General features: G+C 69.1%; 102 protein-coding genes, 2 pseudogenes and 1 riboswitch (2 of these 105 running past the window's edge). Of the genes and pseudogenes, 51 read left to right on the forward strand and 53 right to left on the reverse strand.

Annotation, left to right across the window (positions count from 1 at the left end; all coding sequences use genetic code 11):
- A protein-coding gene (locus tag IFU30_RS15775) for a GNAT family N-acetyltransferase (protein WP_192005952.1) crosses the window boundary here: on the reverse strand, positions 1–362 show its 5' portion. Its footprint begins 97 nt before the window's first position; the window shows 362 of its 459 coding nt (coding positions 1–362); its start codon is at positions 360–362; the stop codon falls past the left edge of the window.
- A 63-nt stretch (positions 363–425) separates the two neighbouring features.
- Here IFU30_RS15775 and IFU30_RS15780 point away from each other — a divergent pair, with 63 nt between their 5' ends.
- Both IFU30_RS15780 and IFU30_RS15785 read left to right on the forward strand, forming a co-directional pair.
- A complete protein-coding gene (locus IFU30_RS15780) occupies positions 426–1,025 on the forward strand; it encodes a TetR/AcrR family transcriptional regulator (protein ID WP_192005953.1) in 600 nt (199 codons plus the stop codon).
- A complete protein-coding gene (locus IFU30_RS15785; RefSeq protein WP_192005955.1) occupies positions 1,022–1,525 on the forward strand; it encodes a GNAT family N-acetyltransferase in 504 nt (167 codons plus the stop codon). Before IFU30_RS15780 ends, IFU30_RS15785 begins: the two co-directional genes overlap by 4 nt.
- A 16-nt stretch (positions 1,526–1,541) precedes the next feature.
- On the opposite strand, the gene proC is transcribed toward IFU30_RS15785, so the two are convergent.
- The 3 genes from proC to tadA form a co-directional block, all read right to left on the reverse strand.
- The gene (proC, locus tag IFU30_RS15790) at positions 1,542–2,384 is read right to left on the reverse strand and encodes a pyrroline-5-carboxylate reductase (RefSeq protein WP_192005957.1); all 843 of its coding nucleotides are present in this window, start codon (positions 2,382–2,384) and stop codon (positions 1,542–1,544) included.
- Positions 2,385–2,432: 48 nt separating this feature from the next.
- Positions 2,433–3,620: a MarP family serine protease gene (locus IFU30_RS15795; protein WP_192005959.1), complete on the reverse strand. Its 1,188-nt coding sequence runs from the start codon at positions 3,618–3,620 to the stop codon at positions 2,433–2,435.
- Positions 3,621–3,731: 111 nt separating this feature from the next.
- Positions 3,732–4,208: a tRNA adenosine(34) deaminase TadA gene (tadA, locus tag IFU30_RS15800; protein ID WP_249404840.1), complete on the reverse strand. Its 477-nt coding sequence runs from the start codon at positions 4,206–4,208 to the stop codon at positions 3,732–3,734.
- A gap of 51 nt (positions 4,209–4,259) precedes the next feature.
- Here tadA and upp point away from each other — a divergent pair, with 51 nt between their 5' ends.
- Positions 4,260–4,892 (forward strand): uracil phosphoribosyltransferase, encoded by a 633-nt coding sequence (gene upp / locus IFU30_RS15805; RefSeq protein WP_079706630.1) that lies wholly within the window; start codon positions 4,260–4,262, stop codon positions 4,890–4,892.
- Positions 4,893–5,394: 502 nt separating this feature from the next.
- On the forward strand, positions 5,395–6,102 hold the full coding sequence (locus IFU30_RS15810; protein ID WP_079706629.1) for a winged helix-turn-helix domain-containing protein: 708 nt from the start codon (positions 5,395–5,397) through the stop codon (positions 6,100–6,102).
- An 81-nt stretch (positions 6,103–6,183) separates the two neighbouring features.
- Here the strand turns inward: IFU30_RS15810 and IFU30_RS15815 are convergent, their stop codons facing one another.
- The gene (locus IFU30_RS15815) at positions 6,184–7,191 is read right to left on the reverse strand and encodes a DMT family transporter (protein ID WP_137243979.1); all 1,008 of its coding nucleotides are present in this window, start codon (positions 7,189–7,191) and stop codon (positions 6,184–6,186) included.
- Positions 7,191–8,465 carry an AI-2E family transporter gene (locus IFU30_RS15820; protein ID WP_192005963.1) on the reverse strand — a complete coding sequence of 425 codons (1,275 nt, stop codon included), beginning with the start codon at positions 8,463–8,465 and terminating at the stop codon, positions 7,191–7,193. Before IFU30_RS15820 ends, IFU30_RS15815 begins: the two co-directional genes overlap by 1 nt.
- A 175-nt stretch (positions 8,466–8,640) precedes the next feature.
- On the opposite strand from IFU30_RS15820, the gene IFU30_RS15825 reads away from it, so the two are divergent.
- Genes IFU30_RS15825 through IFU30_RS15835 form a run of 3 tightly spaced genes read left to right on the forward strand, consistent with a single transcriptional unit; the run spans position 8,641 to position 10,191 of the window.
- Positions 8,641–9,216: an RNA polymerase sigma factor gene (locus tag IFU30_RS15825; RefSeq protein ID WP_236555260.1), complete on the forward strand. Its 576-nt coding sequence runs from the start codon at positions 8,641–8,643 to the stop codon at positions 9,214–9,216.
- Positions 9,213–9,830: an Asp23/Gls24 family envelope stress response protein gene (locus IFU30_RS15830; protein WP_192005966.1), complete on the forward strand. Its 618-nt coding sequence runs from the start codon at positions 9,213–9,215 to the stop codon at positions 9,828–9,830. The genes IFU30_RS15825 and IFU30_RS15830 overlap by 4 nt, the downstream gene beginning before the upstream one ends.
- Complete coding sequence (locus IFU30_RS15835; protein ID WP_192005968.1) at positions 9,823–10,191, forward strand: hypothetical protein; 369 nt, start codon at positions 9,823–9,825, stop codon at positions 10,189–10,191. The genes IFU30_RS15830 and IFU30_RS15835 overlap by 8 nt, the downstream gene beginning before the upstream one ends.
- Positions 10,192–10,252: 61 nt before the next feature.
- Here IFU30_RS15835 and IFU30_RS15840 read toward each other — a convergent pair whose 3' ends face one another.
- Complete coding sequence (locus tag IFU30_RS15840) at positions 10,253–13,921, reverse strand: SdrD B-like domain-containing protein (protein ID WP_192005970.1); 3,669 nt, start codon at positions 13,919–13,921, stop codon at positions 10,253–10,255.
- Positions 13,922–14,320: 399 nt separating this feature from the next.
- Here IFU30_RS15840 and IFU30_RS15845 point away from each other — a divergent pair, with 399 nt between their 5' ends.
- The 4 genes from IFU30_RS15845 to IFU30_RS15860 all read left to right on the forward strand — a co-directional run bounded on the left by IFU30_RS15845 (position 14,321) and on the right by IFU30_RS15860 (position 18,706).
- Complete coding sequence (locus IFU30_RS15845) at positions 14,321–14,752, forward strand: MarR family winged helix-turn-helix transcriptional regulator (protein WP_079706622.1); 432 nt, start codon at positions 14,321–14,323, stop codon at positions 14,750–14,752.
- A gap of 89 nt (positions 14,753–14,841) precedes the next feature.
- Positions 14,842–16,344, forward strand: a complete 1,503-nt coding sequence (locus IFU30_RS15850) for an AlkA N-terminal domain-containing protein (RefSeq protein ID WP_249404841.1) — start codon at positions 14,842–14,844, stop codon at positions 16,342–16,344.
- The gene (locus IFU30_RS15855) at positions 16,341–16,901 is read left to right on the forward strand and encodes a methylated-DNA--[protein]-cysteine S-methyltransferase (protein WP_192005972.1); all 561 of its coding nucleotides are present in this window, start codon (positions 16,341–16,343) and stop codon (positions 16,899–16,901) included. Before IFU30_RS15850 ends, IFU30_RS15855 begins: the two co-directional genes overlap by 4 nt.
- A gap of 434 nt (positions 16,902–17,335) precedes the next feature.
- The gene (locus tag IFU30_RS15860; protein WP_192005974.1) at positions 17,336–18,706 is read left to right on the forward strand and encodes a cryptochrome/photolyase family protein; all 1,371 of its coding nucleotides are present in this window, start codon (positions 17,336–17,338) and stop codon (positions 18,704–18,706) included.
- A 77-nt stretch (positions 18,707–18,783) separates the two neighbouring features.
- Here IFU30_RS15860 and IFU30_RS15865 read toward each other — a convergent pair whose 3' ends face one another.
- Both IFU30_RS15865 and IFU30_RS15870 read right to left on the reverse strand, forming a co-directional pair.
- A complete protein-coding gene (locus IFU30_RS15865; RefSeq protein WP_192005976.1) occupies positions 18,784–19,440 on the reverse strand; it encodes a LuxR C-terminal-related transcriptional regulator in 657 nt (218 codons plus the stop codon).
- On the reverse strand, positions 19,433–20,698 hold the full coding sequence (locus IFU30_RS15870) for a sensor histidine kinase (RefSeq protein ID WP_192005978.1): 1,266 nt from the start codon (positions 20,696–20,698) through the stop codon (positions 19,433–19,435). Before IFU30_RS15870 ends, IFU30_RS15865 begins: the two co-directional genes overlap by 8 nt.
- 176 nt (positions 20,699–20,874) lie before the next feature.
- Between IFU30_RS15870 and IFU30_RS15875 the strand changes: the two genes are divergently transcribed.
- The 3 genes from IFU30_RS15875 to IFU30_RS15885 all read left to right on the forward strand — a co-directional run bounded on the left by IFU30_RS15875 (position 20,875) and on the right by IFU30_RS15885 (position 23,179).
- Positions 20,875–21,960: an FtsX-like permease family protein gene (locus tag IFU30_RS15875; protein WP_192005980.1), complete on the forward strand. Its 1,086-nt coding sequence runs from the start codon at positions 20,875–20,877 to the stop codon at positions 21,958–21,960.
- A 61-nt stretch (positions 21,961–22,021) separates the two neighbouring features.
- Positions 22,022–22,726, forward strand: a complete 705-nt coding sequence (locus IFU30_RS15880) for an ABC transporter ATP-binding protein (RefSeq protein WP_192005982.1) — start codon at positions 22,022–22,024, stop codon at positions 22,724–22,726.
- 51 nt (positions 22,727–22,777) lie between these two features.
- Positions 22,778–23,179, forward strand: a complete 402-nt coding sequence (locus IFU30_RS15885) for a hypothetical protein (protein ID WP_159875777.1) — start codon at positions 22,778–22,780, stop codon at positions 23,177–23,179.
- A 105-nt stretch (positions 23,180–23,284) separates the two neighbouring features.
- Here IFU30_RS15885 and ppnP read toward each other — a convergent pair whose 3' ends face one another.
- The 4 genes from ppnP to thiM form a co-directional block, all read right to left on the reverse strand.
- Positions 23,285–23,581, reverse strand: a complete 297-nt coding sequence (ppnP, locus tag IFU30_RS15890; RefSeq protein ID WP_064296149.1) for a pyrimidine/purine nucleoside phosphorylase — start codon at positions 23,579–23,581, stop codon at positions 23,285–23,287.
- Positions 23,582–23,628: 47 nt separating this feature from the next.
- Positions 23,629–25,197 (reverse strand): bifunctional hydroxymethylpyrimidine kinase/phosphomethylpyrimidine kinase, encoded by a 1,569-nt coding sequence (locus tag IFU30_RS15895; RefSeq protein WP_192005983.1) that lies wholly within the window; start codon positions 25,195–25,197, stop codon positions 23,629–23,631.
- On the reverse strand, positions 25,194–25,904 hold the full coding sequence (gene thiE / locus IFU30_RS15900; protein WP_342450880.1) for a thiamine phosphate synthase: 711 nt from the start codon (positions 25,902–25,904) through the stop codon (positions 25,194–25,196). Before thiE ends, IFU30_RS15895 begins: the two co-directional genes overlap by 4 nt.
- Complete coding sequence (gene thiM / locus IFU30_RS15905) at positions 25,901–26,752, reverse strand: hydroxyethylthiazole kinase (RefSeq protein ID WP_192005985.1); 852 nt, start codon at positions 26,750–26,752, stop codon at positions 25,901–25,903. The genes thiE and thiM overlap by 4 nt, the downstream gene beginning before the upstream one ends.
- Positions 26,744–26,844: riboswitch (TPP riboswitch) on the reverse strand. It overlaps the preceding gene by 9 nt.
- 60 nt (positions 26,845–26,904) lie before the next feature.
- Here thiM and IFU30_RS15910 point away from each other — a divergent pair.
- Entirely contained in the window at positions 26,905–27,426 is a 522-nt protein-coding gene (locus IFU30_RS15910; protein ID WP_192005987.1) for a DUF1622 domain-containing protein, read from the forward strand.
- A 10-nt stretch (positions 27,427–27,436) separates the two neighbouring features.
- On the opposite strand, the gene IFU30_RS15915 is transcribed toward IFU30_RS15910, so the two are convergent.
- From IFU30_RS15915 to IFU30_RS15925, 3 genes are all read right to left on the reverse strand, one after another.
- Positions 27,437–28,120: an HAD family hydrolase gene (locus IFU30_RS15915; RefSeq protein WP_137243990.1), complete on the reverse strand. Its 684-nt coding sequence runs from the start codon at positions 28,118–28,120 to the stop codon at positions 27,437–27,439.
- An 80-nt stretch (positions 28,121–28,200) separates the two neighbouring features.
- Positions 28,201–29,478 (reverse strand): CDP-alcohol phosphatidyltransferase family protein, encoded by a 1,278-nt coding sequence (locus IFU30_RS15920; protein ID WP_192005989.1) that lies wholly within the window; start codon positions 29,476–29,478, stop codon positions 28,201–28,203.
- 104 nt (positions 29,479–29,582) lie between these two features.
- Positions 29,583–31,586, reverse strand: coding sequence for a carboxypeptidase-like regulatory domain-containing protein (locus IFU30_RS15925; RefSeq protein WP_192005990.1), 2,004 nt, complete (start codon positions 31,584–31,586; stop codon positions 29,583–29,585).
- Positions 31,587–31,849: 263 nt separating this feature from the next.
- Between IFU30_RS15925 and IFU30_RS15930 the strand changes: the two genes are divergently transcribed.
- The 3 genes from IFU30_RS15930 (at position 31,850) to IFU30_RS15940 (ending at position 33,995) form a co-directional block, all read left to right on the forward strand.
- The gene (locus IFU30_RS15930; RefSeq protein ID WP_192005992.1) at positions 31,850–32,299 is read left to right on the forward strand and encodes a hypothetical protein; all 450 of its coding nucleotides are present in this window, start codon (positions 31,850–31,852) and stop codon (positions 32,297–32,299) included.
- 89 nt (positions 32,300–32,388) lie between these two features.
- Positions 32,389–33,360 (forward strand): DMT family transporter, encoded by a 972-nt coding sequence (locus tag IFU30_RS15935; RefSeq protein ID WP_192005994.1) that lies wholly within the window; start codon positions 32,389–32,391, stop codon positions 33,358–33,360.
- Positions 33,357–33,995, forward strand: coding sequence for a GntR family transcriptional regulator (locus IFU30_RS15940; protein ID WP_192005995.1), 639 nt, complete (start codon positions 33,357–33,359; stop codon positions 33,993–33,995). Before IFU30_RS15935 ends, IFU30_RS15940 begins: the two co-directional genes overlap by 4 nt.
- A 161-nt stretch (positions 33,996–34,156) precedes the next feature.
- Here the strand turns inward: IFU30_RS15940 and IFU30_RS15945 are convergent, their stop codons facing one another.
- Together IFU30_RS15945 and IFU30_RS15950 are read right to left on the reverse strand one after the other, a co-directional pair.
- Positions 34,157–35,704 (reverse strand): ATP-binding protein, encoded by a 1,548-nt coding sequence (locus IFU30_RS15945; RefSeq protein WP_197977601.1) that lies wholly within the window; start codon positions 35,702–35,704, stop codon positions 34,157–34,159.
- Positions 35,705–35,784: 80 nt separating this feature from the next.
- A complete protein-coding gene (locus IFU30_RS15950) occupies positions 35,785–36,576 on the reverse strand; it encodes a response regulator transcription factor (protein ID WP_064295688.1) in 792 nt (263 codons plus the stop codon).
- Between the two features lie 111 nt (positions 36,577–36,687).
- Here IFU30_RS15950 and IFU30_RS15955 point away from each other — a divergent pair, with 111 nt between their 5' ends.
- The 5 genes from IFU30_RS15955 to IFU30_RS15975 all read left to right on the forward strand — a co-directional run bounded on the left by IFU30_RS15955 (position 36,688) and on the right by IFU30_RS15975 (position 41,627).
- Entirely contained in the window at positions 36,688–37,452 is a 765-nt protein-coding gene (locus tag IFU30_RS15955) for a GNAT family N-acetyltransferase (protein WP_192005999.1), read from the forward strand.
- Positions 37,453–37,738: 286 nt separating this feature from the next.
- Positions 37,739–39,469: a dihydroxyacetone kinase family protein gene (locus IFU30_RS15960; protein ID WP_192006000.1), complete on the forward strand. Its 1,731-nt coding sequence runs from the start codon at positions 37,739–37,741 to the stop codon at positions 39,467–39,469.
- Positions 39,470–39,546: 77 nt separating this feature from the next.
- Positions 39,547–40,008, forward strand: a complete 462-nt coding sequence (locus IFU30_RS15965) for a ribose-5-phosphate isomerase (RefSeq protein ID WP_192006001.1) — start codon at positions 39,547–39,549, stop codon at positions 40,006–40,008.
- A 26-nt stretch (positions 40,009–40,034) separates the two neighbouring features.
- Positions 40,035–40,811 carry a triose-phosphate isomerase family protein gene (locus IFU30_RS15970; protein ID WP_342450881.1) on the forward strand — a complete coding sequence of 259 codons (777 nt, stop codon included), beginning with the start codon at positions 40,035–40,037 and terminating at the stop codon, positions 40,809–40,811.
- Positions 40,812–40,913: 102 nt separating this feature from the next.
- On the forward strand, positions 40,914–41,627 hold the full coding sequence (locus tag IFU30_RS15975) for a GntR family transcriptional regulator (protein ID WP_244175592.1): 714 nt from the start codon (positions 40,914–40,916) through the stop codon (positions 41,625–41,627).
- Between the two features lie 154 nt (positions 41,628–41,781).
- Here IFU30_RS15975 and IFU30_RS15980 read toward each other — a convergent pair whose 3' ends face one another.
- The 6 genes from IFU30_RS15980 to IFU30_RS16005 all read right to left on the reverse strand — a co-directional run bounded on the left by IFU30_RS15980 (position 41,782) and on the right by IFU30_RS16005 (position 47,425).
- Positions 41,782–43,155 (reverse strand): MFS transporter, encoded by a 1,374-nt coding sequence (locus IFU30_RS15980; RefSeq protein WP_240044097.1) that lies wholly within the window; start codon positions 43,153–43,155, stop codon positions 41,782–41,784.
- A gap of 214 nt (positions 43,156–43,369) precedes the next feature.
- Positions 43,370–44,143 carry an SDR family NAD(P)-dependent oxidoreductase gene (locus tag IFU30_RS15985; protein WP_192006005.1) on the reverse strand — a complete coding sequence of 258 codons (774 nt, stop codon included), beginning with the start codon at positions 44,141–44,143 and terminating at the stop codon, positions 43,370–43,372.
- Between the two features lie 75 nt (positions 44,144–44,218).
- Positions 44,219–45,172, reverse strand: coding sequence for a 3-hydroxyacyl-CoA dehydrogenase family protein (locus IFU30_RS15990; RefSeq protein WP_192006007.1), 954 nt, complete (start codon positions 45,170–45,172; stop codon positions 44,219–44,221).
- Positions 45,173–45,199: 27 nt separating this feature from the next.
- Entirely contained in the window at positions 45,200–46,153 is a 954-nt protein-coding gene (locus IFU30_RS15995) for a sugar phosphate isomerase/epimerase family protein (protein ID WP_192006009.1), read from the reverse strand.
- A 255-nt stretch (positions 46,154–46,408) separates the two neighbouring features.
- A complete protein-coding gene (locus IFU30_RS16000) occupies positions 46,409–47,104 on the reverse strand; it encodes an LON peptidase substrate-binding domain-containing protein (protein WP_249404842.1) in 696 nt (231 codons plus the stop codon).
- Between the two features lie 99 nt (positions 47,105–47,203).
- The gene (locus IFU30_RS16005) at positions 47,204–47,425 is read right to left on the reverse strand and encodes a hypothetical protein (RefSeq protein ID WP_079706600.1); all 222 of its coding nucleotides are present in this window, start codon (positions 47,423–47,425) and stop codon (positions 47,204–47,206) included.
- A 220-nt stretch (positions 47,426–47,645) separates the two neighbouring features.
- Here IFU30_RS16005 and IFU30_RS16010 point away from each other — a divergent pair, with 220 nt between their 5' ends.
- Positions 47,646–47,855 (forward strand): hypothetical protein, encoded by a 210-nt coding sequence (locus IFU30_RS16010; RefSeq protein WP_124767435.1) that lies wholly within the window; start codon positions 47,646–47,648, stop codon positions 47,853–47,855.
- Positions 47,856–47,916: 61 nt separating this feature from the next.
- On the opposite strand, the gene msrA is transcribed toward IFU30_RS16010, so the two are convergent.
- The 3 genes from msrA to IFU30_RS16025 form a co-directional block, all read right to left on the reverse strand.
- Positions 47,917–48,465 carry a peptide-methionine (S)-S-oxide reductase MsrA gene (gene msrA / locus IFU30_RS16015; protein WP_079706599.1) on the reverse strand — a complete coding sequence of 183 codons (549 nt, stop codon included), beginning with the start codon at positions 48,463–48,465 and terminating at the stop codon, positions 47,917–47,919.
- Between the two features lie 150 nt (positions 48,466–48,615).
- On the reverse strand, positions 48,616–49,263 hold the full coding sequence (locus tag IFU30_RS16020; RefSeq protein ID WP_192006011.1) for an MOSC domain-containing protein: 648 nt from the start codon (positions 49,261–49,263) through the stop codon (positions 48,616–48,618).
- An 82-nt stretch (positions 49,264–49,345) separates the two neighbouring features.
- Complete coding sequence (locus IFU30_RS16025; protein WP_079706597.1) at positions 49,346–50,452, reverse strand: LacI family DNA-binding transcriptional regulator; 1,107 nt, start codon at positions 50,450–50,452, stop codon at positions 49,346–49,348.
- A gap of 96 nt (positions 50,453–50,548) precedes the next feature.
- On the opposite strand from IFU30_RS16025, the gene IFU30_RS16030 reads away from it, so the two are divergent.
- Entirely contained in the window at positions 50,549–52,540 is a 1,992-nt protein-coding gene (locus IFU30_RS16030; protein WP_192006013.1) for an aldo/keto reductase, read from the forward strand.
- Between the two features lie 175 nt (positions 52,541–52,715).
- Here the strand turns inward: IFU30_RS16030 and IFU30_RS16035 are convergent, their stop codons facing one another.
- The 4 genes from IFU30_RS16035 to IFU30_RS16050 are packed head-to-tail and all read right to left on the reverse strand — an operon-like array spanning position 52,716 to position 57,578.
- Positions 52,716–53,807, reverse strand: coding sequence for an ABC transporter permease (locus IFU30_RS16035; RefSeq protein WP_192006015.1), 1,092 nt, complete (start codon positions 53,805–53,807; stop codon positions 52,716–52,718).
- A complete protein-coding gene (locus tag IFU30_RS16040) occupies positions 53,804–54,832 on the reverse strand; it encodes an ABC transporter permease (protein ID WP_192006017.1) in 1,029 nt (342 codons plus the stop codon). Before IFU30_RS16040 ends, IFU30_RS16035 begins: the two co-directional genes overlap by 4 nt.
- Positions 54,829–56,547: a sugar ABC transporter ATP-binding protein gene (locus IFU30_RS16045; protein ID WP_192006019.1), complete on the reverse strand. Its 1,719-nt coding sequence runs from the start codon at positions 56,545–56,547 to the stop codon at positions 54,829–54,831. Before IFU30_RS16045 ends, IFU30_RS16040 begins: the two co-directional genes overlap by 4 nt.
- A complete protein-coding gene (locus tag IFU30_RS16050; RefSeq protein WP_192006021.1) occupies positions 56,544–57,578 on the reverse strand; it encodes a sugar ABC transporter substrate-binding protein in 1,035 nt (344 codons plus the stop codon). Before IFU30_RS16050 ends, IFU30_RS16045 begins: the two co-directional genes overlap by 4 nt.
- A 280-nt stretch (positions 57,579–57,858) precedes the next feature.
- On the opposite strand from IFU30_RS16050, the gene IFU30_RS16055 reads away from it, so the two are divergent.
- From IFU30_RS16055 to IFU30_RS16065, 3 genes are all read left to right on the forward strand, one after another.
- The gene (locus IFU30_RS16055) at positions 57,859–58,530 is read left to right on the forward strand and encodes a FadR/GntR family transcriptional regulator (protein ID WP_192006023.1); all 672 of its coding nucleotides are present in this window, start codon (positions 57,859–57,861) and stop codon (positions 58,528–58,530) included.
- Between the two features lie 93 nt (positions 58,531–58,623).
- The gene (locus IFU30_RS16060; RefSeq protein ID WP_192006025.1) at positions 58,624–59,691 is read left to right on the forward strand and encodes a hypothetical protein; all 1,068 of its coding nucleotides are present in this window, start codon (positions 58,624–58,626) and stop codon (positions 59,689–59,691) included.
- Between the two features lie 184 nt (positions 59,692–59,875).
- Positions 59,876–60,328, forward strand: coding sequence for a hypothetical protein (locus IFU30_RS16065; protein WP_192006027.1), 453 nt, complete (start codon positions 59,876–59,878; stop codon positions 60,326–60,328).
- A gap of 79 nt (positions 60,329–60,407) precedes the next feature.
- Here IFU30_RS16065 and IFU30_RS16070 read toward each other — a convergent pair whose 3' ends face one another.
- Positions 60,408–61,562: a sensor histidine kinase gene (locus tag IFU30_RS16070; protein WP_197977602.1), complete on the reverse strand. Its 1,155-nt coding sequence runs from the start codon at positions 61,560–61,562 to the stop codon at positions 60,408–60,410.
- Entirely contained in the window at positions 61,559–62,284 is a 726-nt protein-coding gene (locus IFU30_RS16075; RefSeq protein ID WP_192006029.1) for a response regulator transcription factor, read from the reverse strand. Before IFU30_RS16075 ends, IFU30_RS16070 begins: the two co-directional genes overlap by 4 nt.
- 196 nt (positions 62,285–62,480) lie before the next feature.
- Between IFU30_RS16075 and IFU30_RS16080 the strand changes: the two genes are divergently transcribed.
- Entirely contained in the window at positions 62,481–63,161 is a 681-nt protein-coding gene (locus IFU30_RS16080) for a M15 family metallopeptidase (protein WP_192006031.1), read from the forward strand.
- 42 nt (positions 63,162–63,203) lie between these two features.
- Here IFU30_RS16080 and IFU30_RS16085 read toward each other — a convergent pair whose 3' ends face one another.
- Entirely contained in the window at positions 63,204–63,869 is a 666-nt protein-coding gene (locus IFU30_RS16085; protein ID WP_342450882.1) for a metalloregulator ArsR/SmtB family transcription factor, read from the reverse strand.
- Positions 63,870–63,983: 114 nt separating this feature from the next.
- On the opposite strand from IFU30_RS16085, the gene IFU30_RS16090 reads away from it, so the two are divergent.
- From IFU30_RS16090 to IFU30_RS16100, 4 genes are read left to right on the forward strand one after another with little or no spacing between them, the layout of a single operon-like run.
- Complete coding sequence (locus IFU30_RS16090) at positions 63,984–64,244, forward strand: DUF6458 family protein (protein WP_064295666.1); 261 nt, start codon at positions 63,984–63,986, stop codon at positions 64,242–64,244.
- 23 nt (positions 64,245–64,267) lie between these two features.
- Entirely contained in the window at positions 64,268–65,503 is a 1,236-nt protein-coding gene (locus tag IFU30_RS16095) for a serine/threonine-protein kinase (RefSeq protein WP_192006035.1), read from the forward strand.
- Positions 65,500–65,961 (forward strand): hypothetical protein, encoded by a 462-nt coding sequence (locus IFU30_RS20140; protein ID WP_206757120.1) that lies wholly within the window; start codon positions 65,500–65,502, stop codon positions 65,959–65,961. Before IFU30_RS16095 ends, IFU30_RS20140 begins: the two co-directional genes overlap by 4 nt.
- On the forward strand, positions 65,958–66,521 hold the full coding sequence (locus IFU30_RS16100; protein ID WP_192006465.1) for an SRPBCC family protein: 564 nt from the start codon (positions 65,958–65,960) through the stop codon (positions 66,519–66,521). The genes IFU30_RS20140 and IFU30_RS16100 overlap by 4 nt, the downstream gene beginning before the upstream one ends.
- Before the next feature lie 11 nt (positions 66,522–66,532).
- Here the strand turns inward: IFU30_RS16100 and IFU30_RS16105 are convergent.
- Together IFU30_RS16105 and IFU30_RS16110 are read right to left on the reverse strand one after the other, a co-directional pair.
- Positions 66,533–68,198, reverse strand: a pseudogene (locus tag IFU30_RS16105) (MDR family MFS transporter); the annotation flags it as partial.
- Positions 68,199–68,230: 32 nt separating this feature from the next.
- Positions 68,231–68,932 (reverse strand): TetR/AcrR family transcriptional regulator, encoded by a 702-nt coding sequence (locus tag IFU30_RS16110; protein ID WP_192006037.1) that lies wholly within the window; start codon positions 68,930–68,932, stop codon positions 68,231–68,233.
- Positions 68,933–69,015: 83 nt separating this feature from the next.
- On the opposite strand from IFU30_RS16110, the gene IFU30_RS16115 reads away from it, so the two are divergent.
- The 3 genes from IFU30_RS16115 (at position 69,016) to IFU30_RS16125 (ending at position 71,235) form a co-directional block, all read left to right on the forward strand.
- Positions 69,016–69,606 (forward strand): TetR/AcrR family transcriptional regulator, encoded by a 591-nt coding sequence (locus IFU30_RS16115; protein WP_079706583.1) that lies wholly within the window; start codon positions 69,016–69,018, stop codon positions 69,604–69,606.
- Positions 69,607–69,838: 232 nt separating this feature from the next.
- The gene (locus IFU30_RS16120; protein WP_139382510.1) at positions 69,839–70,396 is read left to right on the forward strand and encodes a hypothetical protein; all 558 of its coding nucleotides are present in this window, start codon (positions 69,839–69,841) and stop codon (positions 70,394–70,396) included.
- Between the two features lie 98 nt (positions 70,397–70,494).
- Positions 70,495–71,235: a hypothetical protein gene (locus IFU30_RS16125; RefSeq protein WP_192006039.1), complete on the forward strand. Its 741-nt coding sequence runs from the start codon at positions 70,495–70,497 to the stop codon at positions 71,233–71,235.
- Positions 71,236–71,271: 36 nt separating this feature from the next.
- Here the strand turns inward: IFU30_RS16125 and IFU30_RS16130 are convergent, their stop codons facing one another.
- The 4 genes from IFU30_RS16130 to IFU30_RS16145 form a co-directional block, all read right to left on the reverse strand.
- Complete coding sequence (locus IFU30_RS16130) at positions 71,272–72,321, reverse strand: aldo/keto reductase (protein WP_192006041.1); 1,050 nt, start codon at positions 72,319–72,321, stop codon at positions 71,272–71,274.
- A gap of 58 nt (positions 72,322–72,379) precedes the next feature.
- A complete protein-coding gene (locus IFU30_RS16135; RefSeq protein WP_192006043.1) occupies positions 72,380–73,375 on the reverse strand; it encodes a hypothetical protein in 996 nt (331 codons plus the stop codon).
- 77 nt (positions 73,376–73,452) lie between these two features.
- The gene (locus tag IFU30_RS16140) at positions 73,453–73,800 is read right to left on the reverse strand and encodes a GntR family transcriptional regulator (RefSeq protein ID WP_137244023.1); all 348 of its coding nucleotides are present in this window, start codon (positions 73,798–73,800) and stop codon (positions 73,453–73,455) included.
- 214 nt (positions 73,801–74,014) lie between these two features.
- Positions 74,015–74,830: a DeoR/GlpR family DNA-binding transcription regulator gene (locus IFU30_RS16145; protein WP_342450883.1), complete on the reverse strand. Its 816-nt coding sequence runs from the start codon at positions 74,828–74,830 to the stop codon at positions 74,015–74,017.
- Between the two features lie 110 nt (positions 74,831–74,940).
- On the opposite strand from IFU30_RS16145, the gene IFU30_RS16150 reads away from it, so the two are divergent.
- The 7 genes from IFU30_RS16150 to IFU30_RS16180 all read left to right on the forward strand — a co-directional run bounded on the left by IFU30_RS16150 (position 74,941) and on the right by IFU30_RS16180 (position 82,930).
- Positions 74,941–76,257 carry an alpha-glucosidase/alpha-galactosidase gene (locus IFU30_RS16150; RefSeq protein WP_192006046.1) on the forward strand — a complete coding sequence of 439 codons (1,317 nt, stop codon included), beginning with the start codon at positions 74,941–74,943 and terminating at the stop codon, positions 76,255–76,257.
- Positions 76,258–76,319: 62 nt separating this feature from the next.
- Entirely contained in the window at positions 76,320–77,675 is a 1,356-nt protein-coding gene (locus IFU30_RS16155) for an ABC transporter substrate-binding protein (protein ID WP_079706575.1), read from the forward strand.
- A complete protein-coding gene (locus IFU30_RS16160; protein ID WP_192006048.1) occupies positions 77,675–78,640 on the forward strand; it encodes a carbohydrate ABC transporter permease in 966 nt (321 codons plus the stop codon). The genes IFU30_RS16155 and IFU30_RS16160 overlap by 1 nt, the downstream gene beginning before the upstream one ends.
- Complete coding sequence (locus IFU30_RS16165; RefSeq protein ID WP_192006050.1) at positions 78,640–79,536, forward strand: carbohydrate ABC transporter permease; 897 nt, start codon at positions 78,640–78,642, stop codon at positions 79,534–79,536. The genes IFU30_RS16160 and IFU30_RS16165 overlap by 1 nt, the downstream gene beginning before the upstream one ends.
- Before the next feature lie 114 nt (positions 79,537–79,650).
- Positions 79,651–80,823 (forward strand): SIS domain-containing protein, encoded by a 1,173-nt coding sequence (locus IFU30_RS20960; RefSeq protein WP_192006052.1) that lies wholly within the window; start codon positions 79,651–79,653, stop codon positions 80,821–80,823.
- A 2-nt stretch (positions 80,824–80,825) separates the two neighbouring features.
- Positions 80,826–81,791, forward strand: coding sequence for a BadF/BadG/BcrA/BcrD ATPase family protein (locus tag IFU30_RS16175; protein ID WP_192006054.1), 966 nt, complete (start codon positions 80,826–80,828; stop codon positions 81,789–81,791).
- Between the two features lie 254 nt (positions 81,792–82,045).
- Positions 82,046–82,930 carry a DUF2268 domain-containing protein gene (locus tag IFU30_RS16180; RefSeq protein ID WP_192006056.1) on the forward strand — a complete coding sequence of 295 codons (885 nt, stop codon included), beginning with the start codon at positions 82,046–82,048 and terminating at the stop codon, positions 82,928–82,930.
- Between the two features lie 12 nt (positions 82,931–82,942).
- On the opposite strand, the gene IFU30_RS16185 is transcribed toward IFU30_RS16180, so the two are convergent.
- Together IFU30_RS16185 and IFU30_RS16190 are read right to left on the reverse strand one after the other, a co-directional pair.
- Positions 82,943–83,749: a MerR family transcriptional regulator gene (locus IFU30_RS16185; RefSeq protein ID WP_192006058.1), complete on the reverse strand. Its 807-nt coding sequence runs from the start codon at positions 83,747–83,749 to the stop codon at positions 82,943–82,945.
- A 425-nt stretch (positions 83,750–84,174) separates the two neighbouring features.
- On the reverse strand, positions 84,175–87,267 hold the full coding sequence (locus IFU30_RS16190) for a lamin tail domain-containing protein (protein WP_192006060.1): 3,093 nt from the start codon (positions 87,265–87,267) through the stop codon (positions 84,175–84,177).
- Between the two features lie 166 nt (positions 87,268–87,433).
- Here IFU30_RS16190 and IFU30_RS16195 point away from each other — a divergent pair, with 166 nt between their 5' ends.
- Together IFU30_RS16195 and IFU30_RS16200 are read left to right on the forward strand one after the other, a co-directional pair.
- Entirely contained in the window at positions 87,434–88,270 is an 837-nt protein-coding gene (locus tag IFU30_RS16195; protein WP_192006062.1) for a dienelactone hydrolase family protein, read from the forward strand.
- A gap of 38 nt (positions 88,271–88,308) precedes the next feature.
- Positions 88,309–88,686 carry a bleomycin resistance protein gene (locus IFU30_RS16200; protein WP_124767467.1) on the forward strand — a complete coding sequence of 126 codons (378 nt, stop codon included), beginning with the start codon at positions 88,309–88,311 and terminating at the stop codon, positions 88,684–88,686.
- A 42-nt stretch (positions 88,687–88,728) separates the two neighbouring features.
- Here IFU30_RS16200 and IFU30_RS16205 read toward each other — a convergent pair whose 3' ends face one another.
- On the reverse strand, positions 88,729–90,051 hold the full coding sequence (locus IFU30_RS16205) for a GNAT family N-acetyltransferase (protein ID WP_192006064.1): 1,323 nt from the start codon (positions 90,049–90,051) through the stop codon (positions 88,729–88,731).
- Between the two features lie 59 nt (positions 90,052–90,110).
- Positions 90,111–90,920 carry a MerR family DNA-binding transcriptional regulator gene (locus IFU30_RS16210; protein WP_192006066.1) on the reverse strand — a complete coding sequence of 270 codons (810 nt, stop codon included), beginning with the start codon at positions 90,918–90,920 and terminating at the stop codon, positions 90,111–90,113.
- Positions 90,921–91,073: 153 nt separating this feature from the next.
- Between IFU30_RS16210 and IFU30_RS16215 the strand changes: the two genes are divergently transcribed.
- Both IFU30_RS16215 and IFU30_RS16220 read left to right on the forward strand, forming a co-directional pair.
- Entirely contained in the window at positions 91,074–92,252 is a 1,179-nt protein-coding gene (locus IFU30_RS16215; RefSeq protein WP_192006068.1) for a Fic family protein, read from the forward strand.
- Positions 92,252–92,797 carry a GNAT family N-acetyltransferase gene (locus IFU30_RS16220; protein ID WP_249404843.1) on the forward strand — a complete coding sequence of 182 codons (546 nt, stop codon included), beginning with the start codon at positions 92,252–92,254 and terminating at the stop codon, positions 92,795–92,797. Before IFU30_RS16215 ends, IFU30_RS16220 begins: the two co-directional genes overlap by 1 nt.
- A 9-nt stretch (positions 92,798–92,806) precedes the next feature.
- On the opposite strand, the gene IFU30_RS16225 is transcribed toward IFU30_RS16220, so the two are convergent.
- Positions 92,807–93,976 carry a glycine C-acetyltransferase gene (locus IFU30_RS16225; protein WP_192006070.1) on the reverse strand — a complete coding sequence of 390 codons (1,170 nt, stop codon included), beginning with the start codon at positions 93,974–93,976 and terminating at the stop codon, positions 92,807–92,809.
- Positions 93,977–94,025: 49 nt separating this feature from the next.
- Entirely contained in the window at positions 94,026–95,138 is a 1,113-nt protein-coding gene (gene tdh, locus IFU30_RS16230) for an L-threonine 3-dehydrogenase (RefSeq protein WP_192006471.1), read from the reverse strand.
- A 160-nt stretch (positions 95,139–95,298) separates the two neighbouring features.
- Between tdh and IFU30_RS20520 the strand changes: the two are divergent.
- Together IFU30_RS20520 and IFU30_RS20525 are read left to right on the forward strand one after the other, a co-directional pair.
- Positions 95,299–96,144: pseudogene (locus IFU30_RS20520) on the forward strand (LysR family transcriptional regulator); the annotation flags it as partial.
- Between the two features lie 24 nt (positions 96,145–96,168).
- Positions 96,169–96,618, forward strand: coding sequence for a VOC family protein (locus IFU30_RS20525; protein ID WP_249404907.1), 450 nt, complete (start codon positions 96,169–96,171; stop codon positions 96,616–96,618).
- Here IFU30_RS20525 and IFU30_RS16240 read toward each other — a convergent pair.
- Together IFU30_RS16240 and IFU30_RS16245 are read right to left on the reverse strand one after the other, a co-directional pair.
- A complete protein-coding gene (locus tag IFU30_RS16240; RefSeq protein WP_192006074.1) occupies positions 96,590–96,994 on the reverse strand; it encodes a hypothetical protein in 405 nt (134 codons plus the stop codon). The two genes, IFU30_RS20525 and IFU30_RS16240, sit on opposite strands and share 29 nt — an antisense overlap.
- A 223-nt stretch (positions 96,995–97,217) precedes the next feature.
- The gene (locus IFU30_RS16245) at positions 97,218–97,730 is read right to left on the reverse strand and encodes a hypothetical protein (RefSeq protein ID WP_192006076.1); all 513 of its coding nucleotides are present in this window, start codon (positions 97,728–97,730) and stop codon (positions 97,218–97,220) included.
- Between the two features lie 246 nt (positions 97,731–97,976).
- Here IFU30_RS16245 and IFU30_RS16250 point away from each other — a divergent pair, with 246 nt between their 5' ends.
- Positions 97,977–99,674 (forward strand): DUF726 domain-containing protein, encoded by a 1,698-nt coding sequence (locus IFU30_RS16250; protein ID WP_197977603.1) that lies wholly within the window; start codon positions 97,977–97,979, stop codon positions 99,672–99,674.
- 64 nt (positions 99,675–99,738) lie between these two features.
- On the opposite strand, the gene IFU30_RS16255 is transcribed toward IFU30_RS16250, so the two are convergent.
- Positions 99,739–106,374 (reverse strand): DUF4011 domain-containing protein, encoded by a 6,636-nt coding sequence (locus IFU30_RS16255; RefSeq protein WP_342450884.1) that lies wholly within the window; start codon positions 106,372–106,374, stop codon positions 99,739–99,741.
- Positions 106,375–106,650: 276 nt separating this feature from the next.
- On the opposite strand from IFU30_RS16255, the gene IFU30_RS16260 reads away from it, so the two are divergent.
- Entirely contained in the window at positions 106,651–107,946 is a 1,296-nt protein-coding gene (locus IFU30_RS16260) for a hypothetical protein (protein WP_192006080.1), read from the forward strand.
- A gap of 78 nt (positions 107,947–108,024) precedes the next feature.
- Here IFU30_RS16260 and IFU30_RS16265 read toward each other — a convergent pair whose 3' ends face one another.
- The 4 genes from IFU30_RS16265 to IFU30_RS16280 form a co-directional block, all read right to left on the reverse strand.
- Entirely contained in the window at positions 108,025–109,209 is a 1,185-nt protein-coding gene (locus IFU30_RS16265) for a hypothetical protein (protein WP_192006082.1), read from the reverse strand.
- Complete coding sequence (locus IFU30_RS16270) at positions 109,209–111,428, reverse strand: ATP-binding protein (RefSeq protein ID WP_192006084.1); 2,220 nt, start codon at positions 111,426–111,428, stop codon at positions 109,209–109,211. The genes IFU30_RS16265 and IFU30_RS16270 overlap by 1 nt, the downstream gene beginning before the upstream one ends.
- Positions 111,421–112,605 carry a hypothetical protein gene (locus tag IFU30_RS16275; protein ID WP_192006086.1) on the reverse strand — a complete coding sequence of 395 codons (1,185 nt, stop codon included), beginning with the start codon at positions 112,603–112,605 and terminating at the stop codon, positions 111,421–111,423. Before IFU30_RS16275 ends, IFU30_RS16270 begins: the two co-directional genes overlap by 8 nt.
- A gap of 784 nt (positions 112,606–113,389) precedes the next feature.
- Positions 113,390–113,963, reverse strand: the final stretch of a protein-coding gene (locus tag IFU30_RS16280; RefSeq protein WP_342450885.1) for a DNA/RNA helicase domain-containing protein. It continues 1,019 nt past the right edge of the window; 574 of the gene's 1,593 nt are visible here — the last part of the coding sequence; its start codon lies beyond the right edge, outside the window; its stop codon occupies positions 113,390–113,392.

Raw genomic sequence — 113,963 nt, forward strand, 5'->3', positions numbered from 1 at the left:
ATCGCGTCCGGCTGCTCCGTGCCGGTCTCGAGGAGGAGCTCTGCGAGACCGAGCGACCGCGCTTCGTCCTCCAGTGCCCGCAGGAGCGCGGTGGCGACGCCGGTCCCCCGGGCCTGCTGTACGACGAACATGCGTTTGATCTCAGCCCGGTCCGCGCCGAGCATCCGCAGGCCGCCGCAGCCGAGCGGGGTGTCGTCGACGTCGCTGGCGAGCAGGAAGAGCGTGATGTCGGCTGCGGTCGGCGGTGTCCCGGGTTCGTGATCGTCGCTTCCGTACCGCGCATCGAGTTCGCGGCGTTGGGCGGCCCGCAGCGCGGTTCCCGCCTCGTCGTCCCAGGCCACCCGGCTGATCCTGATCGTCATGCGTGTCCTCCAGTCATTCCGTAACAAGCATTACGGTAACATCGGTTCCGAGGTGATCACGACATGGCAAGAACCAAGGACCCAGCGGCCCAGGCGCGGATCTCGCACGCGGTCTGGGAGGTCCTGGGCGAGCACGGCCCGCACGGGTTGACCCTCCGCGCGGTCGCGGAGCGGGCCGGGTGCACGACGGGCCTCGTCCTGCATCGCTTCCCCGACAAGCGCGCGCTCCTGCTGCACGCTCGCGACCTGCTCCACGAACGGACGGCGGCGCGGACCGAGGCGCTCGAAGCCGCAGCCGAGACCCCGCGTGACGCTTTGCGCGCCGTCCTCCGGCAGGCCCTGTCCCTCACCGACGAGACACGTCAGGAGGCCCGGGTCTGGCTCGGCTACCTCGCGACGGCGCTCGACGACGAGGTGCTGGCCGAACGGCACCGTGCGGGTCATGGCGTGTTCGTCGCGCGCACCCGCCGCCTCGTGGCCGAGATCCGCCCCGAGCTCACCGAGGCCGAGGTCGCCGCGACGGCCACCGTCGTCGTCGGATTCATCGAGGGCGTCAGCACCCTGAGCACGGCCGACGACGACCACTACGACGCCGCGGCCCAGCTCGCCGCGCTGGACCGACTGCTGCTCGTCCTCGGGCTCGACGAGACGAGCCACGCGTGATCGTCGTGGAACGGTGGGCGGATGCTCCGGCTCATCGTCGCGAGCGATTCGCCGAGCTCCTCGAGGAGTACCACCGCCGGACCGAGCATGAGAAACTCCTCGGCCGAGCGCCGGGTTTGGACGAGCCCACTCCGACGATCGCCCTCCCCGACCGCTACCGGGTCGAGATCGCCGACCCGGGCACCGCCTTCGCCTCCGAGGAGATCCTCCTGGCCGTCGAGGACGACCGGGTGCTCGGCTGCGTCGTCCTGACGGACGGCCCGTCGCCGGAGCTCAAGCGACTCTGGGTCGACCCCGACGCTCGTCGCCGGGGCGTGGCCGCAACCCTGCTCGAGGCCGCGACGACCGTCTCGCGACTGCGGGGTGACGACACCGTGCGTCTCTCCGTGTGGCATTGGCGATCCGCCGCGATCGCGCTCTACCGGCGGTCCGGCTTCGTGGCAGTCGCTTCCTGGGACGACAGACCCGGCCTCGACTGCTTCGTGCGGTCCTTCGACTGATCGGGGCGCCGTCGGGTCAGGACGCCGACAGCTCCTCGGCGCGTGCGATGGCGGCTGCCGCGGCGCGGTCGAACGTCTCGCTGAAGCCCGCCTCGGCGAGCACGGCGAGCGCCTGCTCCGTCGTCCCCTTGGGGCTCGTGACGTTGATCCGCAGCTGCTCGGCGCTCTCCCCCGTCGTCGCGAGGAGTTCCGTCGCGCCACGGAAGGTTCCGTTGACCATGACGGACGCCTGCTCGGGGGTGAACCCGAGGCCGATCGCCGTGCGGGTCAGTTCCTCGATGAGGTAGTAGACGTACGCCGGACCGGAACCGGAGATGGCGCTGAGGGCGTCGATCTTCGATTCGGGGATGACGACCACTTCGCCGACGGTCTCGAAGAGCGCGGTGACGACGGCGAGGTCGTCCGCGCTCGACCGGGTACCCGGCGCGAGCCCGGTGACGCCGAGCCCGACGTAGGACGGGGTGTTCGGCATGGAGCGGAGGACCGACACCGACTCCGGCAGGGCGGCCTCGAAGGCCGCACCGCGGATGCCGGCCGCGAGGCTCACGACGATCGTGCCCGGCTGCAACGCGTCGGCGATCTCGGCGAGGAGGTCGGCGACCAGGTAGGGCTTCACGCCGATCAGGACGATCTTCGCCGCGGCTGCCGCCCGACGGTTGCCGTCGGTGTCCTGCTCGAGAGCGATCGAGGTGACGCCTGGCAGCTCGGCGAGAGCCTCCGCCTTGGCGATGGTCCGGTTCGTCACCGTGATGCCACCGTCGACCTCGACACCCGGCTGGACGAGACCGCGGAGGACGGCCCCTCCCATCGAACCGGCGCCGAGGATGGCGATGCTGGGCAGGCTGATCGTTTCACTCACCCTGCGAGTCTAAGCACCTGCATGCTCGGCGGCACGTGCCCGGCCGGGTCAGTCGGCGAGGCAGGCGCCCGACGGGACCGCGGACTGCAGTGACCCGGCGAGCGCGACGACGGGCAGGACCTCGTCCATCGCGAGCGCGTACCCGACCGGCGCGGAGTTCGCGTCGCGGGCGAAGATCACGCCCGCAACCTCACCGGACTCGGTGAGGAGCGGGCCACCGGAGTTGCCCGGCTGCACCGTCCCGGACAGCGTCACGACCTGACGGCTCGTCGGGTTGTTCCCGCTGATGTCGGCGACGAGGCTCGGCCCCACCACGATGACCTGCGCGCCACCGGCCGTGTACGGGCCACCGAACGGATACCCGGCGACGACGGCGTTCGAACCGGGCGCCGGATTCGGTGCGAGCGGCAGCGATCGGGTGCCGAGGTCGTCGACGCGGATGACGGCGAGGTCGTCGACCGGGTCGAAGTAGACGATCCGTCCTTCCCTGGGCATGGCCCCCGGGACCTCGACGACCGGGTTCGTCACGCCGGCGAGGACGTGCGCGTTCGTCATGACCAGGTCGTCGGCGAAGACGAAGCCGCTTCCGGTGAGGCTCCGCGAGCAGGACTCGGCGGTGCCACTGATGCGCACCACGGACGCGGAGGCCGTCTGCAGCGCCGGCGTCGAGGTGTCGAGCTGCGGGGCGGCGGGCACGTCCGCGGTTCCACCGAAGGCCTCGATGACGCGTTGGGCCCCACCGTCGACCACCGTGGAGCGGAGCTGCGCGAGCGTGCTCTTCACCTGCACGGGCGTGACGCGGTCGATCGTGCCGATCACCGCGGACGACCCGACCGCCTGGGCGAGCAGCGGGATGCCGAGGGATCCGACACCGAGTGCCGCGGTCACGAGGACGAGCGCGGTGACGACGAGGTTGAGGGCGGCACCGAGCAGGCGTTCCAGACCGCGCAGGGGGGTCTTGCGGACGACGGAGCCGATGGCCCCACCGATGAACGCACCGATCGTGTAGCCGATGGCGAGGACGACCACCGCCGCCGCGACCGCCGCCCAGCCACGCCACGCCGCGTTCGGCACCCACGAGGCGACGAGCGGGATCGCGAAGAAGGCGCCGACCCCACCGGCCGCCAGCCCGACGAGCCCGCCGAGGCTCCCGAGGAGCCCCGCACGCCACCCGCGGATCAGGAAGCCGATCAGGACGACGACGAGGATGATGTCGAGGATCACGCCGGGTTGCATCCTGCGATCCTGCCATCACCCGCCGACAACGGGCTCCGGAAGTGCTGGGAGCAGCCGCATCCGGTCATCGAGTCTGTCGAGGCGCGGCGACCTCCGGGGCCGTGTGCGCCCTCAGGGGGCTCCGACGCCGCCCGCGCCCCGGAAGAAGTCGGTGAGGAGCGCCGAGCAGCGCTCGGCCTCTACCCCCGCATAGACCTCGACACGGTGCTGCAGGCGCCGGTCACGCAGGACGTCGTAGACGGAACCGACCGCACCGGCCTTCTCGTCCCAGGCCCCGAAGACGACCCGCGGGATCCGGGCGGCGAGGATCGCGCCGGCGCACATGACGCAGGGTTCGAGCGTGACGACGAGCGTCAGCTCCGTGAGGTGCCAGTCGGCCAGCGCGGCCGCTGCGGCGCGGATGGCGACCACCTCGGCGTGGGCGGTCGGATCGGTGTGCAGCTCGCGCTCGTTGCGTCCGACGGAGACCACCGTGCCGTCCGGGGCGACGAGCACCGCGCCCACCGGGACGTCGTCACTGGCCAGTGCCGCCTCGGCCTCGGCGATGGCGAGGTCCATCCACACGGCGAACTCGGCCGGTGCGTGCATCCGTCATCTCCCCGAAATCCTGGTCGCCGCGCGAGCGACTAGATTGATCGTATGCGAGTGCACGTAGCCGACCACCCCCTCATCACCCACAAGCTCACGGTGCTCCGCGACAAGACGACACCGTCACCGGTGTTCCGTGCCCTCACCGAGGAGCTCGTCACGCTGCTCGCCTACGAGGCGACGCGCGGCGTCACGGTCGAGGAGATCACGATCCAGACGCCCGTCACCGAGACGGTCGGCGTCAAGATCAGCGAGCCGCGTCCGCTCGTGGTCCCGATCCTGCGGGCCGGCCTCGGCATGCTCGAGGGCATGGTGAAGCTGCTCCCCACCGCCGAGGTCGGCTTCCTCGGCATGGTGCGCAACGAGGAGACCCTCGAACCCACCACGTACGCGGAGCGTCTCCCCGACGACCTGTCCGACCGCCAGTGCTTCGTGCTCGACCCGATGCTCGCGACCGGTGGCTCGCTCGCGGCGGCCATCGACTTCCTCTTCAAGCGTGGCGCGATGCACGTCACCGCCATCTGCCTGCTCGCCGCCCCCGAGGGTCTCGAGCGCCTCGAGGCCGAGACGGCCGGCAAGGACGTCACCATCGTCCTGGGCGCCCTCGACGAGAAGCTCGACGAGAACGGGTACATCGTCCCCGGGCTCGGCGACGCCGGCGACCGCCTCTACGGCGTCGTCTGACCCCTGCTCCCGCCGACATGAGGCGGATCGTCGTCCATCCCCGCGATGGACGACGATCCGCCTCATCTCAGTCGTGCCGCCAGCTGACAATCCCCGAGTAACAGAACGTCATCTTCCGCTCGCACTTGACAGGATCCGGGGGATTCCTGTTGTATTGCGGACTATGACGACCAACGCGCCCACCCCGACCTCCTTCGAGGCCCCTGGGAACGCCGGCATGATGATGCCCGGCCGCGCTGTCATGTGCTGTCGAATGTGTCGCTGATCCGACTCCTCCAGCACCGGTAGCGATCCACACGGATCCGCTCCACTGCTCCCAGCACCTCCGAGTCCGCCGCTCCCCCACCAGGTGAGCCGACTCCCGGACGTACCCCGTCCGTACCCGGCCGACGCGCCACTTCCCGGATCGCGGGACCGCAACTGCCCACCGGCAGGCGGGATCACCCCGAGCGCACCGCGCACGATCCGTCGTAGCATCATCACTCCCGAGGACCTCGCACTCATGTCTCTTGCAGCCGTTCAGACCACCCGCCCCACCCGCCAGCTCACCGCCGTCGAGGATGCGCCTCGGGCCGCGACCCCGCACGTCCGCGCCGTTCCAGCCGGCCCTGAAGCCCGAGGCTTCGTCCTCTACGTCGGTCTCGACGAGGCGAAGGCGGCGGCGGCCGGCACGAGCCTCGGTGAGATCGTCGAGGCCATCAAGGCCCTGACGGCCCAGTTCGCTCCGGAGGCCGAGACGCACGCGGCCGTCGCCCTTGCCCCTCGCGGTGCCGGCGGACGCGACCTCGACGTCGTCCGGCTCGCCCTCCAGGACCCCTCGGCACTCGCGGCCCACCGCGACGAGGTCGACGAGGAGGAGCAGGACCGCGCGCACGCCGGTGTCGTCGTCGACATCTCCCGGAAGCGCCTCGTCCTCGACAACGAAGCTGCGCCGCTCACGTACAAGGAGTTCGAGCTCCTCCAGTACCTCGTCCTCCGCGAGGGACGCACGATCGAGCGCGCCGAGCTCATCTCATCGCTGTGGCGCGCCGGCGACGACGAAGAGGTCCCGAACGAGCGGACCATCGACGTCCACGTGCGTCGCCTGCGCGCCAAGCTCGGCCGCTACGAGGACATCGTCCGCACCGTGCGCGGTGTCGGCTACCGCTTCGACCGCCACGCGGACGTCTCCATCCGCTACGCCAGCACCCCGTCGCCCGACCTGTTCTAAGCCGGTTCGGCGGCCCCACCGACGAGACGACGGGCCCGGTGAGCGGGTGTTCCACTCGCCGGGCCCGTCGGACGTCCTGCGTCAGATGACGCGCGGTTTCTTCGGCTTCTCGCCCGGTGCCGGGACCGGGCGCATCGCGAGCTTCCACACGCCGAAGACGGCGATCGCGCCGGCGACGACGAAGAGCACGAGCGCGAACCACGGCGCGCTGGCCGCCTCACCGAGCACGACGATGCCGATGCCGACGGCGACGAGTGGGTCGACGACGGTGAGGCCCGCGACCACCAGATCTGGCTGTCCGCTCTGGTGGGCCTTCTGGACGAAGAACCCGCCCACCCCGGCGGCGACGAGCAACGCGATGATGCCGACGACGGTGAGACCCTCGAAGTTCTGCGTGATGACCCGGTTGATGACGACCTTCGCGAGGGTCACGACGAACCCGTACAGGACGCCTGCCGCGACCACGTAGAACACCGTGTGCAGCTTCCGGCGCCACAGCGCGTACGCGCCGGCGAGCGCCAGAGTCACGACCGCGAGCATGATCAGGATGATGATGAGCTGCGGCTGACGGATCGGCTCCTCCACCGCGTAGAGCGCGGCGACGATTACGAAGAGGCCGATGCCGGCGACGCACAGCACCATCGCGCGGGTCTGCTCCTTGGTGATCTTGACCCGGGTGACCCTGGCGTTCAACAGTGCCGTGATCACGAGGGCGATCGCCCCGAGCGGCTGCACGACGATGAGCGGTGCGAAGGCCAGCGCGACGAGCTGGAAGACGATGGCCAGGCCGAGCAGCAGAGTGCCGATGAGCCAGGACGGGCGACCGAGCAGCTGCGGGAGCTGCTTCAGCCCGAACGCCGACGAGGCCGCCTCGACCTTCCCGACGCCCCGGGACTGGAGCTGGGTCCCCACCGCCAGGAAGAAGGCGCCGACGAGGGCGATCGGGATGCCGATCGCCTGGTACGGCGTCACGCTGATCGTCGGGATGTCGAGGTCGACCGCTGCCCGGGCGGACTGCGCGACGACGCCCGCGGTACCCGACAGCAGCAGGGCGCCGGCCGCGAGGACCGGGAACGACGTGGCCGCCATCACTTCGCCGCCGCGCTCGTGCCGACGGCCGCCGTCTCGGCGTCACCGAGTTTGTTCTCCGGTACCACCTTGGAGTCCTGGCTCGGGAAGACGACCTTCTGCACGATGATGATGATCGATGCGGCGACCGGGATCGCGACGAGGGCGCCGAGGATGCCGCCGAGGGCACCGCCACCGAAGGCCGCGATGACGACGAGGGCGCCGGGGACGGCGACCGCCTTGTTCATGATGCGCGGGCTCAGGACGTACGCCTCGATCTGCATGTAGATCAGGTAGTAGATGATCGCGATGAGCGCGGTGACCGGCGAGACGAAGAGGCAGAGCGCGCTGTTCACGATCGAGGCGCTCAGCGTTCCGACGAGTGGGATCATCGACCCGATGAACGCCAGCAGGGCGAGCAGCGGCGGGAAGGGCGCTCCGATGATGCTGAGGAAGATGAAGCTCAGCACACCGTTGACCAGCGCGAGCCCGACCTGCCCGACGACGTATCGTCCGACGGCCTGCGTGATCTCCTCGAGCACCTGCGCGAAGCCCTCGCGGCGGTAGGCGGGGAGGAAGCGGTACGTGACGGCCTTCATCGAGCGCAGCGACGCGAGGAAGTACAGGGTCAGGATGAGGACGATGATCGAGCCGGTGATGCCCGATGCGACGCCCGCACCGACCGCGACGATGCCGCCACCGATGTTCAACAGGTTGTTGGGGTCCTTGAGGAAGGAGAACGCGTCGTTGAGCGCCGAGTCGATGTCGAGGGTGTTCCCGATCGTGTTCTGCACCCATGCGACGAAGTCGCTGTTCAGGAACTGCTGCGAGATCCGGGGGTAATCGCTCACGAAGTTCGAGATCTGCGTCACGAGCAGCGGCACGATGGCGAAGATGATGCCGACGAACGCGCCGATCACGGCGAGGAAGACGACGGCGATGGCGAGGCCGCGCGGCAGCTTCTGCTCGAGCCAGGAGACGAGCGGGTCCAGGCCGAGCGCGATGAACAGTGCGACGCCGACGTAGATCAGGGTGGTGCTGAGCTGGGTGACGATGCTGCCGATCACGAGCGCGACGAGCACGCCGATACCCCCGACGAGGCCGATGCGGAACGCGTTGATGCGCACGCTCGGAGCCGAGGGCTGGAGGGCCGCGACCACGGCGGCCGACGGTGGCGAGGAGGCTGCGGCCTTCGCCGCGCGCTCCTGCTTGGCCTCCTGGTGCTTGACGCGCCTGGCCTCGCGCTCCTCCGGGGTGGAGGAGAACCCGGGCAACCGGAGTTTGGGGGTCTTCATCGTGCGGTCTCCTCGGTGGTGATGCGATCGTGGTGCGATCGTGGTGCTGGGGCGTTCACATGGATCGCCGCTCTGTGCCTACAGTAGTGAGACGGAGCCCGGCTCGCAGATGTCACGGTCGGGTGTGACGAAACCGCCGGAAGTTGTCTCGGCCGGCACAGAGAGGCGGCAGGCGGTGGGTGTCGATCCAGTGCGCACGTCGGGTGGCCTCCTCGAGCAGGCGACCGACCGGACCCTCGTCGAACGGTGCGTCGACGGCGACACCCGGGCGTTCCAGGTGCTCATCACGCGCTACGGCCGGATGATGAAGGCGTACGCCGTGCGACTCACGCGTTCCTCGGCGGACGGCGACGACGTCGTCCAGGAGGCGCTCATCTCGGCCTGGAAGCGGATCGACACGCTCGAGGACGGCGCGATGGTGAAGAGCTGGCTGATGCGCATCGTCAGCCGCCGGGCGATCGACCTCATGCGTCAGCGGAAGGACACCGAATCGACCGACGACGCCATCATCGAGGCCCCGGAGCGCGACGGTCCCGAACGGCGAGCCGAAGCGTCGTCGCAGCTGGGAGCACTGTCAGCAGCACTCGACAGACTGCCGCACGGACAGCACCAGGCTTGGGTGCTCCGCGAGATCGGCGGATACTCGTACGAGGAGATCGCTGAACAGCTGGGGCAAAGCGTCGCCAGCGTCCGAGGGAGTCTCGCACGGGCTCGGGCGACACTGGTCAAGGACATGGAGGGGTGGCGATGAACACCGAGATTCCGGGCTCCGGACCGGGCGGGCCAGGCGGTTGCGCGCACGGCATCGACGCCCTCACGGACTACCTCGAACGCGACATGCTGCCGGCCGACCCGTCGATCGACGACTCGCCCGAATGCCAGCGGATCCTCCGGTCCCTGCGACGGGTCCGCTCGCTCGCCACGCCATTGCGGGAGGCGGACGAGGCGGCGGTCACCGCACTCGACCAGGACTGGATCCGAGGGATCATGGAGAACATCGGCCGTGAGGCGAAGGCCGGACGCGACATCCCGTTCGCCGCGTCCGACGACGCCGCTGCGCTCGTCATCACGGAGGGCACGGTCCGCGGGCTGGTCCGCGGTGCCGGCGACCGCACCCCGGGCGTGCTCGTGGGGCGCTGCGTGCTCGAGGGCGACGTCACCGTGGTCGGTGAACCGATCATGCTCCACGTCACCGTGAGCATCGGTTGGGGGAAGTCAGTCGCCGACACGGTTGCGTTGTTCCGCGAGGAGGTCGCCGCCAGCCTCCGGCAACACACGGACCTCGTCGTGGCAGGTCTCGACATCGTCGTCGACGACCTGCACTTCGAGGCCGATGAGATCGGAGAGGTGGGGGACGATGCATGACCTGACGGAGACGGACGACGACCTCGGAACGCTCGCGAGTTCGCTCGACGACGTGATCCTGACGATACCGGGCGTCGACGGGTTGACCGCCGTCGAGCCCACACTGCTCCGAGCCGCGAAGGAGGGTGTCGGCGCACTGCTCGGCTCGCCCGACCAGCAGGCACGGGTGAGCGTCAAGCGCGTCCGAGGCGTCCTGACCGTCCACGCCAACATCTCCGTGGCAGCTGAGGCAGCCTCCCCTGCCGTCGCGCAGGCGGTCCATCGCGCCATCGCGGAGCGGCTCCCCTCGTCCACCGACGAGGGTGCACCGTCCATCACCGTCCGCGTGATCGACGTCGTCCCGAGCGGCTCCCAGGACTGACACGAGCGCGCACGGTCCCGATCCGGGATCGTGCGCGCTCGATGTGCGGTGGCTCCTCGACTCAGCCGCTCGACTCCTCGGCGCCACTGCGGGCGCGACGCGCACGCACGACGAGGAGTGCCGCCCCGCCGATCACGAGCAGGAGCATCGCGGCGATCATCGCCTGGTCGAGCCAGAGCACGCCGGTCGTGGCCAGCGGACCCTGCGTACCGGACAGACGTTCCGGGGTCGCCTGCGGCGTCCCGGACGGCGTCGGCGTCGGCTCCGAGGGGACGGACGGGTCCGTCGGTTCCTCGGGATCGGTCACCGGCGGGCTCACGGGCAGCTCCACCTCGACGATGCCGCCGTTCCAGGTGAGGTCGACCGCGTCCGCGCCGGTCGGCGACGGGTCGACCACGACGATGTCCTCCATGGTGGACGACTGCGGATCGAGCGCCGAGTTGACGAGGCCGTCGTCACCGACGCGGAAGCCGGTGATCTCCGCGCCCTCAGGCAGGTCGACACTGATGGTGTACGCACCCGACACGAGCCCGCTGAATCGGTATCGGCCGTCGGCGTCCGTCTCGGTCTCCTCGGAGACGGTGGCACCGTGCTTGTCGACGCCGTCCAGCCGGAGTGGCACACCGGCCACGCCGTCGCCGGGCTGTCCGTCGGCACCGTCGTCGTCGAGTCCGTCACCGTCACGGTCCCACCAGAGGCGCTCGCCGATCGACGTGGAGACGACGGTCGTCGCCACGAGCGGCGACCGGGCTCCGAGGGTCTGCGACGCCGAGCGCACCGTGGCGTCGTTCCGGTACTCCGCACCGGACACCGCGCCGTCCGTCGTGAGCTCGACGGCGATCTCGTGACGTTCGAGGGCGTCGAGTTCGGCGACCTCCACGCGGAACGCGGTGACGTCGGCGAGCGATTCGGGACACGCCTCCGCACCGAAGTCGTCGGAGGTGCACCAGTCGAACCCGTCCGGAAGCTCCCGGGAGGTGTCCGTGCCGTCGATGGCGGACGCGGCCTGCACTGCGGCCGGGTCGGCGGCGGTGTAGAGCACCCGGTCGCCGTCGGCGGCCTCGATCTCGTCGGCCAGGACGCCGGCCGCGGATGATCCACGGTTGTCGCCGGCGAACGGGAGCACGTCCACCAGGGCGACGTCCTGCTGAGCACCAGTGGCGTTCATGTTGGCGTAGGCGAGGCGGTAGTCGATCCGGTCGCCGGACTCGATGACGCGCTGTTCGACGCTCTTCTGCACGCGGAGCCCACCGGGCGCACGGAGCGACACGGTCTGGCGCCCGTGGTGCGCGTCCTGCGTCGTGGCGTCCTCGGGGACCTCCTCGAGCGAACCCGGGTCGTCCGGGCTCGCGACGACCACCTGATTGACCAGGTCGCCGATGAGCGTCGCATCCGACGTCGCCCAGTACCGGATGACGGGCTCGGCGCCGCGCTCGACCTGCCCGAGCCTCCAGGTGAGGAGGGTGGTGCCGTCCTCGGCGAGTTCGACCGAGTCGGGCACGTGTGACACCTCCGTCGGGTCGTAGACGAGCCCGGCGGGCAATCGGTCGACGACGACGACGTCGCGTGCGGCGTTCCCCTGGCCGGGCACACTCGTGATCTGCGGCGTGACCTCGAAGCGGACGCGGTCACCCGCGAGCAGTTGGGCCGGCGAACCGGGTTCCACGGCCGGTTCGATCGCCCGCTTCCCGATGCCGATCACGGCGTTGGCGGCGATGAGCCGGTCGCCGCGAGGGTAGTTCGCGTTGTCGTCCTTCGCTGCGTCGTACTTGTTGTGGAACCAGCCGTCCTTCGCGTACCACGTGCTGTAGTCGACGTCGTCGGGGTATTGCTCCGGGCTGTACAGCGAGTAGCTCTCAGCGAGGAAGGTGCCGGCGGGGACACCGTCGTTCATCACGAGTGTGAGCGATGCCATGAGCGAGGCACCGATCGGGATGACGCCGGACGCGCTGCGATAGCGGATCTTGGTGATGTCCTCCACCGCGATCGACGAGGGGTCGGTGGTCCAGTCGTCGTCGGCGTCACCGCACGTGGTGTCGGTCATCTGACGCCACCGGGTGGCGTCGTCAGCGGCCACGTCGACGGTCGATCGTGTGCCGTACTCGATGATCAGCGGCGTCGAGGCGTGCCCTCGAGCGGGAACGCCGTCGGGTCCGACGGCTGCATGCTGCGTCTTCGTGTCGAAGGCCTGGCAGAACACCTGTCCGGTGAACTCCGTGCCGCCTCGGTTGTTGAACATCGAGAGGGCACGGTACTGCTGTCCGGGTACGACGACGCCGTCGCCCGTGCCCGGCAGGAACTGCCCGGGGACCGGGATGAGCGCATTGGTGTCGTCGATGTAGCGTGTGCCATGGCCTCCGTCGGGACGGCGGAGGAGACTCGCGCTCGTCCGGTTGTCGTCGAGCGGCTCGTCCGCGTTTGCGATCTGCTGTCCATCGGCGTCTCGGCCCGTCGCCAGGAGGTCGCGGACCAGGAGGCGGGTGGTGATCGAGCCGTTCGCGGGCACATCGTCTCGAGGCACGAACACGCCGAAGCGGCCGAGCGCGAGGTAGCCGCGGAGCGGGATGGCTGCGCCGTTCGCGGTCTTGGTGGGGATGTGGGCGGCGCTGAGGTCCGCGCCGGAGATGGTCACGTGGATCCGACGCGGGTCGTCCGGGTCGACGCGACACGTCCAGGCGCCGGAGTCGGTCACGGCGTTCTCGCCGCCGCCTCTGGCGCCCGGGAAGACGCGCGCTTCACCGGCGCCCGCCGCACAAGCCGTCTGGTTCGAGAGTCTGGCGTTCGGGCTGACATCATCGAGGTCGATCACGAAGGTGACGTCATCGACCACATTCGACTGCCCGCGTGCACCGAGTCCACCCGCGGCGTTGTACCCGGCGAGGTCGAGGTAGGCGTCGTAGTGGATGCGGAACCCGGGCACATCGTCCTGGGTCACGGCGCTGACGATCGTTGCCGTCCGCACACCGAGGTTCACTCGCGGACCGCTGCTCGCGGTCGTCGCGGGAACCTCCGTCGCATCCTCGGCGAGGGCGCCGGAGGCCACGTCGTTCGCGGCCGCACTGAGCGCTCCCGCCGGGGAGGTGAGCACGGAACCGTTCGGCATGCTGTCTGCCGTGGCGATGAGGTCGTAGGTGGTGACGGAGTTCGGCAGGACGCCGCCGATGGCGCACTCGAGGACGCGTCGGTCGTCGCTGACGGTCGACCCGGCTCCGCAGTAGGCGGGGAGCGCGGTGACGATCGGCCAGCGCAGGCCGTCGGGGAGGGTCTGGCGAACGGTCACGAGGTCGCCGGCTGCGGCTCCGTCGAGCTGGACCTCGACGCGGTAGGTGACCGTGTCGTGCGTGCGGACGACATCGTTCGTCGCGCTGCTGTCGTGGCCGGGGGCGTCGTCCACGTCGAACGGGGCGGTGCCGGTGGCGACGCTGGCGAGCGCGATCTGCAGCGCGAGGTCGGCGTTCGGGGCCTCGGCGTCGGGGGTGGCGGTGGGCTCACTCGGCGGGGTCGTCGGCGACGTGTCGTCGGGGTCGCTGCCCGAGGAGGGCTCGTCCGTGTCGACCGGACTGTCGTCGGTGGGCTCCTCGACGGGCGCGGGGTCCGTCGGTGCCGTTGCCGGGGTGCCGGCCGCTGTCGCGGGCGAAGCGACCGTGCCGGTCAGCAGCGCGGCGAGCGCGACGATGGCGCCCGCGTGGGCGGTGACGATCCGGCGTCGGGGCCGGTGCGGTGTGGACATGGGGGTCTCGTCTCGGTAACGTGTGGTCGGGTGGTATTTCAGATCGTAACATAATAAACACACGTGGGGAAGTGGCACCATCGGCCTCCATGCGCTCGCGCTCCGCCGGCGTAGCGCACTCGGACAACTCCCAGTAAAAATAACGTTCTGATAACTACCGCTCGTTACCGATCCGTTATATGGTTTTGGAACGTTAGTTGTTTTGCTGTGGCAGCTGACGGAATGTGATTGCAGGACACTCTTGGTGCAAGGGAAAGAGAGCCGGTCGTAGCCTCTGCGACCGGCTCTCGTCATGTCCGGAGACGATACGGAGCGCAACCACCCCACCTCGACGCACCGCTCGACGGCCGTGCAGGATAGATTCAGGTGGTGGATCGTCGGACGGCAGCGGGAGCGGGTATGGACGAGAGGCGACTCGCGATCGCCGCGTGGGAGTCACTGTTCCGCGCGCAGGTCGACGTGATGCGCCACATCTCGCACGACTTCCCGAGCCACGGCATCTCGCTCAACGAGTACGACGTCCTGCACACGATGTCGCGGGAGCCCGATCGTCGCATCCGTCTGCGCGACCTCAACTCGAGCGTGCTGCTCTCCCAGCCGAGCATCAGTCGCCTGGTCGATCGACTCGTCGCGCGCGGACTGGTCGGGAAGTGCCCCGACCCCGACGACGGCCGCGGCACCCTCGTCCGCATGACCGACGCGGGCTACGACGTCTACCGCGCGGTCGCCATCGCCCACGGTGCGACGATCGCCGAACGCGTGACCACCTCGCTCAACCCACAAGAGATGGCGACCCTCGCGGCGCTCAGCGACAAGCTCCGCGGAGCGTGAGCCGCGCCGACTGATCCGGCGCGCACGGCCCCCACCGTCGTGTCCGATTTCCGCTCGTCAGACCCGGTGGCGCATGTCAGACTCGGATCATGGACGACACCCGGAGCATGGACTTCGCCGAACGCTACCGCGCGATCCAAGCCCGCGACCAGCGCTTCGACGGGCAGTTCATCACGGCCGTGAGCTCCACGGGGATCTACTGCCGGCCGTCCTGCCCGGCTCGAACCCCGAAGCCGGAGAACGTCACCTTCTACGCGACGAGCGCCGCGGCGCACGAGGCCGGTTTCCGCGCATGCAAGCGGTGCCTGCCTGAAGCGGTCCCGGGCACGCCCGCCTGGAACCTCGGCAACGACGTCGCCGCGCGCAGCATGCGCCTCATCGCCGACGGCGTCGTCGAACGGGAGGGCGTCCCCGGGCTCGCCTCGCGCCTCGGGTACTCGAGCCGGCATCTGACGCGGATCCTCAGCGCCGAGCTGGGCGCGGGTCCACTCGCCCTGGCGCGGGCCCACCGTGCGCAGGGTGCTCGACAGCTGCTGACCGGCACCGACCTCCCCTTCGGTGACATCGCCTTCGCCGCCGGGTTCTCGAGCATCCGGCAGTTCAACGACACGATGCGGGAGGTGTTCGAGCTCACCCCCGGTGAGCTGCGCGCGAAACACCGGACGGTCGGCGAACACGCCTCCGGCTCGATCACCCTGTCCCTGCCGTTCCGCCGCCCGTTCGACGCGGCGGGCGTCTTCGCCTGGCTCGCGCCACGGGCGGTGGACGGCGTCGAGCTCGCGGGGCCCGACCACTACGCCCGGCTCCTCGCCCTCCCCGGCGGCACGGCGTGGTTCGAGGTGCGACAGCTCGGCGACGACCTCCGACTCACCGCCGAGGTGACGGACCTCGCCGACCTGCCGGTGCTCGTCTCGCGGGTCCGTCGGCTCTTCGACCTCGACGCCGACCCGACGTCGGCCGACGCCGTCCTCGCGACGGACCCGCGTCTCGCCGCCTCGGTCGCGGCCACACCCGGCATCCGACTCCCCGGGGCGGTCGATCCGGAGGAGATGCTGGTCCGGGCGATGGTCGGCCAGCAGATCACCGTGGCCGCGGCGCGCACCCAGCTCCGTCGTCTCGCGGACGAGGTGAGCACGACGGTCCCCGAACGACACGGGCTGCACCGGCTCTTCCCGACGGCGACGCAGATCGCGAACGGCGGGGAGGCCGCTCTCGTCGGGCCCCGAGCGCGAATCGACAGCTTGCTCGGCGTCGCGCGGGCACTCGTGTCCGGTGAACTCATGATCGGCTTCGGCGACGACCGCGACGAGCTCCGGACGCGCCTGCTCGCCATGAAGGGGATCGGCCCCTGGACGGCCGACTACGTCAGCATGCGGGTGCTCGGCAACCCCGACGCCTTCCTGCCCGGCGACGTCGCCGTCCGCACGGGTGCGGGCCGACTCGGCTTGCCGTCCGACGCCCGCACCCTCACTGCGGAAGCGGACGCCTTCGCCCCGTGGCGCTCCTACCTCTGCCTCCACCTGTGGAAGGCGGCCTCCACACCGGCGCCGTCCGCCGCACCCTCAGCCCTCGAGAAAGGTCCAGCAGCATGACCACCATCATCTCCAGCACGAGCGCCCGCCGCGGTGACGGCCGGGCGTCCGTCGCGCAGCTCACCGCGACCAGCCAGACCGTCGACACTCCGGACGGCCCCTTCACGATCCTCGCACGGGAGGACGGAGCGGTGCTCTCCTCAGGGTGGTCCGACGACATCGGCGTCATGCTGGAACGGATCCGGCCAGCCGACCGCCCCCGCGACACGATGGCGGGGACGATCGCGGCGATGGACGCCGTCCGGGCGTACTACGACGGCGACCTGGCGGCGATCGACCTCGTACCGGTCGCCCAGTTCGGTGGCCCGTTCCGCACGCACGCCTGGACGGTGCTGCGGACGATCGCCGCAGGTCACCCGGTGACGTACACGGAGTTCGCCGCGGCGAGCGGTCGGCCGTCGGCGGTCCGCGCTGCGGCGAGCGCCTGCGCGACGAACGCGCCCGCCCTGTTCGTCCCGTGCCACCGTGTCCTCCGGACCGACGGGACGCTCGGTGGGTTCGCGTGGGGACTCGACGTCAAGCGGTCGTTGCTCGACCGCGAGGCCGCGCTGAGCTGAGTGGGCACGGGAACGGGGAACACGGTCCCTGAGCACCCATCCACGGTCCCTGAGCAACCATCCACGGTCCCTGAGCCTGTCGAAGGGCGGGGCTTCCCCGTGGGCACTTCGACAAGCTCAGTGACCGAGGATGGCACAGTGACCGGGAGGTGGCACAGTGACCGGAAGATGGCACAGTGACCGGAAGAGGAGACACCGGAGCACGCGGGCACCCATCCACGGACCCTGAGCCTGTCGAAGGGCGGCGCCTCCCCGTGGGCACTTCGACAAGCTCAGTGACCGGAGGATGGCTCAGTGACCGGAGGATGGCTCAGTGACCGGAGGATGGCTCAGTGACCGGAGGATGGCTCAGTGACCGGGACGGCACGATGACCGGAACGGGCGGGTCCGGTCAACCCTGCGGAGCAGACGGATCGTCCGCGTAGGCTGACGGGATGGCTGCTGCCCCGACGATCGTATGGTTCCGCGACGACCTCCGCCTGGCCGACAACCCCGCGCTGCACGCAGCGGTCGAGCTCGACGCGCCGATCCTCTGCCTGTTCGTCCTCGACGACAGCGAAGCGCTGCGACCGCTCGGCGGCGCGTCCCGCTGGTGGTTGCACCACAGCCTCGAGGCGCTCGGCGACGACATCCGCGGTCTCGGCGGCACGCTCCTCCTGCGGTCCGGGAGCGCGGCGACCATCGTGCCCGAACTCGCCCACTCGATCGGCGCCGGCGCCGTCCTGTGGAACCGTCGCTACGGCGCGGCCGAGCGCGAGATCGACGCCGGGATCAAGTCGGAGCTGAAGGAGGCCGGGCTCGACGCTCGCAGCTTCGCCGCGAACCTCCTCGCTGAGCCGTGGGAGATCGTCACCGGACAGGGGCAGCCGTATTCGGTGTTCACCCCGTTCTGGAAGGCCTCGCTGCAGCGGCACGCGGCGAACCCGCCGAGACACCCCCTCCCCGCGCCGACCGCACTGACCGCCATGGCCGAACCGCCCTCGGGCGACGAGCTCGGCTCCTGGAACCTGCTCCCGACGAAGCCGGACTGGGCGGCCGGAATCCGGGAGCAGTGGACGCCCGGTGAGGCCGGCGCCGACGCGCGGCTCGCCGAGTTCCTCGACGACGGCGTCACGGGCTACGCGGAGGACCGAGACTTCCCGGCCCAGCCGTCGACCTCCGGGCTCTCCCCGCACCTCCGGTTCGGCGAGATCAGCTCGCCGCAGATCTGGCACGCCGCCCGCGACGGCCGCCGGCATCTCGGCGACGACGGCGCCACCTTCCTCAAAGAACTCGGCTGGCGCGACTTCGCCTACCATTGCCTCTTCGCCTTCCCCGACCTCGCGACGCGCAACTGGCGTCAGGCCTTCGACCGGTTCCCCTGGCCGGACGTCGACCAGGACGCCTTCGACGCCTGGACCGCCGGGAGGACCGGGATCCCGCTCGTCGACGCCGGCATGCGGGAGCTCTGGGCGACGGGCACCATGCACAACCGGATCCGGATGGTGACGGCATCCTTCCTCACCAAGAACCTGCTCATCCACTGGAAGCTCGGCGAGGACTGGTTCTGGGACACGCTCGTCGACGCCGACCCGGCGTCCAACCCCTTCAACTGGCAGTGGGTGGCCGGCAGCGGCTTCGACGCCTCGCCCTACTTCCGGATCTTCAACCCGGAACGGCAGCGCGAACGCTTCGACGCCGACGACGCGTACATCAAGCGGTGGGTGCCCGAGTTCGGCACGCCCGACTACCCCGAGCCGATCGTCGACCTCGGCGAGACGAGACAGGCTGCGCTCGCGGCGTACGAGCAGGTCAAGGGGGCGTAGCTCCGGGCCGTCGTTCTTCGACACTTCGACAGGCTCAGTGACCGGGTGAACCGGTCCCTGAGCCTGTCGAAGGGCGCTCACCGGGTGCGGAAGAGACCGGCACGCTGGGCCGCGGCGATCGCCGCCGAGCGGTTCGACACGTCGAGCTTCGTGTAGATGTGGGCGAGATGCGACTTCACGGTCGTCTCCCCGACGTGCAGTCGCCCGGCGATCTCCAGGTTGGTGAGCCCCTCGGCCGCCCGCGCGAGTACCTCGATCTCGCGCGCGCTCAGCGCCTGTTGCGGTGCGCTCACCCGAGCGACCAGCCGGGTCGCCACGGCCGGCCCGAGCACCGAGTTCCCGCCGGCCGCCGAGCGGATGCCGTCGATGAGGTCCTCCGGGCCGGCGTCCTTCAACAGATACCCCGCGGCTCCGGCTTCGATCGCGCCGAGGATGTCGGCGTCGGAGTCGTAGTTCGTCAGCACGAGGACCGACGGACCGCCCGGCAGCGACGCGACCTCCCTCGTCGCATCGATCCCCGTCGGACCGTCGCCGAAGCTCAGGTCCATGAGGACGAGGTCGGCGCCGGGTGCGGCGGCGACGGCCTCGGCTGCGGTCGACGCGGTCCCGACCACCTCGATGTCGGCGATCGGCGCGAGCACCGCGAGGAGCCCGGCTCGGACGATCGGGTGGTCGTCCGCCACCACGACCCGGATGACCGGCGGCTCCCCGGCATCCGTCGCATCGTCACGCATGGACGTCCCCCTCCACTCCTGGTGCTGCGAACCGCACGGTGATGGTCGTGCCGGCGCCCGGCGCGCTGCGCACCTCGACCTCGCCACCCAGTTCGGTGATGCGACGGCGCATGGACATCATGCCGAACGAACCGCCCGCAGTGCGCTCGGCGACGCTCGCCGCATCGAACCCCACCCCGTCGTCGTCGATGTCGAGGATGACCTCCTCGTCGAGGTAGGTGAGGGTGACGTCCGCCCGGCTCGCCCCGGCATGCCGGACGACGTTCGCGAGACTGCTCTGCGCGGCCCTGAGGAGCGCGGTCGTCACCGGCGTGCCGAGGACGAATGCATCGCCGGTGACCGTCGTGGAGACCGGCGTGCCGCTTTCGGCGGTCGTCGTCTCGGCGAGCCGACCGAGCGCGTCCGCGATCGTCGCGCCGACCAACGCCGGCGGGCTCAGCTCGTCGATGAGGCTGCGCGTCTCGGCGAGGGCCGTCGCCGCGGCGTCCCGCGCCAGACCGATGTGCGAACGCAGCTGCTCGGTGCCGGGCTGCTCGACGGCGGAGCGCTCGGCCGCGTGCAGGAGCAGTTGGATGCTCGACAGGGCCTGGGCGACCGTGTCGTGGAGGTCGGCGGCGAGGCGCTCGCGCTCGGCCAGCTTGCCCGCCTGCCGACCGCGCTCGGCGAGTTCCTCGCGTGCTGCGACGAGCTCGGCGATGAGTCGCTCCCGCTCGGCCGCCTCCCGGGCCAGCGCCTCGTAGCCGAGTCCGATCGCGACGGCCACGGCCGCACCGACGAGCGGGCCGACGACTCCCCCGACGCTGAAGCCGGCGTGCAGACCGATCGCCACGACCGCGGCGATGGTGGCGGTCACGACGGCGGGCACCGCGACGGCCCTGGGGAGGAGGTGCAGATAGAGGAAGAACAACGGGAAGACCAGGTAGGCGGCATCCGGGCTGAGGAGCACGAGGACCACCCACTCGACGCTGAGCAGCACCAGCCAGACGAGGACGGACACCCGGCCTCGACGCACGCCGACGGGAGCAGCGTCGCGATCGGTGGTGCCGCTGACGGCCACCGCACGGCGGACCCGACCGCCGAGGATCGCGCCAGCGGCGTAGGTGAGCAGCATGACGACCGCGAGGACGATCGCCGCGAGGGCCGCTTGGCCACCGACCGAGACGGATCGCGCGATCACGAGCACGATGAGTGCCGTGACGAGGCCGTGGAGGCCGAGCTGCAGGCCGGTGAACACGGGGCTGAGTGCCGAGTGCTTCATCCGCCCAGCGTACGGCGGGGATCGTCCTCGCGAATCATCAGAAAGGTGGAACGTCGCCTCCACCTGACCGCGCCGGAGGACCGTCCCGTCCGACGATGCCCGGAGTCGGCGACGCGACGAGGCTGGAATCCTGCCGCACCACGGAGACGCCGTCGGGCGGCTGACAAGGAGTCCCCATGTTCGTCGCCTGGCGCGACATGCGCTTCGCCACCGGTCGCTTCGTGCTGATCGGGGCGGTCGTCGCCCTCATCACCCTGCTCGTCGGATTCCTCAGCGGCCTCACCGCAGGGCTGGCGAACCAGAACATCTCGGCGATCACCGGACTGGGTGCGTCGAGCATCGTCCTCGCGGCCCCGGCCGACGGCGAGCAGGCGACGTTCGCCGACTCCGCGATCGACGCGGACGCGGCCACCACGTGGGCTGCGGTCCCCGGGGTGGACGGTGTCCAGGAGCTCGGCATCAGCCAGACGCGGATGACCACGGACGATGCGCGCACCTCCGTGGCACTGTTCGGGATCAGCGGTGACGCCGTCCCGGGTCGCGCCGCCGAGGTGCCCGCCGACGGGACCGCCAGCCTGAGTCGGACGGCCGCGGAAGCCCTCCACGTCTCCCGAGGCGACACCGTCTCGATCGGTGGCAGCGAACTCGCGGTCGGTTCGGTCGTCGACGACCAGTGGTACAGCCACACGCCGGTCGTCTGGACGAGCCTGTCGGAGTGGCGGTCGATACAGGCCGCGCAAGGGTCCCCCGGCGACGGAGCGACCGCGCTCGCCATCACCGGGAACCCGAGCGCCGATGCGGTGACGGGAGCGGAGCAGGCCACCGGCACGGTATCGAAGGACGTCCTGTCGTCCCTGCTCGCGATCGGATCGTTCCGCTCCGAGATCGGATCGCTCCTCCTCATGGTCGCCATGCTGTTCGGGATCTCCGCGCTCGTCATCGGAGCCTTCTTCACGGTGTGGACCATGCAGCGCGCGGGCGACGTCGCGATCCTCAAAGCGTTGGGCGCGACGACCCGTCGGCTCTCGCTGGATGCGCTCGGCCAGGCGCTCGTCCTCCTCGTCCTCGGCGTCGGGCTCGGCATCGGCACCACCGCCGCACTCGGTTCCGCGGCTGGCACGGCGCTGCCCTTCGTGCTCAGCCCACTGACGACGCTCGTGCCCGGGATGATCATGATCGCCCTCGGCCTGATCGGCGCGGCGTTCGCCCTGCGGTCCATCCTCTCGGCCGACCCGTTGACCGCGCTCGGCGGCAACCGGTGAACGCGCCCACCCTCCCTGCGTCCTTCCTCGCACCTACCCTCGTCACCATCGGAGTCACCGCATGATCTCGCTCACCGACGTCACCCTCACCTTCCCCGACGGCGACCACCGCGTCACCGCCGTCGACCGCGCGACCCTCGCCGTCCCGGCCGGAACCGTCACCGCGCTCACCGGGCCCTCGGGCTCCGGGAAGTCGAGCGTGCTCGCCGTCGCGGCCGGCCTGATCCGGCCTGACAGCGGCCTCGTGGAAGTGGCTGGGGTCGACGTCACCTCCCTCGACCGCCGTGCGGCCACCGACTTCCGCCGCACGAGGCTCGGCATCGTGTTCCAGCAGGCCAACCTGCTGCCGTCGCTCACGGCCCTCGAGCAGTTGTGCGTCCTCGGGACGCTCGGCGGCCGCGCGTCGCGGGCCGACCGGACGCGCATCCGCGGGCGGGCCGCGATGCTGCTCGCCGCCGTCGGGCTCGCCGACCAGGCGGGCAAGCGGCCGCATCAGCTCTCCGGCGGTCAGCGGCAGCGGGTCAACATCGCGCGCGCCCTCATGAACGAGCCCGACGCCCTCGTCGTGGATGAGCCGACCAGTGCGCTCGACCACGAGCGCGGGTCCGCGATCATCGAGCTCATCCTCGAACTCACCGCGACCTCTGGCGCCGCGACGCTGCTGGTCACCCACGATCGGAGCCACCTCGACCGCATGGACCAGGTGCTCGTCATGGAGGACGGTCGGCTCAGCGCCGCCGCCGACGCGCTGGCCCTGCGGTCCTGAGGTCCACCGTCGCCCGGCGGTAGGGTGAGGTCACGTCGAGAGAGGACCGCCATGCGCCGTGCGACCCGTGGGCTGACCGTGATCGCGATCGTCGGCGCCGTGCTCGGCACGAGTGCCTGCACCGGCGGCGCGGACTCGCCCTCCGGTCAGAGCTCCGCGAGCGAGGCCGGCGTGATCGCACCCGTCATCGTGCAGCTCGTCGATCAGGACGGCCGCACCATCACCGTCGGCCTCGACAACGTGGTGGACCTCGTCGCCGTCGATCCGACCGTCTGGTCCGCGAAGGTCGAGGATCCGTCGATCGCGGAGTACGTACCGGGCGGATCCCGCGGCGGCGCGTCGTTCAACCCCGGTCTGCAGCCGCTCGAGGTCGGGAGCACGACGGTGACGCTGACGAACAGCTCAGACGATTCGACCGTCGTCCTCACACTCGAGGTCGTCGACCGGTCCTGAGCCGGGACGCTCGGACGAACCGAACCGGTCCCTGAGCCGGTCGACGGGCGCACCCCGACCGGTCCCTGAGCCGGTCGACACTTCGACAAGCTCAGTGACCAACGTTCAGATGTTGAGGTAGCGGCAGAGGTACGCGGTGGTGACCTCGACCTCGACCTGGAAGCTGCTGCTCCCCGGGACACTGAACTGCGCGTCGGGCCCGAAGTCCTGCCAGGCACTCGTGTTCGGCAGCAGCACGCGGAGCTTGCCGGAGATCACCGACATCTCCTCGGCCTTGCCCGTGGTGAAGGTGTACTCCCCCGGCTCCATCACTCCGACGCTGGCCGACTCCGCACCGGGCTCGTTCGTGGTGAAGCCGATCGACTTCACGTTGCCGTCGAAGTACTCGTTGCTCGTCAGCATCAGGGGCCTCTCGTCGTGGTCCGGGACCGCGGCGGCGGATCCGGCCTTCATCGTATCGGCTCGGCGAAGAACGCCTCCTCGTGCGCGGCCGAGGCCAGGAACGCCCGTCGCATCGTCTCCCGGCCGGCCTCGTCCGCACGAGCTGCCGCCCCGGCGACGATCTCGATCGCCCGGGCGTTGGCCGTCGCGAAGGCGGGGTCGGCGTACGTGTCGAGCCACGCCGCGAAGGGGTGCTCCGCGTGCGATGCGCCGACGAGCCGTTCACCGAGATCCTGATAGATCCAGTAGCAGGGCAACACGGCGGCGACCACCCGCCCGTAGTCGCCGTCGACCGTCGCCGCGTGCAGGTGGTCGAGGTACGCCGCGGTCGTCGCCGACGGTTCCACGTCCATACCGCTGACGGCATACGTGCTGAGCCAGGTGCGGTGCAGCTCCATCTCGGCCTCGATGGAGCCCGCCGCACCGGTCGCCCAGAACACCTGCTCCTCGGCCGTCGGTGCCAGTGCACTCGCTCGCGCGAGGACCCGCGAGTAGGCCCGCAGGTAGATCGCGTCCTGCTGCAGGTACCAGGCGAACCGGGCCGGATCGAGGGTGCCGTTCGCGAGCGTCGTCACGAACGGCAGGTGGTCGATCCGGTCCCGCAGCTGGGCGATGTCCTCCCACCAGCCCGTGAGGATGCCGGCGCCGTCCTGCCGACCCGAGGTCATCCCGGCCGACGCCCACAGCTCGGCGAAGTGGTTGATCGGGCCGTTGCCCGAGCCGACCTCGAGCGAATCCCCGTGCCGGAGGCTCGACGTGAGCCACGCCTTCGCCTCGCCGAGGGCCTCGGTCCAGGATCCCGAACGGGCGACGAGGGTGGCCATCGCGCTCGACAGGGAGCACCCGGTTCCGTGGGTGTTCCGCGTGTCGACTCGAAGACCGTCGAACTCGACGAGTGATCGGTCGTCGCCCAGACCACCGGTGGCGTCGACGAGCGCATCCGGGCACGCGGTCGTCCCCGTCAGGTGCCCGCCCTTCACGAGCACGATCACGCCCGCCTGCGCCGAGACCCGTTCCGCCTGGGCGAGTGCGTCGGCCCAGCTCGTCGCCACCGGCTCGTCCGCGAGGACGGCGAGCTCCGGCAGGTTCGGGGTCAGGAGGTCGACGTGTGGCAGGAGCGCGCGCATGGCCGCTTCGGCGTCGCGGTGGAGGAGGCGGTCCCCGCTCGTCGCGACCATCACCGGGTCGAGGACGACGGGTCCGGTCACGGTCTCCTGCAGCCAGGTCGACACGGTGTCGATGATCGCGACGTCGCCCAGCATCCCGATCTTGACCGCGTCGATCACCACGTCGTCCGCGACCGCGTCCAACTGCTCGCGGAGGAACCCGACGGGCGGGGTGTGCACGGATCGGACGCCCCGGGTGTTCTGCGCGACGAGCGCGGTGACGACCGCCATGCCGTATCCGCCGTTCGCGGCGATGCTCTTGAGGTCGGCCTGGATCCCGGCACCGCCGGTCGGGTCGGTCCCGGCGATGCTGAGCACCCGCGGTGTGTCCCGGACCGCGACAGGTCGTCGACCGCGCACCCGGTCCGAGCTCGACGACTCCGGCGTCGTCGTCTGCTCCGCGGCACTCATGCCGAGACCTCGGTCCAGGCGCTGCGGAACGCCCGGGCGGCGGCCGCCGGATCGTCGGCGGCGCAGATGGCGGAGACGACGGCGAGACCAGCGGCACCGGCAGCGTGGAGCTCGACCGTGTCCTCCAGTGACACCCCACCGATCGCGACGCACGGGAGCGGGGTCGCGGCGGCGATCGCGGCGAACCCCTCCATGCCCAGCGGCTCCGGGTGGTCCGGCTTGGTCGTCGTCGGGCGGATGACGCCGACACCGAGGTAGTCGACGGCCCCGGGAGGCAGCGCTGCGACCGCGTCGAGGTGCGCCGGGGTGTTCGCCGTCAGCCCCACGACGGCGGCCTGCCCCACGATGCGGCGCACGGCGTCGACCGGGAGATCGCTCTGACCCACGTGGACGCCGTGGACGACGGCACCGGCGGAACGGGCGGCGAGGAACACGTCCACCCGGTCGTCGACGAGGAGCAGCGCCCGCCCGGCGACGACCTCCGCCGCACGCACGGTCAGGTCGAACAGCTCTCGCGCCGATGCGGTCTTCTCCCGCAGCTGAACTGCGGTCACCCCGCCGTCGACAGCTCGGCGTACGACGTCGAGGACACCGCGATCCCCGCTGGCCGGAGCATCCGTGACGAGGTAGGTGGCGATACCGCGGCGCACGAGCTCGGCGTGCGAACGGGCCGCGAGGACCAGGTCCGCGGTGGTCGAGGCGCTCACGCGATCACCGCCAGGCTGCGGACGGTGTCGGCATCGAGGAGGTGGAGGCGGTCGAGGAAGGCGGGAGCGAAGGAGCCGGGTCCACGGCTCTCCGCGGCCGCCAGCTGCGCGGCGACCGTGTACGCGGTGGTCGCCGCGAGCGTCGTCAGCAGCCGGTCCTCGTCGAGTGACGCGAAGGCGGCGAGTACGGCACCGAGGGCACAGCCACCGCCCGTCACGAGGGTGAGCCAGGCATGTCCGTTCGAGCAGCGGACGATGCGCTCACCGTCGGTGATGACGTCTGTCGGCCCGGAGATCGCGACGACGGCACCCGAGGAGCGGGCGATCGCGGTGGCCGCCTCGATCGCGCTGTCGACCGAGTCGGTGCTGTCGACGCCGCGACCGCCGGCGCCCAGTCCGGCGAGCGCGATGATCTCGCTGGCGTTGCCGCGCACGATCGTCGGCCGGAGGGCGAGGAGTTCGGTGGCGAGCGCCGTGCGCACCGGCAGGAAGCCGACGGCGACGGGGTCGAGCACCCATGGAGTGCCGGCCTCGTTCGCGGCGGTGGCGGCCTCGACCATGGCCTCGCGCTGCTCAGCCTGCGGCGTCCCGAGGTTGAGGAGCACGCCGGAGGCGATGCGGGCGAACGGTCCGGCCTCGGTGGGGAGGTCGGTCATCGCCGGGGCGGCGCCGATGGCGAGCAGGACGTTCGCGGTGAAGTTCGTCACCACGGCGTTCGTGATCGATTGGACGAGCGGCGTGCGCTCGCGCAGGCGGTCGAGGAGGTCCCCGGACGCGCTCGCGAACTCGCCGACGGACGAGTCGTCGGTGGACGGGTGGGCAGACTGCTGCGGTGTGCGAATGCTCATTCGCGACATCCCTTCGCTCGGACTAACGAGATCAGGTTCGACGGGTGTGTTCTCAGCCGATCGTCGTGGGATCGGCACCCCGTGTCACTCGCGACCACCCTAGCGGGTCGGCCCGGCTTCCGGTCCAGCGGGCGGGCGAGGATGATGGAGGGATGGACTTCTTCGAGCTGGTTACCATCGTCTTCGAGGTCGCCGGTGTCGGGGCGATGGTCGTGGGCTTCGTGATCGCCGTCAGCCTCTCGGCCCGCCTGTGGTGGAGCACGCGCGACGGCGCACGGGCCTTCCGGATGCTGCGGGAGACGATCGGTTCGGTCATCCTGCTCGGGCTGGAGATCCTCGTGGCCGCCGACCTCGTGAAGACGGTCACGTCGACGCCCTCGCTGACCGACGCACTCGTCCTCGCGATCATCGTCGTCATCCGCACCCTGCTGAGCTTCTCGCTACAGATCGAGATCGAGGGCACCCTCCCCTGGAAGCGCCTGGCGACGACCGGCCCGCAGCTGTTCGACCGTGCCGTCAAGCGCGGCGGCGAACGCACCCGACGTCGCGCCGAGGAGCAGGACGCCTCGGCCCAGGACCTCGAGCCGTCCGACGCGGCACCGGCGCCGACCGTCACGACGCAGGCCGTCCCCGACGATGAGGACGGCTTCCCCGAGCTCCGCAGTCGCAGCTAGTGCTGTGCGGCTAGCGTGCCGCGGAGGTCGCCCAGGTGTCGCGGATGAGGTCGGGCAGCAGGCGCATGTCGTCGAAGACGTGGGTGCCGTCGCCGACGAGCCGCTCGGCGGGCGTCATGCCACCGGCGTAGGCGTACACCGTCATGCCGGCCGCGCGGGCAGCCAGGACGCCGACGACGCTGTCCTCGATGACCGCGCATCGCTCGGGGGCCGTGTCGAAGTCGGCGGCGGCGTGCAGGAAGAGGTCGGGTGCGGGCTTGCCGACGGCGACGTCGGTCGCGCTGAAGATGCGCCCGTCGAAGCGGTCGTGGATGCCCACCTGCCCGAGGTTGCGGACGACGTCGTGCAGCATCCCGTTCGAGGCGACGCACAGCGGCACCCCGGTCGCAGCGATACCGTCGAGCGCGTCGACGACCCCGTCGACCGCCTCGAGCTCACGTTCGCAGATGCCGCGGAACATATCACTCCAGCGCTGGATCCAGTCGGCCTCGAGCGGCTTCCCGAGCCGCTGCTCGACGAGCGTCGCGTAGGTCTCGAGCGAGGCGCCGACGAAGAGCTCCCGCACCTCGGCCTCGGTGTAGTCGCCGCCGACCTCGTTGAGCAGCTGGAGGTTCACCCGGACGGAGATGCGTTCCGTGTCGACGAGCGTCCCGTCGCAGTCGAAGATGACGAGGTCCGGATAGTCGACTGGCATGCTCCGAGCCTAAACGACACCGCCTGCGCCGTGGCCGTGTGCCCTCCGGCGGCGACCTCCGACGACGGTCGGCGTCATGGTCAGCGGGCCGCGCGGACGCCCTGTCGCTGCCAGGTGACGACCATGCGTCGCGCATACTGGGTCGCCGCGACGAAGTGGCCGAGGAGTCCGAGGAGGATCGCGACGAAGCCGACCCCGCCGAAGACCCGGTAGAGCGCCGACGCAGGATCCCCGCCGCCGAGCGCGAGGCCGATGAGCAGCGCGAAGAAGCCGACGAAGAGGAACACCGTCCGGATCTTGCCGGCGATGCTCACCGGCACCTCCGGCGTCCCGCGGAACGCGACGACGGCGACGAACGCGAGCAGGAGGTCGGGGACGATCATGACCACGAACACCTGCCACGGGATGATCTGCGCGATGGCGAACGATGCGGCGACCACGACCACGGTCAGGCGGTCGGCGACCCCGTCGAGCCAGGTGCCGAGCGCTGAGACCGTGCCCATGCGGCGCGCGATCTGTCCGTCGGCGACGTCGCTCAGGAACACCACCGCACCGACGACGAGCGCAGCCCAGTAGGAGCCGGTGATCACGAGGGCGGCGAACACCGGGAGCAGGACGATACGTCCCGCCGTGATCGCGTTCGGCAGGTTCTTCCAGTCGTCGTCGGAGAACAGCTGCGTCCGGAGGCGCGCGAGCGGCGTCTTCTCGTGCAGGGTCACCGGGATCATCGCCTCGTCGCCGGGGATCGCGGCACCGCGGCGGAATCGGGCGATCGCGACCACCGTGACCACCACGACGAGCGCGAACAGCAGCACCCAGCCGGTGGCGCCGAGGTACTGGCGGACCGTGTCGAGCGTGGCGCGGACGAGGGAGCCGACCCCGACGTAGACGGCGGACCAGAGGAGGGAGCCCAGCAGCGATGCCGCGAGGAACGGCCGGTAGGGCACGCGGGCGACCCCGGCGGCGGTCGGTGTCAGGCATCGGAGCACGGGGACGAGCCTCGTGAGGAAGACGGCCTGGGCCCCGCGCCGCTCGAGCGCCTCGACCGCGCGGTCCCAGCCGTCGACGCCGAGACGCCGGACGATGGCCGAGTCACGGAGGCGACCACCGGAACGACGACCGACGAGGTAGCCGAGCTGGTCCCCGAGCGACCCGCCGAGGGCGACCGCGAGGAACAGCACGAGGGCACCGGGGGCGGAGTCGAGCATGGCCGCGAGGAGGAGCACCACCGGTTCACCGGGGACGACGAGGCCGAGCCACAGACCGGACTCGGCGGTCGTGAACAGGAGCCCGAGGAGCCAGATCAGCGGATCGGGCAGCGCCGTCGCGGCGTCGTTCACCCACCCGATGATGTCCACGGATCCCCGTTCAGCAGTGCGATCCGCACTCCTGGGTGGGGCGCGGCTCGCCCAAGTCTACGGACGAGCCGCGCCCTCCCATCCCCGAGGGGTCGTTCAAATGGTCATTCGCCGGACAGCTCGTCCCGATTCGCGCGTCGACGACGCAGGACGGCCGCGGTGACGACACCGGCGGCACCGAGCACGAAGAGCGCTCCGGCAGCGACGATCCACGGCATCGCGTCCGCGCCGGTCGAGGGCAGACGACCCGCGTTGCTGGGAACGGCGGGGTTGCTCGGAACGGCGGGGTCGCTCGGCGTCGCCGTTGGGACGGGCGGCACCGGAGCGACCTCATCGGCGACGAGCACGAAGGTGGGCACCGTCTGGACCGCGCCGTCCGTACCGACCACGACGGTGGCCGTCGTGGCACCACCCGCGGGCACCGAATACCCGGCCGGAACGGTCAGCGTGACCTCGTAGCTGCCCGGCGCCAGGTCGGCGAGCCCGTAGGAGCCCTCGGCCGTCGTGGTCAGGGCGACCGGGCCGCCCGGCGTCGTCACCGTGACCGTCGCTGCGGGCACCGGGGCGTCGGTGTCCGTCCGGACGTCGCCGATGACGGTCCCGAGGCGGGCGAGCTCGAAGTCGACCGCGTCGAGATCGGTTCCGGCGAGCTCCTCCTCCCGGGTGGCCGCTCCGGAGACGACGTACCCCTCCGGGGCGACGATCGAGACCTCGTAGGCACCCGCGGGCAGGAGCGGGAAGCGGTAGGAACCGTCGGCGGCCGTGACGGCGCTCTCGACACCGTTCGGACCGTCCACGCTCACGGTGACGCCTGCCACACCGACCCCACCGGACGTGATCACCCCGCCGAGACTGGGATTCGCGACGAGCACGAAGTCCTGCTCGGTGATGGGTGTCTCGCTCCCGACCGGGACGGTGAACGGTGCCGGGGCGGTCTGCACCGCGTAGCCCGCGGGCGGCGTGATGACGACCGTGTGGTCGCCGACCGGCACGGTGTCGAAGAGGTAGTTCCCGTCGGTGTCGGTGGTGACGCTGCCCGCTCCGTCGATCGTGACCGTGGCTCCGACGATCGGCACACCGTCCGTGTCGAGCGCGGTGCCGGACACGGCGACGGGCACGATGTCACGGACGGTGAAGTCCGCGACGGCGGCGGCGTCGGTGAGGTCCGCGGCGGCTCGTGCGGGACCGACGGCGATCTTGCCGGCCGGCGGGACGAGCTGCACGGTGTAGCCGTCGGTCGCGAAGTAGCCGGCGAAGGTGTAGGCCCCGCCACCGGCGGTCGTGGTCGACGCCACCACCCGACCGTTGCGGTCGATGATGCGGACGCCGACGCCGTCCAGCGGGCCGGTGGTCTGGTCCGTCACGGTGCCGGTCACGTCACGCGCGATCGACGCGAACCACGCCTGGTAGACGGGCGCGCCCGACCGCTGCCGGAACGAGAAGGTGAGGCTGGAGATCGGGGCGGAGGGCTCGAACCAGCCCGCCGCGCCGGCGGTGTCCGCTGCGGCGTCGTTGCCGCGGAGCACCTGCGTCGCCGGGTCCCAGGTGGGGACGTCCGTGGCGGAACCGGTGCAGGACGGCTTGCCGGCCAGACCGGGAGCGCAGTAGTTGAAGCCACCGTTGAACCCGAGCTCGTCAGGGGTGAGCGCCTCGCCGTCGGGGCCGATCGCCGTCACGGTGACCTGGTCGGCGTCGATGTCGCCGAGGACGAACGTCCAGCCGGACGGCGGTGTCGGCGTCGCGAAGGAGTAGGTCGTGGTCGAGGGCGACGCCGCATTGTTCGCCTTCGGCCGGAGGTTCAGGTAGGGCTGATCGCGGCTGCTGCCGTACTTGGCGCCGACCGGGGTCGACGCCGCCAGCCAGGTCGAGGCGCCCGAGATGACGCCGACGCCACCGCCGCCGACCGAGTCGCTCGTCAACGCCGCCGTGAGGGCGGGCTGACCGGCCAGGGTCATCGTGCCCTGGTACGACCCCGATGCACCGGAGAACGTGGGCCACGTCGCCCAACTCGAGGTGGTCGCGGCGGAGGCCGCCGGGACGGCTGCGGTGAGGGCGAGCGCAGAGGCTCCGAGCAGGGCGAGCACAGCGGCTCCGATGCGGCGGGTCATGGGCGCCAGGGTAAACGCACATCTATTGCCTGCGAAACCCCTCTGTCCCGAATACGGGGGCCGGCATGGCCCGTGGTAACAACGGCCGCGGCACCGCAGACCCATGGGCGCGACACGCAGGATCATCCCGCAGGCGGATTGGAGATCGGGCGCACGGGCGACTCGCAACGGCGGTGATCCGAGGAGGCTGGAACCATCAACCGATCAGCTCCGCACACTGCGGAGAGAGCTCCGCACCTCGCGGAGGAAGGAACCCCCACCTCATGTCCGCCTCAGCCACCACCGAGTCCACCACGATCTCGCCCGCCGAGGACGTGACCCTGGCAGACGCCCCGACCGAAGCGTTCGGCCCCGAGCCCCTCACCCAGGCCACGCCCGTGCAGGAGGTCGCGCCGACTCAGCCGACGACCCCGCTGCCCCTCGCACCCCTTCCTGCTGCGACGGCCGCCGACCGCGAGAGCTCGACCCAGACGCTGTCGATCATCGCGTTCGCCCTGTCGATCGCCGCGGTCGTCGCCCCGTCGTTCGTGCTCCTGCCGATCGCCTCGCTCGTGCTCGGCATCATCGCGCTCGCCCGCAAGCCGAAGTCCAAGGGCTTCGCCCTCACCGCCGTCATCATCTCCGGCACCATGCTGGCGCTCGCCCTGATCGTCGCAGCCGGTGCAGCCCTGCTGCTCGGGGTGTCGGTGATCAGCAGCGGCTACGCCGGCTGACCCGATCTCCCACCCGACGCCCGTCCGCTCATCGAGCGGGCGGGCGTCGTGGCGTTGATTGTTACACAATCTTGCAGCATGCTGTCCCCATGACCCGTTCGCCGACCGAAACCCAGACGACCGGCAGCAGCACTGCCGCGGGGCGCCTGCCCGTCGCCGCCGCGGTCCTCGCCGCCGTGTGCTTCGGGACGACGGGCACGGCTCACGCGCTCCTGCCGATCGAGGTGGGATCGGTCGCGTTCGGCGCTGCACGCATCGTCTTCGGCGGAGCGCTCCTCGTCCTCGTGTGGGCGGCCTTCGCCCACCGCTCGAGGTCCACGCCACCTCGGACCCGCGCAGCGGAACTCGCAAGGCCCGCTCTGGTCGTCGCCGTCGTCGTCGGCACGATCGGTGTCACCGCGTACCAGCCGTTCTTCTTCCTCGGAGTGGAGCGCAACGGTGTCGCGATCGGGACCCTCACGGCACTCGGCTCCGCACCCGCGATCACCGGCCTCCTCGAATGGGCGATCCACCGTCGGCGCCCGAGCGGCCGCTGGTTCCTGGCCACGATCGTCGCCGCAGCCGGTGTCGCCGTCCTGTCCGGGGTGACGGGCGGCGGGATCGGGACCGTCTCGGTGGGCGGGTTGCTCGCGTCCGTCGGAGCCGGAGCCTCCTACGCCCTGTACACGCTCTGCAGCAAGGCGCTCATCGAGCACGGGTGGACGCCGCTCGGCACCATGGCGGCGCTCTTCGGCGGAGCGGCGCTCGTCTCCGTGCCGATCCTCCTCGCCACCGAGACCGCTTGGATCCTCACCGTGCCCGGCGCACTCGCGGTCGCGTGGCTCGCGCTCGTGAACACGGTGGCGGGGTACCTGCTGTTCGGCTACGCACTCGGCGGGTTGCCCGCGTCTCGGGTCGCAACGCTCACGCTCTTCGAACCATTGACGGCGACGCTCCTCGGCATCCTGCTCCTCGGAGAGTCCTTCGGGCCGTCCACCGTCATCGGTGCCGCGCTGCTCGTGATCGGACTCGCGATCCTCGTCGTACCGAAGCGCATCGACCGTCGCGAGGTCGCCCGATGACCGCGGTCGACGCCGTCGCGGACGCGCTGCGGGAGGACATCCTCGACGGACGGCTCGGCGCGGACGAGCCGTTGCGGGAGACCGCACTCACCGCCCGGTTCGGCGTCAACCGGCACACCGTCCGAGCGGCGCTCCAGGCGCTCGCGGCGGAGCGCCTGGTCACGTTCGAGGCCTACCGCGGCGCCCGGGTGCGGTCGTTCAGCGATGCGGACGTCCTCGCGCTCATGGAGTACCGGACGGCGATCGAGGCCGAGGCGGTCCGGCTGCTGCGAACGCGTGCGGAACCGTCGTCGCGCCCAGCGGCCTCGATCATCGCGGCGAACGACAGCCTCCGACGCATCTGCATCGAACGACCCGGCGATCACCGTGCCATCGAGGTCGCGCACGCCGAGCTGCACCACGCGATCGTCGCCGCGGCCCGGAGCCCTCGACTGAGCGAGGCGCACGCTGGCCTGCTCGCCGAGCTCGGCCTGTTCATGGTGCAGCTCCGGAGCGTCCTCCCGCCCGAGGAACTCATCGACCAGCACGACCGACTCGTCGACGCCCTCATCGGCGACCACGGCGAGGCGGAGCTCCGCGCACACCTCGCGCACTCGGCGGAGCAGCTCATCGCCCTCCGCCGACCGTCCCCCTGAGGCGTCCGTCCGCATCCTGAGCCATCCCGTCCGGTCCCTGAGCAATCCCGTCCGGTCCCTGAGCTTGTCGAAGGGCACCTCGACAAGCTCGGTGACCGGATGGCGCTCAGCGACCGGGTGGCGCTCGGCGACCAGGTGCGGCTCGACGACAGGACGGGCGATCAGCCTCGCGTCGAGGTGACCGCCTCCGGCCGTGTCCCGGTGGCGTCGGCCGCCGGCCGGACCGCGGGGTGCTCCTCGGACGGGCCCGACCACGGCAGCGTCACCGTGAATGTCGTGCCGGCCGAGGATGAGGCGACCTCGATCGAGCCCTCGTGGCCCTCGGCGATCGACAGCGCGATCGCCAGCCCGAGGCCCGTGCTGCCGGCGGCACGCGAGCGCGACGAGTCGGCCCGGGCGAAGCGGTCAAAGAGTTCGGGGAGGAAGGCCTCGTCGATGCCGGGTCCGTCGTCGGCGATCGTCAGCGAGGCGCACTGCGGCTCGTCGGGACTCTTCGGTGCGCTGATGCGGGTGACCACGGAGGTACCGGCCGGGGTGTGCACGGCGGCGTTCGACAGCAGGTTCACGACGAGCTGGTGGAGACGCTCGCGGTCGCCGCGCACGATGATCGCGCGCTCCGGCACGTCGACCGACCAGTGGTGCGCCGGTGCCGAGACGGCCGCGTCGCTCACGGCGGCGGCGACGAGGTCGCTCAGGTCCACGTCGTCGAGGTGCAGGTCCTGGCCCTCGTCGAGACGCGCCAACAGGAGCAACTCACTGACGAGCGAACTCATCCGGGTCGCCTCCGACTCGATGCGGGCGAGCGCGTGCTCCGTCATGGGCGGGAGGTTCTCGCTGTCCTGGCGGGTGAGCTCGGCGTAGCCCTGGATCGCAGCGAGCGGCGTCCGGAGTTCGTGGCTCGCGTCGGTGACGAACCGGCGCATGCGCTTGTCGGTCGCGGCTCGGACGGCGAGTGCGCGGTCGACGTGGTCGATGAGGCCGTTGAGCGCCTCGCCCACCTTGCCGATCTCCGTCCGGGGATCGGTGTCGGCCTGATCGACCCGCACGTCGATCCCGGTGTCGCCACGCTCGAGTTGCAGGGTGGACACCTCCTCGGCGGCGGCGGCCACGCGGGACAACGGTCGGAGCCCGAGGCGGACCACGATGATCGCCCCGACGATGGTGACCGCGAGCGCGAGCACGGCGAGGATCGCGATGACGATCGCCTCCTGCTGCACGGCCGCTCGCGGGGTGGCGAGCGAGACGCCGGCCACGAGGGTCTCGCCGTCGCCGTGGTCGAGGAACTCGAGCCGGTACCCGCCGAGCGACCCCAGCTCGATGTTCTGTCGCTCGGAGCTGTCGACCGCGACGGCCTCCTCGATGAGCGCCTTCGTCCGCACGTCGAGCGCCGTCGCGTTGGACTGGGTGAAACGCGCGGAGTCGACGACCCCACCGTCCGCGACGAGCGCGATGAGCGTGCCGGGCCCGTGGCCGACGTAGTCCACGAACGGCTTGACGTAGCCGGGCTCACCGCGCGTGGCATCGGGGTCCACCACCGCTCCGGCACCGGCCTGCTGATCGTGGAACTTCACCACGGAGTGCTCGAAGGCCTCCATCGACCCGGTGAGCTGGGTGTCGACGACGGCGGTGACCGACCCTTCGACCGTGACGATCGTCAGGATGCCCGACACCGCGAGGACCGCTGCGATGACCGCCGCGATGCCCGTCACCAACCGTCGCTGAAGCGTCCACGGGTGCCGCCGGTCCGCCCGAGGCGTCGGCACGCCCGCAGTCGGAACCGATGCGGTGCTCATTCGACCGGCCGCAGCACGTATCCGACACCGCGGACGGTGTGGATCATCGGCGCACGGTCGGCGTCGATCTTCTTGCGGAGGTAGGAGACGTAGAGGTCGACGATGCTGGCTTTGCCGGCGAAGTCGTAGTTCCACACGCGGTCGAGGATCTGGGCACGACTCAGCACGCGCTTCGGATTGCGCATGAAGTAGCGCAGCAGTTCGAACTCGGTCGTGGTGAGCGCCACCGGCTCGCCGTCACGGCTGACCTCGTAGCTGCGCTCGTCGAGGAAGAGCCCGCCGATCGTGATGCGGGAGTCGTCGTCGGACACGACGTGCGCGGTGCGGCGGAGGAGACCGCGGAGACGGGCCACGAGCTCCTCCAGCGAGAACGGCTTCGTCATGTAGTCGTCGCCGCCGGCGGTGAGTCCCATGATGCGGTCGTCCACCGAGTCGCGAGCGGTGAGGAACAGCGTCGGGGTGCCCGATTCCGGCTCCCCCTGAGAGAAGCTGCGGAGCTGGCGCAGGACGCTCAACCCGTCCATGTCGGGCAGCATGATGTCGAGGACCACGACGTCCGGACGTTCCGTGCGGTAGCGCTGGACGGCCTCGCGACCATTGGTGGCGACGTCCACGACCCACCCCTCGTAGCCGAGGGCCAGGCTCACGAGGTCGGTCAGGACCGCTTCGTCGTCGACGAGGAGGACGCGGATGGGTGAACCGTCGGCCCGGTACATCCGCGGTAGCTTGGCGAGGACCGCCCGGCGGCGCCCCGAGTCGACGATCTGCGTTGGCAGGTCGGAGGGCATGGGTCGATTATCCGTCGTCGAGCTGCGAGGCGCGGGGAGCGACGGGCGATTCATAGAGGCCTCATATCTTTTCAGGCCGAGCCCATGGGTGCGGTGCCTACCGTGGAGGGCATGACCCGAGCAGAGCCCCTGGGCACGTCGTTCGCCCCCCGCCGTCGTCGGACGGCCGGAGCGACGGCCGAGCCTGCGGACCGGATCCGGAGCGGCCTCGCCGCCGCGGCCCGTGCTCTGCGTCCCCTGTTCCCGGCAGGTGTCTCACGTCCTCGATTCCTCCGCGGGCCGCGGATCGAGGCTCCCGTCGACGCGCACCCGATCAGCACCGACCGTCTCGTCCTGCGTCGCCACCGGTTGGAGGACGCCGAGGCCTGGTACCGCATCCAGTCCACACCGGCGGTCGTCGAGCACCTGCCGTGGCCGGTCCGCGACCGCGAGGCGTCCCGTGAGCACCTGCGGCACCGCGTCGGGCACCACCGCCTCTGGCAGTCGGGCGACTTCCTCGCCCTGGCCGTGGAGCACGACGGGCGGCTCGTCGGCGATGTCTCCCTGCATCTCCGGGAGGTCCACCCCGCCGAGCGCTCGGTCGAGATCGGATGGGTCCTCGACCCCGCCGTCGGCGGACGCGGTCTCGCGAGCGAGGCCTCCGAGGCGATGATCGACCTGGCCTTCCGCGAGCTCGGGGCGAAGACCGTGACAGCCGTCATCGAGCCGGAGAACACCAGGTCCATCGCCCTCGCCGAGCGGCTCGGCTTCCTGCGGGCGACCGCGCCGCGCCGGTCGTCGAGCATCACCTTCGCGATCACGCCCTCGCTCCTCGCCGCGCGTCGTGCAGAACGCGTCGAAGCCACGCACACGGGGTCCACCGTCACGCGCCCCTGATGGCCGGCGTCCCGATCGCCGAACCTGCCGGGGCTGAGTCTCCCCCACTCCAGCCTCGGCAGGTTCAGCCGTCGGGACGCCGGCGACGTGCGTCGCTCGTGTCACACGTCCACAACTCAGGTGCCCCCGGCGCGTCGCCTCCGGCTGCCGCCCGAGGGCGCCGACCCGCCCGTAGCGTCCTGAGTTGTGAGCAGTCCAGGGTTCCGGTCGGTTCCAATATCCTATAGGATTATTGCGATGTGCCGGCTTGCGCCGGATCGACGGACTCGATGACGAGGAGATGCAGATGACCAGGCTCTGGAACCGACCGGCCGACTTCGCGGACGAGATGGTGGACGGCTTCGTCCGCGCCAACGGACGCTGGGTACGCAAGGTCTCCGGCGGGGTGTCGCGCTCCACCAGGTCCGCGGAACCGGAGGTCGCCCTCGTGATCGGTGGCGGCTCCGGGCACTACCCCGCCTTCGCCGGCCTCGTCGGACCGGGACTCGCCCACGGTGCGGCCATGGGCAACCTCTTCGCGTCGCCGTCCGCACACCAGGTGGAGAGCGTCGTCCGCGCGAGCGAGCAGGGACGGGGCGTCCTCCTCAGCTACGGCAATTACGCCGGTGACGTCCTGCACTTCACCGCGGCGCAGGACGCCGTGAAGGCCGACGGCATCGACTGCCGCACGGTCACCGTGACCGACGACATCTTCAGCGCCCCGCCCACCGAACTCGAGAAGCGGCGCGGGATCGCGGGCGACCTCACTGTCTTCAAGGTCGCTGGCGGTGCGGCATCGGGTGGGTACTCCATCGACGACGTCGAGCGCGTGGCGATCCTCGCCAACGCCCGGACCCGTTCGATGGGCGTCGCGTTCTCCGGGTGCACGCTGCCCGGTGCCGACGAGCCGTTGTTCTCCGTGCCGGAGGGGCGGATGGCCGTCGGGCTCGGCATCCACGGCGAGCCCGGTATCGACGAGACCGACATCCCCTCCGCCGACGGGTTGGCGGAGTTGTTCGTGCACCACCTCCTGAATGAGGCCGAGATCCCGGACGGCGTCACGCCGAACGGCGCACGCGTCGTCCCGATCCTCAACGGCCTCGGCTCCGTGAAGTCGGAGGAGTTGTTCGTCGTCTACGACCGCGTCGCCTCCCTACTGGAGGAGGCCGGGATCACCCTCGTCGATCCGCAGGTCGGTGAGTTCTGCACGAGCTTCGACATGGCCGGCGTTTCACTCACCCTGCTCTGGGTGGACGAGGAGCTGGAGCGACTGTGGAGTGCCGCTGCGGACACGCCCGCGTTCCGCACGGGCGCCGTCGACTCCGGTGCACTCGAGACCGTCGCCGCCGACGACACCGAGGACGTCGCCTTCGTCGTGCCGGACGCCTCGCCCGAGTCGCAGGAGTCGGCAGCCGTCGTGGCCGACGCGATCTCCGCGATCCAGGAGCTCCTCGCGGAGCACGCTGACGAGCTGGGACGCCTCGACGCCATCGTCGGCGACGGCGACCACGGCATCGGCATGGACCGCGGGGCGACCGCTGCCGCCGCCGAGGCCGAGCGCCTGCGTGAGGCCGGTGCCGGCGTCGCGACGCTGCTCGACCGCTCGGGCGACGCCTGGTCCGACCGCGCCGGTGGCACCTCGGGCGCTCTGTGGGGCGTCATGCTCCGCACCCTCGGCGAGCGCCTCGGCGACGCCGAGCGCCCGACCGCCACCGCCGTGAGCGAGGGTGTGACCGCAGCGAAGGACGCCGTCATGCGCTACGGCAAGGCCTCCGTCGGCGACAAGACGCTCGTCGACGCCCTGGTCCCGTTCGCCGACACCCTCGCAGAACGCGTCGCCGCCGGCGAGGACCTCTCCACCGCGTGGACCACGGCGGCGGCAGCGGCCACCACCGCGGCACACGACACGGCCGGTCTCATGCCCGGCATGGGTCGCGCCCGCTCGCACGGCTCGAAGGCCGTCGGCGTCGAGGACCCGGGAGCCGTCTCCCTCGCCCTCATCGTCGAGCGTGTCGGTACCCTGCTCGCCGAGCGCTGACGCCCGATCCCCCGAAGCGACACCCCGGTCCCTGAGCTTGTCGAAGGGCCACCCGCTCCAGCAACGAAAGGCACACCATGACCCGCACCTGGCGAATCGTCATCGGCTCCGATGACGCCGGTTACGACTACAAGGAGATCCTCAAGCGCGACCTCGAGGCGAGCGACCTGGTCGTCTCCGTGGTCGATGTCGGGGTCGACGCCGACGGCCACACCAACTACCCGACCGTCGCGGTGACCGCGGCCGAGATCGTCGCCCGCGGCGAGGCCGACCGCGCGCTGCTCATCTGCGGCACGGGCCTCGGCGTCGCGATCGCGGCCAACAAGGTCCAGGGCATCCGAGCCGTCACCGCGCACGACGGCTTCTCCGTCGAACGCGGGGTGCTCTCGAACGACGCCCAAGTGCTCTGCATGGGCCAGCGGGTCGTCGGCATCGAACTCGCCCGCCGCAACGTGCGCGAGTGGCTCACCTACGAGTTCGACGCCTCGAGCGCGTCGAACGACAAGGTGCAGGAGATCAGCGCGTACGAAGCGTCCTGATGTCAGGACGTCCCAGACTCGTCGGCGTGAGCCTGAAGATGTACTTCGGGCACGCGCAGACGCTCGACTGGTGCTCGGTCGTCGCGGGGGTGTCGGCCGAGCACCACGCACTCCGATCCGGCGCGGCGGAGCTGTTCGTCATCCCCGGATACCTCTCGGTGATCGGCGCGGTCGAGCGGCTCCGCGGCGTCGCGTCCGTGGGCGCTCAGGACCTCGCGACCGAGGACACCGGGCCCTTCACCGGCGAGGTGAGCGGCGCCGAGCTCCACGAGGTCGGCTGCGAGGTCGTCGAGGTCGGGCACGCGGAGCGGCGCCGACTGTTCGGTGAGACGCCCGATGTCGTCCGCGCGAAGACGACCGCCGCGCTCCGCAACGGTCTCGCGCCGGTGCTGTGCATCGGCGAGGCGGAGCACGGAGACGCCGAGGTGGCGGCCGCGGAGTGCGTCGCACAGCTCGACGACGCCCTGGCAGGGGCGGTCGCCGCCGGGATCGTGGGCCGCGTCATCGTCGCCTACGAACCACACTGGGCCATCGGCGCCACCGAGGCCGCGAGTCCAGCCCACATCCGCACGGTGTGCCTCCGGCTGCGCGGCCACCTCGACGCGCTCGCCGCGGCCGGGCACATCGACACCTCCTCGGCCGTCATCTACGGCGGGAGCGCCGGACCCGGCCTGCTGACCACGATCGGCGACGCGGTCGACGGGGTCTTCCTCGGCCGCTTCGCCCACGATCCGGCAGCCCTCTCGCTGGTGCTCGACGAGGTGGCCGACCTCGACCGCGCGGGCTCCGACCTGCCGCGATGACGCCTGGAGGCCCCGTAAACTGGTCCTCGACGATCATCGCGGCCGCTCGACCGGAGGTTCCCCTCCGTGACGACGCCTCGAGCACACCCTTCGGAGGCTGCCGTGGTTGATGCCGTCTTCCCGCTCGGCGCCTCCTCCTCGCTCGAACGCCGCGGTCTGCGCGACCGCGTCTACGAGCTGGTGCTCGACATGCTCCTGAGCTCCGGTATCGAACCGGGTGCCCGCCTGTCGATCGACGCGATCGCCCGCGACCTCGACGTCTCGCCGACGCCGGTCCGCGAGGCACTCGTCCAGCTGGAGCGCACCGGGCTCGTCACCCGGGTCACCCACAAGGGCTACCGGGTGGCACCGCCGCTCGCCGACGACCAGCTCGAGTCGCTGTTCGACGCCCGCATCGTGCTCGAGAGCGGCGCCACCGCGCTGGCCGCCGCCCACGCCGACGAGCTCGTCCCGGCCCTCGAGGTCGCCCTCGCTCAGCACGTCGAGATGACCGCCAGGGTGCGCGCCGCGGCGTCGGCCGGCGAGATCCCCGTGGCACTCCTCCGCGAGTACTTCGCGGTCGACTGGAACTTCCACCACCTCATCTTCGAGGGCACCCGCAACCCGTTCCTCCTCGACATGTCCGAGGGCATCTCCACCCGCGTGCACCGCATGCGCCAGACGGTCGAGACGGGCGTCACCGACGCCGACCAGGCGGTCGTCGAACACCGAGCCATCCTCGACGCGTTCTCCGACGGCCCCGAGACCGCCGCGGCAGCCATGCGCTCGCACATCGAGCTCGTGCGCACCCGCGCCCGCAGCGACGCCGAGCACTGAGCCGCCCTTCGACAGACTCAGGGACCGAGTCCGCCGGTCCCCGAGCCCCCTCCTCCGGTCCCTGAGCCGCCCCAAACCGGTCCCTGAGCCTGTCGAAGGGCAGAACGGGGCCGACCGCCTGAGCGATCGACCCCGTCCGGGTGTTGCGGTGAGATTAGTGCGCCGTGCGGTTCGCCGTCGTCTCGAGCAGCTCGTCCGCCTTCGCCCCACGGAAGAACCGGGTGCAGTAGAGCATGGCGGCCGCGAGGAAGGCGAACACCCCGAGCGAGACCACGCCCCACACGCCGCTGTCGGTCGGCACGCTCTCGTTGATCCCGGTGCGCATGATCGGTGCCACGAAGCCGCCGAGGTTACCGAGCGAGTTGATGAGGCCGATGCCCGCCGCTGCAGCCGTTCCGGTGAGGAACGCCGTCGGGTAGGCCCACGTGATCGGCCCGACCGAGAGGAAGCTCGCCACGGCGATCGTGATGAACAGGATGCCGAGGATGGGCTGGTTGTTCGCGCCCGCCCAGGCCGAGGCCAGGATGAAGACGCCGGTCGAGATGTAGAACCACGTGCCCCAGGTGCGCCGACGGACGACGGTGTTCGCGTTCCGTCCCACGTAGTAGCAGGCGAAGAGGCCGACGAGCCACGGGATGGCCGCCACGAGGCCGACCTGCCAGCCGACGTCCTGACCGATGAGGTTCGAGACCTGCTGCGGCAGGTAGAACGTCGTGCCGTACACCGCGATCTGGAGGCAGAAGTAGATGATGGTGAAGTACCACACCTTCCAACTCGTCATCGCCTTCGCGATACCGGTCGGGCCGTCCGACTGCCGCACAGTGTCCTCGCGTTCCATCGCGGCCGTCAGCGAGTCCTTCTCCTGTTGGTCCAGCCATTTCGCCTGTTGTGGCGAGTTGGTGAGGAAGTAGAGCGCTGCGAAGCCGGCTAGGACCGCGAGCATGCCCTCGGCGAAGAACATCACCTGCCAGCCGTGCCACGGGGTCAGGGCGTCGCCGAAGCTGATGAGGCCACCACTCAGCGGGGCGCCGAGCATCTGTGAGAACGGCTGCGCCAGGTAGAAGATCGAGAACATCTGGACACGGACCTTGTTCGGGAACCACTCCGACAGGAACATGATGACGCCGGGGAAGAGCCCGGCCTCGGTCACGCCGAGCAGGAACCGCAGGACGATGAACATCGTGTCGTTCGTCGTGAAGGCGAACAGGGCGGCGACGATGCCCCAGGTCACCGCGATGCGGGCGAGCCAGAACCGGGCGCCGAACTTCTTCAGCAGCAGGTTGCTCGGGATCTCGAAGATCGCGTAGCCGATGAAGAAGATGCCGGCGCCGAGGGCGAAGGCACCGTTCGAGATGCCGCGGTCGACGCTGAGCGCCTCCTCGGCGAAGCCGACGTTCGTGCGGTCGAGGAACGCGACGAAGTACAGGATGACGAGCATCGGCATCAGGTGCTTCGACGCCTTGCGGATCGCCGACTTCAGCGCCGGATCGTTGGTCGATCCGATCGCCGGCGGATTGGGTGTGGACAAGACACTCTCCTTTGAGATGACTGGTGCGGGTGGGTGCTGCTGGTGCTACTGCTGCTGCTGGCGGTGGTCAGGAGACCATCGAGGGGATGATCATCCAGAGGCCGATGCCGACGAAGACGACGCCGAGACCGAGGAAGATCAACCGGGATTTGGTCCACTGACCGTTGAGGTGCTGCATGGTGCTGCTCCGTTCGCTCGTGGTGCGTGTGGTGGATCAGTGCATGTAGAGGCCGCCGTCGACGTTCAGCGTCTGACCGGTGACGAAGCCGGCGTCCTCACTGATGAGGTAGGCGATGGCGGCGGCGATGTCGCGTGGGGTGCCGATGCGGGGCAGGACGCCGTCGGCGGCCATGGCCGTCTTGCGCTCCTCGGTGAGGGTGCCGCCCATGATGTCGGTGTCGATCGGTCCGGGCGAGATGGCGTTGACCGTGATGCCGTCGTGGCCGAGCTCACGGGCGACGCTGCGGGTGAAGCCGATCACGCCGGCCTTCGCCGCCGAGTAGGCCGTCTTGCTGAAGGTGCCGCCGCCGCGCTGGGCGGAGACGGATGACAGGCTGACGACCCGACCGACACCGTTCGCGACCATCGACTCCACCGCACGGCGGGTCGTGTAGTGGACGCCGTTGAGGTTGATGTCGATGACGCGCTTCCACTCGTCGGCGCTCACCTCGAGGTAGGGCACCGGTGAGGCGACGCCCGCGAGGTTCACGAGGGCGACGAGCTGTGGGAGGGCGGTCTCGAGTGCGTCGAACGCGGCACGCACCTGCGCCTCGTCGGCGACGTTCGCGCCGGCGCCGGCCGCCTGCACCCCGTGCTGCTCCGCGATCTCGGCGGCGACCGCCTGCGCCGCAGCCTCGTCGAGGTCGATGATCCCGATGTTCCAGCCGAGTTCGGCGAGGTGGTGGGCGGAGGCGCGACCGATGCCGCGCGGGGAGGCTGCACCGGTGAGGACGACGGTCTTGGATTCGGGGAAGCTGGTGGCGGTCATGGCCGGCCTTTCTGCGTGGGAGTGGTGAAGTCGGTGTCCGATCGAGCCGGACGGTGCGCTCGGTCGGCGCCGCGCTCAGTTGATGGGCGCGGGGCCGAGCTCGTCCATGAGCTGCTTGATCGCGACGTAGGCCTTGTTGCGGTAGGCGATCAGCTCGGGCGTGCGGTCGGCCGGGACGTCGAGGTAGCCGGCACCCGACTTGGTGCCGAACTTGCCGGCGTCGACGAGCTCCTTGAGGGAGTCCGGCGTGGCGAACCGCTCGGGCCACCGGGTCTGGAGCGAGGCGTAGCAGAACGAGTACACGTCGAGTCCGGCCATGTCGGCGATCGCGAAGGGACCGAAGACGGGGAGCCGGAAGCCGAAGGTGGTGCGGACGATCGTGTCGATGTCCTCGGGCGTCGCGACGCCCTCCTCGACGAGCTGCGTCGCCTCGTGGAACAGCGCGTACTGCAGGCGGTTGAGCACGAAGCCCGTCGCGTCCTTGACGCGGGCGGTCTCCTTGCCGGTCGCTGCGACGATCTCCTCGACGGTGGCGATCGCCGCATCGGCGGTGGTCTCGTGCGGGATGAGTTCGACGCCGGGGATGAACGGGGCCGGGTTCGAGAAGTGGACGCCGAGGAACCGCTCCGGGTTGGTGACGGCCTCGGCGAGCGAACCGATGAGGATGGTCGAGGTGTTCGAGCCGATGATGGCGTCGGGCGAGGCGGCGGCACTGATGCGACGGAGGGTCTCGTGCTTGATCTCGATCTTCTCGGGGACGGCCTCCTCGATGAAGTCGGCTCCGGTGACGGCCTCCTCGATGGACGCGGCGGGCGCGACGTTGGCGCGGATCCGCTCCACGGCGTCGGCGGGGAAGAGTCCGTCGGCGACGAACTGCTCGGCCTCGGCGATGAGGCGGTCGTAGTTCTTGCGCGCGATCTCCTCGGAGATGTCGGCGATGCGGACGGTGGCGCCGGACAGCGCGAGCACTTGGGCGATGCCGCCGCCCATGTACCCCGATCCGACGACGGCGATGGTGTGTGTGGTCATGATGAAGCTCTCCTGTGGTCGTCTGGATCAGGCCTGCGGCAGCAGGGTCCTGATGTACTTCTGGTTGGTGGAGCACATGCCGAGGCTGTCGCCGCCGTAGTGCTCGGCCAGGATGATGCCGTTGAAGCCGAGCTCGACGGCGTCGCGGAAGACCTGGCGGTAGTTGATGAGCCCGGCCTCCATGGTGGAGGGTACGGACGTCGCCCAGCTGCCGTCGGCCGCCTCGTCGCGGGTGTAGTTCTTCACGTGCATGTAGTTGGCGTACGGCAGGGTCTTGGCGAACAGCTCGCGCCAGTCCTCCACCGGGCGGTGCAGGCGGATGAGGTTCGCGACGTCGGGGTTCAGACCGACGTTGTCGAGCCCGACCTCCTCCACGAACCGCACCGCGCTGTCGGCGGTGCCGAGGTAGGTGTCCTCGTAGAGTTCGAGGGCGAGTGGCAGCCCGACGTCGGCCGCGTGCTTGCCGAGCTCGCGGATGCGGCTGACGGCGGCGTTCCAGACCTCGGGGTCGTCGGGGTCCTTCGGGCCCTGGGCGGTCCAGAACCAGAGCGCCTTGCGCTGGGCCTCGCTGAAGGGCTGGTGCAGGCCGGTGGAGAAGACCTGCATCCCCCACTCGGCGGCGGCGTCGATCGTGCGGTGCGCGTACTCGAGGTTGCGCTCCTCGTGGCCCGGCATGATCACGCTCTGGCGCTGCAGGTGGACGGACGGGACGCCGACGCCGTGCGACTTCGCGATGGCGAGGAACTCGTCGCGACGGGACGGTTCGAGGTCGGCGGGCCGGACGTGGCTGTCGGGCAGTTCGGCGAGGGTGAACCCGACGCCGGCGACCTGCGCGAAGAGGTCGTCCCAGGCTTCAGGTTCCGCGTCGTGCAGGGAGACGCCGTTGCGGTCGACGGGTGGGATGCCGTGCAGGCAGGTGGCGATGGGCCAGGTGTCGGCGGTCCATCGGGGGGTCGACGCGGTCGCGGTCGTATCCGTCATGATGCTCCATTGCGCTCAGGGACTGCTCGGGGCTGGTGCTCCCGGTCAAAAAAAGATCCTATAGGAAATAGTAAAGTGTTTCCACGAATGCGCAAGGGCACTTCGACAGGCTCAGCGACCGGGGGAGGCTCGGCGACCGGCGGAGGGGCCGAGGCTCGGCGACCAGCGGAGCGGGAGGCGGGCTTCCGGTGTCCGAGCGCACCCGGTGACCGAGCACTGCCGGTCACCGAGCCTGTCGAGGTGGGACGTCGGGGCTCAGCCGCCGAGGATGCCCCAGTCCTCGTCGTCCGCGTCGGCGATGCCGCCCGCGATGAACGCTTCGCCGGCCTCGGTGGCGCGATCGCGCACACCAACCAACAGCTCTTCCAGCGAACCGGCCGAGAGGAATCGCATCTGATCGATCTCGCTCACCGGGGCGATGCCCGCGAGCTGCCACGACGACTCCAGCGGGTCGTCGGCGAGCTCCACGACCGAGGCCCACTGCTGCTCGCTGAACTCGCTGGCCACGGCCAGCGAACGCCGCACCGCCGCCTCGGTCTCGTCCCGCAGCTGCTCCCAGCGCTCGTCCCACTCCAGGTCGTCGAGCGTGCGGATCTCGGCGCGTGGGTACGGGTCGTCCGGCAGCCAGTCGGTCACCTCGAAGCGCTGACCGCCCTCGGCGATCACCGCCACGAAGCCCTCGCCGCCGTCGACCTCGACGATCTCCGCCACGGTCCCCGTCCGGAAGCGGTGCTCACCGCCTCCCGTCTCGCGCCCGCGCTCGATGAGCACCACGCCGAACGCCGGGTCCTCGGCCTCGAGCAGGTGGGCGAGCATGGTCAGGTAGCGCTCCTCGAAGAGCCGCAGGGCGAGCGGCATGTGCGGGAACAGCACAGAGCCGAGCGGGAACATCGGCAACTCGAGGACCGGGAGGCCGGACGCCCAGGGCTCGGCACTGAAGGAGTCGGTCATGTCACTCTCCCTCCGTCTCGCAGGTCCCACCGGGTGCCGCCCGGCGAACCGTCCACCCGAACCGTGCTGCGATCATAGTCGCCGGACACCGGAGGCGACTCAGTCGCCGAGGACCGCTCGCAGCGCCTGGTCGAACCGGATCGCCCGATCGATTTCGACCGCCGTCTCGTAGTCGGCCCCGCGGAGGGCGACGTGCAGCGGCCAGTCCACATCGATGAACCCGATTCGCCGATCCCCCACGAAGACGCCGAAGCGGTCGGCCGTGAGCTGCTCCACCCAGGCTCGGCGGAGTTCAGACGTCTCGCTGCCGGCGGAGCCCATGGAACGACCTCTCTCGGCAGGTGCAGTGACCGGGTCCGGACAACCCTTCGAAGTATCTCGATTGTCTAGCTATCTCCGCCGTGCTTCATCATGACAGCACCGACGGCCGATGGACAACTCCGTATCCATCAGACGAAACGAGCACGCCTCGACGCCATCGTTGCGAGATCGTGGCGCGATGGTCCGCGGATCTTCAGGAACCGTCCGTAGGATGCTGATCGTGGGGTGGAAGTGGCCGTGGGGACGCAAGCGCATCGTCGATGCGCCGGTCGACGCCGGGTCCGACCCCTACCTCCAGTACCTCGAGTGGGTCCGCCTCGGGAAACCGTCACTGGCATCACCCGACGATCCACCGCTGCAGTTCGACCCGCGGTTCGCGCCACGACTGGCCTCCGACGCCGTCAACTCCTCGCGCGCCGACGGCGTCTGAGCCCGCCGGTCCACGCACAGCACAGCGCCCGACACCGAGGTGCCGGGCGCTGTGGACGTGCTTACGCGGTGGCCTGCTCCGCGACCTCGGCGCGGCGCGGGAGCTTCCAGCCCGGGCGCACGAAGTGGCAGGTGTAGCCCCACGGGATGCGCTCCAGGTAGTCCTGGTGCTCCGGCTCGGCCTCCCAGAACTCGGACACCGGCTCGACCTCGGTGACGACCTTGCCGGGCCAGAGCCCTGAGGCGTCGACGTCGGCGATCGTGTCACGGGCGACGCGCTCCTGCTCGGGCGAGGTGTAGAAGATCGCCGAGCGGTAGCTCAGGCCGACGTCGTTGCCCTGGCGGTTCTTCGTCGACGGGTCGTGGATCTGGAAGAAGAACTCCAGGAGCTCGCGGAAGGACAGCTTGCTCGGGTCGAAGACGACCTCGAGGGCCTCCGCGTGGGTGCCGTGGTTGCGGTAGGTGGCGTTGGCGACGTCGCCACCGCTGTAGCCCACGCGGGTCGACTTCACGCCCGGCATCTTCCGGACGAGGTCTTCCATGCCCCAGAAGCATCCGCCGGCCAGCACCGCGCGCTCGGTCGTCGTACTCTGCTCGTCTGCTGCACTCATCGTGACTCCTCCTTCGTGCCGAGCACCGTGCGGGGTCCCCGCGTGCTCCGGTCTTCGGCTCCATGGTATGCAACAGCGTCCGCTTCCGGACTGTTCCGGCCGGGGCTTGCACTCAGCGGTCGCACAGGTGTGCGGACGCGACGGCAGGGCTCAGACGGTCCGCTTGCGGCGGAGCTGCTTGATCGACTCGTGGATCTCGGGCGCCAGCACCACGGCGCCGGACTGCTCCGACTGCTCGAGGGTGACGGCCTGCGCCTCGTCCGCCGCGGCGAACCAGGAGGCGATGGTCACGCCATGGCCGGGCTGTCGGACGATCTCGATCGGGTCGCCCGCCTGCACCGTCCCGCTCTTGACCACCTTGAGGTAGGCACCGGGCCGCGCGGCGTCGGCGAAGCGCTTCACCCACCGCGGCTCGCCCAGGCGCCGCTGGAAGGTGCCGCACGGGGTGCGCGGGCAGGTCACCTCGACGACGAGGGTGTCGCCGATCCGCCAGCGTTCACCGATCTCGGCACCGTTCACGTCGAGCCCCTGCGTGCGGAGGTTCTCGCCGAACAGCCCCGGCGTGATCTCCCGACCGAGCTCACCCTCCCAGAACCGCGCGTCCTCCTCGGCGTAGGCGTAGAGCGCCTTCGTCACACCGCCGTGGTGTTTGCGATCGGCCTGCACGTCGCCGTACAGCCCCATCGGCCGCACGTGCAGTGGCTCGTCGACCGGGCGCTTGTCGATCGCGGTGACACCGATCGACCCGTCGTCCACCTGGAGGGCTTCGACGCGACAGAGGGCGAGGAGTTCAGACATGGGACCAGTCTGCCGTGTCCTTCGCGCCCGTCCGGACGACGGGGCCGGTGCGGCTCGGGTGGAGTGGCCCAGGCGGAGCGGGTCAGGCGGACTCGCGGATGACTAGTGAGACACCGACCGAGCGTCGGACGGACGGCCCCGAGAGCGGGAGCGTGCCGGACATCATGCCGTCGAGCAGTTCGAGACTGTGCCGTGCGATGTCACCCTTGTCGACGGCCACGCTCGTGAGCTCAGGGGTGACGAAGCGACCGAGGTCGAGTCCGTCGATGCCGATGACGGCGACGTCCTCCGGCACGCCGACCCCGGCACGGGCGAGTCCCTTGAGCACGCCGACGGCCATGACGTCGTTGAAGACGAGCACGGCATCGACGTCGGGCATCGCGGCGCGGCACCGCAGGGCGGCCGAGACCCCGCCCTGGTGGGTGTCCTCCGCCCAGGTCTCCGACGCCTCGGACCACGGCAAGCCGTGCTCCTCGAGGAACGCGCGGTACGCGAGACGTCGTCCGGACGGTTCCGCCGAGGCGTCGATCATCGCGATGGACCGGCGCCCGGTCGCGACGAAGTGTGCGAGCGCCTGTCGGATGCCGTCCTCGAAGTCGATGTCGACGCCCGCCACCTGCAGCGTCGGCTCGGCGCCGGACGGGTTCGACCCTGCCTCGGACTCGTCTGACCGATGGTCGCCGAGGGAGACGAACGGGATGGTGGCGAAGGCGCCCTGGAGTGCTCCGTGGTCGGCGCCGTTGCGCCCGACGACCGCATCGACCTGCCGCGCGAGTTCGGCGAGCTGCGCACGTTCCGCGTCGGGGAGGTCCGGTCCGCGATCCGCGGCGGCGGGTCGGTCGCCCGATGCGTTCGCCGCTCCCCCGACCTCGGCGACCAACACGGTCCATCCGCGCTCTGCCGCCTGCTGCACGAGGGCGGCCGCGAGCTCCGGGTAGTAGGGGTTCCGCAGGTCGTCGACGACCAGTCCGAGCGTCGTGGTCCGGCCGCTCACCAGGTGCTGCGCGGCGCGGTTCGGACGGTAGTTGAGCGAAGCCGCGACCTCGACGACCCGTTGCCTGGTGGCGTCGCTGACGTCGCGCATCCCGTTGAGTGCGCGGGTCACGGTCTGGCGCGAGACACCGGCGACCCGGGCGACGTCGATGATCGTCGCTCGCGCCGGAGCGTGATCGTCGCGGGGCCTGGTCATGGTCACATCGTACTGATACGCTCACACCGTGAACGTTCACGGTGACGTTCACCACAGACCATCGCACCGCCGATCAACGTTGAGGAGCACCACCATATGGAACACGTCGCTTGGGGAATCATCGGCCCAGGAACGATCGCCGAACGGTTCGCGACCGAGCTGCACGCCAGTCGCACCGGTCGACTCACCGCCGTCGCCAGTCGTGACGCGTCGCGTGCCGAAGAGTTCGGCGAGCGCTTCGGCGACGGCACGGCTCCCGTCCGCGGGTACGGCTCGGTCGCCGAGTTGCTGGCCGACCCCGAGGTCGACGCGGTGTACATCGCGACCCCGCACACGGAGCACGTCCGGCTGGTGATCGAAGCGGCCGAGGCCGGCAAGCACATCGTCAGCGAGAAGCCGCTCTCGGTGAACCGGGCGGGCGCGATGCTCGCGATCGAGGCCGCCCGCCGTGCCGGCGTGTACCTCGCCGAGGCGTTCATGTACCGCTTCCACCCGCAGACCGCGAAGCTCGTCGAGCTCGTGTCGTCGGGTGCCATCGGCGACGTCCAGCACATCGAAGCGTCGTTCGCATTCGCCGCAGATCTGCCCGCCGACCACCGACTCATGAACCCGGAGCTGGCGGGCGGCGGCATCCTCGACGTCGGCGGCTACCCCGTCTCCATCTCGCGGCTCATCGCCGGTGCCGCCGTGGGTGCACCGTTCGCCGACCCGACGGAGGTCACCGGGAACGGCACCATCGGTTCCACCGGCGTCGACGAGTGGGCCAGCGCCTCGCTCGTCTTCCCGTCGGGCATCACGGCGCACGTCACGAGCGGCGTGCGCGTGCAGGACGACAACCGCGTCGTCGTAACGGGCTCGACGGGCCAGCTCATCGTGTCCGACCCGTGGCTGCCGTCGGTCGAGGACGGTTCGACGATCGAGGTCCGCACCATCTCGGGCACCGAGTCGATCCACATCCCCGGAGCGCCGCAGTACGCGATCCAGGCCGATGCGGTCGCGACGTTCGCCGACGCGGGCCAGGCGCCGCAGATGCGTTGGGCGGACTCGCTCGGCAACCTCGCGACCCTCGACCGGTGGCGTGAGGCGATCGGCCTCGAGTACCCGTTCGAGTCGATCGACACCGACATCCCGACCGGTTCCGGTCGGCCGCTCGCCGTGCGCGCCGAGCTCCCGATGCCGACCGGTCGCATCGCGGGCATCGACCACGACATCTCGCGCCTCGTCATGGGCGTCGACAACCAGCAGACCCTGTCGCACGCGTCGGCGATGTTCGACGACTTCTTCGAGCGCGGCGGCAACGCCTTCGACACGGCCTGGCTGTACGGCGACGGGCTCCAGGAGCAGCTGCTCGGACGCTGGCTCGCCAACCGGGGTCTCCGCGACGACGTCGTGGTGATCGGCAAGGGTGCGCACACGCCGTACTGCGACCCGGAGTCGATCTCGCGTCAGCTGTTCGAGAGCCTCGACCGTCTCAGCACCGACCACCTCGACCTGTACCTCATGCACCGCGACAACGTCGAGGTGCCGGTGGGCGAGTTCGTCGACGTGCTGAACGAGCACGCCGACGCCGGTCGCATCCGTGCGTTCGGTGGCTCCAACTGGACGATCGACCGGTTCGAGGAGGCGAACGCCTATGCGGCGGCCAACGGGAAGCGGGGGTTCGCGGCGCTGAGCAACCACTTCGGGCTCGCTCGCGCACTCGACGTGCCGTGGGCCGGTTGCGTGGAGGTGACGGATCCGACGAGCCGCGCGTGGCTCGAGGAGACGAAGACGCCGCTGCTGCCGTGGTCGTCGCAAGCGCGCGGCTTCTTCACCGGGCGTGCCGAGCCCGAGGACCTGTCGGACCCGGACCTCGTGCGCTGCTACTACAGCGACGACAACTTCGAGCGGCTGGCCCGTGCGCGTCAGCTCGGCTCGGAGCTGGGGGTCGCGCCGACGGCGATCGCCCTGGCGTACGTCCTGGCGCAGGACTTCCCGACCTTCGCCCTCATCGGGCCGCGGTCCATCGAGGAGACCCGTTCGTCGACCGACGCCCTCTCCCTGAAGCTGACCCCGGAGCAGGTCGCCTGGCTCGACCTCCGGGTCTGATCCGTTCCCTCGGGTGACGCCAGCGCGGTGCGCTGACGTCGCCGCGGGGCATGGGCGTGAGCGCGGGTCTCCAGAGACCCGCGCTCACGCGTGTGGGCTGCGCTCGCGCCGAGTCACTCCTCCTCGCGTCAGCGCACCGCGCTGGCGCAACCGCACCACCAGACTCGGATGGACGTCACGTGAGGGGTTTGCGGACGCGGTCGCGCGCCAGGAGGACACCGAGCAGCAGGATCAGGATGAGCACGACACCGCGGGCGAGACCCTGCCAGTAGAAGGACAGCCCGATGAGGTTCATCCCGTTCGTCAGCAGCGCGAAGATGAGCACGCCGACGAGCGTCCCGAAGAGGTTCGGCCGCCCCGTCCGACTCAGCGTCGTCCCGATGAACACCGCACCGATGGAGTCCAGCACGTAGAGCTGCCCGCTGTTCGCGACGAAACCCTGGCTCCGCGAGGCCAGGATCAGCCCGGCGATGGCCGCGATCCCGGCAGCGAAGATGAACGCCGTCGCCATCGACGTCCCCGCCAGCCGACCGGAGATCCGGGTCGCCGTCGGCTGCTCACCCGCCGCGGTCAGCACCCGACCCCAGCGACTCCGTTCGAGCGCAGCCCAGACGATGATCAGCACGAGCACGGCGACGACGATCGGCGCGGCGACACCGAGCACGGTTCCAGCGCCCAGCCACGCGAACTCGTCCGGCACACTGCTGCGCGACAGGTAGACGGGTGACCCACCGTCGGTCGCGACCTGCTGCACGCCACCACCGATGAACCAGACGCTGAGCGTCGCGAGGAACGGTCGGATGCGCAGCACCACGATGAGGAACGCGTTCACGGCCCCGACGAGCAGGCCGACGACCAGACCACCGACGATCGCCACCCAGGCCACGTAGTCGTCGGCCAGGAGCGCCGACGCGGTGAGCGCCGCGAGGTCGATGGCGACACCGATCGAGAGGTCGATGCCGCCTGCGCGGACGACGACCGTCATCGCGACGGCCGCGAGCAGGAGGAGCGCGTTCTGGTTGAGCACCCCGAGCAGGTTGTCGGCGGTCAGGAACGACGGCGACAGCACCGCGAACACGATGAGCAGCACGGCCAGCACGGCGGGGGCGAGCGCCTGCGGCACCGCGGCACCGAGGCCACGGACCGTCAGCCTCGAGAGCGGGCCGCCGGGACGCTGGTCATCGCCGCCTCTCGTTCCAGCCGACCCGGCCTTCGGGACGGAGACGCCGGTGGTGGCGGAGGACTGCGTGCGCGTGTCGACACTCATCGCTTGACGCTCCGTTCGCGGATCGCGGCGACCGCGAGGACCAGCAGGATCAGCACACCCTTGGTGATGCCGATCCACTGGCTCGGGACGCCGAGCTGACTGAAGCCGTTGGTGAGGATCGCGACGAACACGGCACTGAACAGGGTCCCCGTGATCGTGACGACGAGCCGACGGGAGAACGCGATGGACAGGAACGTCGCGAGGAGGATGTCGATGAGCGACTGCTCGCCGATCCCCGGCAGGGCAGCGGACAACCGACTGGTCATGAGGACGCCCGCGATCCCGGCGAGGACCGCCGCGAGGACGTAGCTGACGACGATGTGGCGGTTGACATTGATCCCGGCCACCCGGGCGGCCGTCGGATTCTGCCCCACCGCGGCGTTCTTCACGCCCCAGCTGGTGCGCCCGGTGGCGAAGGCGGCGACCGCGAAGACGAGGAGCAGCACGACGACCGCCGCAGGGACACCGACGACGTGTCCACTCCGCAACCAGACCAGCCCGGCGTCGGAGACCGGCACCTTCACGTTGTTCGTGATGACGATGGTGAGGCTCGTGACGATGCTCATCATCGCGAGGGTGACGAGGAGCGGGCGGATCCCGGCGACGACGACGAGACCGTTCACGAGCCCGATGACCGCCGTGGCTCCGAGTCCGATGAGCAGCGCGAGCGGCAGACCGAGCTCGGCCTGCAGGAGCACCGCGACGAGGGCGCCGGAGAAGCCGAGGACGGCGCCGATCGAGAGGTCGATGCCGCCGCGGACGACGTCCTCACCGCCCGTGACGACGACGATGGACAGTCCGAAGGCCGCGATCGCGTAGACCGCCGACTGGGTGAGGATCGTCGCGAGGTTGGCCGGGTCGAGGAAGCCGGGCGAGGCGACCGCGAAGACGACGACCTCGATGACGACGATCGCGTAGCCGATGAGTCCCAACCGGGAGACCGGGCGACGACGTTTGGTCGCGGACTCGGCTGCGGCCGACGGCGCCTGGCCGGGCGCGACGGGTGGAGCGGAGAGGGCGGTCATGCGGAGACTCCTCGGGTGGGCAGTGTGCCGCCTCCAGGGTCTGCCGACGGGGCAGACCTCGGGGGATCAGCCTGCGTCGACGACGTGGGCCCTTCGACAAGCTCAGGGACCGGCGGGACCGAGGGGGCCGGCGGCGTTGACGCGACCTCGGCGGCGCCCGTCGACCAGGCGAGGATCGTGTCGGCGGTCGCCTGCGATCGCCGCAGCTCGGTCCGGATCGTCCCGCGGTACAGCACGAGGACGCGGTCGGCGAGGCCGATCAGTTCCTCGAGGTCGACGCTCACGAGCAGGACGCCGGCGCCCTGCGCGACGAGCGCGTCGATCTCCGCGTAGATCTGTTGACGCGACCCGATGTCGACGCCGGAGGTCGGCTGGTCGAGCACGAACACGGTCGACCCGGCCGCGAGCCATCGACCGAGCACGACCTTCTGCTGGTTGCCGCCGGAGAGGCTCCCGGCCACCGCGGTGTCGTTCGCGGGCCGGACGTCGAGCCTCGTGACGAGGTCGGCGGCGATCTCCCGCTCGCGTCGGCCACGCAGTATCCCGCCGAGCCCGGTGATGCGGTCGAGCGCGGCGAGCGTGAGGTTCTCGCGGACGGACTGACGGTTCAGGATGCCGTCGCGGTGGCGGTTGGCCGGGACGTACGCCCCACCCGCCCGGACGAAGGCGCGCGGCGAGCGGATCGTCGCCTGGCCGACCCGCACGGTTCCGCCGTGCGCCCGGAGCCCGGTGACTGCGTCGGCCAGTTCCTCGAGGCCCGATCCGACGAGCCCCGTGACGCCCACGATCTCGCCCGGACGGACGGCGATCGAGACGCTGTGCAGCCGTTCCGCGACCGTCAGGCCGTCGATCGCGAGGACCGGTTCGGCGACGGCGTCGGCGACGATCCGTTCGCGGTCGCCGAACTCCTCGACGCTCCGCCCCACCATGAGCTGGACGATGGCGTCGAGGGTCGCGTCGGGATCGGCGAGGTCGAGCGCACCGACGCGTTCACCGTTGCGGAGGACCACGACGCGGGACGCGATGTCGCGTACCTCCTGCAGGTAGTGGGAGATGTAGATGACGGCGACGCCCTGGCTCTGCAGGGTCCGGACGGTGCGGAACAGCCGCTCGACGTCGCCGGCGGCGAGCGGTGCGGTGGGTTCGTCGAGCACGAGGACCCGCGGGCGCGTGATCGTCGCGATCGCGAGCTGCAGGAGTTGCTGCTCGGCGACGCTCAGCTCGTCGACGAGGGTCTTGCCCGGCACGTCCAGCCCGACGAGGTCGAGCAGCTCCCGCTCGGCGCGCCGGTCGAGCTGCCGGCCGGTGAGGAACGCGGAGCGCGAGCCGAGGAACAGCTGCTCCGCGACCGTGAGCCGACCGGCCAGGTGGCGGTCCTGGTGGATTACGCGGACACCGAGGCGTTCGGCGTCGCCCGGGTTGCGGATGACGACCGGTTCACCGTCGATCTCGATGGTGCCCTCGCTCGCCGTGTAGAGGCCGGTGAGGATCTTGATGAGCGTCGACTTGCCCGCGCCGTTCTCGCCGACGAGCGCGACGACCTCGCCGGGGTGCACCTCGAGGTCGACGTCGTCCAGCACCCGGACGCCGCCGAAGTCCTTCGCGATGCCACGCATACTCACGGCGGGAGCCGAGGCTTCGGCCGTGGCGGCACCGGGCCGACCGCCCAGCGAGCGCTGGGCGGCCTGACCGTCGATCGAGGTGTCGTGCGTCATTCCAGGCCGAGTCGCTTGCGCTCGTCGGCGACGTTCGCCTTGTCGATGAACACGGCGTCGAGGTAGGTGCTCAGCGGCACCTCGTCCTGCTTGCCCCCGAGGTACAGGGCGACGTTGTTCGCGCTCGTCGTCCCGAACAGGGTCGGTTGCTGCGCGACCGTGAACTGGTACACCGAGTCGGGGTCCTGGATGAGGTCGAGCGCTCCGGGCTCGGCGTCGACGCCGTAGACCTTGATCTCGTTGCGGCCCGCCGCGTCGATGGCCTGCGAGGCACCGATCGCCGGGAGGTCCCAGCACGACCACACGGCCGAGATCTCGCCCTTGGGGTAGCGGGTGAGCGCGTCGTTCGTCTTCTGCTTGGCGTCCTCGATGGTGCCCTCGTAGATGTCCTGCAGCTCGGGCTCGATGATCTCGATGTTCGGGTAGTTCTTCAGCACGAGCTTGAACTCGTCGTAGCGGATCTGGCAGGGGGTGACGTCGTAGAAGCCGTTGAAGACGAGCACCTTGCCCTTCCCGCCGATGTCCTCGGCGAGGGTCCGGGCGAGGGTGGAGCCGATCTGCCAGTTGTCGGAACCGATGTTGTTCACCGAGTTCTCGCTGGCGTGGTCGATCGTGAAGACCGGGATGTCGGCGTCCTTCGCCTGCTGCAGCGCCGGGGCGAGCGTGGTCGCGTCGCCGAGGATGACGACGATCGCGTCGACCTTCTGTGAGACGAGGTTCTCGACGTTGGCCAGGTGCTTGTCGTCCTGTGCGTCGGCCTGGGTGGCGACGACCTTGGCGCCGAGCTCCTCCAGGCGGTCCTGCACACCCTGGTAGGTGAGGCGGCCGAAGTCGCGGACGACGTCCTTGGCGGCGACGCCGACGGTCTTGCCCTTGAGCGAGGGGACGTCCACGTCTGAGGCGGCCGAGCTGGCAGCGGCGCCGCTCGTCGACTCGCTGGACGAGGACTGCTTGAGGGAACAGCCGGTGGCGAGGCCGGCCACGACGGCCAGGGTGACAAGAGACAGCGCGAGGCGCGATCGACGACGCATGGGGACTCCAGATGACGGTGGGGTGCGGGACGGTGCAGGGGGTGGTGGAGCGTGCCGACATCCGCTGTCGGAGCGGTCGGGGCGCACCGGGACGTCGGGTTGCAGCAACAGTAGGGAGTGATCGGACGGGCCGCGAGAGGGCGCTCAACCTGACGTAACACAAGGTGCCCGATGTCGGCGGTGCGTGGAGCCTGGTCGGGGTGCGGCCCGTGGGAACGTCGGATGTATCATGGCGCGAGGCGGTGTTCCACGTGACCGTCTCGCTCGAGCAGGGGGTCGCATGGCAGTCACGGACGAGGCGATCGCGCGGATCCAGGCGATGATCGTCGCCGGCGACCTCACACCCGGCCAGCGCCTCCCTCCGGAGAAGGAGCTCAGCGAGACCCTGGGGCTCTCCCGCAGTTCCCTCCGCGAGGCGGTGAAGGCGCTGGAGCTCATCCGCGTGCTCGACGTCCGTCGCGGCGACGGCACCTACGTCACGACGCTGGAGCCGAGCCTGCTGCACGAGGCGATGTCGTTCGTCATCGACATGCACGCCGACGCCTCCCTCATCGAGATGTTCGAGGTGCGCCGCATCCTCGAACCCTCCGCGTCGGTGATGGCGATCCAGCACCTCGACGACGAGCGGATCGCCGAGCTGCGCAGCATGGTCGATGAGGTCGACGAGTCCACGACGGTCGAGGACCTCGTCGCGCACGACCTGCAGTTCCACGCCCGCGTGATCGAGCTGAGCGGCAACGCCTACCTCGCGAGTCTGCTCGACGCGCTCGGCAGCAAGACGGTCCGGGCCCGCATCTGGCGCGGCCTCACCGAGGAGAAGGCCGTCGCCCGCACCCTGCAGGAGCACCACGCGATCGTCGACGCCCTCGAGAAGCGCGACACCGAACTCACCCGCGCGCTGGTCACGGTCCATGTCTCCGGTGTCGAAAGCTGGCTCCGCCGTTCGATGTAACCCCTCCCCCTGCCCGCGAACTGTCACTTGCTGCTAGTCCGAGCCGCCCGGACCAGCAGTTGGTGACAGTTCGCGGGCAGGTACCGTGAGGGGATGGACGGCACGATCGACACCCGAGCGCTCATCGACCCCATCGACCGTGACGCCATGGCGAAGGCGCCCTCGTACCATCGCGCGCCGTCCGCCCGGCTGCTCATCGGCCTGATCGCGGGGATCGTCGTGGTCGCCGTCGGCGGGTTCGTCCTGTTGGGAACGCTGCCCACGCCCTCACGGGGCGGCTCCGGCCCGACACCGCTGCTCGGGATCGGACTCCTCGCGGCCGCCGCCGTCGCAGTGGTCGCGGTCCTCTCCTGGCGGACGAGGCGCATCAAGCGCTTCCGTCTCTCCCAGTTCGCCGCGGCCAACGGGATGACCTACACCGCAGACCTCAGCTACCCTCCGTTCCCCGGCATGATCTTCGGGATCGGATCGTCGCGGCAGTCGACCGACGTGCTGCGGGCGAACCGTCCGCGCCCCGTGGAGTTCGGCAACTACCGGTACACGGTCCGTCAAGGCAAGCGTTCGACGACGCACCACTGGGGGTATGTCGCGGTGAAGCTCGACGTCCCCCTGCCGAACATCGTGCTCGACGCGATCGGCAACAACGGGTTCGGCTCGAACCTCCCGGCGGCGTTCCAGCGGGCCCAGCGGCTGTCCCTGGAAGGCGACTTCGACCGGCACTTCACGCTCTACTGCCCCGACGGCTACGAACGCGACGCCCTGTACCTGTTCACGCCGGACATCATGGCGCGGTTCATCGACCACGCCGCCGAGCTCGACGTGGAGATCATCGACGACTGGCTGTTCCTCTACACGAAACGGGAGGTGTCGACCCTCGATCCCGACACCTGGGCCTGGCTGTTCAGCGTCATCGACGCCCTGATGACGAAGTTGGACCAGTGGGCTCGGTGGCGGGACGACCGCTTGCAGCCGCAGACGTCCGGAGCTCCGGAGCACCCGCTGGCACCCGGCGCTCAGGCCGGCCCACCCGCGATCGGACTGCTCACCCCGCCGCCGGGTGTCGCTCCGTCCGGCCGCAGGTTGCGACGATCCGGCACATGGATCCCCATCGCGTTCATCGTCGGAACGCTGATCGTCTGGATCGTCACACGCATGAACTGACCCTCCCCTGCCCGCGAACTGTCACTTGCTGCTAGTCCGGAGGGGCGGGACTAGCGGTTTGTGACAGTTCGCGGGCAGGGGTGGGTGTTGGGAACGTCTGGTGATCGGGAGACGAGGACGGAACAGGCCGGTTGATGGGATGGCTGGGTGACCGACACCGGTCGCCCGTCAGAAAGGACCGCCCATGCGCCGACCCACAGCCATCGGCTTCGCCGTCCCCGTCCTCGCCCTCATGCTGGGGCTCACCGCCTGCTCCGGATCCGCGGAGTCGCCGTCGAGCGGTGGATCGCCGTCGAGCGCCGACTCGTACGCCGAGGCGTTCGACGACTACACCATCTCCCTCGCGGGCTGCCTGCGCGACCAGGGGTTCGATGTCCCTGACCCGGAACCCGGCACCGCGATCACCCTCGACGGTGGCGAGGCGATGAACACGGCCTACGACGCCTGCGCCGAGGAACTCGGCCCACCGCCCGCGAACCCCGATCAGCCCAGCAAGGCCGAGATCTCCGACGAGCTCAGGCTCCGCGCCCAATGCCTGCGCGACCAGGGGTTCGACGTCCCGGACCCGGATGCGAACGGGGTGTGGGACCTGCCGGAGGACCTGTTCGATGAGGCCAGGGCCTGCGCCGTGCAGTGACCTCCGCACCAGCCGGAACGGCCGACCGATCCCGTGATCGGTCGGCCGTTCCGTCGTTCCCGGTTCCGTCGTTCCGCGGTCAGGCTCCGGCCGGGTCGGCGTCGTGAGCCGGCAGTAGCACCGTCACTTCGAGTCCACCCGCCGGCAGCGGGGCGAGCCGCAGCGACCCGCCGTGCAGCTCCACGATGCGGGCCCCCAGGGTCAGCCCGAGACCGTTCCCCCGATCAGGACCGGCAGCCCGCGCCATCCGGGCGTCCCGCCGGTCGAACGGCTCCACGAACCGCGCCACCTCAGCCTCGTCGAGCAGCGGCCCCGAGTTGCTGACCACGACGACGGCGCGTCCCGGCGCCTGCGGGTCGGGTCCGACCCACACCGAGACCCAACCGTCCGCGCCGCTGTTGTAGCGCACGGCGTTCGACAGCAGGTTCGTCAACAGTTGCTGGAGGAGCACGCGGTTGCCGCGCACGGATGCGCTCCGGAGCGTCGACGAGATCGTGACCCCGGCGTCCGCGGCCTCCGGCGAGATGAGCTGCGACGCGTCGCGAGCCACCGCCGCCAGGTCGACGGGCGAGGTCACGAGCGGGCGGCGATCGAGCTGGTTCAGCTGCAGGAGCGCCTCGACGATCGCGATCCCCCGCTCGTTCGTCTCGTGCAGCCGTCGCAACGCGCGGTCGACGTCGCGGCCCTCCGGGTCGGCCTGGGCGACCTCGATGAGCATCTTCATCGTCGCGAGCGGTGTCCGCAGTTCGTGCGAGGCGTTGGCCGCGAACCGCTTCTGCGTCAGGAACGACTGCTCGAGGCGTGCCAGCATGTCGTCGAAGCGGTCGGCGAGCTCGCGGAACTCGTCGCGGCGACCGGTCATCGCGATGCGGTGGTCGAGCGAGCCCTCCGCCGCCGCGCGCACGGCCGCGTTGAGGTCCCGCAGCGGCCGCAGGACCCGTCCGGCGACGATCCAGCCGACGCCGGTCCCGATCACGGCCATACCGATGAGTGCGAGCATCGAGTAGTTGATGAGCGAATCGCGGATCTCGCCGCGGGTGATGGCGGAGATCTGTCGACTGTCGGCGGCGGGCGCGAGCGGATAGCTGGGGAACCGCCAGATGATGACGTTGATGACGATGAGCGCGATCAGGCCCGTCACGACGGTGAAGGCCGCGTAGGTCGCGGTGAGTTTGACGCGGGCGGTCATCCACGTCGGCCGGGCGTTGTCACCGTCGGCCGGAGCGGCGGTCATGCGCCGACCTCGTCGTCCTCGTCGTCGGCGTCCGCGCCGCTTGTCTCGGCGGGCGCCTCACCTGGCGGCAGGACCCGGTAGCCGACGGCCGGCACGGTGTGGATGATCCACGGCTCGCCGAGTACCTTCCGGAGTGTGGACATCGTCACCCGCACGGCGTTCGTGAACGGGTCGGCGTGCTCATCCCAGGCGCGCTCGAGGAGCTCTTCGGCACTCACGACGCCACCCTTGGCCGCGAGCAGGATCTCCAGCACCGCGAACTGCTTCTTCGCCAGACGCACGTACCGGCCGTTGCGGTAGACCTCGCGGCGGAACGGGTCGAGCCGCACACCGGCGTACTCGAGGACGGGTGGGAGCGACGCTTTGGGTCGACGCGCCAGTGAACGGAGCCGGAGGACGAGCTCGCGCAGCTCGAACGGCTTGGTCAGGTAGTCGTCGGCGCCGATCTCGAAGCCGCTCTCCTTGTCGTCGAGGTCGGCGGCCGCGGTGAGCATGAGCACCCGGCAGGGCAGTTCCTGGGCGATGATCCAGCGACAGACGTCGTCGCCGTGCGTGCCAGGGAGGTCGCGGTCGAGCACCACGACGTCGTAGGCGTTGACGGCGAGCCGCTCGAGCGCGGTTTCGCCGTCGAACACGAGGTCGGCGGCGAGCCCCTCGTGCTGCAGGCCCTCGAGGATGCTCTCGGCGAGGTACTGCTCGTCCTCGGCGATCAGGACACGCATGGGACCTCCGGTGTTCGGGACGGACGACGCGTCTAAGGCGTCGCTCCGGCGCCCGCGATGGGCGTCGTGTCGATCGTAGGCGGCACCGTGTTTCGGAACCGTCTGGTGATCGTCCGACGCCCGCGCAACCGCCGTCGAGCTGGACTGGGGCCTGGTCGTCGCGTGCCGAACACCGACGACCGACCGAGGAGGAACCATGCAGCACGACATCCAGCACCAGCACCAGCACCACCGGCACCCGGGCCGACGGAGCACCGTCGCCCGCCGAGGCTCCAACCGAGCCGTCGTCATCCTCGCCGCCACGGCCGTCGCCCTCACCGCCGCGATCGCCCTGGTCGCGTGCACGGGCGTCGCGCCGACCATCACCCGCGGGATCACCGCGCTAACCGAGCGACCGTCCGGAGACGCGGGTGCCGGAACCCTGACCACGACGGATGGCGCGTTCGGAACCGACGACGGCGTGTTGGAGGAGAACCGGTACTCGGCCTACGACACCGATCTCCCGGCCATCGCGAACCTCGATGCGGACCTCTTGGAGGCCGTCCAGCAGGCGACCGACGCAGCAGCGCAGGACGACGTCGCGCTGTACGTGAGCTCCGGATGGCGGAGCACGGCGTACCAGCAGCACCTGCTTGACGAGGCGATCCTCCAGTACGGCAGTGAGGCGGCCGCGCGGCAGTACGTCGCGACGCCCAACGGCTCCTCGCACACGCGCGGGGCGGCCGTCGACATCGGTGCGACGGACGCCGACTACTGGCTCATCGAGCACGGCGCCGACTACGGCCTCTGCCAGACCTACGCGAACGAGATCTGGCACTTCGAGTTGGCCACTGTCCCCGGCGGCGAGTGCCCGGAACTCCTGCCCGACGCCGGATGAGGTCGGTGCCGCGACCAGCTGCCACCGCCGGGCGCCCCGGTCCTATCCGGCGACCGGTGCCAGCCGGCTGACGAACTCGTCGACGCGCAGGCGGATGTCCCGGAACGCTTCGTCGAACGCCTCGTCGGTCGCGGGCGCGGCAGGGTCGGGGATCGACCAGTGCAGGTCGTCCAGCCCGCCGAGCTCCTCGTGCGCCCGGTTGCACACGGTGATGACGAAATCGCCGTGCCGGAGGACCTCCGCCGTCGCGCGTGGAACGCTCGGGCGGATCCGGACGCCATGGCGTGCCGCCGCCCGGACGGCGCCCGGGTTGACCTCGCTCGCCGGCCGGCTGCCCGCGGATGCGACGGGGACATCGCTGCGGTCCTGCCAGAGCGCCTCCGCCATCTGCGACCGCGCCGAGTTCGCCGTGCAGACGAAGACGACCCGCGCCGGGGCGCTGATCGGTTCGGGCGCGAGGCGGTCGAACGCCCCCGGGACGAGCCGCACGTAGTTGCGGCGTCCATCGGACTCGGATCGCGACCGCGAGAGGATCCCCGCTCGCTGGAGGACGCTCAGGTGATGGGAGACGAGGTTCGACCCCATCCCGAGGGCGAGCTGGATCTCGGTCGGTGAGAGGTCGCCGAGCGCCAGAAGGTCCACGATGCGCAGTCGTGCCGGCTCCGCGAGCGCGGCGAACTTGGACGCCCTTACCGCCAGAGACTCCACCGACACAACCCCCGTTGACTCAACCGTGATTGACTCAATAATAGGCTGAGTCGTCCGTGAACACCCCTTGAGCGATCCGCTCGAACTCACGGTCGTCCAGAAGAGGAGCTACTCATGGGTCTCGGAACCGGAATCGCCCTGATCGTCATCGGCGCCATCCTCGCCTTCGCCGTGAACGTCGACGTCCCCGCTGTGGACCTCACGCTCATCGGGTACATCCTCATGGCCGCCGGCGCCGTGGTGTTCCTCATCTCGCTCGTGCTCGTGCTCCGCCGCCGACAGGTCTCCTCGACCACGCGCTCCGCAGTGGACCCCGGTAGCGGCGAACGCGTCACCCGCCGCAGCACGACCGACAACGACGGCCCCGTCCTCTGACGACCGGACCGGCCGCACCACCCATGACCGAACCCGCTACCGCGGCGTCCCAGAGCGGCGAACTGCTGGACGGTCGGTATCGACTCGAGCGACCGATCGGTGCCGGCGGGATGGCGACCGTCCATCTGGCGACCGACGAGGTGCTCGGGCGCAAGGTGGCGGTCAAGCTGTTCCGCCCGGGAACGACCGATGCGACCGACGGCGCCAGGACCGCCTCGGAGACGCGTCTGCTCGCGTCGTTGAACCACCCGGCCCTCGTCACCCTGTTCGACGCCAGGGTCGTGGCCGGTGACGGCTCCTACCTCGTCATGGAGCACGTCGACGGCCCGACGCTGTCCCAACGCATCGCTCGGTCGCCGCTTCCGTCGTCCGAGGTCGCCGCGATGGCCGTCGACCTCGCGGAGGCACTCCACACGGTGCACGCGGCGCGGGTCGTCCATCGCGACATCAAGCCGTCCAACGTGCTGCTGCGACCGACGATCCTGCCCCACCAGGAGTACCGCGCGAAGCTCGCCGACTTCGGCATCGCCTACCTCATCGACAGCACCCGCATGACCGCGCCGGGCTCACTGATGGGCACGGTCGCCTACCTCAGTCCTGAGCTCGTCCGTGGAGCGGATCCGGCCCCTCCGGCCGACGTGTACGCCCTCGGACTCGTCCTCCTCGAAGCCCTGACCGGTCGCCGCGCCTACCCGCAGACCACCACGCACGAGTCGCTCATGGCACGCCTCAACGCGTCGCCGACGATCCCCGGCGAGCTCGGCTACCAGTGGAAGTCGCTACTCACCGCGATGACCGCCGCCGATCCGGCGCAACGCCCCACCGCCCTCGACGTCGCGACGACCGTCCGCGCGATGGACCCCGTGCTCGACCCGGCGGATGTGACCGTGGCGACCTCGGCACCTGCGATGACGACGACCGGCGACCCGGCACCGACGGCAGCGACCGAGCCGCTCGTCTCGACGACGCCGTTCGAGTCGATGACAGGCGCGCGCGCCGAGACCGGCCCGACCGCGGTGCTCGACGGCACTCGCCGCTCGGAGCGACGTCTCGACGGTGGCGCACGGCGACCGGCCGCAGCGCACCAGCCGCGGCGCCTTCGACGCTGGCTGATCCTCGCGGCCGTGCTGCTGGTGATCGCGGTCGCCGTCGTCTGGCTCATCGTGTCCCAGGCACAGCCGCCCGCCCCGACGCTGCCCACCCTGCCCGAACCGTTGTCGACGCATCTGGATGAACTCCTGCGGGAGGTGACGCCGTGAGGAACTCCTGGAACCGAGGGCTCCGGCTGCTCGCAGCACCGGTGATCGTCGTCGCCCTGCTGAGTGGCTGCACCGGACCCGCTGCAGACCTCGACGCGAGCACCGGCCGCGACTTGCAGAGTCGTGTACTCGTGGTCGCGAACGCAGCCGCCGACGGCGACACTGCGGGTGCGCTCGCGGCTCTCGACGCGCTCGAGGCGCAGCTGGCCGCTGCTGAGGCGGCTGGGACCGTTTCGGCGACCCGAGCCGCGGACATCCGTGCGGCGATCGCGCTCGTCCGCGCCGACCTCTCCCCCGCGGTCGAGACCCCGACGCCGACCCCGGAACCCAGTTCGGTCGCGCCGGCCGAACCCGCTGCACCGGTCGAAGACGACGGAGGCGGGGACGATTCCGGGAACAACGGGAACAACGGGAACAACGGCAACAACGGCAAGAACAAGGACAAGAAGGACAAATGAAGCGACGAGGAAGCACCGACTCCGTTCCCGACGACGGATCGTTCGAGCCCGGGGACGAAGAGACGGCGAAGCGAACCCGTACGGCGGAGGACGGGGTCTCGACCGTCCAGCACAGCATCATCGTCGACCTCCCCATCGCCGCCGTCTACAAGCAGTGGGTCGACTTCGAGTCGTACCCGGAGTTCTTGCCGGCTGTCCGCGAGGTGAAGCTGACCGGCGAGGTCTACAGTCGCTGGACCGTCGCGATCAGCAAGCTCTCGCGGCAGTTCCTCGTCGAGATCCTGGAGCAGCTCCCCGAGGAGCGTCTGGTCTGGCGCACCATCGAGGGCGACGTCTGGTTCAGTGGCGACGCCACCTTCGACGCGATCGACAAGCAGCAGACCCGCGTGGACGTCACGGTGCACTGGAAGCCGGTGTCCGCGGTGGAGCGGACCGCTGCGGCGCTCGGGCTCGCCGGACGGGTCGTCCGTGGGGCGCTCGAGGCGTTCAAGACCCACATCGAGTCGACCGGCGGCCCCTCGGGTCACTCCCGCATCAAGGTCGTCTCCCCGAAGGGCTGAGTCCGCCCGANACCGCTCGCGCTCCTCGGGTGTCGGGGTCGACGATGCCGCGCCGTCGGCGTTGCTCGCCTGACCCGTCTCAGTGCTGCTGTTCACGGAGGTGAGCACCTTGCCGCGCGCTGCGGCCTCGAGTGACTCCGCCTCGTCCCCGCCGACCGCCTCGCCGCGGGCGACGAGCCCGGCGACGTCGGACAGCGGGATCTGCTTGAGGAACAACGACAGCAGGAAGGCCGCGCCGATGAACGGCAGCAGGTACCAGAACACCGGGGCGAGAGCGTCGGCATAGGCGGTCACGACACCGTCGCGGATGCCCGGCGGAAGCTGGCTGAGCGTCTGCGGGTCGATCGTCGCTGCCGCATTGGAAGCGTCCCCCGCGCTGGCACCCGAACTCGCGAACACGTCCTTCAGGTTGGCCGTGAGGCGCGTGGTGAAGATCGTGCCGAACACGGCGACACCGAGCGACGCACCGACCTCGCGGAAGTAGTTGTTCGTGCTGGTCGCGGTTCCGACCATCGACGCGTCCACCGAGTTCTGGGCGACGAGCACGACGACCTGCATGATCAGGCCGAGACCGGCGCCGAAGAAGAACAGGAAGACGCAGATCAGCCAGATCGGGGTGTCCGCCGTGAGCGTCGTGAACGCGACCATCGAGGCGGCGGTGACGAGCGTGCCGATGACCGGGAACATCCGGTAGCGACCGGTCCTGGTGATCAGGTTCCCCGAGACGATCGAGGTACCGATGAGGCCGACCATCATCGGGATCATGAGCAGGCCCGATGCGGCTGCCGAGGTGCCGGACGACATCTGGAGGAACGTCGGCACGAAGCCGATCGCCGAGAACATGCCGAGGCCGAGCGTGAGGCCGATCGCGGTCGCGTTGATGAACGTCGGGTTCTTGAAGAGCGACAGCGGGATGATCGGGTCCTTGGCGCGCGCCTCGGTGATGACGAAGAGCAGCGCGGCGAGCAACATGCCGATGCCGAACATCCAGGTCTCGATGGCACCCCAACCGTGCGCAGCGTCGCCACCGAAGTCGGTGAAGAAGATGAGGCAGGTGGTGAACGCCGAGAGGAAGATCACGCCGAGGAGGTCGATCGGCGCGGTCGCCTTCTTGTTCGGCAGCTTCAGTGTGAAGAACGCGATCGCGAAGGCCGCGATGCCGACGGGGATGTTGATGTAGAACGCCCACTGCCAGGTGAGGTGGTCGACGAAGAAGCCACCGAGGAGCGGCCCACCGACGGCGGAGAGACCGAACACCGCGCCGAGCGGCCCGAGGTACTTGCCGCGCTCGGAGGCGGGCACGATGTCGGCGATGATCGCCTGCGACAAGATCATGAGGCCACCGCCACCGAGGCCCTGGACGGCACGCCAGACGATGAGCTGCGTGAAGTCACCCGCGAACGCACAACCGACGGAGGCGATCGTGAACAGGGCGATCGCGACGAGGAAGAGGCGACGACGACCGAGGACGTCACCGAACTTGCCGTAGACGGGCATGACGATCGTGGTCGCCAGGAGGTAGGCGGTGGTGAGCCAGACCTGGTGGTCGACGCCGCCCAGCTGCCCGACGATCGTCGGCATGGCGGTGGAGACGATCGTCTGGTCGAGGCTGGAGAGCAGCATGCCCGCGATGAGGGCGGCGAAGATGATCCAGATGCGGCGCTTGGTGAGCAGCATCGGGCCCTCGGTGGGTGCGGCGGTGGCGGCGGTCACTGGAGGTCCTTTCGGGGAGTGGGGTTCGTGTGGGGGATCTGGGGTGCGGCGTCGGCGGATTCGGGGTCGTCGGGCTCGAGGATGGCGCGATACGTCGCGAGGCAGTCGCGGATGGAGCCGACGATGTCGAACTCCCCGCCCTGGCCGATGTCGGCGACGCCGCTGCCGAAGACGCGCGCCATCGTCGTCTTGATCGCCATCCCGAAGAGGTCGGCGCAGGCGCGGGCACGCGGGTCGTCTGCCGGGACGCCTTCCCGCACGGCGATGAGCTCGACGAGCAGTTGCTCGCGCTCACGGTTGAGGCCCATGAACCGGACCAGCAACTTCGGTTCGCGCTCGAGGGCGGCGTGGAAGTCGACGTGCTCGGCCAGACCGAACCCGGACCGCTCCGCGTGGCCGGCCGCGATGAGCATGAAGTCGTCGAGCACGGCGCGCCACCCCCGCGAGCCGAGGGCGAGGAACTCGGTGGCGAACCGCTCGGTCTCCTCGGTCTCGTCGATACCGAGGACGGCGTCCTCCTTGCTCGGGAAATAGTTGAAGAAGGTGCGACGCGAGACGCCGACCTCCTCGCAGAGTTCCTCGATCGTGAAGCCGTTGAGCCCCTGTGCGGCCGTGAGTCGACGCGACACGGTCGTCAGGCGCGCGGCGGTGGCGGCCATCCGGTCGGACAGCCGATTCGTCGAAGTTGCACTCTGCATCACGAAGTGCAGTATTGCACTCTCCGAGCCGGGGTGCAACTTAGGGCACGAGCCGACTGGTCGGGCCTCACTAGAGTGAACGCATGGACCCTCGTCAGGCACGAACCCGCAGTGCCCTTCGCGACGCGATCCACACCCTCGCGGCGGCGAAGCGCATCGATCAGGTGACCGTTGCGGAAGTGTCCCGGGTGGCGGGGATCACCCGCGACACCTTCTACCGTCACGCCGCGACGCCCGTCCACCTGCTCGCCGACGTGCTCGGCGAGGAACTGGATGAGACGCTCCAGGCGCACGCCGATCTGCCGGCGCACAGCGACTCGACGCTGAGCGTCTTCGACGAGTCCGAACGCGACCTCCTGCGTCACGTCGCCGAGCACGCGACGATCTACCGCAACGCCATGCACCCCCGGCTCATCGGACCCCTGCGTGACGCGCTCACCGAGCGGATCGAGCAGGCGCTCGCGCACCACCTCGACCGACACCCACACATCGCCCCTCCCCGCGAGGACGGCATCACGCCGGAGCGACACGTGCGCATGCTCGTGGCCTACGCCGGCGCCGGCACCGTCGCGGCGATCGAGGAGTGGCTCCGGTCCGGCGACCTCGACGACATCGACGCCGCGGCCCGCACGGTCATCGCCGCCTCCCCCGCCTGGTGGCTCGGCCGCGCCTGACCCAGGCGCCTGTGCCTGGGTCTGGGCCTGACGCCAGCGCGGTGCGCTGACGCGAGCGCGGGTCCCTCACGTGAGCGCGCCCCTCCGGAGACCCGCGCTCACCTACCCTGGGTGCGCTCACGCCAGCGCACCGCGCTGGCACAACGGCCTCATGCGCGACATATGTCGGTGTAGGCATATCTGCACTGTGGATAACCCGGGCGGCCTCTTCGACCGCCCGTAGCGTCGAGGGATGTCAACGATCTCCTCACCTCGAACCCTCTCCACACTCGCACTAGCGGTGGGACTCCTCGCGCTCACCGCGTGCACGGAAGTCGAACCGGCTCCCCCTCCGAGCAGCACTCCGCCGGTCTTCGAGAACGAGGAACAGGCCCTGGCTGCGGTGACGGAGACGGTCGGTTCCTTTGTCACCGTCGTGAACACAATTGGCGCCGAAGGCGGACAAAACCCAGAACGGCTCGACCACCTTCTCGCGCCCGATCTGAAGGAAGCAGAGACCGCAGGATTCGTAGACATGGCCGCGAAGGGCTGGAGAACCACAGGCGAAGCCACCCTTCGGCGCGTCGAGCTCGCTCAGTGGTGGCCTCGGCCCGACGCTGTCGGTGTGATCGCGGTTGCTCAAGCGTGCATCGACTACACCGGCGTCGATGTTCTGGACTCCGGCGGAACCTCAGTCGTCAATCCAGAGCGAGATCAACTCCGCTCAACAGAGCTTCAGCTCACCGCAGCGGACGGGGACGTGCTGATTTCCACGAAGAAGCCTGTCCCGGAAAGCGAGATCTGCTCATGACCAGAAGGCTCGCTACGGTACTCGCACTGATCGCCGTTGTATCACTCACTGCTCCGGTCACGTCGGCGTCTGCAAACAGCTGCACCGAGGTGGACTACATGAATGGCGCTTGTATCGGCAACGGCTCGGTCGACATCGGGGGCACGATCGAGCAACCCGGATCGGGCACCGGCGGTGGGTCCGGTGGCGGAACGGGCGGAGGCGGTGGCGGCGGCGGCTCGGCCGAGCTTCCTCCCGGCGTGACCGACGGGCCCAACGGTGAACGGACCGTCTGCAGCCTCATGCGGCCGGACGAGTGCTACACCTTCACCCCCGGCGACCTCGGCACCGACCTCGAAGCAGCACCGGCGGCCCCCGTCACGATCCGCGACGTCACAAGCTTCGCCCCCGCCGCACCCACCGTCACCACCGAACCCACCGCCTGGGGTGTCCGAGGGCTCCACACCAACGTCATCGCAGCTGCTTCCGGCCACACCCGCACCGGCACCCTCTTGGGCCAGGTCGCAGAGGTGAACTTCATCCCCGTCGGATTCACCTTCGACTACAGCGACGGCGACACGACCACCACCCGGACCGGCGGATCCTCCTGGGCCACCCTCGGACTGGCCGAGTTCTCCAAGACCCCGACCAGCCACCGCTACACGACGGTCGGGACGAAGACCATCACCGTCGAAGTCGAGTACGCCGCCGAATACCGCATCGGCGACAGCGGGTGGCTTCCCGTCGTCGGAACCCTCTCGATCCCGACCGAAGAACCGCACACGGTGCAGATCGTGCGCAACTCGACCGTCGGCGTCGACAAACCCTGCCGCCCCGGCAAACCAGCCATCGGGTGCTGACCGCCTGACCGGAACCGTGCTCGAGCTCGGTCCCGATCAGATGAGCCCCTCGCGACCGCCCGACACCCAGTTCGGGTCGGCGGCCCGCGGACCGCTCACCTGGTCGGCGTAGGTGTCGATCTCGGCTCGGATCTCATCCGTCAGCTCCACCTGGAACGCCTCGAGGTTCGCGTGCAGGTGCGCGACGCTCCGGGTGCCGGGGATCGAGACGACCCTTGCGCCGAGCTGTTGTCCTCGGTCGTGCACCCAGGCGAGCGCGAGCGCCTCCGCGGTCGTCCCGAGGCGGTGAGCGAGGGTGCGGAAGCGGGCCGCCAGTTCGAGGTTCGCCGCGAGGTGCTCGGGCTGGAAGCGCGGGAAGTTCGCTCGCGTCCCCCCGAGCGGCACCGTCTCGGCCGTGAAGTCCTCGGTGAACAGCCCGCGCGACAGCGGCGAGAACGCGACGACCGTCACGCCGAGCTCCGCCGCCGTCGGGACGACGTAGGTCTCGATGTCGCGACTCACGATGCTCCACTCGGACTGGATCGCGGCGATCGGGTGCACGCCGTGCGCGCGGCGGAGTTCGTCGCCCGTCGCCTCGGACAGACCGACGCGGAGCACCTTGCCGGCGGCGACCAGTTCGGCGAGCGCCCCCACCGTCTCCTCGATCGGGATGTCGGGGTCGACGCGGTGCTGGTAGTAGAGGTCGAGGTGATCGGTGCCGAGGCGGGTGAGCGTCCCGTCGATCTGCTCGTGGAGGTGGGCGCGGTCGCCACGGATCCCTCGTTTGCCGATGCCGCCGCCGGTGACGATGCCCACCTTGGACGCGAGGAAGACGTCGTCGCGGCGCCCGGTCAGGTACCGGCCGAGGAGTTCCTCGCTCCGACCGTCGCCGTAGACGTTCGCGGTGTCGATGAGGTTCACCCCACTCGCCTGGGTGGCGTCGAGGATCGTGGTCACATCGGCGTCCGCGATCGCCCCATAGGTGCCGGCGATGGACATCGCGCCGTACCCGATGGCGCCGACCTGCGCGGCGGTGTCGCCGACCCCGATCGTGGTCGAGGGCAGCGCGGTCGTGGTCGGCTCCGTGGCCAGGGGTGCTTCGCTCATGGATTCACCGTACGGCGTCAGGACAGGTTGGACGTCCGGTTCGTCACGCGGTGCAACGTCAGACGCGCGAGCCGGCGCGGGCGGCGAGTGCCTGCAAGAGCGCGGCGGGTTCCTCGGGGTCGTCGATCGTGATCGCGAACTGCTTGCCCGAGGTGCTCGTGACGACGAGTCCGGGGCCGGAGCGCAGCACGACGGCCGAGCGGCCGGGCATGATCCGGTACCCCCAGCCGCCCCAGTCCATCGGGCGGATGTCGGTGGCCTCGACGACGTCGACCTGGTCGAGGGGGATGCGCTTCATCGGGATGCCGAAGAGCGATACGACGCGGAGGCCGCGCCAGTCCACGCTCACGCGGAGGCGGATGAAGGAGGCACACAGGAGGGTCGCGACGGCGAGGATCGACAGACCGAACGTCGCGACGCCCGACTCGCCGCCCAGCAGGACCGGCGTGTAGGCGACGGCGCCGATCGCGACGAGGGCGAGGGTGAGCCAGAGGAACAGCAGGGCCGTGACGCTCCGACTCCAGGCACCGACCTCGGTCTCGCCGAGGTCCATCGGCGCCGGTCGTGCAGCGGCACCGGCGAGCAGCGGCTGAGCCGGCAGGATCACGGCGGGGATCACGCCCCAGAGCGAGCACGCGGCAAGCGGGACGATCCACCAACCGAGGACGGCACCATCGACCGATCCCGCCTGCACGGTGAGCCACGTGGGGATGATCCACACGGACGCGGCCGACCCGGCGGCGATGCCGATGAAGAGGATGATCATGCGCTTGGTGCGCATGTCCGGCTTCGGCAGGGCGAGCAGGATGATGGCTGCGATCGCGGCGACGGACGCGATGATCAGCGTCACGAGGAAGACGCCCGCGGCCGGCAGGGAGTCGTCCGGTGCCCCGGTGCCCGACCAGTGCGAGGCGACGTCGACGGGGATCGCATCGCCCCAGACGAGCCGGGTGAGTGCGATCGCGATCGCCGGGACGGCCATGGCGAGGCCGGCGAGCAGGATCCGTCCGCGCGCAGGTGCTGCCGGTGGCGGCGTGGTGGTGGTGTCGTGCATGTGCTCCCCCTGAGCTGCTGAGGTGGTCTGATCGTCGGCGTCGACCGACGTGGTCGCGAGGTGGGCGCCGGAGCCCGTCAGGTGCGTTCGATCATCCGGCTGAGGTCCGTCGGCGAGATCCCGAATTTGCGCGCCTCGGTGACGAGCTGGGCGACGAGTTCATTGACCCGGACGAGGCCCGGTGCTGCATCCTCGTTCACCCACGCGCCGCGGCCCTGTCGCATCCCGATGAGTCCGTCGTCGCGGAGCTCTCCGTAGGCGCGAAGGACCGTGTGCATGTTGATCTGCAGTGCTCGGGCGAGGTCGCGGGCAGGCGGGAGGCGCTCCCCCGGTGCCAGCGCGCCCGTCGCGATGCCGGAGCGCACCTGCACCGCGATCTGCTCGGCGAGCGAGACCGCGGAGGTGGGATCGACGCGGAACAACATGTTTGCAATGGTACTAGAACAATGCCGCCCGTGCCCACGACATCTGTGGGGTTGAGGTCCGGCGCGGTGCGCTGACGCGAGTGTGCGCCACTCGGCGCGGGCGCACCCCACAACCGCGAGCGCGCCCCTCCAGAGACCAGCGCTCACGTCGGAGGCCCGCGCTCACGTCAGCGCACCGCGCTGGCCCAAGCCGCAGCAGAGGAAGGAGGACCGGTCAGAGCTCGACGACGTGCACGGCGATGTCCGCGGCCGCCAGGCGCTCGAGCTCGTCGGGGTCGGCGGAGGAGTCGGTCACGAGGTCGTGGATCTGCCCCAACTCGGCCATGCGCGCGAGTGTGACCCGCCCGACCTTCGAACCGTCGGCGACCACGATGACCCGCTGCGCGTGTAGCACCATCGCCAGGTTCGTCCGCGCCTCACGCTCGTCGTGCGTCGTCGCTCCACCCTGCGCACTGATGCCGTCGGTCCCGAGGATCGCTGTACCCACGTTGATCGCGCTGAAGGTGTTCTCGGCGAGCGCCCCCACCGCCTCGAACGACGAGGAGCGCACCAGGCCTCCCGTCATGATCACCTGCAGGTTCGGCCGGGAGGCGATCTCGGTCGCCGTGGTGAGCGAGTTCGTCACGATCGTCAGTTCCGCCCGGTTGCTCAACTCCTTGGCGACCGCCGCCGTGGTGGTGCCACCACTCAGGGCGATCGCGTACGGTCCCGCGGGGATCATCTCCGCCGCGCGCAAGGCGATCCGACGCTTGGCCTCACGGAACTGCGTGTCGCGGAACCGCACGGGCACTTCGTCGCGCGACTCCACCGCCCGAGCGCCACCGTGCGTCCGGAGGACGAGGCCCAGGTCGTCGAGGTCGGCGAGGTCACGACGGATCGTCGGGGCCGACACGTCGAGCCGGGTCGTGAGGTCGTCGATCGAGACGACGGCGTCCTCCGCCGCGAGGAGCGCGAGGATGGCGCGCATCCGCTGACTGCGTTTCCCGGACGGAGCGTGTCGCGAGAGCTCGGCTGCGGTCGGTCCTCCCACGGCGAACCCTTCCCTCGTCGCCGACGGCTCTGCTCAGCGAAAGTGATCATTTCAATCGATTTCCGATCAAGTTCTTGCTCGGTTCGATCACTGTAGTCGATGATCACTCCATGACACGAGTGACTTTCATCGGGGCGGGCAGCGTCGTCTTCACCCGCCAACTCATCGCCGACCTCCTCCGCTACCGCGAACTCGCCGGCCTCGAGATCGTGCTGCACGACATCGACCCCGAACGCCTCGCGGTGGCCGAGGGCACCGCCCGCCACGTCGACGAACGCCTCGACGGCCGGGCGACGATCTCGGCGGAGTCCGACCGTCGTCGCGCCCTCGCCGGCGCGGACTTCGTGATCAACATGGTGCAGGTCGGCGGCATCCGCGCGACCGTCTCCGACCTCGAGATCCCGGCGGCCCGCGGTCTCCTGCAGACCATCGGCGACACCACCGGCGTCGGCGGCGTCTTCCGCGCCCTCCGCACTTTCCCGCTGCTCTCGGCGCTGACCGCCGACATGCGGGAGATCTGCCCCGACGCCCACCTCCTGAACTACACCAACCCGATGGCGATGAACATCTGGTGGGCATCGGTCGTCGCCCCCGACATCAGCGCGATCGGCCTCTGCCACAGCGTGTTCTGGACGGTCAACGACCTCTGCGAGCTCGTCGGCGTGCCGATCGAGGGCACGAGCTACCGCGCAGCCGGCGTCAACCACCAGTCGTGGTTGCTCGAGTGGAGCCACGAGGGCCGCGACCTCTACCCGGCCCTGCGCGACCGCATTCGCGAGGACCCGGAGCTCAGCCGCCGCGTTCGCGTCGAGATGTTCCGCCGCATCGGCTACTACCCGACCGAGACGAGTGAGCACTCCTCCGAGTACCTGTCGTGGTTCCTCCGCTCCCCCGAGCAGGTCGAGCGTTTCCGCCTCCAGCCACTCGAGTACCTCGGCATCAGCGAGGAAAACGTCGCGGAGTTCGAGGCGACGAAGGCCGCCCTCGCGGCCGGGACCCCGCTGACGCTCGAGGACGAGGTGAGCGAGTACGCGCCGCAGCTCATCCACTCGCTCGTGACCGACACCCCGCGACTCATCCACGGGAACGTCGTCAACCGCGGCCTCATCGACAACCTGCCGCAGGGTGCCGTCGTCGAAGTCCCGGTCCAGGTCGACGGGAACGGCATCGCCCCGCAGCCCATGGGCGCCCTGCCCGTGCAGTGCGCCGCACTCAACCGCCCGTACGTCTCCGTCGCGGAGCTCACGATCGAGGCGGCCCGCACCGGCAACCCGACGCTCATCCGGCAGGCGGTCCTCATGGACCCGAACGCCTCGTCCACCCTCACGCCCGAGCAGATCTGGGAGCTGTGCAACGACCTCGTCGCCGCGCACGGCGAGCTGCTGCCGGAGCCGCTGCGGGAGATCATCCCCGCCGACCGCATCTGACCGACCCGAAGCACCGCCGAACCGATTCCTTCCCGAACGATCGACACAGGAGACGACCACCGATGTTCCCACCCCGTTCCACGATCCACGCTTCCACCTCACCGCACGCCCGCCGCGCACGTCGCCTCATCACCGCGACCGCCGTCCTCGCCGTCGGAGCGCTCGCGCTCTCCGGGTGCGCCGGCGGATCCTCCGGTGCCACGACGCTCGACAAGGACGCGAAGGTGAAGCTCACCTTCTGGACCGGGCAGGCCGACGCCGCCCAACAGATCCTCACCGGTCTCGTCGACGACTTCGAGAAGCTGCACCCCAACGTGACCATCGACGTGTCCTCGGGCGCGCCGTCCACGGAGGACCTCCTGCAGAAGCTCTCCGCGAGCTTCGCGGGCGGCAACTACCCCGACGTCTCGTACGCCTTCGGCTCCTGGGCGAGCCGACTCGAGGCGTCCGGCCGCACCCTCGACATCACCGACCAGGTGGCCGAGCCCGACGTCAAGTGGGACGAGTTCTCCGAGGCGGCCCGCAAGACGGTGCAGCCGACCGGCGAGAAGACGATCGGCTTCCCCGCCGTGGTCGACAACATCTCCCTCCTCTACAACACGACCGTGTTCGATGCGGCCGGCGTCGACTACCCCACGGCCGACTGGACCTGGGATGACTTCCGCGAGGCGTCGAAGCAGCTCACCGACCCGGCGACGAACACCTACGGCTACGCGTACTCGGTGTCGGGCAGCGAGGAGACGACCTGGCAGTTCTGGCCGCACCTCTGGCAGAACGGTGGATCGATCATCTCCGACGACGCCAAGACGGCCGAGTTCGCCTCGGATGCAGGCGTCGACGCACTGACCTTCCTCCGCGACATGGCGGTCGAGGACAAGAGCGTCTACCTCGACCAGACCGACACGAAGTTCGGCGACCTCTTCGCCAGCGACCGCATCGGCATGATCACCTCCGGTCCGTGGCAGCTGTCGACGCTGCAGACGAAGGGCACGAAGTACGGCGTCACCGTCCTCCCCGGCACCGACGGCGACCACCAGACCGTCTCCGGTCCCGACGTCTGGGCGCTCTTCGACCACAAGGACAAGAACCGCGAGTACTGGGCGTACGAGTTCACGAAGTGGCTCACGGACTCGGAGCAGGACCTCAAGTGGAACGTCGCCTACGGCAACCTCCCGCTGCGCTCGAGCGAGATCGACACCCCCGAGTTCCAGGCGCAGGTGGCTCAGCTGCCCGGCCTCGACGTGATGGCCGAGAACGGCGTCAACGCCAAGCAGGCTCGTCCGACGGTGCCCGGCTACGTCGGCCTCTCGGAGGCCATCGGCAAGGCGATCTCCTCGGTGCTGCAGGGCCAGGGCGACCCGAAGCAAGCACTCGAGGATGCCGCGAAGACCGCCGACGACGCCCTGGCGGAGGACTGATGTCCACGGTCGCCGGACGCGACACACGTCCATCGACGGAGCCGAAGCCGGAGCGTGCCGAGCGCGCTCCGGCCCGGCCCCGCCGTTCCGGACGACGGTTCCGCGACAGTCTCACCGGCTGGGGCTTCGTCGCCCCGGCGATGTTCATCGTGCTGGGCCTGTCGATCTTCCCCGCGATCTGGGCGTTCTTCCTGTCGCTCCAGAAGTGGGACGGGTTCAGCGAGCCGGAGCAGGTGGGGCTGGAGAACTACGCCAGCATGATCGGCAACGACGAGTTGCAGGCGGCCGTCGTCCACACGGTCGTCTACACGCTCCTCTTCGTCCCCGCGTCGCTCGGCCTCGGACTCTTCCTCGCCGTCGCGCTCAACCGCCGGATCCGCTTCATCGGCGTCTACCGCACGGCGATCTTCGTCCCCTTCGTCGCCTCCGCGGCCGCGACCGGCATCCTCACGACGTACCTCTTCAACCCGCAGTTCGGCCTCCTCAACACCGTGTTCCGGTTCCTCGGACTCCCGGCGCAGGGCTGGCTCGAAGACCAGGGGCAGGCGATGGTCGTCATCACGATCATGTCGCTCTGGGGGCAGGCCGCCTTCACGACCGTCATCTACCTGGCGGCCCTGCAGGACATCCCCGCCGAACTGCTCGAGGCCGCACGGATCGACGGTGCGAACGCCTGGCAGTCGTTCTGGCGCATCACCTTCCCGCAGCTCGGGCCGGTCACCGTGTTCGTCGCGATCTGGCAGTTCATCCAAGCGATCCAGCTGTTCGACCTCGTGTACACCACCACGAGGGGCGGCCCGCTCGGCGCCACCCAGACGATCGTGTTCTACCTCTGGGACGCGGCGTTCAAGCAGTTGCAGTTCGGGTACGGCTCCGCGGTCGCCTACGGGCTGTTCGTGGTGACACTCATCGCCACGATCGGTGTCGTCCTGTACTCCCGCCGTTCCAACGTGGAGGCATTCTGATGACCGTCCTGACCACCCCACCACGCGGCGACGCCGCCACCGGCAAGTCGTCCGTGACCGCTCCACCCGCCGAGCGACGCGCACGCCGGCGGTTCAGCCCCTGGCACCTCGTGCTCGCCCCGATCGCGATCATCTTCGCCATCCCGTTCGTGCAGATGTTCATCACCTCGGTGACGCCGGAGTCGGAGATCAACACCTATCCGCCCCGCATCCTCCCCTCGCACATCACCTTGGACGGGTTCGCGAAGCTCTTCTCCGAGTCGAACATCCTGCTCTGGCTCGGCAACACGGTCATCGTGTCGACGGTCGCGGTCCTGTCCCACCTCGTGCTCTGCTCGCTCGCCGGCTACGGGTTCGCGCGGTTGAAGTTCCGCGGCAAGACGATGGGCTTCCTCATGATCGTCGCGACGATCATGATCCCGACGCAGCTGCTCATGATCCCGACCTACATCCTGTTCTCCCGGATCGGACTCATCGACAGCCTCGGGGCGGCGATCGTGCCGTGGCTGGCGTCCGCGTTCGGCATCTTCCTCATGCGGCAGTTCTTCCTGTCACTGCCGGCGGAGCTCGAGGAGGCCGCGCTCATCGACGGCTGCACCCGCCTCCAGGTGTTCTTCCGGGTGATCCTGCCGCTCGCGAAGCCCGCGCTGGCGACGCTCGCGATCTTCACCCTGTTGGGCTCGTGGAACGACCTCGTCTGGCCGCTCATCGCGATCAACAACGACCAGGCCTTCACGCTGCAGCTCGGCATCACGAACTTCCAGGGCGCGCGCCGCACGGACTGGGCGCTCCTCATGGCCGGCAACGTCGTCGCCACGCTCCCGCTGATCGTGTTCTTCCTCTTCGCCCAGAAGCAGTTCGTGGCGACCATGACCTTCTCAGGCCTCAAGGGGTAGGCACCGATCCCGGCATGGCAGGATCACGTCCATCGTCGCGCGCGTCGAACGCTCAACCAACATCGCTACCTCGCAACTCCCCCTCATCATCTCGACCCACCCCAGGAGCAACCCGTGTCCATCACCACCATCGTCGGTTCGGAAGCCACCGTCCGCGAGATCACCCAGCAGCCCGACGTCTGGCTCGAGGCGTCGACGGGGATCGCCGCCCGCCGCGAGGAGATCGACGCGTTCCTCGCACCGCTCCTGGCACGACCCGAGCTGCGCATCGTCCTGACCGGGGCGGGGACCTCGGCCTTCATCGGCGAGATCGCGGCACCGACTCTGACCCGGACGCTCCGTCGCCGGATCGACGCGGTCGCGACCACCGACATCGTCTCCAACCCGCAGGAGTCGTTCGCCGAGGACGTCCCGCTGCTCCTCGTGTCGTTCGCGCGCTCCGGCAACAGCCCGGAGAGCGTGGCCGCGACGGAACTCGCCGATCAGTCGCTCGCCGAGGTGCACCACCTGGTGATCACGTGCGACGAGACCGGCGAGCTGTACCGACGCCACCACGACCGCGCCTCGTCGCTCACCGTCCTCATGCCCCTGCGGTCGAACGACGAGGGCTTCGCGATGACGTCGAGCTTCAGCTCGATGCTGCTCTCGGTCCTCCTCATCCTCGGCGGCACTGACGACGCCGCGGTGCAGGCGCTCGCGGCCGGAGCGACGACGATCCTCGACCAGCGCGAGGTGGACATCCGCGCCCTGGCCAACGAGGGGTGCGAACGCGTCGTCTACATCGGCAGCGGCCCGCTCACCGGTCTGGCCCGCGAGTCGGCGCTCAAGCTGCTCGAGCTGACCGCCGGACGGATCGTCACCTACTACGACTCGGCGCTCGGGTTCCGTCACGGACCGAAGGCGGTCGTCGACGACAGCACGCTCGTCGTCGTCTACCTGTCGTCCGATCCGCACACGCGGCGGTACGACCTCGACATCGTCGCCGAACTGCGCGCGACGCTGTCGCCGGAACGCGTGATCGCGATCTCCTCCGAGCCGGTCGCCGACGCCACGGCGTACGACTGGGTGCTGCCCGAGCTCGCCGGCCTCGACGACGCGCAGCTCGCGATCGGCTACGTGCTCGTCGCCCAGCTGCTCGGCCTGTCGTACTCGCTCCAGCTCGGCGCGACCCCCGACAACCCTTTCCCGAGCGGCACGGTGAACCGCGTCGTGCAGGGCGTCCGGATCCACGAGTTCGACGGCGTCGACGACGCTCGGAGTGTCGCCGCTCAGCTGCAGGAGCAGTAGTCGTGGCGCGGTACCTCGGCGTCGACGGTGGCGGGTCGAAGACGGCCTTCGTGCTGCTCGACGACGCCGGACGGGTGCTCGCGGAAGCGAGGACGGCGAGCTGCTACTACTTCGACGAGGGGATCGAGCTGGTCGGTCGCATCCTCACCGAGGGCGTCTCGGAGGTGTGCCGGCAGGCGGGCGTCACGACCGCCCACATCGATCAGGCCTTCTTCGGTCTGCCCGGGTACGGCGAGGTGAGTTCCGACATCGCCCACCTCGATGCGCTGCCGCGCGACGTGCTCGGACATGACCGGTTCTCCTGCGACAACGACATGGTGTGCGGGTGGGCCGGATCGCTCGGCGCCGTCGATGGGATCAACGTCATCAGCGGAACCGGCTCCATGACGTACGGCGAGCGCCGTGGCCGCGGGCACCGGGTCGGCGGGTGGAGCGAACTGTTCGGCGACGAAGGGTCGGCGTACTGGATCGCCGCCCGGGGCTTGAACGCCTTCACGCGGATGAGCGATGGTCGCCTGCCGCGCGGTCCTCTCGTCGACCTCGTGCGGGCGAGGGTCGGGATCACGAGCGACCTCGATGTGATCGACGTCGTCATGAACCGCTGGAAGGGTCAGCGCGGCCGGATCGCGGATCTCGCGAAGACGGTCGTCGCTGCGGCCGAGCAGGGTGACGAGGTCGCGGCGCGGATCCTGGCCGACGCGAGCGGGGAGCTGGCGGAGATCGTCGAGGCGACCCGCGTGGAGCTCGGTTTCAGCGGCGACGAGGTCGTTCCGGTGTCGTACTCGGGCGGGGTGTTCTCCGCTGAGCCGGTGCGGTCGGGTTTCGAGCAGGCCGTCGCGGCGCTGCCCGCCCGGTACGAACTCCGGACCCCGCTCTTGGGTCCGGCGATCGGCGCCGCGCTGTACGCCGCGAAGCGCGCCGGGTCGCCGCTCTCGCCCCAGGCGCTCGAGGTGCTGCGCTCCCGGTAGCCCGCTCCTCCGCCCGCCGTCGCCATGGGCCGGCGCGGTGCGCTGACGCGACCGCGGGTCTGACGCGTGAGCGCGGGTCTCCGGAGGGTCGCGCTCACGCGCGCGGGGCGCGGTCACGCCGGTTGCGCAGCGGCCACGCTAGTTGTGCAGCGGTCACGTCGCGTACACCGCACTCGCGTCAGCGCACCGCGCTGGCAGCTTCCCGGGGTAGGGCACTTGACCCTCACGCGGCGTGAGGCTTTAGCGTCGTCACCATGACGATCACGATCCTCGACACCGCCAGCGGCATGCGTTCCGTCCTCGATGCACCGGAAGCCGAACGACCCGCGCGACTCCGCGCCATGCTCGAGCCCGTCGCCGACATGTACCGGTACTTCCCGGGCGAGGTCGACCTGCTCGCCATGCACTCGATAGGCTCGGGGTTCCCGATCGATCGGAGCCAGGATCGGGTCGTCGATGCCCTCGACCGACTCGTTGCAGCGGACGCGTGGGGACGAGTCTCGCGGGCACTCGACGCGGCGATCGCCACCCAGCTCGACGCGGTCCCGACCCTTGTCGTCCCCGACATCACCGTCCTGCTCGTCCTCGGCGACCCCGACGACACCTACTTCATGGAGTCGATCCGCGGGTTCATCGGCAACGGCAGCGCGACCGGGTTCATCTCCCTCGTCCTCTGGCCGACGGAGGAGAACCTCGCGCGCCTCGAGGCGGCCGCCGTCCACGAACTCAACCACAATCTGCGATACGCGCCGGGCGGGGTGGTGTGGGATCCGGCGGCCGTCGTGGTCGGTGAGCAGGTGGTGTCGGAGGGGCTCGCGGACGCGTTCGCCCGGCAGTTGCACGGACCGTCCGGCTACACGCCGATCGGTCTCGCGCACCTCGACGACGACGCGGTGTTCGACCGGGTCGTCGAGGGTCTGGACGTCGGCGGGATGCAGCACTTCGTCTCGTGGGTGCACGGTGACGAAGCCGCGCTGCGATACGGGGGCGAGCCGGTCGGTCTGCCGATGGGTGCCGGGTATGCAGCGGGCAACCGTCTCGTCGACGCCTACCTGTCGGCGACGGGGACGACCGCCGCCGAGGCGCTGCACGTTCCGAGCGCGACGATCATCGAGGTGGCACTCCGCGAGCTGGGCTGAGGCGGATCACTGTCACTCCCAGACGGCGGTCTCGGGGTCGACACCGTGGCTGCGCGCATTCGCGTCGATGACCTGCGAGAGCCACGCGGCGAGGCCGGGTTCGATCCGGTCGTAGGTGTCGGCCATGCCGGGCTCGGTGAGGGCGAGGCGACCGATGATCACGTGCATGGACGGCGTGCAGTGGAAGTACTCGCTGAGGGCGGCGCGATACCGTTCGGCGAGGGTGTTCGCCGTCTCGCTTCCGGCGACGACGCCGGCGCGCTTGGCCTCGGCGAGTTCGTCGACCAGGTCGCGCATGGGCCCGACCAGCGCCCGCCAGTCGTCCGGCGTGCGGGTCGCAGACCGTTCGGCGTACTCGGCCCACTGCGCGGAGTCACCCCAGCGGGCGCGGGCGGTCTCGGCCATCGTGGGGTTCCAGTCGTCGCCGAACACCGCTTCGTGCTCCTCCTCAGGGACGAGCACGCCGACCTCGTCGGCTTCGAGCAGGCGGTCGACGGACCGGGCGACGGCTTCGAGCCGGGCGATCGTGTCGGCGAGCTCGCGGCGGCGCTGCGTGAGCTCAGCGCGTCGTTCCGCGGCCGGTGCGCTGAGGAGGGTGGGGATGCGTGCGAGCGGGACCCCGAGGTCGCGCAGGAGCACGACCCGGCGGAGTCGGGCGATGTCGACGGACAGGTACGAGCGGTAGCCGCTCTGGTTCCTTCCGGACGGTTTCGCGACGCCGATCTCGTCCCAGTGGTGCAGCGTCCGCACGCTGACCCCGATCTCGGCGGCCGCCCGACCGACGGTCACGCCACCCTCGGTCCTCCCGTGCTCGTCCATCCACCCAGCATCGCACCCGGGCCCGACCTGCGTCCTCTGCCTGCTGCCAGCGCGGTGCGCTGACGCGAGTGCACCCGACCCGGCGTGGGCGCGGCCCACACCAGCGAGCGCACCCCTCCGGAGACCCGCGCCCACGCGCCAGACCCGCGGTCAGCCCCAGCGCACCGCGCTGACACCGGAACCGAACTCGCTAGGGCGGTGCGCTCACGTGAGTGCGCCGCACTCGGCGCGAGTGTGCACCTCCCGGCGTGACCGCGCCCGACACACGCGAGCGCACCCCTCCGGAGACCCGCGCCCACGCGCCAGACCCGCGCTCACGTCAGCGCACCGCGCTGGCACCACCACCACACACCGGGCGAGCCCGACCGGTGACGCGAACGGCCCCGGGAGCAGTGCGCTCCCGGGGCCGTAGGACCTTCAGTCGGTCAGGCCGCCCGGCGACGCGCACGCATCGCGACGAGGACTCCACCGAGAAGGACCAGCAGGACCCCCGCACCGATCGTGCCGAACGGCAGCTCGGTACCCGTCGTCGCGAGCGCCCCACCCGACGCTGAACCGTCGACGCTCGTCCCGTCGGCCGCGACGATCCGCACCTCGGTCCAGCCGATGAGCGAGCCGTCCGCCGCGTACACCGCGACCCGGTGGTCGCCAAACGTCGCGTCGGCCGGGATCGTCGCCAGCAGGTCACCGGCGGCGTTCGTCGTGCCGGCGGCGATCCGCGCCGGCGTCGAGTACAGCCACACCTCGACGGCCGTCGCGGCGAAGCGGTCCTCGAGGCCGACCGTCACGGTCTCGCCCCGCCGCACGGTGTCCGCGAGCGTGATCGCACCGCGGTTGGCCTCGGTGAGGCTCGTCCCGGGCAGTGGCGTGACCCCACCGGTCGGGGGCGTCACGGGCGGCGTGGTCGTGCCTGGCAGCGACCCGAGACGCAGGGCCTCGGAGGCGTAGCCGTCGGCGAACCAGTACACGGGACGCTTGCCGTCGACCGACAGGGAGGCCGGCGCGGTCGCGAAGCCCTCGTTGTTGAGGTCGGGCAGGCCCGCCGGTCGCTCGACCTGAGCGATCCCCGGCTGCTCGGTCCCGTTCAGCGTGATCTGCGCACCGGTACCCGCGCAGCCGTCGTCGCACACGGCCCACAGCACGCCGAGCGTCGTGTCGTAGTCGAGCGCCATGACCGCCGGGAGGCCCGGGTCGATCGTCGAGATCAGCGTGGCCGAGCCGTCGGCGTTCAGTGCGAACGCGTACACGTCGCCGGTGTCCTCGACGCCGACGAAGAACAGTCCGTCACCGTGGCCCGCATAGTTCGCCGGGTCGTACGTCGCCTTCGTGTTGTCGTCGAAGAGCTTGCCGGCGAGGTCGCCGTCGGCCACCCACTCGACGGCCTCGACACCGAGGTTCGCGCCGACCGTCGGCAGCAGGGCCGTGAGGTCCCACTCCTGCGACGCGACCACATCCGGGCCGGGCGCGTTCGGGTCGACCTTCAGCACGGCGTTGAGCGTCGTGCCCTTCACGCTGTTGTCGCGCTCGACGCCGACGTAGACGGAACCTGCGCCGTCGACGGTGATGCCCTCGGTGTCGGGGCCGGCAGCGGAGGGGTTCGACGCGTCCTTCTGGAAGCGGGCGCGCTTGCCGTTCTCCCAACCGTCGACGAACGAGACCGAACCGTCGGCGGCGATCGCGAGCTTCCAGAACGAGCCGGTGCCGTTGTCGACGGCCCAGAGGAACGCGCCGTCGGCGGTGACCTGGGTGTCGAGGCCGGAGCTGTCCTCGAGGAACATCGGCGTGGTGTCGAGCACCGTCACGTCGGGCGATCCGGGCCACGGACCGACCGGGATCTCACCGGCGCAGACGTTGGCCGTGCCCTTGGTGGCCTCGGCCGTCGCAGCGAAGGCGCCGGTCGCGTCGGGGCAGCGTCCCCAGGTGTTCGCCGGGTGCCCCTCGCCCCAGGTGGTCGAGTCGAGCAATGCGTCGCCCTCGAACAGACGGACCGTGTCGCCGCCGCCGAGCCCGAAGCCGAGGGCTGCGCGCTCGATGACGAGGTAGCCGCCGGCCGCGATGCTCGTGCCGGTGGGGATGGCGTAGGCGTGGGTGTCGTCGTCGTCCTTCACGACGATGCCGGAGACGTCGAGCGCGACGGTCGTCGGGTTGACGAGCTCGATCCAGTCGTCGGGCGAGCCGCCGTCGGACTCGACCTCGTTGATGCGCACGGGGTTGCCGCAGGCGTTGCGCAGGCCCTTGGTGGAGACGGCGGTGTCGACGAACTCGCCCGTGCCGTCGGGGCAGCGCGCGAAGACGCCGTCCGCGTGGGCCGCGTAGGTGTACTCGGCGACCGTCGCGCCGGCGGCGTTCCGCACGGTGGTGGTGTCGCCGTTGCCGAGCCCGAACGCGAAGTTCACATTCTGGTCGAAGACGAAGTAGGCGCCGGGCTCGAGGATCGTGCCCGCGGGCAGCGGGGTCGTGTCGGCGGCGTGGCCCACCGGGTCGTTGTCCATGAGCGTCCAGCCGGAGATGTCCAGCGCGGTCGCCTCGAGGTTGACGATCTCGACCCAGTCGGTCGTGTCCTTGTTCGACTCGACCTCGTTGATCGCGACGTTCGGGAGGACGCAGTCGTTCGCGGCACCCTTGGTGATGCGTGCGAGCGTGAAGTCCCCTTCACCGTCGGGGCAGCGGGCGAGCGTCGCGGCGATGAAGTCACCGTCGATGGCCGCGTGGCCGCTCCACGTTCCCGAGCGGTCGATGAGCGTGCCGGTCGCGTCGAACAGGCGGATCTCGTCGGCGCTGCCGATGCCGATCGGCTCGCGGAACGCTCCCTGCGTCTCGGTGCCGCCGACCAGGCCGATCGTCGCTTCGTCGACCACGAGGAACTCGCCGGGGGCGATCGACGTGCCGGGCAGGAACTGCCAGCGGTGGTCGTCGGAGTTGTCGCGGATCTCGTAGCGCGAGATGTCGAGCGCCGTCGTGCCGGGGTTGAAGAACTCGACCCAGTCGGATGGCTGCGAGTCGATCTCGTTGATGCGGATCGCGCCGTCGGTCTCCGGGACCTCGGGTGCGGTGAAAACGTTCGCGGCGCCCTTCGTCGACTCGGTGGTCTCGGCCCAGCCGGCGCGGTCGGCGGTGACGCCGTAGGTGACCGGCGCGTGTGCGGTCCACGAGTACTCGTCGGCGATCGCGGCGGTCGGGTCGAACAGGCGGACCGAGTCCTCCTTGCCGAGGCCGAACCCGAGCTGGTCCTCGTCGACGACGAGGAACGCACCGGGCTGGACGACGGTGCCGGCCGGGAACGCGTAGGGCTTGTCGTCCTTGTTGTCCTTCACGACCCAGCCGTCGAGCGTGACCGCGGTCGACGCGGTGTTGGTGAACTCGATCCAGTCGCCGGGGACGCCCCCGGAGGACTCGATCTCGTTGATCTGGAGCCCCGGCGCTGGGGCGGCGATGGCGGCGGCGGGCGTCGCGATGAGGGCGGTTGCACCGATGGCGCACGCGGCGGTCATCGTCAACACACGGGTGAGGCGGGGCATGGGTCTCCAGGGCACGAAGGGACGGGGATCGTGTTCCATCCCATCGGCGCGGGGTGGCCGGGTGGAGGAGCGGCGGTGACCGGGAGGTGAACGGCGGGTGGCTTCCCAGGCGGGACGTGCCACGATCCAGCAGATCGGACGCAGCGACCAGGACTACGCTCACCCCATGACCGACGACGCGACCACCGACACCGCTCCGCGCGCAGACCTCACCGGCTGGGTGCGGACCCCGTTCACCGGCGGCGGCGTCACGCACGACCGCTTCGAGAAAGGGTCCGGGCCGGGCGTCGTCCTCATCCCCGAGCTGCCCGGACTCACGCCCGAGGTCCTCGGGCTCGCGGAGCACCTCGTCGCGGAGGGCTTCACCGTCGCGATCCCCTCGCCGTTCGGGACGCCCGGGCACGAGGGGACCCTCGGCTACACGCTCGCGAGTGTCAGCAAGGTCTGCGTCTCCGCCGAGTTCAAGGCGTTCGCGACCGGCGCCCACCGACCGGTCGCCGACCACGTCCGGGCACTGGCCGCCGACCTCGCGGCCCGCACACCGGGCCCTGGCGTCGGCGTCATCGGCATGTGCTTCACCGGCGGATTCGCGCTCGCGGCGGCCGTCGACGAGCACGTCCTCGCCTCCGTCATGAGCCAGCCGTCCACGCCGTTCCCCGTCAGCCGGGCCCGCCGCATCGACCCCGGGATGTCCGCCGCCGAGTTCGACACCGTCGCGGCCCGTGCGGCTCAGGGCTCGGTCTGCGCACTCGGTCTCCGCTTCAGCGAGGATCGGGCCGTCCCGCGGGAGCGCTTCGCGACCATCGCGGCCACGCTCGGCGACGCGTTCGAAGTCATCGAACTCGACTCCTCCCCCGGCAACGCCGCCGGCTTTTCGAAGACCGCCCACTCGGTCCTCACCGGCGAGGTCCGCGAACGCGACGGCCACCCGGCGTTCGAGGCCCGCAAGCGCGTGGTCGCCTTCCTCCGCGAACGACTCGCGACACCGATCACGTCGGCCTGACCTTCCCCGACGACGGTCGCGCTGCGATCATCGACTCCATGACCTCGACACGACACGATCGCGCGACACCGAACCTGCCGTCCCGCAGCTTCGACGCGACGGAGACGTTCTACTCGGCGTTCGGCTTCGAGCGCACGTTCCGAGACGAGGGCTGGTTGATCCTCGTCCGCGGTGGTCTGCAGCTCGAGTTCTTCCCCGCACCCGACCTCGACCCGGCATCGAGTAACTTCATGTGCTGCCTGCGTGTGGCCGACGTCGACGAACTCTACGACGCCATCCGACGTTCAGGAGTCCCCGAGGCGACCGTCGGCGCGCCTCGCCTGCATCCGGTCCGGATGCAGGATTGGGGACTCCGGGCCGGATTCCTCATCGACCCGGACGGCACGCAACTCACCCTCATCGAGCAACGCGACTGATCCGCGACGGCGCGGCATCCGCGGGTCGCTGCTCGGGACCGCCTAGAAGAAGGTGATCCCGTGCGGCGCGCGCGGCGTCTGGAGCATCGATCGCAGCAGGAGCGGCGCAGCAGGGTCGGCCGCTTGCAGCACACCGGCTGCGGCGAGCGACACCGGCGAGACCGCGCCGAGCAGGAGCGAACCGAGGTCGGCGACGTCGAGCGCGAGGTCGGCGCCGGCAGCGTCGGTCTCGTCGCTCAGCTTCGTAGCCGTGCCGTGACCACCGGTCACCTCGAGGCGGAACGTGCCCGCCGCGTAGCCGAGCGCGTCGGTCACGGCGATCGTCAACGAGCCGTCGACCGCGAACGGACGCGACGCGAGGACGGCCGGGAGGTCGAGGACGCGCAGCCACACGTGGTCCTCTTCGTGCTCGATGTCGTAGGCGCGATTGTCGCCGAGGGCCGAGACGATCGGGTCGTCGAGGCGGGCGCGGTTGTACTTCACGACGTCGTTGAGGTCGATGGAGAGCAGGAACTCCCAGAGCGACAGGTAGGCCGCGTCGGTCGCGTAGACGAGGTCGATGATCTCGATGCCGGTCTGTCCGCCGGGCTGCTCGACCATGCGCCACGTGACGTAGCCGTCGACCTCCTCGCCGTCGGCGGGACGGTGCACGGCGGCGCGGGTGTCCTTCGCCGGTTCACCGTCGCGACCGAGCGTGCCGAGGACCAGCGGCCACGACCCGGTGTTGCGGACCATGGACCCGATCGAACGCTCGTCGAAGCGATCGAACACCTGACGTGCGACGCCGTCGACCAGGTACTCGGGCGTGACGACGGACACGATGCCGCTCGTCGGCGCGAGGAACGGCAGTGCCTTCGCGCGCTTCACGACGACGTTGCGCTCACGGATCGCGGAGCCGAATCCGAACCGACGGTAGATCGTGCCCTCGCTGGCGGTGAGGGCCGCGATCGCATAGCCATCGGCGACGCCGCGCTCGAGAGCCTGCGTCATCATGCGGCGCAGGATGCCGCGGCGTCGTTCGGTCGGGCGGACCGTGACGTCGGAGATCGCCTGCGTGTTGATGCTGGTGCCGTCGCCCCAGCTGAGCGCCTTCGGGAACCAGGAGAAGGTGCCCGCGGGCCAGGTCTCGTCGACCGAACCGGGCTGCGGCTTGCGGACGTAGGCGCCGAGCAGCACCGCTTCGTCGGCGATGAGTTCGTTCACCTTGCGCTTGCGCGCCTCCGGCTTGGGGGTGGACTCGTGGAAGCCGAATCCGATGGCGTCGAGGGCCGCGAGGCTCTCCGGGGTCGGTTCACCGTCGGCCCCGTTCGCGAACGGGAACTCACGGAGCTCGTAACGGGCGTCGAAATCTTTGCTGTTGGCCACGACTCCAGCCTAACGACCCGGCCTGACACGCCCCCGGGAAGCGCGGTGGGAGAGCGACCTCACGGCAGGGTGATCGACACCTCGACCGTGTACTCGTCGGCGGTCTGGCCGAGCACCCGCTGCCGCAGCTCCGTGGTCGGCATCGTGATGCCGCGCTCCGCGATCGCGTCGAACAGGGCGACCACCGCGGGGTGGGTCGATCCCTCGGGGAGCTCGACGCCCGGTTCGGATCGCCAGACCGCGGCGAGCTCGGTCCGCTCGGGCAGCACGTCGACCGTGGTCTCGTCACCACCCCACGTCGGTTCGAGCTGCGACGAGGTCGGCCAGCAGCAGACGATCTCGACCGCCCCCTGCTCGCCCGGTCGGAGCGCGGTCCAGAACGTGCCCGTCGGGCCGACCCCGGCCTCCTGCAGGGCGACGTAGAGCTGCGAGAACTGCTCGTTCGCGTCGTCGTCCGTCACGGCGTCCTCGTCGCCGCGCGGCACGGTCAGCACCCGGCCGACATAGGGCTGGGGCGGGAGCTCGCGTTCGACGATCTCGACCGGTGCCGCGAGCGACGCGACGACCGAGCGGGCCTGCGCGAACGCGCGGCCCTCCTGCTCGCGCTGCTCCAGGACCAGGCGGTGGTGCACGTCGATCGCGGTCGACGGTTCGGCGCCTGCGACGGAGACACCCACCGCGGCGAGGGGGACGCCGGCATCGCGGAGGGCCTTCACGATCACGCCCGAGCGCACCTGCTCCTCGCCGTAGCGGCGGTAGCCGGAGTCGGGATCGACGTCGGCCGGAACCAGGACGCCCTTCTCGTCGTAGTGGCGGAGCGCCTTCACGCTCAACCCGGTCATGCCTGCGAACTCTCCGATGTGCAACATGCTTCAAGCATCACGCCTCCCCCTACGGGAGAGTCAAACCGCTGACATCGGCGCCCAAACCGCACCCCGAAGGTTCCTTAGTGAAGGATAAGCGCCTAAACTTCACTAACGGCTGTCGTAACTGCAACTTCGGCCGGGAAACAGGAGGGGACGATGACGACCGCTGTCACGTATGAACAGCGGCCCTGGCGGTCGCGTATCGCTCCCGACGCGTTGCCGAAGCGCGAGCGGCTGCTCCTCGCACAGCCATACGACGCCGCGGTCCCGCCGCCGATCGCGGACCTCGACATCCGCTTGTCGGATGGTCTCGTGGAGCTGCTGGGCGAAGCGCAGGAACGGATCATCCGTTTCGACAGCGAGGTCGGTCACGTCACCGCGCCCTTCTCGTCGATCCTGCTGCGGAGCGAATCGGCGTCGAGCTCGCAGATCGAGAACCTGACGAGCAGCGCGAAGGCGATCGCCGAGGCCGAGTTGGACGAGCGTGATACCGGGAACGCACCGCTCATCGTCGCCAATGTTCGAGCTCTCGAGGCAGCACTCGCGGCATCGGACGAGCTCTCCAACACGACGATCATCGCCATGCAGGAGCAGCTCCTCGGCACATCGGCACCGGAGATCACCGGCCGATATCGCGACGAGCAGGTCTGGATCGGGGGCGGCAACTTCGGTCCGCATGAAGCGGACTTCGTTCCGCCGCACCATGACCGTGTCGCAGCGGCGATGGACGACTTCATCGCCTACTCCCTCCGACCGGCACCCCTCCCGCTCGCTGCGATCGCCGTCGCTCACGCGCAATTCGAGACCATCCACCCGTTCCCTGACGGCAACGGGCGCACCGGTCGAGCGCTGGTGCAGGCCGCCCTCCGGCGAGTCGGACTGACCAGCGGGGTCACTGTGCCCATCTCAGCCGGCATCCTGCAACAGCGCGACGACTACTTCGCTGCACTCACCAGCTATCGGCAGGGCGACGTCGAGCCGATCGTCCACGTCTTCGCCGACGGTGCGTTCCTCGCGATCGCCAACGGACGGACATTGGTGGAGGAGATCGAGACCATCCGGGCCGCATGGCAGCAGGCCTTGCGCGACATCCGCGCCGATTCGGCCGCGCACCTCATCACGGCGCTGGCACTGGAGCATCCGGTGATGAACAGTCGACTCGTGCGCGAACATCTCGACGCCTCAGATCGCACGGTCTTCAACACCCTCGACACCCTCGTAGACCGTGGCATCCTCACGGTCGGCTCGTCGCGACAGCGGAACCGTCTCTGGACTGCGCCTCCCGTTCTGGCAGCGCTCGACGGGTTCGCTGCGCGCAGCATGCGGCGCGGCTGATGGCGCTTCCCCACGACACGGAGCACCTGCGTTTCCGGCCCATGACGCCGGCGGACCTCGACGACATGGCGAAGCTCCTCGGCGACCGCGCAGTCATGGAGTTCTACCCGTCACCGAAGACCCGCGAGCAGGCCGCGGCGTGGATCGCCTGGAACGAGGACAACTACGCAAAGTACGGCTTCGGACTGTGGATCATCGAGACCCACGACGGCGACTTCGTCGGCGACTGCGGCCTGACCTGGCAGCGGGTCAACGGCGTCCGGAAGCTCGAGGTCGGGTACCACGTGAGCCCCGCCTGGCAGGGTCGAGGGTTCGCGACCGAGGCCGCCGCCGCCAGTCGGGACTTCGCCCAGGAGCACACGGACTCGTCAGAGCTCGTCGCGATAGTCCACCCCGACAACCGGGCGTCGTCGCGCGTGGCGGAGAAGATCGGCATGCGGCGCGTGGACGACGACCTCGGGGCAGACGGGTCGGTGCGGCATGTGCTGAGCATGCGACTTCGATCGACGGCCGCCCTCAGCGACGCCGATCACCTCGCTGAGTAGCCGCTGCCCCTACCCCCGCGCCGCCACGAAGGCCGCGACGCAGTCCTCGATGTCCTGCTCGCTGTGCGCGGCACTGATCTGCACGCGGATGCGAGCCTCGCCGCGGGGCACCACCGGGAAGCTGAACGGGATCACGTAGATGCCCTGCTCCAACATCCGCGCCGCGACCTGCACCGCCTGCTGCTCGTCGTCGAACATCACCGGGATGATCGGGTGCGAGCCTTCCAGCAAACGGAAGCCCTCCTCGGTCATGCGGGCACGGAACAGGTCCGCCTTGCGGAACAGTCCCTCGCGCAGGTCGTCACCCTCCGCCGCGAGCTCCACGGCCCGACGCGCTCCGGCGACCAGCGACGGCGCCAGGCTGTTCGAGAAGAGGTACGGCCGGCCCGACTGCCGCAGCACGTCGACGATCTCCTGCTTCGCACTCACATACCCGCCCGACGCACCGCCGAGCGCCTTGCCGAGGGTGCCGGTGAGGATGTCGACCCGGTCCTGCACACCGAACAACTCCGGCGTTCCGCGACCACCCGGGCCGACGAAGCCGACGGCGTGCGAGTCGTCGACGAGGACGAGCGCGCCGTAGCGGTCGGCGAGGTCGCAGATCTCGTCCAAGGGCGCGTAGAAGCCGTCCATCGAGAACACGCCGTCGGTGACGATCACGGTGCGACGCGCGTCGGCGGCGTTCATGAGCTGTTGCTCGAGGTCGGCCATGTTGCGGTTGCGATAGCGCAAGCGGCGGGCCTTGCTCAGGCGGATGCCGTCGATGAGCGACGCGTGGTTGAGCGCGTCGGAGATGATCGCGTCGTGCTCGCCGAACAGCGCACCGAACACGGCCCCGTTCGCGTCGAAACAGGAGGAGAACAGGATGGTGTCCTCCGTGCCGAGGAAGGCGCTCAGCTCCTGCTCGAGGTCGCGGTGGATCTGCTGCGTGCCGCAGATGAAGCGGACACTCGCGAGCCCGTAGCCCCACTCGTCGAGCGCCACCTTCGCCGCATCGACGATCGACGGCTCGTTGGCGAGGCCGAGGTAGTTGTTGGCGCAGAAGTTCCGCACCTCGCGGCCGTCAATCGTCACGTGACTGCCCTGGCGGGACGTGATCGCGAACTCGCGCTTCGTGAGGTCGTCGGCCTCGATGCGGTCGAGCTGGTCGCGCAGTTGCGTCTTGATGGTGCCGTACATGTCGTCTCCTCGGGGTCGAGTGGGCGGTTGAGCTGAGTGTGGCGGTCGCTCAGGCGGCGGTCGCGGCGTGGGCGGCGACCGGTGCCTGTTCGTCGATGACGCCGGTGATGACGACGTCGCGGGTGTCGGTCCAGTCGATGAGCACCTTGCCGGCCGCTCCCCCGCGCGCGGTGTCGAACGCGTCCTGCCAAAAGGCGAGCGGGAAGCGGGCAGTGACGAGCGACTCGAGGGCGTTGCGGAGCTCGGGGCTGTGGTCGACCATCGCGCTCGCGTGGTGCCAGGTGTCGAACATCTCGCGGCCGTAGATGCCCTTGATGGTGATCATGCGGGTGATGACCTTGGTCCAGTCGATCTCGATGTTGGTCGAGGGGAGGCCAAGGAGCGCGACCTTGCCTCCGGTGTTGAGGTTCTCGATGAGCTCGCTGGCGGCGGCGGCCTGTCCGGACATCTCGAGGCCGATGTCGAAGCCTTCGAGCATGCCGAGCTCGGCCTGGGCGTCGGCGACCCGCTCCTTCGAGACGTCGACCACGCGGTCAGCCCCGACGGCGAGGGCCTTCTCGAGGCGGTCGGCGACGACGTCGGTCGCGACGATGTTGCGCGCCCCGGCGACCCGGCAGACGGCGATGGCCATGAGCCCGATGGGGCCGCAGCCGGTGATGAGGACGTCTTCGCCGAGGATCGGGAAGCTGAGGGCGGTGTGGACGGCGTTGCCGAGGGGGTCGAAGAGTGCGCCGAGGTCGGGGGTGACCTGGTCGCCGTGGACCCACACGTTGGTGGCTGGCAGGACGACGTACTCGGCGAAGGCACCGTCGAGGTTGACGCCGAGGCCGCGGGTGTGACGGCAGAGGTGGCGGCGGCCGGATCGGCAGTTGCGGCACGTGCCACAGACGAGGTGGCCCTCACCGGAGACCGCTGCGCCGACGGGGATCCCCTCGACGCGGCTGCCGACCTCGACGACCTCGCCGGAGAACTCGTGGCCGGGGACGAGCGGGGCGTCGACCGCGCCGGCCGCCCACGGGTCCCACGACTCGATGTGGAGGTCGGTGCCGCAGATGCCGGTGCGGTGGACGCGGATCAGGACGTCGTCGGAACCCATGGCCGGCATCGCGCGCTCGACGAGTTCGAAACCAGCGGTGTCGGGTCGTTTCCAGAGGGCGAGCAACGGCGTTCCTTCCTGCGGGAGCGGCGGCGGCCGGTGGTGCCGGCTGTCGCGGACGGGCGTCGTTGCGCTGTCCTGGTGACCAACGTAGTCAGATCGATCCGTCATGAATATTGAGGGTTTCCACGTGACCAGTTAGCTTGAGCTGATGAATCTCTCTCAGATGCGGATCATGCGCGAGCTGGCCGAGCGCGGGACGATCGCGGCGGTCGCGCGGCACCTGCATGTCACGGCGCCGGCGATCTCGCAGCAGCTGGCCGCCCTGCATCGCGAGCTGGGCGTCGCGTTGACGTATCGGGTGGGGCGCGAGATCCGGCTGACCGAGGCGGGCATGGCACTGGCCGAGATGGCGGGGACGGTGCACACGCTGATCGACCGTGCGGCCGAGACGGTGCGCGAATACGGCGGCGACACCGGGGCGCGGGTGCGAGTGGCGGCGTTCCAGAGTGCGGGGCAGGCGTTGCTGCCGGAGTTACTGGAGGACGCTGACGGCGGACCGTCGCTGGTGTTCGGCGAGCATGATGTCGCGCAACCCGAGTTCGCCGAGCTCGTCGATCAGTACGACCTCGTCATCGCGCACCGGATGGACCATGACGAGCCGTGGCCGTCGGAGCAGCTGTCGGTGACGACGCTGCTGAGCGAGCCGTTCGACGTGGCGATGTCGGTGGACCATCCGCTCGCTGGGCGATCGTCGGTGTCGGCGGTCGAGCTCGCGGACGAGTCGTGGATCGCCGCCCACGCGGGCTTCGCGCCGGATGTCGCGCTCGGGGTGGTCGAGGCGACGGCGGGAGTGCGCTTCCATCGCGCGCATCGGGTGAACGACTACCACCTGGCCGCGTCGCTCATCGTGGGCGGAGTGCTGCTGGCGTTGTTCCCCCGGTACACGGCGCCGCGGGCCGACCCGCGATTGGTGCTCGTGCCGCTCGAGGACGTGCGGATCGCGCGCAACATCGACGTGCTCGCGCGGCCGCACGCGCTGGCTCGAGTGGCAGTGGCGGGGACGCTGGAGCGACTGCAGGACGGAGCTGATGCACTGCAGCGGGAGCGTCCGTCGGCGCCGACCGGTCCCGGGCTGCATCACGTCGAGGTGTGGCTCGCGGACGTGGAGGCGGAGCGGGCGGGTTGGGCCTGGCTGCTGTCGCGCGTCGGGTTCTCCCAGGAGAGCGAGTGGCCGGGCGGCGAGTCCTGGGAGGCCGGCGACACCTACGTCACGCTGACGGCGTCGCCGAACCTCAGCGCGGAGTCGCATGATCGGCGACGTCCGGGCGTGAACCATCTCGCGTTCCGCGGCGGCACGCGGGCGACTGTCGACGCGATCATGACGGCGGGTCCTGAACATGGCTGGCAGCCGCTGTACCAGGACCGCTATCCGCACGCCGGTGGCGAGCAGCACTACGCGGGCTGGCTCGAGAACGAGTCAGGGTTCAAGGTCGAGGTGGTCGCTGATCCTGGTCTCAGCGGGTCACGGGCTGACGACGTCTGAGCAGCGCCGCCCGTGTCTCGACGCTGACGATCGCGATGATGACCAGGCCGACGCAGCCGAGCCCGGCGATGGTGTTGCCGCTGAGCAGGAAGATTCCGCCGAGCCCGAGGCAGACGAGCAGGAGATCGTTGAAGCTGCCGGCCCGGACGGTCACGGATAGGTCACGCTCAAGACCAGCCGACTCGTCGACCCGACCCTTCGCGAGGAGACGATCCCGGAGCATGTTGGATCCCAGGCCGGCCGAGAGGACAATCACCGCATAGACCGCACTGACGATCGGCCGCGGGACCTCCTGCCAGAGAACCGTCCGGACGAGCCACACGAGCACGATGGCGCCTGCCACGGCGGCCGTGAAGATGTACCAGGGCTTCCCCATCAGGCTCCTCCCCCGCTGCGGTCGGCCGATGCCGAACATCTCATCGACGCTAGGCGCATGGTGAAGTGACGTCAATGCACTGGTGACATAAGCCACATACGTCGCCTGTGAAACGAGCTACTCCGCCGCTGATCGCGCGCCTCATGACGGTGCGGCGCAGGGTCTGCTCTCGAGAACCCCAACACCAGCGGGTCCGCTCGAAGTCGATTGTCGGTCGCCTTCGTCACCGCTTGCCGAGATAGATCTCACTGGCACAGAGCGCAGCGACCTCTGGAAAGGTGAGGCCCGATTCGGAGGAAGCGAGTTCTGGCACGCACAACATGACCTCCATCGGCTCGATACCGAGCTTGTCGGTGACAGCGAGGACCGAACTCCAGGCTCTGGAGAAGTTGTCGGTCGTCACCGGCGTACCGGTTGCGACCAGCGCCGCGGCAGTCGCCTGCTGCACTCGTTCGTAGGAGTACGAGCCGCCAACCACCTCGCGTGCTTGTTCTATCGGATCATCTGCAGTCTGCAGCGCAGGAGCGTCAGCTGGCGGCGACTGCATCGAGGACTGGCTGTCCGACTGGACGGCTGGAGGACGCGATCCGCCGACGACAACGCTGACGACGACGATCGCACCGATCGCCGCGATGATCGAGCACGCGATCAGAAACCGTCCCGCCGTCGTTCGCGTGAGCTTCGTCGGCGCGGGTGGGTCTCCCCCGGGATCGATTTCGGGTTGCGCTTCGGACATGCGGAGGTCACTCTCCATCGGGTCAAGTCGGAGTGGTCGATGCTGGCCGGGAGATGCCGGGCTCGTCGATCCACCTTCCGCTACACTCCCACAACTCGGGCGCGTGACCCATTCTGGGACTGATGACCCCCGCCCCTCCCCCGCCAGACTGTGCTTGGCCCGGTTCGCGGGTCCGTCACCTGCTCCGTCGATCGCTTCGATGTCACCATCGGTTCACGCCGGGTCCCAATCCAAGGATCATCTGCCATGCCTGGTTCCCTGCACGTCCACGTCATGGACGGAACGCATCTCAACGTCCGAGTGGTATCGGATCAAGGAGCGACGCTCTCACTCATCGGTGAGCTGACAGACCTGGAACCGGCCGTTGAAAGCGGCGGTGTTCTCGAGTCGAACCCTGCGCTACTCAGAAACATGTGGGCGCACGCCAAGACCTGGTACACAGCTCGTGCGACCTCGAATGTCGATGCACTGAGTGTGGCCGATCCTGATGAGCAGAAGGCGGCCATCAAGTTCATCGAACGTGCGCGCAAGATGGCACAGAAGCGTGCTGATGACTACGGGAAGACCGCGCAATGGATCGCGGACGTCGCTGACGATGTGTCGCTCCTCGACGTCGAACACGGCTGGTGTTCGTCCTGTTTCGTCAAGAGCGAGCATCGGAAGTCGAACCGTCCAGCTGGCCAGGTTCCCGTGTATGTCTGTCAGGCCTGCGGATCGCCAACGCTGCCTTGCGTCGCACTCGGCTGCGACAATCTGGCTGTCCGCGACCGCGGGGCCATCCGCTTTCCACAGTTCTGTGCAGAGCATCGCCACGACATCCCGGGCTTCGAAAAAGCCGATGGGCCGTTCGGAGACCTTCACGACTACGAAGACTTCCTGCGATACGAAGAACCCGACCTCGATAAGGCATCCAAGATCACGATCGGCGCCGCACTCGCTGTGGGCGTCGCCGTGCCGCTCACCTTTCTCGCTGCACCTGCGATCGGAGGCGCGATCGGTTCGCTCGGGTTGTTCGGCGGACTATCGGGCGCCGCGGCTTCTGCTCACGGCCTTGCCCTTCTCGGGGGTGGGAGCTTGGCAGCCGGCGGGCTCGGTATGGCGGGCGGCACCGCAGCCGTGACCGCTGTGGGTGCGGCGGTCGGCGGCGCGCTTGGAGCATCGGTTTCCAACGCATACGTCCGAGAGGACAAGTCCTTCCGTATCGAATTGCTCCGTCCCGGCAACGGAGGCGTGCCCGTGGTCGTTGCGAACGGTTTCCTCACGGACGGCGAGGGCGAGAAATGGGGAGGCTGGAGGAAGATTGTCAGCGACCGATACCCCGACTCCCCGGTATATCGAGTCCGCTGGGGCTCCAAGGAACTCCGAGACTTCGGAGTGCTCAGCGCGGGGATCGCGAGCAAAGCCGGCGGCGCGTTCGCGGCGCAGGCTGCCGCCGCGGTGGCGACAAAGATTGGCGGGAGGCTTGTAGGCGGTCTGATCGGGCCGGCGTTGATCGCAACCGACCTCGCGAAGAACCCCTGGCATGTGGCGAAGAGTCGAGCCGACAAGACGGGTGTCATCGTCGGAGACCTACTGGCGCGCACGAACGCTGAATCGTACGTACTCATCGGCCACAGTTTGGGTGCACGGGTCATGGTCGTCGCGGCAGAAACACTCGGGACGAAGCCCGGTGGCCCGAGGATCCAGTCGGCCCACCTTCTCGGCGCAGCGATCGGCGCAGAGAGCAACTGGGACGGGCTCACCGCTGCCGTAGATGAAGTCGTCTACGGATATCACTCTCGTAACGACGCCGTGTTGAAGTACGTGTACAAAACGGCCCAATTCGGAGAGACAGCGGCAGGACTCACGGGCTTCACGCCCGCGTCGAGCAAGTTGCAGAATGTCGATGTGACGGACCAGGTCGCTACGCACTCCGACTATCTGGGAGCTGTTCGACTCGTCTGAGGCGGAGTCGTTTGGTCAAGGCGTTTCGGTCGTTCAGACTCTGAACGACCGAAGCAGCCAAGACTCAAACAGTCTGAGCAACGATGGTCTCGCCGCTCTGCCGAACACGCCCGGACGCCAACCCGAACTCGAGCGCCTCGTCGAGGCGCGCTCCGATCGCGGCGGTGACTCGCTTGCCACCGAAGATCGCGAGGGTCTCGCGGCGGAGTTCGTCGGGCGAGAGACCGGCGGATTCCTCCGCTGCGATCGCCATCGCGTTCGCGATCTCCGCCAGGGAGATGTGCTCGATCGCTCGGGCCGCTTCGGCCGAGGACTGCCGCGCACCACGCCAGGTGAGTGGGTCGATCGACGTCGGCCAGGCGAACGGTTCGTCGGAGCGATCCAGCAACTCGGCCGGGACCTTGTCGAGGATCGACTTCGCCCGCGAACCCACCACCCGGTCGAGACCGAACGCACCCGCGACCAGCTTCGCCAGACGCGTCATGTGGATCGGCCCCTCGGCCTCCACCGCAGCGCGGATCGCGCCCTGCACCGCGACGACCGACTGCCGCCCGGGCAAGCGGTCGAGCACTTCGATCCCACCCAACGTGGGAGCGTCCCAGGGCTCGTACTCCGAGAGCTCCGGGTGCCGCGCTGACGTGTCCGGCACCGGCGCCGCCTCGACGGGCTGCGCCGAACCGACCTTGCGGTCGCGGAACTCCGACAGAGTCTCCAGCGACGCCAGCCGCTCCGACCACTCGCGCACTCGGGCGCTGCGAACGGGTGCGGGTGCATCCGAAGCATCGGGAGCGACATCGGCCTCATCGGTAACCGACGCATCAGCCGGATCCGCCTCCGTAACACCCGACGCCTCCGCCGTCGCACTCCCCGCAGCAGCCCGCTCGGCCGCAGCCTCCACCGCCGCGACCAACCGGTCCAGCACCTCCTCGCGGTGGTGCAGCCACTCCGGCAACCACACGCGCTCGACTCCCGGCCACCGCATCAGGCCACTCAGCACCTCGACCGGCAGTCCGTCACGGTCCGCGACCGTCCGACGCTCCCGCCACGATGCCCCGTCCAGCAGCACCGCCACCAGCGGCCGGTCCGGCTCCGCCTCCGTCGCGATGCTGATGTCGACGCGGAAGTCCGACAGCCCGACATCAGTCCGCACGGCGTGCCCGGCGTACCGCAGCTCGTCGGCGATCTCGTCGCGGTGGCGGTCGCTGATCGCCTGACGACGTCCATCCTCGCCGGCGGCCTCACTGCCCCGCTGCGCCAGCTCGAGGTAGGCCTTCAGGTGCTTGATGCCGATCGACGAGGTCTGCTCCGCCCGAAGCTCCGAAGGGTCGAAGCTCGCGAACAACACCACCTGACGGCGCGCACGCGTCACCGCGACGTTCAACCGCCGCTCGCCACCGGCCCGCGTGAGCGGACCGAAGTTCAACGGGATCACGCCCTTCTCGTTCGCACTGAACGCGATCGAGAACAGGATCGTGTCGCGCTCGTCGCCCTGCACGTTCTCCAGGTTCTTGACGAAGAGCCCGTCCTGCTCGTCGAGCGCCAGCGCGACCCGCGGGTCGGCACTGTCTCGCAGCAGGTCTTCGATCAACGTCCGCTGCTGCGCGTTGAAGGTGATGACCCCGAGCGACGGCGTCTCGTCCGGCGATGCTTCGAAGCGGCGTGAGATCTCCTCGACGATCGCCTGCGCCTCCACCGGGTTCGTCCGCAGCGACTTGCCGCGGCCACCCCGCTCGAACTGCCCGTCGAGTCGCACGAACGCCAGCCCGTGACCCGCCACCCCACCGTCGCCCGCGCCCGCGCCCGCGAACGGTGCCGGGAACGACGACAACTGGCTGTCGTAGTAGTGATGGTTCGAGAACGCGATGAGCGACTCGTCCTGGCTGCGGTAGTGCCACGACAGCCACTTGCTCGGCACCCGCGCCTGCACGCACTCGGAGAGGATCGACTCCTCGTCCTGCAGCACCTCGCTCGTGTAGTCGGCGTCGTCGTCGATCGTCGCGCCGGCCTCGGCGAACGTCGTCGGCGGCATCTGCTTGCTGTCGCCAACGACGACCACCGAGCGCGAACGCCCCATCGCCCCGATCGCGTCGGCGACCCGGATCTGCGACGCCTCGTCGAACACGACGATGTCGAACAGCTCGGCGGCGGCCGGGAAGAACCGCGCGACCGACTCCGGGCTCGCGAGTGTGCACGGCATGATCTGCGTGATGAGCTCGCCGAAGTTCTCGAGCAGCGCGCGGACGCTCATGCCGCCGCGCTGACGGTCGATCTGCCGACGCAGGCCGCCGACCTGGCCGCTCTCCGACTGCGAGCTGAACGTCCGCAAGCCCAGCACCGACGCCGGGATCGCCCGCGGCAGTTCCTCGCGCACGGCCTTCACGCTCGTGGTGAAGCGGGTGACGCTGCGGTTGTGGGCGGTGGCGTCGAAGGCGTCGAGCGTGGTGGTGCGCTCACGCTCGTCGATCGACGCCTGCGCGAGGCCCTTCTCGAAGGCGAGCGTCGCGTCCTCGGTCTCGATGCGACCGGCGAGGATCGCGGCGCGGACGTCGTCGAGACCGTGGGTGCGGAGCGGTTCGATGACCCGCACGAGGTCGAGCCAGCGTTCGAGGACGACGGGCTCGGCGGCGTCGAGGCGGCGGGCATCGCGCGTCGACCACCAGGCCTGCAGGAAGCCTTCGCCACCCGACCACGCCGACAGGCGCTCGGTGCTGACGGCCGCGGTGCGCAGGACGTCGCTCCAGGTGCTCGCGAGCGTCGTCAGCGCCTGGGCCGCCTGCTGCGACGGCTGGGTCGTGGCGTAGTGGTCGCGGACGGCGGTGATGAACGCGTCGTCGGGCTTGCCCGGCAGGCGGAAGCCCTCCGACAGCCAGCGATACCAACCGAGGAGTTCGCGGACGGGCTGGGTCGGTTCGACGAGCGGGTTCCAGCGGTCGCCGACGAGCGGCAGGGCGGTGGACCGGAGCGTGCCACGGAGCTGGACGAGACGGTCCTGCGCCGCCTTCGCCTCCGTGAGCTGCGGCACGAGCTGCTTGACCTTGAACGAGGTCGCGTCGACGGCCAGCACGTCACTCAGCTGGGCGAGCGCGGCCCGCAGTCGCTTCTTCCGACCGAAGAAGCTCGACGCCGCGGCCTGCTCGGCGGCGTGGAGGGGGCCGGCGATGTCGCGGTCGAGGATGGCGGGTGTGAAGGTCGAGCGCCACTCGGCCTGGGCGTCGCGGAGCTGTTCGGCGGCGGCGAGAGCGTCGTCGAGCCGGGAGAAGTCTTCGGGCCGCGTTCCCGCCATGAGCGCGCCGATGGGCAGGCGCGGTGCGGCGACGGCGGTCGACCAGAGGCCGAGGAGGTCGGGTCGCGACGCGAGACGCAGGGCGTCCATTGGGAGGCCGTCGTCGAGCGTCGCTGCAAGGGCCGCGTCCAGTGCGCGTGCGGCCTGCTGCACGGTCGCGGCGTCCAGCCCGGGAGCCGAGGGGCCGTCGAGGAACGCCCACGGGTGCGTCGTGCTCGGGCGCGCGAGGTCGGATCGCTCGGGGAGGTCGCGGAACACCCGCCGCAGCTCCTCGAACGCCTCGGGCGTGCCGGCGGCGACGAGCTGCTCGGGGATGGCCATCGGGAGGAGGTCGTGGTCCATCGCGAGCAGTCGACTCCGCGCGGAGTACAGGGAGAAGCCAGCCGCGTTGACCTCGTGGAGGCGATCGGCGTAGCGGGTGAGAGTGCGGAGGCCGGACTCGGACAGCTCGCGGTTGGTGCTCAGCGCGTCGATGTCGGCCTTGGTGCGCAGGTCGAGGCCGGTCTTGATCTGCGCGCGGACGACGTTGGGCCTGGCGCCCTTGTCGTGGAGGTCGAGCGAGAACGCGCCGAGCCCGACGTCTTCGAGTCGCTGCTTCACGACGTTGAGCGCCGCACGCTTCTCGGCGACGAACAGGACCTTCTTACCCTCGGCGAGCGACCGGGCGAGGAGGTTGGTGATGGTTTGCGACTTGCCGGTGCCGGGAGGGCCTTCGAGCACGAAGGTGCGGCCGGCGACCGCTTCGGCGACGGCGTCGAGCTGGGAGGAGTCGGCGGCGACCGGGCAGTCGAGGCCGAGGCGGTCGAGGTCGGTGTCGGTCTGCGCGGGCGTGGGGTCGGCGTAGGCCTCGAGCGGCGAGTTGATGAGGTGGTCGACGAGGCTGTTGGAGGCGAGCGTCTCCCAGTTCTCGTCGAGGTCCTTCCACAGCCGGTACTTCGCGAACTGGAGGATCGACAGCGACGCCGTCTCCTCCACGCGGAACGGGAGGCCGGCGTCGAGGATCGCCTGACGCACGGCGGTGAACGCGGCCGGGAGGTCGATGCCGGAGCCGTCCTCGACGGGGTTGGCGAGTCCGGGGATCTCGAGGCCGAAGCTCAGGCGCAGCTTCTCGAGCAGGCAGTAGTTGGGCGTGGAGGAGCCCGACTCGTCGAGGGTGAGGCGGTAGGAGGAGCCGCGGCTCGTGGTCGTGAGCGTGACGGGCACGAGCACGAGGGGTGAGCGGAGGTCGCGGTCGCCGAAGCGCCAGCTCAGCATGCCGAACGCGAGGTAGAGGTTGTTGGCGCCGGTCTCCTCGACGATCGTCTTGGCCTTGTAGGCGAGGGCGCGGAGCTTCGTCGGATAGGCGGCCTCGGTGACGTCGATGAAGGCGCTCTTCTTATCGTCGAGGAAGGTGATGCGGTCACTCTCGTCGAGATCGCGGCCGAACCGGATGCCGCGCTGCTGGTCGATCGTCGCGACGCTGTCGGAGGCGACGAGGGTGAGCGAGGTGCCGTGGTTGATGCTGTCCTCGAGGCGGCCGAGGGCGGGGCCGGGGACGGCGAGTTCGAAGCCGGAGCGGTCGGTGTAGTTGATGAGCTTGTTGCGGAGGCTGAGGTCGAGGAGGGCGTTCTTCCAGGTGGACACGCGCTTGGGGACGTCGGGGCCGTGGCCGGCGGCGGTCGACTCGGCGGTGGCCGGGGCGTCCTGCGTGAGGGCACGGGCTTCGGGTGCCTGGTAGAGGGTGACGACGGGTTCGCCCTCGGCGTTGATCCGGCGGCTGGGCAGCGGGTAGATCTTGCGGAGGCGGGCCTGGACGACGTCGGTGACGCCGATGAAGTCGTCGAGCGAGCCGGCGAGGTGGTCGGTGTGGGGCCGGCGGGAGGCGTCCGCGAAGGTGGCGGAGGTGCCGGTGAGCATGGTGGTCTCGACGACGCCGATGCGTCCGAGTTCGAGGGAGTTGACGGCTTCGGAGACGTCGGTGCTGGCGACGACGTCGAGGGTGGTCTGGACGCGCCAGTAGCCGAGGAAGATGTGGTCCTTGAGCAGCCAGAGCAGGGGGTGGATGCCGATGGCTTCGAGCACGGATGCGAGCAGGATGGTGGTGTCGAGGCAGGTGCCGAGGTGGCTGGTGAGGACTTCCTCGGGGGTGCGGACCTTCTGGCCGCTCTGGCCCCAGCTGGCGGGTGGTTCGGCGTAGCGGATGTCGCGGGCGCGGGCGGCGTCCCAGACGGCGGCGACGATGGCGTCGATGCGGGCGGGGTCGTCGAGTTGGTAGGTGGCGAGGGAGCTGTTGCCGGTCTGCTGGTCGAGGATGTCGGAGACCTCGAGCATGAGTTCGCTGACGACGAGAGCGTTGGGCTGCACGTGGGCGGCGAGGAGTTCGAGGCCGAGCTGCACGGGTGCGGCGATCCACTGGTTGGACGCGAGCACGGTGACGGGGCTCTCGACCGTGCCGAGCTGGGTGCCTGCGGCGTCGCGCACGGTGACGCGGATGACGCCTGGGCGCTGTTCTTCGACGAGGAGCATGCAGCGGGGGTCGAGGAGGACCTCGGGGCTGCGGAGGAGGGTGGTGCGGTCTTCGCCGAGGTCGGCGAGGAACACCTTGGTGTCGGCGAGGGCGCCGTCGGCGGTGACGACGTCGATCTCGACGGACGCCGCCCGGCGTTCCCCGCCGTGGTTCTCGAGGACGATCTCGTCGATCACCGCGATGCTGCAGTGCGCCATCGCGTAGCTGAGCGTCGGCGTCGCGCTGACGCGGATGGTGACGGCTGAGGGGGCGGCGGCTGCGTCTTCGGCAGACAAGGAGCCTTCGGCGCCGTCAACGGAAATGGAGCCTGCGGCGCTCTGCCCATCTTCCGCTTCGCGACCGTCGGCCAACCCGGTCGACGCAACCGCCCCGGTCCCTGAGCCTGTCGAAGGGCCCATCTCGTCTTCGCTCGCCGTCTTCGTCAACGCACCCGCCTCGCTCCCTGAGCCCACCCCACCGGTCCCTGAGCTTGTCGAGGGGCTCAACACCCGCCCCTTCAACTCCCCCACAACCGCAGCCCGCTCCGCGGCCTCAACACTCTCCAACAACAACTGCATCGAATCCAACGCCCGATACGCCGACTGGTCCGTGAACCCCGCGTTGTGAGCCCAGGCGTTCCGAACCTCCCGAAGCTCACTCGCGTACCCGCGAGCGCTCCGCGACAGCACGCGGTCGAACGGGTACCCGAGCTCCCCGATCCGCTCGGTCATCGCCCGAAGCATGAGTGACACGTCGGCCGCCGAGTACCGCCCGTGCCCGATCCCGGCCGCGCGGTCCTTCTCCTCGATCACCCGCGTCCACTCGACCCCGGGCACCGCCTCGGCGAACACACCCTCCACGACGGGGCGAAGCCCCAACCCAAGCTGCTCGAGCCCCTCGCCGACGGCGGAGTTGAGTTCAGAAGCGTCCACGTGTGGGCCTTTCATTGAGGTGGTGCGTTTGAATCGGGCGCGGACCTCGTCCATCAGATGGCCGCGACCGAACTACACCCTGTGCGTGTGTCGCGACAGTGAGATGTTGTCGCCACGACCCCAGGAAGTCTGCCGGGCGCGCCTGTACGAACCCTAACGAACACTGGTGACACCACTGCCTCGCGAGCTTCCCGACCCATCGCAACTGACGGTCACTTGCCCTACAAGAGTTGGCCATTCACCCGATAAGCAACACCTGGCCGCTAGTGTCGGCTCATGCCGCTCATCACACCTGCAAGCCTCTCCCTCGAGCTCCAGGTGGATCAGAAACGCATTCGCAACGCCCTCCGGGAGCTGTACGGCACGCTTCCAACCGGGACGACGCGCTGGGAGCTCAGCGAGGAGCAAGCGGACGCAGTGCGTTCACATTTTCCCGCAAGCGAGGCCAGCAAGGAACGTCAGTGGACGCTCGAGATTGGCGACATTGTCCGTCGCCGCGAGATCCATGATGCCTTTCGTGGTCAGCAGCAGGGCGGAATCTCGACTCCGAAGAGCATCCCCGCCATTCTGATCTTCACCGACCCAAAGGAGGGCGCGAAGTTCGGCTACGACCGGTTCGAGGGGCTCCGGGAGGACGGCTCCTATTCGTACACGGGCGAGGGGCAAGAAGGCCACCACGAGTTTCTCCGCGGGAACAAAGCTCTGCGTGATGCAGCTGCCGATGGCAAGACAATCCGTTTGTTTCGGACGAGCGGGACGATGGCAACCTACGTCGGCGCGTTCACAACGGGTGAGCCCGTCTATCGAACAGAAAGCATCCCCGACGCGAAGGGCGCTCAGCGGCTGGGAATCATCTTCAACCTCGTGCCCATCGATGCCGACACCACGCTCCTCCCTCCGTATGGCGGTGAGCGCTCGGCAAGTCCCATGATCACCGATTGGACGGAGCCAAGGCACTCCGACACCGTCGTCGCCCAAGATGAGCTGGTCACCACCGGAGAACGAGTGGTTTCGCGGGTTGAATTCGAGCTGCAGGCCGACTTCGGTCGTTGGCTCAAGAGTCAAGGACACGTAATCAAACGGCTTAGGCTTCCCACGGAATCGTCCACGATCGAGCCTGACCTCTACGTCGAGTCGAATGGCTGGATCGTCGAGGCAAAGAAGTCTTCCGGCCGCGCATACGTGAGGACCGCGATAGGTCAAGTGCTCGACTACGCGCACATCGCGCGCAGGGCCGGCCTCTCTGTCAGCCCAGTCGTCCTCTTGCCGGGTCGTCCCGACGGAGAACTCCTACAGCTCATGGGAACACTGGACATAGTGGTCATCATGCCGCGCAACGGTCGGTTTGATGTCATCTACTCAGAAAGTGCCGCCCAGGACGGGGCGCGCTTCGCGAACGGTATATCAAAGAAACCTGACACGGCAAATGCGCAGGACGGACCAGGGATAACGGACACAAGCGAGGAGATGAAGCAAGATCACGCCACTCTTCAGCGCGGCGAAAATGAGCAGATACCGCAACGCGTGCTCGAACCCGGTGGGCCCACCCCTAGCTCCGATAAGGCGACATAATTCCCGAAAATAACAGGAGCAATCGCAAACACTATGAGTGATCCCACCGCAGACCGACCAGTTTGCGCAAAGATGCAGCTACTCCTGCTGGTCCTCCTTATATAGCAACTCAAACGTCGCCCTTGGGACCCCTTCAATTTGCATGAACAGTGAGTTCAGTTGCTGCGCCCGCGTAATGTAGGGTGCCAGCAGCCGCCCCACTCTCCGATCGGACACCTCGCTCCATGTCAAGAATGCCGCCGACTTCAAGTCGAAGCGATAAGCACTATCCTCGTGCAGCGCATGGAAGACGATGCTATTCGGTGATTCCCTGGTCATATCGGAGAACTTGTTCTTACTCTGTGGCGGCTCCAGACGAGTTCCAGGGACGGCATAAAGGCGAGTTATCACATCTTCTCCTGACCGACCCACAACAGTCTGACATGCGGGTGTCAGATTTAGCCAAACAACGTCGACGTTATCGGCATCAGAGAATAGGTCGCCCGGCATGATGACATCGGCATGCAGTCTAGATTGGGGAATGACAGTTCGACCGTTGAATACCCGACGCATCGACGATGTCGACAAACCCGTCTCGAGGTCGCCTCCAATCGACTCCGCATCAAATTTCATGACGTCGATCCGATGCAGCAAGTTGGCCGTCAGTGTTGCAGCCAACTCGAACGAGGGCTCCACGTGATCCTGAAGCGCGTTGCGCCACACATAAGTCGGCCAATTTGAGTCCAACTCATTGAAGTCAGTAAAGAGGCGATTAATCGCAATCTCATACTGCTGTTCCCAAACCTTGAGAACAGAAAGTGCAAGATTCGAGTCGACCCAAGATTCCAAGTGATTCAACAAATCATCAACCACCGCCGACTTACCAAAAACACGGATCCGCGTGTCAAGACCACCAGACGGGCCGAAGCGAAGGTTTTCGCGAAGCTGTCGTTCAATATCGTCGGTATCCTCCGCACTCACTATGAAGACGGGACAGAAAACCTCACTCATGAACTCAGCCAAGAAATCGAAGAGGGACGTGCGCGCATATGCACCGAGCGTGGATCCACCTAGACCCCCGAACGAGCCCGGACTGAGATCCCAATCAAGTACCAAGAAAGACAGCGACCGCCAATGCTCGATATAGGAGACATCTGGTATCGAATCGAAGGCCGCAACGGGGCGGCCATGGGCCGCTAAGGCAACTTTCATGCGATACGCAGCCTTGTCAGGAAGATTGACCTCATCGTCAATGAACGCGACCGGACCATTCAGTATAGACACTATTCCCCCGTACTCTCGAAAACAATGGAGAAGTTGGCCCCCGCCAACGACCGCGAGCTCTTTTCATCCGATACGTCTACTGAAAAGCCGTTGCGCAACCCGACTTCCCGTGCGATGTAAAGGCCCAGACCCTTACCATTATCTCCCTTTCCGGAGTAAAAGGGCTCAAATATATAGTCTTCATCCGACGGCGAGATACCCGGTCCACTGTCAGAGACTTGTATAGTGTTCGCCGAACTGGCGAACACCCGAATGATCCGAGAACCAGCACTGGCATGCATGAGCCAATATGTCGCATTGTCAACAAGATTTATGAAACACTGCAATACGGCTGCCTCGGTTGAAGTCGCGCGGAATGCGCTACTATCGTCGATTTCAAACGTAATGTTTTGATCTCGATGAAGAGCTGAATACATTGATCGCACGCGACGGATGTACATAAATACATCAAGTGAAGCTCGCTTCTGTCTCGTGGAAACGAACAGCCCTTGCACGTCCTGGAATCTAGAGTCCACAAACTCTAGCCGCTGGACCAGGCTTCCCATTTCGGCGTATACGGCGTCTCCTCCGAGACCAAGTTCGCGAAGTTGACGAAGGATCCGTCGCGCCAGACGTAGCGACTCGGTGCCGGCGGCTATCAGATCGTGAGAGGCAGACTCGACGGAGAGCCCAACACCCGCAAGGTCTTGAGTTCGTTCGAGTTGAAGCTTCGAAAGCTCCCTCTCCGAAGCGATGGCTTCACCAATACGCGTAAGACCCCGCCGCACCGTGCTCGGCAGCGCCCGCTCCTCCATGAGCTCCGCAAGGTCGCGATCTACAAGATGAGTTCCCCTGAGCGCCCGCTCTCGCAATCGGCGGTTCGCCGCCGCATACTGCTCGTACGGCTTTGCCCGGAGAAAAGCTAGCACCGTCTGAATTAGTGCCACGAGGTCACCGCTGGCTCTACCGGCGTCGATCAAGCCCTCACGGTTCGTCTTGTCCTGAAGATTCGGGTTGGCTGACTGAGTGATTGTTACATACCCGACCGTCTGATCATTGCTGAACATCGACCTTGCTGATTGGGTTCCGCGAATTCTATCAATCTGAAGCCAGTCATCTTCGGGGTCTCCATAGGGGTACACGCGTATACCATCTCGATAGAGATAAATACGGTGACCTTTCAAGACGCTCTTGTCCTCACGGTCCAATTGATGTGGGCCGGGAGCCGCAGAGGAGAAATCGAACACATAAAACTCAAAATTGAAGGATCCGCAGCTTATGCTCGGCGACTCGCCGCTATCTGCGAATCGATCCCTGAAGGGCCGGAGGCCGCGAACTTCTCCCGAGTCAATGGGCAGTTCAACTCTGCGGTCGTTCACATTGAAATGGAAGACACGGTCCGTCTGGTCGAATCTTCCCTCCGTGACGCGCAGCACGGCGCGTTCGAACAAATTTGAGAGGTCGAGCGCGCGTTTGCCAGTCAGTTGCTGATCCACGCCGTCCACGAGGAATCGGACTTCAAACTCGTTGGACGTCTCCAGTTTCCTCTGCTGGTGCGGGACGGGCGAGTCTTCCCCTGGCGCCCACATGAGTGGCTGCATCCGCTCCATGTCGGCGAATGCTTCCTCGAAGTCCCGCGTACCCCAGTTCGATCGCAACGCCGAGATCTCGATCCGTGTGCCGTGTCCAGAAGCCTTGCTGCCGACACGGTCCCCCGTGAAAACGCGAGGCTTTTCGACGTCGAGACTGCCTGCGAGTTCATCCAAGTAAGCGACGCCAGCGCCGCTGTGGTCCGGCCCTTCGTCCAGGCTGGTCAAATCGACGAGTAGGCTAACTTCTTCCGACTCGCCAATAGCCCGACTTGTCACAAGAACGATGCTTCCCAGCTTGAAGGAGGCAAACCGTCCGATACCCTTCTCGCCTTGCATGACACGCCCGAGTTCGGTCGTGCCTTCGGTGCGCTTACGGATTTGCTTCGACGGTGTAGCAGGATTCATCCAGGCTCCCCGTACTACCTGTTCCGTCATCCCCACACCGTTGTCAGTGATTACAATGCTCGAAGTTCCGTTCGCTGACCCGTCAGGTTCGAAGCCTTGAAAATCGACTTCTACTACTGTCGCGTCTGCGTCATAGGAATTCTTCACAAGTTCGACTAGCGCTATCCGGTCGTTCTTAATGAGCTGCTCGCCAAGCATTGTGAGAAGCCGCGCATGAGGCCTAAAGCCTACAAGTTCATTCACTAGATTCTCCCCGCATGTTTAGAACCACTTCGAATCGCATCCGTTTCGATACAGCCGAAGAAGCATCGCTGGACTTCGTCGCCATGTATCTGTTCTGCGGGGGAATTTCACGCTCACTACGAGTAACGAGCTGGAAACCGGAGCTTTCAAGCGCTCGCTGAGTGATCAGATCGTTGCGAATGTAGTTACCCTTCAGAGTGGAATTTCCCACCACTACGATCGCGGTACCATCTTTCCGCAAAACTCGACGCAGCTGGTCCGAAAACTGAACCATATCGTGGGCGAAGCGCAACAAGGTTCGTTTAGGTAGTACATCAGGCTCGGTGACCGATTGCTCTATCATTGCGCACAGCTCGGTCGCACGAGAATCCGGCAGGGTGTCAAGCCCTCGTTCGGCACCGATACTGTCTCTTCGTATTTCTCTCAGAGTCGGTATCGAATACCCGAACCATATTAGGGCTAGTTTGTGTCCTCGCAGATAGTCCAACGCGTTCAAGTAGGGAGGCGAAGTGACGGCCATGTCAGCAGACCCATCCTCGATACCTCCAAGGGTTCGTGAATCCCCCAGCCTTACCGTCGCAGTTCCGCTGTGTTGGCGAAGACCCAGGAGCCGAGACAGATTTCTTGCGGACTTTTCGAATCCGTCGAAGACATCGAAATCCGAGTCGCTGATAACTCGGTGAGGTCTGCTGTGGGCCGCATCCGCTGCAAGTGAAGCCTGGGGTGACTTAGTTACTATTGTCCGACTCAGCGCAACCATGAGTGTCGTCCGTTGAATGTCATCGGGTATCTCAGCTATGCAGGCCGCTAGTTTTATGAGCTGGTGTCGCTGCGAGGCTCCGAACCAATAGTCGGCAAACCTATCAGTCTCCTCGTCGGACCAGGGCGGGGAGGCATGCTTGGACTTGGCAGATTTAGCTATGTCAGCCGCGATGCCACCTAAAGTAGCGAAGTCCGCCCGTGCCGTCGCGACTGTTGACATCATCACGGCCAGCGGATCGATGTCGATGCCGAGCGCATGTTGGCCGCGCTGGGCTGCGGCCGCCAGTACCGTCCCCGAGCCGCACATCGGATCAATCACCACCAGTTGTCGACCACCCGAATTCTCTGGGATGGCGTCCAGAGCTATGTCCGGAGCCATACGAGCCGGAAACGGATGAATACTTCGTGCGCTCACAGCTACCCCTGTCACTACGGTTCAGTGCATCAACCTACCCTGGTTCTCCCGCTCATGTCCGCATATTGCCTCTTGAAGGCCACAGATGGCACCTGCGACGCGGTCCCACTGGATGGCCCTGCCGTGCGTCGGACGCCCGGGGGCGCCGTTCGGCGGACCTGAGTGGTCCTATAGGTTTGAGTGTGCTCTTTCCCGCCGAGTCTCGGCCCCCCCGACCAGGCCGCCCAGGCAAGCATGCTGACCTGCTTGTGGTCCTATCGAATCCACCGCTCACCACCTCAGGTGATCGGACGCGCGCTCGAGTGTCCGTACTGGCCTCGCTGCTGTCCGTTCGCAGGGTCTCAACTGCCAACCTCTTCGCTATTCCGACTTATCGCAGTGGCGGCATCTCTGAAGAAGGCTCCAATCCTGCGGGCTGGCTGGCAGCGCGACCACCCTTGTCGGCAGCACTCCTCTCCTGCGACGCTGTACTCCTCGCCTACGGGGTGCAAGAGCCGTCGGGCGTGGCCCGAGCCCATTTTCGAGAACAGCTGAACTGGTTGTTCACGGAAATACGTGCTCGGAAAATCTCTACCTGGACTGTCAGCGAAAGGCCGATGCATCCCACGCGGTGGAATCGATACACGCACTCGCACTTCGCTGACATGTCATTCCCGCTCGCCCTGCTGGCATCAATTCACAGAGTAGAGCTCTAGTGACAGCAAGAAGTTCTTTATTTCCCCCTAAGTAGAAGACTCGCCCTAAGTACTCAATTTCTAAAGCTCACGACTAGGCGAAACTCGGGTCACTGTTCTGGTCTGAACTGGCGGTGCGAGCTCATCCGTCGACGTAGGTAATGTCGAATGCTCGGATCGCTTGCATACACATACGTCCCCCGGATGCCGCGCGTGAGCAACACCGTGTAGATGTTCGTGACGTAGCGCAGGAGATCGTCGTCTGAGTAGGTCAGGCCGAGAGCCGGGTTGTTCTCCTTGCCCTTCTTGTCGAAGTAGGACTCTCGGTGGAAGACGATGCGGTTCGTCTCAGCGTCGTACCGCAGGTCTGGTCCGATGATCACTCCTGCGTAGTTCAGGTCGTATCCCTGAACGGTGTGGATCGAGCCGACTTCCTCGAGGGCCTTCGATGACGCGATCCAGTCGGTCTGCGTTCCGTTCCAGCGCATGGAGACGTCACCGATCACGATGTCGAACGCCTCCTTGTCGTTCTTCGTCTTCCACTCCCATGCGTAGCCCGCGACCATTCGCGCGAGCCCGAACTCGGCGTCCCGCTTGCGGATCTCCTCCCGCATCTCAGCGAGGTCGTCGAACAACCTGAGGTCGTACTCGCCGAAGTCCGGCGCCAGCTCGATCTCCACCTGG

The sequence above is a fragment of the Plantibacter sp. CFBP 8798 genome (genome assembly GCF_014841195.1).
Classification (GTDB): domain Bacteria; phylum Actinomycetota; class Actinomycetes; order Actinomycetales; family Microbacteriaceae; genus Plantibacter; species Plantibacter auratus.

Excerpts from the sequence above, each read along its gene's own strand:
- IFU30_RS15965 (WP_192006001.1), top strand. The coding sequence starts at position 39,547 with ATGACCCGCACCTGGCGAATCGTCATCGGCTCCGATGACGCCGGTTAC.
- IFU30_RS16100 (WP_192006465.1), top strand. The coding sequence starts at position 65,958 with ATGAAGCGACGAGGAAGCACCGACTCCGTTCCCGACGACGGATCGTTC.
- IFU30_RS16200 (WP_124767467.1), top strand. The coding sequence starts at position 88,309 with ATGACCTCGACACGACACGATCGCGCGACACCGAACCTGCCGTCCCGC.
- IFU30_RS16070 (WP_197977602.1), bottom strand. The coding sequence starts at position 61,562 with ATGACCGCCGCTCCGGCCGACGGTGACAACGCCCGGCCGACGTGGATG.
- IFU30_RS16250 (WP_197977603.1), top strand. The coding sequence starts at position 97,977 with ATGCCTGGTTCCCTGCACGTCCACGTCATGGACGGAACGCATCTCAAC.
- IFU30_RS16190 (WP_192006060.1), bottom strand. The coding sequence starts at position 87,267 with ATGCCCCGCCTCACCCGTGTGTTGACGATGACCGCCGCGTGCGCCATC.
- IFU30_RS16050 (WP_192006021.1), bottom strand. The coding sequence starts at position 57,578 with ATGCGTCGTCGATCGCGCCTCGCGCTGTCTCTTGTCACCCTGGCCGTC.
- IFU30_RS15995 (WP_192006009.1), bottom strand. The coding sequence starts at position 46,153 with ATGACGGATACGACCGCGACCGCGTCGACCCCCCGATGGACCGCCGAC.
- IFU30_RS15880 (WP_192005982.1), top strand. The coding sequence starts at position 22,022 with ATGATCTCGCTCACCGACGTCACCCTCACCTTCCCCGACGGCGACCAC.
- IFU30_RS16135 (WP_192006043.1), bottom strand. The coding sequence starts at position 73,375 with ATGCACGACACCACCACCACGCCGCCACCGGCAGCACCTGCGCGCGGA.
- IFU30_RS16095 (WP_192006035.1), top strand. The coding sequence starts at position 64,268 with ATGACCGAACCCGCTACCGCGGCGTCCCAGAGCGGCGAACTGCTGGAC.
- IFU30_RS16125 (WP_192006039.1), top strand. The coding sequence starts at position 70,495 with ATGAATGGCGCTTGTATCGGCAACGGCTCGGTCGACATCGGGGGCACG.
- IFU30_RS16045 (WP_192006019.1), bottom strand. The coding sequence starts at position 56,547 with ATGACGCACGACACCTCGATCGACGGTCAGGCCGCCCAGCGCTCGCTG.
- IFU30_RS16160 (WP_192006048.1), top strand. The coding sequence starts at position 77,675 with ATGTCCACGGTCGCCGGACGCGACACACGTCCATCGACGGAGCCGAAG.
- IFU30_RS16180 (WP_192006056.1), top strand. The coding sequence starts at position 82,046 with ATGACGATCACGATCCTCGACACCGCCAGCGGCATGCGTTCCGTCCTC.
- IFU30_RS16165 (WP_192006050.1), top strand. The coding sequence starts at position 78,640 with ATGACCGTCCTGACCACCCCACCACGCGGCGACGCCGCCACCGGCAAG.
- thiM (WP_192005985.1), bottom strand. The coding sequence starts at position 26,752 with ATGAGCATTCGCACACCGCAGCAGTCTGCCCACCCGTCCACCGACGAC.
- IFU30_RS16080 (WP_192006031.1), top strand. The coding sequence starts at position 62,481 with ATGCAGCACGACATCCAGCACCAGCACCAGCACCACCGGCACCCGGGC.
- IFU30_RS16130 (WP_192006041.1), bottom strand. The coding sequence starts at position 72,321 with ATGAGCGAAGCACCCCTGGCCACGGAGCCGACCACGACCGCGCTGCCC.
- IFU30_RS15845 (WP_079706622.1), top strand. The coding sequence starts at position 14,321 with ATGGACGAGAGGCGACTCGCGATCGCCGCGTGGGAGTCACTGTTCCGC.
- IFU30_RS16260 (WP_192006080.1), top strand. The coding sequence starts at position 106,651 with ATGCCGCTCATCACACCTGCAAGCCTCTCCCTCGAGCTCCAGGTGGAT.
- IFU30_RS16020 (WP_192006011.1), bottom strand. The coding sequence starts at position 49,263 with ATGTCTGAACTCCTCGCCCTCTGTCGCGTCGAAGCCCTCCAGGTGGAC.
- IFU30_RS16240 (WP_192006074.1), bottom strand. The coding sequence starts at position 96,994 with ATGGGGAAGCCCTGGTACATCTTCACGGCCGCCGTGGCAGGCGCCATC.
- IFU30_RS16210 (WP_192006066.1), bottom strand. The coding sequence starts at position 90,920 with ATGTTGCACATCGGAGAGTTCGCAGGCATGACCGGGTTGAGCGTGAAG.
- IFU30_RS16115 (WP_079706583.1), top strand. The coding sequence starts at position 69,016 with ATGGACCCTCGTCAGGCACGAACCCGCAGTGCCCTTCGCGACGCGATC.
- IFU30_RS16195 (WP_192006062.1), top strand. The coding sequence starts at position 87,434 with ATGACCGACGACGCGACCACCGACACCGCTCCGCGCGCAGACCTCACC.
- IFU30_RS16185 (WP_192006058.1), bottom strand. The coding sequence starts at position 83,749 with ATGGACGAGCACGGGAGGACCGAGGGTGGCGTGACCGTCGGTCGGGCG.
- IFU30_RS15930 (WP_192005992.1), top strand. The coding sequence starts at position 31,850 with ATGTCCGCCTCAGCCACCACCGAGTCCACCACGATCTCGCCCGCCGAG.
- IFU30_RS16000 (WP_249404842.1), bottom strand. The coding sequence starts at position 47,104 with ATGACCGACTCCTTCAGTGCCGAGCCCTGGGCGTCCGGCCTCCCGGTC.
- IFU30_RS16225 (WP_192006070.1), bottom strand. The coding sequence starts at position 93,976 with ATGTACGGCACCATCAAGACGCAACTGCGCGACCAGCTCGACCGCATC.
- IFU30_RS16060 (WP_192006025.1), top strand. The coding sequence starts at position 58,624 with ATGGACGGCACGATCGACACCCGAGCGCTCATCGACCCCATCGACCGT.
- IFU30_RS15990 (WP_192006007.1), bottom strand. The coding sequence starts at position 45,172 with ATGACCACACACACCATCGCCGTCGTCGGATCGGGGTACATGGGCGGC.
- IFU30_RS16075 (WP_192006029.1), bottom strand. The coding sequence starts at position 62,284 with ATGCGTGTCCTGATCGCCGAGGACGAGCAGTACCTCGCCGAGAGCATC.
- IFU30_RS16055 (WP_192006023.1), top strand. The coding sequence starts at position 57,859 with ATGGCAGTCACGGACGAGGCGATCGCGCGGATCCAGGCGATGATCGTC.
- IFU30_RS15850 (WP_249404841.1), top strand. The coding sequence starts at position 14,842 with ATGGACGACACCCGGAGCATGGACTTCGCCGAACGCTACCGCGCGATC.
- IFU30_RS16245 (WP_192006076.1), bottom strand. The coding sequence starts at position 97,730 with ATGTCCGAAGCGCAACCCGAAATCGATCCCGGGGGAGACCCACCCGCG.
- IFU30_RS15860 (WP_192005974.1), top strand. The coding sequence starts at position 17,336 with ATGGCTGCTGCCCCGACGATCGTATGGTTCCGCGACGACCTCCGCCTG.
- ppnP (WP_064296149.1), bottom strand. The coding sequence starts at position 23,581 with ATGCTGACGAGCAACGAGTACTTCGACGGCAACGTGAAGTCGATCGGC.
- IFU30_RS15910 (WP_192005987.1), top strand. The coding sequence starts at position 26,905 with ATGGACTTCTTCGAGCTGGTTACCATCGTCTTCGAGGTCGCCGGTGTC.
- IFU30_RS16140 (WP_137244023.1), bottom strand. The coding sequence starts at position 73,800 with ATGTTGTTCCGCGTCGATCCCACCTCCGCGGTCTCGCTCGCCGAGCAG.
- IFU30_RS16150 (WP_192006046.1), top strand. The coding sequence starts at position 74,941 with ATGACACGAGTGACTTTCATCGGGGCGGGCAGCGTCGTCTTCACCCGC.
- IFU30_RS16035 (WP_192006015.1), bottom strand. The coding sequence starts at position 53,807 with ATGAGTGTCGACACGCGCACGCAGTCCTCCGCCACCACCGGCGTCTCC.
- IFU30_RS15955 (WP_192005999.1), top strand. The coding sequence starts at position 36,688 with ATGACCCGAGCAGAGCCCCTGGGCACGTCGTTCGCCCCCCGCCGTCGT.
- IFU30_RS16215 (WP_192006068.1), top strand. The coding sequence starts at position 91,074 with ATGACGACCGCTGTCACGTATGAACAGCGGCCCTGGCGGTCGCGTATC.
- IFU30_RS15960 (WP_192006000.1), top strand. The coding sequence starts at position 37,739 with ATGACCAGGCTCTGGAACCGACCGGCCGACTTCGCGGACGAGATGGTG.
- IFU30_RS15840 (WP_192005970.1), bottom strand. The coding sequence starts at position 13,921 with ATGTCCACACCGCACCGGCCCCGACGCCGGATCGTCACCGCCCACGCG.
- IFU30_RS16220 (WP_249404843.1), top strand. The coding sequence starts at position 92,252 with ATGGCGCTTCCCCACGACACGGAGCACCTGCGTTTCCGGCCCATGACG.
- IFU30_RS16025 (WP_079706597.1), bottom strand. The coding sequence starts at position 50,452 with ATGACCAGGCCCCGCGACGATCACGCTCCGGCGCGAGCGACGATCATC.
- IFU30_RS15855 (WP_192005972.1), top strand. The coding sequence starts at position 16,341 with ATGACCACCATCATCTCCAGCACGAGCGCCCGCCGCGGTGACGGCCGG.
- IFU30_RS15885 (WP_159875777.1), top strand. The coding sequence starts at position 22,778 with ATGCGCCGTGCGACCCGTGGGCTGACCGTGATCGCGATCGTCGGCGCC.
- IFU30_RS15815 (WP_137243979.1), bottom strand. The coding sequence starts at position 7,191 with ATGGCGGCCACGTCGTTCCCGGTCCTCGCGGCCGGCGCCCTGCTGCTG.
- IFU30_RS16110 (WP_192006037.1), bottom strand. The coding sequence starts at position 68,932 with ATGCAGAGTGCAACTTCGACGAATCGGCTGTCCGACCGGATGGCCGCC.
- IFU30_RS16155 (WP_079706575.1), top strand. The coding sequence starts at position 76,320 with ATGTTCCCACCCCGTTCCACGATCCACGCTTCCACCTCACCGCACGCC.
- IFU30_RS15820 (WP_192005963.1), bottom strand. The coding sequence starts at position 8,465 with ATGAAGACCCCCAAACTCCGGTTGCCCGGGTTCTCCTCCACCCCGGAG.
- IFU30_RS15835 (WP_192005968.1), top strand. The coding sequence starts at position 9,823 with ATGCATGACCTGACGGAGACGGACGACGACCTCGGAACGCTCGCGAGT.
- upp (WP_079706630.1), top strand. The coding sequence starts at position 4,260 with ATGCGAGTGCACGTAGCCGACCACCCCCTCATCACCCACAAGCTCACG.
- IFU30_RS15950 (WP_064295688.1), bottom strand. The coding sequence starts at position 36,576 with ATGCCCTCCGACCTGCCAACGCAGATCGTCGACTCGGGGCGCCGCCGG.
- IFU30_RS15915 (WP_137243990.1), bottom strand. The coding sequence starts at position 28,120 with ATGCCAGTCGACTATCCGGACCTCGTCATCTTCGACTGCGACGGGACG.
- msrA (WP_079706599.1), bottom strand. The coding sequence starts at position 48,465 with ATGAGTGCAGCAGACGAGCAGAGTACGACGACCGAGCGCGCGGTGCTG.
- tadA (WP_249404840.1), bottom strand. The coding sequence starts at position 4,208 with ATGCACGCACCGGCCGAGTTCGCCGTGTGGATGGACCTCGCCATCGCC.
- IFU30_RS16120 (WP_139382510.1), top strand. The coding sequence starts at position 69,839 with ATGTCAACGATCTCCTCACCTCGAACCCTCTCCACACTCGCACTAGCG.
- IFU30_RS15870 (WP_192005978.1), bottom strand. The coding sequence starts at position 20,698 with ATGAAGCACTCGGCACTCAGCCCCGTGTTCACCGGCCTGCAGCTCGGC.
- IFU30_RS15865 (WP_192005976.1), bottom strand. The coding sequence starts at position 19,440 with ATGCGTGACGATGCGACGGATGCCGGGGAGCCGCCGGTCATCCGGGTC.
- IFU30_RS15935 (WP_192005994.1), top strand. The coding sequence starts at position 32,389 with ATGACCCGTTCGCCGACCGAAACCCAGACGACCGGCAGCAGCACTGCC.
- IFU30_RS15830 (WP_192005966.1), top strand. The coding sequence starts at position 9,213 with ATGAACACCGAGATTCCGGGCTCCGGACCGGGCGGGCCAGGCGGTTGC.
- IFU30_RS16090 (WP_064295666.1), top strand. The coding sequence starts at position 63,984 with ATGGGTCTCGGAACCGGAATCGCCCTGATCGTCATCGGCGCCATCCTC.
- IFU30_RS15875 (WP_192005980.1), top strand. The coding sequence starts at position 20,875 with ATGTTCGTCGCCTGGCGCGACATGCGCTTCGCCACCGGTCGCTTCGTG.
- IFU30_RS15985 (WP_192006005.1), bottom strand. The coding sequence starts at position 44,143 with ATGACCGCCACCAGCTTCCCCGAATCCAAGACCGTCGTCCTCACCGGT.
- IFU30_RS16005 (WP_079706600.1), bottom strand. The coding sequence starts at position 47,425 with ATGGGCTCCGCCGGCAGCGAGACGTCTGAACTCCGCCGAGCCTGGGTG.
- IFU30_RS16030 (WP_192006013.1), top strand. The coding sequence starts at position 50,549 with ATGGAACACGTCGCTTGGGGAATCATCGGCCCAGGAACGATCGCCGAA.
- IFU30_RS15940 (WP_192005995.1), top strand. The coding sequence starts at position 33,357 with ATGACCGCGGTCGACGCCGTCGCGGACGCGCTGCGGGAGGACATCCTC.
- IFU30_RS16065 (WP_192006027.1), top strand. The coding sequence starts at position 59,876 with ATGCGCCGACCCACAGCCATCGGCTTCGCCGTCCCCGTCCTCGCCCTC.
- IFU30_RS15810 (WP_079706629.1), top strand. The coding sequence starts at position 5,395 with ATGTCTCTTGCAGCCGTTCAGACCACCCGCCCCACCCGCCAGCTCACC.
- IFU30_RS15795 (WP_192005959.1), bottom strand. The coding sequence starts at position 3,620 with ATGCAACCCGGCGTGATCCTCGACATCATCCTCGTCGTCGTCCTGATC.
- IFU30_RS15925 (WP_192005990.1), bottom strand. The coding sequence starts at position 31,586 with ATGACCCGCCGCATCGGAGCCGCTGTGCTCGCCCTGCTCGGAGCCTCT.
- IFU30_RS15780 (WP_192005953.1), top strand. The coding sequence starts at position 426 with ATGGCAAGAACCAAGGACCCAGCGGCCCAGGCGCGGATCTCGCACGCG.
- IFU30_RS15895 (WP_192005983.1), bottom strand. The coding sequence starts at position 25,197 with ATGAGTGCCGCGGAGCAGACGACGACGCCGGAGTCGTCGAGCTCGGAC.
- IFU30_RS16040 (WP_192006017.1), bottom strand. The coding sequence starts at position 54,832 with ATGACCGCCCTCTCCGCTCCACCCGTCGCGCCCGGCCAGGCGCCGTCG.